The organism is Mobiluncus curtisii ATCC 43063, from assembly GCF_000196535.1.
Lineage (GTDB): Bacteria > Actinomycetota > Actinomycetes > Actinomycetales > Actinomycetaceae > Mobiluncus > Mobiluncus curtisii.
Genome location: NC_014246.1, coordinates 1,664,827 through 1,780,169, shown reverse-complemented (window position 1 = coordinate 1,780,169; position 115,343 = coordinate 1,664,827). Strand labels below are relative to the sequence as shown.

Below are 115,343 nucleotides of genomic sequence, written 5' to 3'. Positions count from 1 at the left end.
CGATTTCAGCCCGGTACCCTCAAAAGTCAGACCAACCCCAGCGGCGTAGCGTGATCCCACCCGATTGGCAAGCCCCGGCCTGGCATTTTGTTCATGAATGACGATGGGAATGCCCAGGCGTTTCGCGGCGAAATACACCGGAGTGGAAACGTAGCCACCAAAGCCCACCACCAGGCGTACCCCCCGTTTTTGGAAAGTATCGCGCAGCAACGCCACCACGCGACGCATCTTGACGGGCAAACGGACCAAATCCGAACTTGGACGACGCGGCATGGGCAAGCGGGGAATGGTCAACAGTTCGTAGCCGGCGGCAGGAACTAACTCACTTTCCAACCCTTCGGAAGTGCCCACGACCAGAGGATCGAAGTCGAATGTAGTGGACTTTAGTGCGGCAATAGTCGCCAGCAAAGGATTCACGTGTCCCGCGGTACCGCCGCCTGCGAAAACAATGACCGGTCTCGAGATGTCACTCACACCCTCAACTTTAGCGTGTTTTATCCAGAAACTTTTTCAGGGCACGGTTTAAGGTGCGGTTGTCGGGAAGTATGCGACCGTTTTTCCCCACTTCACCGATGTCAAGAGAAACGTTCAACGGTGCACCCGTCCGGGCAGCAACACCGCTGCCCCGCGCCGCAGGGGACGCATCCGAGCTTTCAGGGCTGCGTCCGCCCCTGGTTCGGCACGCGCGAAACACATCATCATTCCCATCGCTGCCATGATGGAGAGCAAGGAGGATCCACCTGAAGAAAGCAGCGGTAGGGGCACCCCAATAATCGGGAGCAGACCAATCACGGCACCGATATTGATGATAGTTTGGGAAAAAATCCAGCCTGTCAGACCCGCTACGGTGTAGCACACGAACGGATTGGTTTCGGGAGTCATCATCCGCATCATTGTCAAGCACAGCACCACAAACAAACCCAGAACCAGGAAAGTCCCCAGAATTCCAAATTCCTCACCCAAGATGGCAAAAATATAATCCGTATCCGCTTCCGGCAGGTAGGACCATTTTTCTCGGCTGGCTCCCGGACCGACCCCGGTCAATCCCCCGGTAGCCAAAGACCACAAGCCGTGCTGTCGCTGGTAGCCAATACCGGTGGGGTCAGTGGTGGAGGCATCCATGAATCCAAAGACGCGGCGGCGACGGTTGGCGGAACTCATCACCGCCAGGGTGACCCCAAAAATTCCCAACAGGATGATCCCCGCAAAGTATCGCCAGGGAATCCCTGCCACGAATACCGCCGACAAAATGAGCGCTGCCATCACCATCGCGGTGCCCAAATCTCGCCCAATCATGACCAAGCCCAGCGACCCTACCGCGGGCAGCCCGGCATTGAGCAGCCAGTGTTTCTGATCTCTAGCCTCCCGCAGTTCCGGATCTGCCAAGACCCGCCCCAACGCAACTACCAGAGCCAGCTTCATAAACTCGGAAGGCTGGATGGTAAAGACACCACCGAGGTTAATCCAGTTCGTGTTACCGCCCGCAGAGGCACCGTGCATACCCGGCACGAACACCATAATCTGCAGCGACCATGACGCTCCCAGGAACCACCAGGTCCACTTTTGATAAAAAGCCAACGGAATTCTAGAAGTAATCAGCAAAATCAGCAGTGCCGCGGCATAAATCAGCGAACGTTTCCCAAAGGACAGAAACGGGTTTGCCCCACTTTCCAGGGCGGTGATGGTCGAGGCAGAAAACACCAGTATAAAGCCAATGATGAACAGCAGCAGGGTGGTGACCAAAATCAGGTAATAACTCAGGACCGGCTGGTTCTTCCACCCCCCAATCAAGGTAGGGAGCGCGGGCTTTTCCCGGGATGACGCGGCGGCTCGGGCTGAGACGGAGTTGACGTCAACCAAGACGGGGGCTGACTTTCGCGAGGAAACCTTCGGTAGTTTTGCGTCTCGAGGTGTCTTAGGAGCCTTGTTCCTCCCCGCCATCTTGGTTCTCCCCCAGTCTCCGCGCCACTTGAGCAAATTGGTCGCCACGCTCGTGATAGTTGTTGAACTGATCCCATGAGGCACAAGCCGGAGCCAACAGCACGGTGTCCCCCGAAACGGCTAAAGCTCGCGCCTCGTTGAGTGTTCTCTCCATAAGATTGTCCCCCGGAGCGACCCGTTTCACTGGGATTCCCGCGCCGTTTTCAGCAAATGCACTCTCGAAAGGCTCCGGATCCAGACCAATCAGCACGGCAGCTTTCACCTTCGGAGCCACCGCTTGCACCAGAGAATGAAAATCTTGACCTTTCGCGTCGCCCCCGACTATCCACACGGCACGCTTATCGGCAATATCACGCAGTGACGCGGCTGCCGCGTGTGTATTTGTCGCTTTGGAATCATCAATATAGGTCACGCCCCCGAACGTGCCTACTACAGCACGGCGATGATTTGCCAGCTCAAACTCGCGAATTCCGCGGCGCACCCAAACAGGCTGCAAACCGTAGGAGCGCGCCAGTCCGGCTGCTGCCAGAGTATCTGCCAGCAGGGCTGAGGTCGGCGTTTTTGCTCCGCTCAAGTGTTCCAGGTCCGCAAAAGTTGCCAGTTCCAGCGCCTGGGTTTCGTTATTTTCCCCAAAAGCGCGGTCCACAATGACATCCTCAATCACACCCAAAAAGCCCGGGGTGGGAATACCCGGTGTTAAACCGATGCACTTTTCCACAGGAAAGCCCTGTTCCTGGACGAAACGTTTGCTTAGCACCTTGGTCGGCAGTTCCTCAGTAGCAGGATACAGGGCGGCACGCTGCACCCCGCAATAGACTTTCGATTTGTCCCAAGCATACTCGTCGGCGCTGCCGTGCCAGTCGATATGATCAGGCGCGAAGTTTAGCCACACGGATGCCCAAGGTTTCAAGCTGTAAGTGGAATGTAGCTGTGCCGAGGACAATTCCACCGCTAGTGCATCCACGGCTCCTTCGGCAGCCACTTGGACGATGGGCGTGCCATAGTTACCCACTGCGGTTGCTACGACGCCACCAGTAATGAGCATCTGTGCCAGCATTCCGGTCGTGGTGGTCTTTCCATTCGTGCCGGTAATGCACAACCACTTGCAGTTACGGTTACCGATGGCTTCCTGAATCTGCCACGCCAGTTCGACTTCTGACCACATGGGCGCGCTAGCCTCGGGGAGGCGATAGAGAGGATTATGCGGAGCAATTCCTGGAGAGACTATGAAAAGTTTGTGCCCTTTCGCGGCGGCTGCCTCGCCCTGGAGCTGTTCGCCCGTGGCGGCGCAATAGTCCACCCGGTCACCAAGTTCCTCACGTGCCTGTTGTAAGGCGTCCGGGTTCGCGTCGTAGCAGGTCACATGGGCTCCGAGAGCGGCCAGCACGTCGGCTGCGGCACGCCCGGACTTCCCCAGCCCCAATACGCCAATGGAAGCACCGGAAAATTGTGTATCTTTCACAGTTTCATCACCCAATCGAAATAAAACAGTCCCACTCCAACGGCCGTCATCAACCCAGCAATAATCCAAAAGCGCACGACCACGGTAATTTCTTTCCAACCCAACAATTCAAAGTGATGATGAATCGGAGCCATCTTAAACACGCGCTTGTGAGTGGCTTTAAAGAACCCGACCTGAATAATGTCACTGATGACTTCCATCACGAACAGACCACCGATAATGATTGCCAGGAACTCGGTGTGGGTGAAAATCGAAACTCCCGCCAGAATACCTCCCAGTGCAAGTGAGCCGGTATCGCCCATAAAAATACGCGCCGGTGAGGCATTCCACCACAAAAATCCAATCAGCGCCCCGACCACTGCCGCACAGAAAATCGCAATGTCCAGCGGGTCGCGGATTTCAGCGTAACACGCGGGAGCTTTCGTGCCCTCGATACCGCAGCGCTGCGAGAACTGCCAGAAAGACATCATGGTGTACCCGCCGAAGACGAAAATCGAAGCGCCGGTCGCTAACCCATCCAGACCATCCGTCAGGTTCACCGCGTTAGACCAGGCTGCCACCAGGAAGTTTGCCCAAATCAGGAACAGCACCACGCCCAGCCCAATACCGGCGAAAGCCAAATCCAGGTTCGTGTCCCGGATGATAGAAATTTTCGTGGAAGCGGGGCTCAGCCCACGTGAGTTCTCAAATCCTAGTGCCAGTCCAGAAAATATGGACCCTACCGCCAACTGACCAAGTATCTTCCCAGTCGGGTTTAGCCCTAGAGAACGGTGTTTAGAAATCTTAATCCAATCGTCTAACCAGCCGATGAATCCCAGACCGACCAGCAAGAAGATGAGAACCAGGGACGAAACGGTAGGTCCCTTGCCACTGGTCACGACCTGGTGAACGTGTCCCGCTCCCCACCCGATAATGATGGCAAGGATGATGATGACCCCGCCCATGGTGGGCGTACCGCGTTTCGTATAGTGCGCGGTGGGACCATCCTGGCGAATAAACTGACCGTACTGCCTGTTGACCAGCCATTTCGCATAGAACGGGGTGACCAGCAGGGCAAATAGAAGGGCGATAAAACCGGCAGTCAATACCGCAGTCATCGGACGCGGCCCCTTTCTTCAATTTCTTGCGCCAATTTCCACAAACCCGAACCGTGAGAACCTTTAACCAAAATCAAATCACCGGGACGCACAATCTCTTGCAGCAACCGACCGGCAGCGGTGGCATCCATCACCTGATGACTTTCCCCGTCGCGCTTCAGCGCGGAGTACGCGCTTTCGATGTGCTTCGCCATCGGTCCGACGGTCAGCAGCACCGAAATTCCGAGGTTCGCGGCGTAACGCCCGATTTCTCCATGCAGTTGCGGAGATGTCTCGCCCAGTTCCAGCATGTCCCCCAGCACAATCACCACGCGCCGAGTGGCTCCCGATTTCGCAATCACGTCCAGGGCGGCTCGCACCGAATCTGGGTTCGCGTTATACGCATCGTCAATGAGGTCGACTCCGTCTGCCAAATGCACCAGGTTCATGCGATGTTCGCTGACCGGAGTAGCATTTGAGAGCACAGTTGCAATCTCGGCAGGAGTCATCCCGGCGACATGCGCAATCGCCGCGGCTGCCACCGCATTGGTGACGTGATGCGCACCGAGGAGCTGCAGCTGTACCGGAGCGCTACCCTCCGGGGTGTGCAGCAGGAAACTGCCACGTGCGGCCTCGTCCAGTCGCAAGTCGGTGATGCGCACCGGGGTGTTCTTTTTCGTTGAAAAGTACATGAGACGTCCCGAAGTCCGTCCGCTCATGGCTTCCACCCGCGGGTCGTCCGCATTCAAAATGGCCATCCCTGAAGGCCCCAAGTTTTCCAGGATGGTCGCTTTCTCGGCTGCTAAGGCTTCAACCGATGAATACGACTCCAGGTGTGCCACTCCCACCATCAGGACCAGAGCCACATCCAGTGGCGCAATGTCGGTCAGATAGGCGATGTCACCGGGCTGCGAAGCGCCCATTTCCAAAACCAGGTACTCGGTAGACACGTCCGCTTCCAAGACTGTCAGCGGCAGTCCGACCTCATTATTGAATGATGCCACGGGGGCAACAGTGGCACCTTTGGTGGATAAAAGCTGCTTCGTCAGGTCTTTGGTGGTGGTCTTCCCGGCGGACCCCGTAATGCCAATGACGAGTTTTAGTTTGCCGGTTCCTCCGCGGGCTTGGGCACGCAGTTGTCGCAAGTGCGCCCGAGCCAGCCGCCCCAAGGCATATTGCGGGTCGGAGACCTGCAGCACGGTCAACTGGTCCAACTCTTCGGCGGTCGCCCACCCTTGATTGAGAATCTCGGTGCGGTCGTGGCTGACGATGGCAACCTTTCCCCCACGGCGAGCCACGGAACCCAAGAAGTGATGCCCGTCAGTGTTTTCTCCAGGCAACGCCACAAAGACATCTCCGGTGCTGACCAAACGCGAATCGGTGTGCGCACTGCCTTGAATCCGAGTCGAGTTTTCCCCAGGTTCCAAACCAATCGCCTCACGTAGGGCGTCAAGGGTCATATCTATCAAAGGTGGACTCCTTCAAAAGGCAAACAAATCAGCTTTAATCTTATCCCACGCCATCCCCGGTCAGAAAAGGGGGTCAGTTCCGCTTGGACAGAGCCTCGCGGGCGACCACCCGATCGTCGAGGTCATATTGACCTTCCGGCGTGAACATGATGGACTCGTGTCCCCGCCCCGTAATCACGACCGTATCTTCGGGACGCGCGTCTAAAATGGCTCGCTCTATTGCCACCTCCCGCGGGGCGACCTCCACAAATTTTTCCTCGTAACCCTTCATTCCAGCCATCACGTCTCGGCGAATCCCGCTGGGTTCTTCCTCGTGAATATCCCCGTCGGTAACGTAGGTGAAATCCGCCAGCTCGGCAGCAATCTGACCCAGAATCGGACGTTTCCCCGGATCACGCTGTCCGTCAGCGCCCATCACCAACAGCAACCGACCTTTGGTCGAAATCCGCATGGTGTCTAGCAAAACCTTGGTGGAATCCGGGTTGTGTGCAAAGTCCACAATCACCCGTGGCTCTTCACACAGCAGTTCCATCCGTCCCGGCACGTCCAGTCGGATGGGATTCACGGTAAGGTGGCGCAAAATGTCGCCGTCTAACTGACGCGGGCTGGGAGACAATCCTGTCACCACCATGACGATGGCAAGGGCGGCATTGATTGCGTTAAACGTGCCGGGCATCCGTACCTGCACGGAGGCTTCTTTGCCATCGAAAGCCCGCAGTCGCAGTTCAGTAAAGCCACCGTCCAGTTCGATAATTTTCCCTTGCCAATCAGCCGGTCGACCCGTCAGAGACAGGGTCACGAAATCATGTTGCCCGCTACGTTCCAGCTGCTCTGCCAGGCGCTGACCCCACACGCCGTCAACGATGATGACTTGGCGATCACTGCGCTGCTGGGAGAACAGCGAAGCCTTGGTCTGGAAGTATTGTTCCATCGTGCCGTGGTAATCCAAGTGATCCTGGGACAGGTTCGTAAATCCGACGCAAGCAAAATGCAGCGGATCCACCCGCCCCATCGCCAAAGCGTGCGAAGAGACTTCCACCACCATGTGATGCACATTTTCCTGCACCGTCGTAGCCGCGAAGGCTTGCAGCTGCGGGGCTTGCGGTGTCGTGATGAAAGCGGGAGCGGTTTTCTTTCCCACCGCGGCTTCTACCGTGCCCACCAGCGAGGATAGGTGCCCCACTCGGTGCAGTAGGTGACGCAAAAGGTAGGTGGTGGTGGTTTTTCCGTTTGTACCCGTCACGCCCCACGCGCTCAATTGCTGACAGGGACGGTTGAAGGCAATAGCTGCGGCTTGACCGGCCACGGAAGCCACATCGGGCACGATAATAGCGGGGATGTCCAGGTCCGTGAGGAACGCCATCCCTGCCGGATCACTCAACACTGCCCCGGCTCCACGCGAAGCTGCGTCGGCGGCAAACTTGGCGCCATGCACGTGGAACCCAGGCATCGCCACAAATAGTTCACCGCCGCGCACCGCTCGATTATCAATCACCGCACCGCGCACACGCCCGCCGTCACCGTGAACCGTGCCGCCCACGGCTTGTGCCAAATCCGTAACTTCGACCCAGGGCAAGCGATGCAAATCCGGCGCGTAGGGGTCAAAAGCAACTTCCAGAGTCATATTTCTCTAATCTCCAATCGGATACAGCTGTGGCTTCGTGTCGGTGGGTGGGATTCCCAGTTCTCTAATCGTAGCCCCCGCAATCTCTTTAAAGGCAGGTACCGCCACCACTGCACCATATATTGAGGCAGAAGGGCGGTGTACCACCACGGTGATAACCACGCGGGGATTATCTGCGGGAAACACCCCGGTAAAGGACCCGACGGTCCCGGTTTGCCTGCCATTGGCTTCAATAATCTGGGTGGTACCGGTCTTTCCTGCCACCGGGTAGCCCTCAATTTGGGCATCAGGAGCGCCACCCTTTGCAGAGACAACACCTTCCATCATGGTCAGCAATTCCCGAGACGTATCCTTGGTATAGACCCTGGTCCCCGCATCCACAGATCTCTTTTCCACGCTGCCGTCAGGTTTCTTCCACGATTCGATGAGATGGGGTTGCACTTCCACGCCCCCGTTCGCCACCGTGGCGATACCGTTGGTGACCTGGAGGATGGTTGCGGCTATACCTTGACCAAACATGATGGTGTAACGTTGGCGTCCGTCCCATTTTTCGGGCGCTGCCAGTAGACCTGCACTTTCGCCGGGCAGTTCAACACCGGTGAGCTTGCCAAAACCGAGTTGTTTCAGTTTTTGATACCGATCGGTGTCCGTCACCAGGTCACCAACCTGGACGATTCCCACGTTCGATGATTTCGCAATAATCCCCGCCGCGGTGAGTGCGTAGGTACCGTGCGGAGTCGAGTCCCGGAAACTTTGCCCGTTAGACATGGTGATTGCAGCCGGCACAGTAAATGTACTGGTAGGAGTAACTTTACCGGCATCAATGACCGCCCCCATGGTGTGAACTTTCAAGGTCGACCCCGGCTCATAAACCGTAGAGACGGCTTTGGATCCGCGATTTTTATCACTGGTTTTGGTGGGATCTGAGGGGTTGACAGTATCCGTCTCGCACAGGGCGAGGATTTTTCCAGTACCGACCTCTTGGACTTCTGCCATGACGGATTGCGCCCCGAACTGAGAGCGAGATTTTTCGACTACCTGCTGACAGGTATTCTGCAAATCCAGCAGGATAGTCGTCTTAATGGTTTGCCCGGCAATGGCTTCCTTGCGATAGTTGTCTTGAACCGGGATGGTTTGTCCCTTCCGACCGATTTCCGTGAAGTCTTTGCCATCCACCCCGGCGAGCTTGCTATTTTGGCTCAATTCCAGCCCTGCTAAGCCCACCCCGTCGATATTGGTAAAACCGATGATGTTTCCTGCCACGTTGCCGTTGGGATAAATCCGTTTCGTGATTTCTTCGGGCTCAATGCCTGGGATTCCCAGTTTCGCGACTTTGCGCCAGACTTCGGGGGTCACTTCTTTGGCAATGTACACGAACGTTGAAGGCTTTTTACCGGGTTGCGCGGTCAGTTTTCCGCCCAGCTCGGCGGGTTCAGCTTTCAAAATCGGAGCCAGTTTCTTTGCTGCCGCTGCCGGTCCGTAAGCCGCAACCTCGGGTCGGTCGAATTGGTCATAGATAACCTTCGGGTTACCCTGGGCATCTTTACCCGCGGTCTTCGGCTGAAAATAGGTATTGATTTTAACCTGATTAACCCCGATATTGTAACGTTTCACGGAGGTTGCCATCTGCCTGCCAGACGAGTCCAGAATGTCCCCACGCTGAGCCTTAATGACGTGAATGCGACTGCGCTGATCCTGAGCTGCCGCGGCGAGTTCCGGTCCCTGTACCAACTGCACCACCACCAAACGAACTGCAAAAATGCACAGCACCGCGATGATGGTCCCCACCAACAGGTTTTTTCGGACTCTACTCACCAGACCAGTTTCGCCCCGAGCTGCCCTGTTTTCACGTTCCCACGCCGTGAACGCGAGGGGTTTCGCCAGGCGAGACGCCCTCTGCAACCCCTAGTGCGCAGCTTTCCCGGGAATGATTTCGCCAGTCGACAATGTCACATAGCCCTGTTCCCCGGCGGGAACCAATCCGATTTCGCGGGCTTTTTCTGCCAGATATTGCGGCGATTGGGCTTCACGAGCCTGGGTCACCAAGTCAGCTTGCTGGTCGAGCAACAAGTTCAACTCGTTTTGCATGGCGTACATGTCGTAGGAAGTCATCGCCAACTGAGTATTGATGACGACGGGTACGACCAGAGCAACGACGAGCATCGCTGCCACCGTCAGCCACATCGGCCACGTGATACGACGCTTCTGAAAATTCGGAACCAGTTGCAGCTGCGGTCGGGAGGCACTCCGAGCCGGGAGCGGCGTCCCAGCAACATTGCCGGGTTTGCGCAAAGCCAGGTTGGAAGTGGCTACGTTAGTCACGAGGGTCTCCTTCATCTAGGGGGCGGACGGGGTTTTGAGCACGTAATTTCATCAGGGTGGGAAACCGTTTTTCTGCCGGTTTTGGTTTGGTTCTCACAAGGTTCCCCGCGCGAGTTTCCGGGTGGGGTTCCCGCGTCTTTTCCACGGCGCGCAATCGCAACGAGGCGGCGCGTGGATTCTGAGCGACCTCAGACTCATCAGCTAGACGAGAGCCATGTGTGAGGTCGCGCAGCCAAGGCTGCGCCTGTTCAGGCAGCACGGGTAACCCCTTGGGCGCCGCGGGGTGAATCCCTGCCGCGAAAGCCCTCTTGACCAGGCGGTCCTCCAGGGACTGATAGCTTTCAACCACGATGCGTCCACCGACTCGCACGCTTGCCAGCGCCTTTGTCAGGAAACGTTCCAAATCGCCGAGTTCGTCGTTAACCGCCACCCGCAGGGCTTGGAACGTGCGTTTGGCAGGGTTCCCTCCGGTACGCCGCGCCGGGGCGGGAATCGTGTCGCGGATGATTTGTACCAGTTGTCCGGAAACTTGCAAAGGCTGATTCTGTCGGGCTTTCACGATAGCTTTCGCGAGGGGCCAAGAAAATTTTTCTTCACCGTAGGTGTGCAGCACCGCGGCAATTTCTTCTACCTCTGCCAAGTTCAAGAAATCGGCGGCGGTGAAACCGGAGCTCTGATTCATTCGCATGTCCAGAGGAGCTTCCGGATGCGCATAGGCAAAACCGCGTTCCGCCTCGTCCAGCTGCAGTGACGAAACTCCTAGGTCAGCTAAAATCCCGTCGACTTGGCTCAGACCGTGTTGCGCCAACACGTCGTCCAGTTCCCCGTATGTCGTACCGACGATGCTGAGGCGATTGGCGAAATCACTGAGTCGAGTTGCCGCCAAATCCCGAGCCTGCGGGTCACGGTCGATACCGATGATTCGCAACTGCGGATGGCTCTCCAATAGGTATGCGCTGTGTCCCCCCATACCGAGAGTGGCATCGACCAAGACAGGACCTTGAACATTGTGAAAGTCGGCGGTGGAGGAAAGTGGGGTGACAGCTTCTGAGGTGGGGGTCAAAGCGGGTGCCAGTAAATCAGCGCACACCGCAGCCAGCACCGGCTGGTGGATTTCGGCAACTGATTTCACGTTTCTTCTTTCTCCTCAGGGTATGCCCCCGTGTTTCTAGCGTCTCCCGCGTTAGCCAGGTTTCCCACCGTGTCTGCCTGCGGGGAAGAGCATTCAGAATCGGTAGGACACCAAACCCACGCGGGTTTATGCAGTTATGCGCGAGTTTTCTCACAGCAGCCCCGGAAGGATTTCTTCCGAAACTTCTGAAAAGTCCTCCTCGGCGGCAGCCAAGAATTCGTTCCAGGTCTTGAGGTCCCAAATCTCGACCCGGGAACCCGCTCCGAAAACCGCCAGGTCACGGTCTAATCCGGCGTATTCACGCAGTGCGGGCGGAATGTTAATCCGTCCTTGCTTGTCCGGGATTTGATCGCTCGCCCCAGACAGCAACACGCGGGAAAAGTTACGCGCCTGCTTGTGGGTGAGGGGAGCCTGGCGGAGTTCCGCGTACAGGGCTTGGAACTCGCCAGTCTCAAACGCATAAACGCAGTGGTCTTGACCTTTGGTCAAAACGACTCCGCCTGCGAGTTGCTCCCGAAAGCGGGCAGGCAGTATCAGGCGACCCTTGTCATCGAGCTTTGGCTCGTAGGTCCCTAAGAACACGACCTTCCCTTTCACCCTCAGCGTGACGCTGAATTTTGACCCGATACCTATAAGGTTTTCGTTATACCCCACTTTACTCCACTTTCATCCACGAATATGCAAAAACGCGATAAATTTCGCATTTCTAACAAAAGAATCGTTGAAAATTCAGAGAATTATTGAGTGGAGGAAATATTTGCAATTATCCCCTCAAGGACGGATTAAAAGGGATGTTGAGAAACAAAAAACCGGCTACCGAAACTCGGTAACCGGACAAAACCCTCGAGTCAGCGACTCGACACAAGGCGAGATAACAGACTATTCACCCTGTTGGCGACGCTCCCAGCGTTCATTTTGGCGATCCATAAAGGAACCGCGGGAAGCTGGCGCGCCGGCAGGTTGGCTGCGAGGGGCAGGCTTCGAAGCGGAAGACTTTGACCCGACCCCAAAAATTTTCAAAAACCCCAGGACGATAACCACGAACCCCAGCACTCCCACGAGAGTACCTAAGAAATCCAGACCATTCAGATAGGGCGTGGCAATGAGCCCTCCAATCAGGACCGTCGCCCCAATCAGCACCAAAACGACCCCGAAAGCAACCCGCCGCGGGCGACTCACCGCAGACTCGCCGACCTTCGTGGAAGTCTGACGCATCCTGTCAGCCATTCTGGGATCCTCATTGTGGAGTTGAGCCTCCATCTGCGCCAGGACTTGCTTTTCATAGTCCGACAATGCCATGACCATGCCCTTTCAATGCGCGGTCGAGGAAAACATCCCAAAACCAAAACCAACATGTTACTACAAACCAGTTTACCTGTTTTTATCCTAATCGCGCCACATGACCTGGAAACGAATCGACCGAAACTCGATAAACAGCCCTTTTTACTGGTTTAATTGTGTTATGCAAGCGTTAATTATTGGTCTGTGGTGGGTTGTGGCACTAATCTTAGCGGCAATCCTCATCTATCGAGCACGTCCTCAGAGCAGCGTAGAACGCTACCGTATCCAGGCGTATATCAAAGAAGTCGAGCCCCTCACCGAGGACGATACCATGCGTTCCCTGCCTTACGAGGTCACGGTCCTTTTGCCATTTCAAGACCCCGGTGAAGCTAACTCATATTATTACGTAACTTTAAACCCCGAAGACCTCCATGTCGGTCGAGCTCGGACCTGCGCTCGCTATCACCTTCCGCTGCCCGCATGGGTCTCGGTTGTCGATCCACGCGACATCCGTTTTGAAAACTCTCACTCCTGGAACACGGAAACCATCATCAACGCGGTACTGCTGTTGATTGCACAGTTCATCATGACTGGCATCTGCCTGTTCAACATGGAACTCATCACGAACTCAGACCCCTATTTCGTGCTCCTGTTCCCGCCCACGATACTGTTCTTTGCATTCGTCACTCTCTATGGTCTCCTGCGCTTTGGACAAGCTGTCGCGGTGTGGGTTCGCGTGACGTCCAGCCCCGCCACCGTGCCGGCTTCGATCAGCGGCATTCGACGCCTCAACGGTCGCGCCGGGCGCCCCGGCGGCTTTGAAGTGTCCCTGCTGTGGGCACCGCTAGGAATGCCGGCACAATACGGCAAGGTGCGGATTCCCGGCTTCCAGCGACGCACCAGCCTTTTGCTGCAAAAACTGGTGCGAACCCAGCTAAAGGAAGAAGCGGAAGGAGTGTGGCGGGTCGCCCCGGCAATTCCCCCGGAACGTCCCCAACCCCATACGGCAGTTTCTGAACTGCACACTCCCGACGGACCTACCATGGTGAAAATCACCGCTTTACCGGAAAATGATCCGCGATTTGACCCACGTCCTCCAAAAGCTCGTGCCGCCGCGGAAAAAGCCCGACTAAAGCGAGAGGCGGAACTGTTGGCGCAACGCGAAGCCTTTGAACGCGCCACCGCACGAGCCCGCATTGAGGAAGCTAATCGGGCGGAACTCGGCGACGAAACAAACAGTCTCGATGAAGTCGCCGCCCAGGGACCTCAGGCTTGGTATTACCCGATGAACCCCTCGCGGGTAAACCTGGTGGGAGTGGGCACAGATCCGGGAAATCGCGCAAATCTGATTGGACCCGGCATCGGCTGGCTCGGCATAGCTATATTGACCGGGCTGACTGTAGCATGGCTCGGTTTTATCAATCCCGACATTATGTTCCCGGTCTACAATGCCCCCTCCGGGGATCAGCCACTGGGTGGTTGGACTCGCTAACCATCCGGTATTTCAGGAGACCGGTCTGGGTTAATCCTCCGGGGTATCGCGACGGTGACGCCCCCGACGAGGACGGAGCCGTTCAATGTTGCGTTTCTCATAAGGCGTGTCGCGCAGGGAAGAAATCCCAGAAGCATCGGCGACCGGGAGGGACTCTTCATTAAGGTTTGAGAGTTTCGCCCCGCGATTCAACCGATCGGCGCGTTTCAAAAATTCTTCAAGACGAGCCCCGAGTTCTTCAGCGGTAGGCAGCGGTTCCTCTGGAGTTTCAATAATCGCCATCGGTTCGGCTTCGTCAAAATGCTGTTCTAGAATCTCGACGATGTGTCCAGCTTCCTCGGACTGTTCAACCATCTGGTTGATTTGTCCCAAGGTGAGGGCAGAAGCCGCTTCGATGTCTCCTACGGGCAGTGCCAATCCGGTCTTTGCTGCCACCGCGGACATCAGCGCCGCAGCCGCCGGCGGGTAGTCCCCTTCTGCCAAATAATACGGTACCGCCGCAATGATTCCGACCGCATCCAGACCGGTTTGTCCCAAGGTGAACTCGATGAGTTGGTCCATCCCTGCCGGCAAAATCATCTCACCGACCATTTTGGGTTGCTTGGGCAGGCTCTCGGAACGAGCCCCGTGCAGGTGCACCGGAGTGGGACGAGTATGGGGTACTCCCGCGGGCATTCCCGTCACACCGACGGTCTGACGCACACCTAAACGCCGCACAATCTCCTGGATAGTCTCCAAAAACAGATTCCATTGGGCATCCGGCTCGGGACCGTGGAGCACCAAGAAATTTCGATCATTGTCATCGCTGAGTAAATCGAGACGAATTTCGGGCATTTCCACTTCGGTAAACTTCCAGTCCGAAAAGCTCAACCAGGGACGATGGGAACGAAAATCTACCAATTTATCGGAATTGAAGGTCGCAATAGTCTGATGCGGCAGGGCTTCCACCAGGTGTTCCAACATACCCCGCCCAGAATGTCCGGCATCCATCGCCCCGTTGAGGTGATGCAGCATGACATCGGCATGACCACTGAAGTCCGCGCCGGGCGCTAATAAAGAATCAAATTTGTCTGCGTCCATTTTTCCCTCGAAAAGTTCAACCCCTAAATGTTATCAAGACTTGCCCCCAATTCGCTCCCCGTAAGCCTTTTAGGGCATAATTGAGTACCCTTTTGATGCCTTGAGGAGAGAAAAATTGGCTGACGCAACGGTGCCGTCGTCCCAGCAATCCGAGATTGCCAAGGAACAGACTTTCGTTGACCGCGCCTATAAAACTCTCGATGAAATGCGGGTCTATTACCGCCGGCGACAAGACGAGGTCGCCGCAGAGATGAGTTCTAATCCCTCTGCCAGGGCTGACCGCGATGCTTTAGCAGCCCATTATGGTGATGCCGCTACACGCCTGGAAAGTGTGGAAAATCGCCTGGTCTTTGGAGGTTTAAACCTAAACGACGGGACCAGTTTCCACATTGGTCGGATTGGTTTACGCGACTTTGACCCCACCGACGCTGAGTCCGCTACCCCGGAGCTTTCCCCGACTGAGAACTCTCCCGCGGACCTGGCGCCGACATCACCAGAAAAACTTGCCGATATGCCTGGCGAAGGCATGTCTCGTCAACTGCTGGTGGATTGGCGAGCGAAAGTCGCCCAGCCTTTCTATCAAGCTACGGCAGTAGCCCCGATGGGAGTGTGGAAGCGGCGGCACGTCGCCACCAGTTTGCGTCAAGTGGTGGGCGTGGAGGACGAACTGTTGACTTCCTCCCCTGACACTGATGCTGTGCAAACGGCAACGCTGCAGGGTGAAGGTGCTTTGATGGCAGCGCTCTCACGTGCCCGTAGTGGTCAGATGTCGGACATTGTCTCAACGATCCAAGCGGAACAAGACCGGGTGATTCGTTCTGACCTGAATGCTTTTTTAGTGGTGCAGGGCGGACCGGGAACCGGCAAGACCGCGGTGGCACTGCATCGGGCGGCTTACCTACTCTATGCCCACCGCGATCAGCTGGATTCACAAGGGGTGTTGGTCGTTGGTCCCAATCACACGTTTTTGCGCTACATCGAGCGAGTACTTCCTGCCCTGGGCGAGACCGGAGTGGTTAGCCTGACTATTGGAGAATGTTTCCCCGGTGTACACACCGTGGCAGAGCGTCCGGAGTTGCGCGCTCTGAAAGGCGACACCCGCTGGATTAAAGTCGCCGCCGCGGCCGTGGCAGATTTGAAACGTCCGCCCCGCGAAGATCAAATGCTGCAACTGGATCACGTCCAACTAAATCTGAGCGCCGCTTTGATTCGTGACGCGATGGAAGCCGGATCACACGGTGGCTCCACACACAATCAACACTGGGCGGCGTATGCCAAATTCCTGGTTCGCGAGTTGACCAAGCTCTATGCCGGTCAGACCCCCACCAAAGAAGACATGGAGTGGATGACCGAGGAAATCCGAGCTTCTGCGGAAGTTCGCCGAGCCGTCAACCGCTGCTATCTCCCCGCGTCTGCCCCTGACCTGTTGGCGCGTCTCTATGCTTACCCGGATTATTTGCAGCGTATCGCTTCGGGAATTTTCACCGCGGAGGAAATCGTCGCCTTGCAACGTCCCAAGACCAGTCCCTTTACCGATGCTGATGTGCCCATTTTGGATGAGCTGGCAGAGTTGCTGGGGCCCCTACCCGGAATGACAGATTCGGCGACGCAGCGTCGCAATCGCGAACAGCGCGAAATTGAACGCGCGGCAGAGGCCATCGAGGCAATGGATCTGGGCGGAGGACTCATCAACGCACGGATGTTGGCGCGTTCATCCCGCGGTGAAGTGAGTCTCTCTCCCCTGGCTCAACGCGCCCGCGCGGACCGCTCCTGGGCTTACGGTCACGTGGTTGTGGACGAGGCACAGGAGCTTTCCCCGATGGACTGGCACCTGTTGCTGCGCCGGTGCCCCTCCCGGTCGTTCACCGTGGTTGGTGACGTGAACCAAACGTCGCAGCGCTCATCGACTCCACTGTCTTGGGAAACCCTGCTGGGACCTGCCCGGCGCGCTGCGCCGGTGATGGAGCAGCTCACCATCAACTACCGTACCCCTCGTGCCGTGATGGATTTGGCGCAAAAGGTGCTGGCGGCCACCAAGCACACGGTAGTGCCGTTGCAATCAGCGCGGGACGTAGCGGACTCCCTGGTGTTTACACGTCTCCAGGGTGAGCCACATGCGAATCTGCACGAACCAGTCTCTGGACCGGGGAACCTGGTGCCTACGCTCCGCGAAACCCTTCAGTCGGAAACGGCACGTTTAGAGGCAGAAGTCGGTTCGGATGCCGGTAAGCTGGCGATTATTGTCCCCGCTGCGGCGCATTCGTACCTGGCTGCGACTTTGGGCTTGGAAACCGCGGATGTGGTAGCTGACCAGGTGTGTTGCCTGGATCCGCGAGCGGCAAAAGGTCTGGAGTTTGACACCGTCATCCTGGTGGAACCAGCCGTTATCGCTGACCAGTCCGCCGGAGATTTGTATGTGGCGATGACGCGCTGCACGAAACGGATGCATGTTTTAGCCAGCGTTTTACCCGCCGGAATGGAACTTTGCCCCACCGCGCCGTAAAGCCACCCCTTGAGATGCGCCCTGACGTGGGATTTCAGCACTGCGCTCTTTTGGTCTAAAGTGGTGATATGACGAAGATACTGCTGCTTGAAAACCCCCACGAAGTCGCGAACAAAGTATTTAGCGACGCAAATGTCCAAGTCGACCGGATAGATGGTTCTCTGGATGAAAACGACCTGATTAAGGCTCTCCAGGGCTATCAGATGGTTGGGATTCGCTCCAAGACGAACCTGAGCAAACGAGTTTTTGATGAATGCCCGGACTTGGTCTGCGCTGGGACTTTCACGATTGGTACCAACCAAATCGACTTGAAAGAAGCAGCGAAACACGGGGTGGCAGTGTTCAACGCCCCTTATTCCAACACGCGTTCCGTAGCGGAGCTAGCCATCGCTGAGATTATTGCGCTGGCACGTCAACTGCCAGTACGCAACGCTCACCTGCAAAATGCTGATTGGCAAAAGACCGCCAAGGGCTCTCATGAGGTGCGTGGCAAGACCTTGGGGATTATCGGCTATTCTTCGACCGGTACCCAGCTGTCCATCTTGGCAGAAGCTATGGGGATGAAAGTCCAGTTCTATGACTTGGCAAAGAAGCTGCCCATCGGCAACGCGAAACAGTGCAACTCCCTTGAGGAAGCCCTGCAAGGCGCTGATTTTGTGTCCTTGCATGTGGATGGGCGCGCTTCTAATGAAAATATGTTTACCAAAGTACAGATGAACCAGATGAAGCCGGGGGCGAAGCTGTTGAATCTGTCCCGTGGTTTCGTCGTCAATCTCGATGATTTGGCAGAGGCTCTGGATTCCGGTCAAATTGGGGGCTGCGCCATCGACGTGTTCCCTGATGAACCGCGCAAAAATGGTGAGGAGTTCCACTCCCCGATTATGGGTAAGGAAAACACCATCCTTACTCCGCACATTGGCGGGTCCACCTTGGAAGCTCAAGAGGACATTGGCTGGTTTGTGGCTGGCAAGATTTGCACTTACCTACAGTCCGGTGAAACCGTGATGAGTGTAAACATGCCGAATTTGAGCCTTGAGCCGACGGATAATACCAAGTACCGCATCACTTTGATTCACAAGAACGTCCCTGGCGTAATGGCGAAAATCAACCAGTTGTTCTCTGATGCCGGAGTGAACATCGAAGGTCAGGTCTTGGGCACTAACGGCGAAGTCGGCTACGTCATCGGTGATATTTCCTCCGAAATGCCCAAGGCAGCGCTCGATGAGATTGCCAAGTTTGATTCCACGCTCTCCGTGCGCTGCATTCCGATGGCGCACTTCGTTCGAGACGAAGAGACCGCGATTAACTAACTCCTCTACGGGGCTCAAAAGGTCGGGTCGGAGGCTTGGCATGTCCCGTAGACTGATTAGTGTTTCCGTGCAAATTCCGGGTGAAAGGGATTTGACCGGCGTGTTTGCGTTAGGGTGGAAGTATGACTGAAACAGTGGATTTGTTGGAACTGGCTCCCGCCGCGGGCATTCACCTACCTAGGTACGTGCATACTCCGCCCGAGGATGATTCTGAGCTGACCAAACGGATGCGTCTGCTCTACAATCCGGACGTTCCGGCGCAAATCCCCGTCACTGATCAGTTGATGATTGATGTCTTGCGAACTCAGTCCAATAAATATCCCCGCCGTGTCGCTTTGGATTTTTTCGGCGCCACCACGACTTATCGGGAACTGGGCGAAAATGTGCAGCGCACTTCGGCGCTGCTACTTCAGCACGGGGTCAAGCGCGGGGATCGAGTTTCGGTTGTGGCTCCGAATTGTCCCCAGTTCGTCTATCTGCTCTATTCCTGCCTGCAGCTGGGAGCGGTGTGTGTGTTGCACAACCCGTTGGCTGCCCCCATGGAGTTGAAGTGGCAAATCGAAAATGCCGAATCGAAACTGGTTTTTGTATGGCAAAAGACTGCTTTAAGCGTCGCCGAAATGGTACGTGGCATGGACACCGAAATTATTTCTCTCGATGTCTCTGCCGCCCTGCCGCGCCGGTTGCGTTTTGCCCTGCACCTGCCGATTAAGAAGGCCAAGGAGTTTCATAATCAGCTTTGCGACCCGCAAGCCAAGGATTTACCCGATTACGATACCCTGCTGGAAAAGCAAAAACCGCATAACCGCATCGTGCGAGTCGATCCTGACGTTCCCGCCGTGATGCTGCACACGGGCGGAACCACCGGCAAGCCGAAAGCGGTTATTTTGACCAACCGCAACTTGGTGTCGAACTTATTTGCCAATACAACTTGGGTGACCAAGCTGCGTCCCGGCAAGGAAACCTGGTTCTGTGTTCTGCCGTTTTTCCACGCTTTCGGTCTGACCCTGTCTCTGAACGGTGCGATTGGTTTGGGAGCCACCGCGGTGATTTTCCCGAAATTCAGCACCAGAGCAGCCCTAGCCGCTCAACGCCGACGTCCGGGCACATTCATTGTGGGAGTGCCTCCGATTTTTGACCGGCTCGCGAAAGCAGCCGAGAACAACCCGAAGATTGACCTTTCAACTTTCCGATACGCCATTTCCGGAGCCATGCCACTGACCCAGGAGGTTGCAAAACGCTGGGAAAAAGCTACTTCCGGCTACATCATCGAGGGCTACGGGATGACGGAAACTTCTCCGACGGTATTGGGTTCCCCGATGAGCCCCGAACGCAAGCTCGGTTATATGGGTATCGTGTTTCCTTCCATTCAAGTGCGAGTCGTCGATCCCGACACCCTCGTTGATGTTGAACCTGGCGAAGTCGGGGAACTTATCGTCAAAGGACCGGGGTGCTCTCCCGGTTATTGGCGTGACCAAGTGGAAACCGATTTACTGTTCACCCCGGATCGTTGGTTGCGCACCGGCGACTTGGTTGAAGAACACGAGGGATTCTTACGGATGAGTGACCGTCGCAAAGAGCTCATCATCATTTCTGGTTTCAATGTCTACCCCTCGGTCGTGGAGGCAGCAATTGCTTCAATGCCCCAGGTCGCAGAGGTCGCCGTGGTCGGCATTCCCGATCAAGCTGACGCTGCCCGAGGTGAACAGGTCCATGCGGCAGTGGTGCTCAATCCCGGAGCGACCCTGACTTTAGACAAGATTCGAGATTGGGTTGCCGATTCACTCCCCCGTTACGCAATTCCGCGTTCAGTTTCCTTCCCCGAGCAGTTGGCACATAACCAACTGGGCAAGATTCAGCGTCGCAAAGTGCGTCAGACCGTTATGGAACGCCTCTCTGAAGGCTTCCGCATGTAGGGGTTATATCCGCGGAGGAAAGTGGCGTGACGGCTTCCTGAGGAATCCGGATCAGCTCCCGTCTAGCTGTGCGAATGATTCTTTAACGAAGCAATGGCGTCCTCAAAATCCTCCAGGGAATTGAATTCAGAATAGACCGAGGCGAAACGCAGATAGGCCACTTCATCCAGTTCCTTAAGCGGTTCCAAGATAGCTTTGCCGACTTCTTCGGAATTGATAATGGCCTTTCCGGAGGCGCGCAGGGTTTCCTCCACGCCTTGCGCCATGAGAGCAAGCTGATCCTCGCTAACTGGACGACCTTGGGTAGCTTTAGCTAGACCGGCAATGACTTTACTGCGCCGGAACGGTTCCGTCGCTCCGGAGCGTTTTTTAATCAGCAACATTGTGGTTTCCAAAGTGGTGAAACGCCGACCGCAACTGGGACATTCGCGACGCCGCCGGATGGAGGCACCATCATCGGCAGTACGAGAATCAATCACTCGGGAATCCTCGTGATGACAAAACGGACAGTGCACGTCGCCCTCCTTAACCGCTGCAAGACTATAGGTTTCACCGTAAGTGCAAACCGAAGTTTTCGCAAGCTGGAGAATAGGGCTGGACACATCCATTTCAGTAAACCGGAACCAGCAGCGTTTGCCCGGCGTTCAACACAGAACTCGCATCCAAGGCATTTGCGTCCATCATATCCGCCAAGACCTCGTCAGCGGGGACACCGGTAGCGTTAGCAGCGGCAATGTCCCACATCGTGTCTCCCGGCACCACCGTGTGTAGCGTGAAATCCGTGGGGACGAAATCCGGGCTGAGCCCTAGCCCCAGCACCATCCCCAGGAACACCATCACGAGAGCAGCCAAGATAAACAGTGCCACGCGTAAAGCCGCGGCATCCCACGACAAAACCGACTGTGCAGATGCAACAGAGGACTCCCGCGCTTTTGAAACCAGATGTAAGTAAGCCGGACGAGATTGCCGCCCTCTCGAAGCACGCACCGCCGGATGATTTGGAGCTAGCTCACAAAGCTCAAAATCCGAGAAACTCGGCGCTAAAACCGCTGTCATGGTAGTCCCTCCATTCATTCGAACATTTGTTCGTTCGAACATCTGTACGTATAATATAAACCATCGCCGGCGCGTTGTCGAGTCAAAATCGAACATTTGTGCGACTATTGATTTTGAACGCAAAACCAGCCGGACGATTGCCAGTCTGACATAGACCCCAGAGACGAAAATCTGCGAGTTACGTCAGATGCCTATTGCAGCTATTGCGCGCAAATTATCCAGATAAAAGGAGCAGCAGTGAGCGACCTGACCAAACGACAGCAGGAAGTATTAACCACCTTGTACCGGCTCAGTCAAAAGCTCGCCTATCCCCCTTCGGTGCGAGAACTCGCCGAGGCCATGGGTCTGTCCTCCCCATCCTCCGTCAAGCACCACCTGGATGTGCTGACCCAAAAGGGCTACCTGCGCCGAGCTCCCAACACCCCACGCGCTTTGGAATTTGTGAAACTTCCCGAGGGCTTCGAGGCACCCTCACCAGACCCGGTATCCGGGGCATCCCAATCTGCCACCATTACCACCATTCCGGTGGGTATCGCGGACACTGCCGTGGCAACCCCGGTTCCCCTGGTAGGACAAATTGCAGCAGGTGCCCCCATCACAGCAGAGGAAATGGTTGAAGATACTTTTGCCCTGCCCCGACGCTTCACCGGTTCGGGCGAATTGTTCATGCTCACGGTAAAGGGCGATTCCATGCAAGAGGGCGGAATTTTAGACGGCGATTGGGTCGTGGTACGCCACCAGAACGAAGCTCGCAATGGTGAAATCGTAGCAGCGATGCTTGACGGCGAGGCTACCGTAAAAGAATTTTCCCGCGCCGACGGTCACGTTTGGCTGCTGCCCCACAATGAAAACTATGCGCCCATCCCCGGCGACACAGCCACCATTTTGGGCAAGGTCGTCACCGTAATCCGCTCTCTGTGACGTTTGGGTCGCAGCCCGCTCTAGGGAACTTGCTTTTGTAGTCGTCGCAAAGCGTCCAACACTACCTGAGAGTCTTCCGTAGGCCACAAGGGTGGCAAGGAGGCTCGCAAAAATCCTCCGTACCGCGCAGTCGCCAAGCGTGAATCCAACACCGCGACTACCCCGCGATCCGTGGCTGAACGCAGCAGCCGCCCGGTTCCCTGCGCCAGCAACAGGGCGGCATGTGTCAGGGAGACTTCCATGAAGTCGCTGCCCCCAGCACGTTTAACCGCGTCACAGCGCGCCTCGATTACCGGGTCGCTGGGCACCGGGAAGGGGATGCGGTCAATCAACACTAAACGGCACGTATTGCCGGGTAAATCCACCCCCTGCCACAGGGAGAGAGTGCCCATTAAACAGGCGGAGGCGTCTTCGCGCATATCCTTGACCAGGGCTGCCATAGAATCCTCACCTTGGACCATGATGGGCAAATCGGTACGTTCTCTGAGCACTTCCCCAGCGCGCTCTGCCATCTTGCGTGAGGAAAACAGTCCCAATGCCCCACCCCCCGAGGCTTCCACCAAGTCGACCAGTCGATTCCAGAACACGTCGGGGTGCTCCCCCCGCGTGGGAGCCGGTAAGTCCCGTGCCAGGTACAAAATTCCTTGACGATCGTGACGGAATGGAGAACCGACGTCTAACGTCTCCGGCTTCGGAGTGTCGAGCTGCAAACCCATCTTGTGCATGAGCGGCGCAAAGGTACCCCCTAACTTGAGCGTGGCAGAGGTCGCGATGATGGCGTGTTCATTCCACAATCGATTCGCGAGCTTTCCCGCCACATCCAAGGGAGCGGTGTACAGCCGGGGTTCTTGGTCGCCATCACGTCCCCGAGTCAGCCACAGAATCGTTTCCCCGTTCGCAACAGATTCTGGGGTCATCGTCTCAAGCGTATCTAACAGGCTGGTCAGTGCGGCTTTCGCGACAGCAATCTTGGCTGCATCCGCGCGTTGCCCTCCGGTGGATTCTGTGTCAGCTCCGGCTTTCGCGCTTAATTCTGTCAGGGCAGTTTTCAGGGGTGACAGGGCCAGCATCCGGCATTCCGCTACCGCCGCGGGCATTTCCGTGAAACGGCTATCTTCCAAATTCTGCAGTGCCACGCCTAGCATGATGGCTTGCTGCGCGAGTTCCTCGCTACCGGAAACCCCCAAACTGGCTGCTGCTTTGGCACAGCTGGCCAACATATTGGCACTGAACTCAGTGGATGCCTGGGAACGTACCCTCTCGGATAGCTCATGAGCCTCGTCAATGATGATGGCCTCACACGGGGGTAAGGGATTCTGTTTTCCGGCAGCCTCCAGACCAATCATGGCGTGGTTAGTTACAACAATCTGCGCCTGCGCTGCCTTATCGCGAGCTGAAACTTGAAAGCATTCGGAACGAAACGGGCATTTTTCGCCGACACATTCCAAGCTGGACAGGGAAACCTGCCGCCAGGATCGGGCGGTGATACCGCGCGGAGCTTCATCTCGATCCCCGGTCGTCGTTTCCCGAGCCCACTCGTAGAGTCTTTTCGTTTCAGCAGCAAATCCCTGCATTTGGCGTGTGGTTCTCGCCCCCGGTCCCGCCGTGGTCTCGCCACTTCCGGCAATCCCAGAAAACGGGGAATCTTCCATGGTGGAGAACAAATCGTCCTCGCTCCCTTCATATCCACCGTTCAATTTGTGCAGGCAGACATAGTTTTGCCAGCCTTTGAGGACCTCCACACGCAGGGCAGAACCGGTAACATTTTGCACCGCTTCCACCGCCAGGGGGGCATCTTTAGTAATAATTTGGCTTTGCAGAGCCAAAGTTGCAGTAGAAATCACCACGCGTGCGTCCTCGTGCAGGCAGTACAACAACGCCGGCAGTAAATATCCCAGAGATTTTCCGGTCCCAGTCCCAGCCTGAACTGCTAATTTTCCGCCTGAATGCAGTGTTCGTTCCACCGCAGCTGCCATCGCAGCCTGTCCTGGTCGTTCACTTCCTCCCAATAGAGACACCGCCGCAGTAAGCGCCTTTTGCAGCTCTGAACTGGGAATATAACCAGCAAAAGAATCCCCCGAAGCAGTCGGGTCGACCGCCGTCTCGTCATCTCTCGTTGGCGCCACTGTCGTCTCCCTCGCTGGTACCGCAATCATCTTCCATTGCTTGATTTAACAGTTTTGCCCCCAAAGCCGGAGGCACCCAAGCGTCTATGAAAGTGCCGTCTGCACGGTTCTGACGAGTCAAAAGTTTGCCGTCACGATATATTCGTTCCAGCAGACCCGTGTTTTCCCACTTCACCACCACCCGGACTCGTTGCCCCGGCCACGGTAGACGGTCAGCGATGGATTGCTGCAGAGCTTCGATGCCTTCCCCAGTCCGGGCGGAAACATAGTATGCCTCTGGTAAGGAATGACGCAGCAACGCGAGGGCGGGAGCCGAAGCCTGATCGATTTTGTTTACCACCATCATCACGGGAATCTCCTCGATACCCTCCACAAGTTCCAGAGTGGCATCCACCGCCGCAACCTGCGCCATCGGATCCGGGTTAGAACCATCCACAACATGCAAAATCAAATCAGCCATGGCGGTTTCTTCCAAAGTGGAACGAAACGCCTCAACCAGCTCGGTGGGCAGACGTCTCACGAACCCAACCGTATCCGCCAGGGTATATTCCCGCCCCTCGGGAGTATGCGCCCGACGTACACTGGGATCAAGAGTGGCGAACAGGGCATCATGCACCAGCAGATTAGCCCCTGCCAAACGATTCAGCAACGAGGACTTACCAGCATTGGTGTACCCCACAATCGCGACCGCGGGTATTCCTCCCGCTTTACGACTGGCTCGTTTGGCCTCCCGGGTCGGAGCCAAAGCCTTCAGATTGCGCCGTAGTCTTGCCATCCGGGACCGAATTCGACGCCTGTCGAGCTCAATTTTGGTTTCGCCCGGACCACGAGCGCCGATACCATCTCCCGCGGCAGCGCGTCCCCCGGCTTGCCGGCTCATTGATTCACCCCAACCGCGCAGCCGCGGCAGCAAGTATTCCAGCTGTGCCAGCTCCACCTGGGCTTTACCTTCCCGTGAGGTAGCGTGCTGGGCAAAAATATCCAAAATGAGGGCAGTGCGGTCGATGACCTTAACTTTCACCACGTCCTCCAGGGCGCGACGTTGACTGGGGGCTAACTCATCATCAACGATGACCGTGTCTGCCCCTAGAGTAGCAACCTGAGTTTGCAGCTCGTGGGCTTTTCCCCGTCCCAAGAAAGTTGCCACGTCAGGCTTATCACGCCGCTGCAACAACCCGGCAAGCACGACGGCTCCCGCCGTTTTCGCCAAGGCAGCAAGCTCTTGCAGAGACAGCTCAGCCTCGTCTCGGTCGGCGGCAAAAATCCCCACCACGATGACTTTTTCTAGGCGAACCTCACGGTACTCGACCTCACTAATGTCCTGCAGCTCGGAGCCAATAGATTCTACCCGCCCCAAGGCATAGCGATCAGCCCATCGCTGGGCTTGCTCAGCAGTGTCGAGCTGAGACCATGATGCCATGTCGGACTCGGGCTCCCCTCCCGCCGGCGGCACAGCAGCGGGCAAAAGGAAATCCAAGTTCGGGTAATCCTCCGTGTTTTCCTGCAAGTTATAGTCCTTCCGCCTAGAATTTAGGGTATCTCCTAGCCCATGCAAGTAAAGGTTTGAGCTTTGGTTTTAAAGGATACAACGGACCCCGGAGACGAAAATTTCGATGCTCCGTCGGTTCGGCGTGTCTCCCCATTTGGTCAGTCGCTTCCACGCACGGCTCCCGTCCCCAGCCCCACCGACGATCGCCTCAAGAAGCGCCACAAATCCTTGTTCAATGTGCCTGACTGGCGCCCCGAGGAAGAAATTATCCTCGAAGCTGCTGAGCTCGATTCCACCATTATGGTTCCCGAAAGACTGCGCCGAACTAAGCCGAAGGTCATTGACTCCACCCCCGATAGAACCCCCACGGATTCCGCGCATCCTGCCGAAACAGATTCTTCGACACGCCCTGCTGCAGAAAACTCCGCTACATCACCAGCTGCGGGAACGACCGCAGATCAGACTGTCTATCCCGAACCTGGCACCCCCGCTTCATCTCCCCCAATAAAACACGATAAGCCTGCGGACAAGCCCGGCACCGCTGGTGCGTCCAATCCTTCAAGAGCAGCGCAAAAACCCATTATTGCAGGCACTTCACGTCTAGTTTCGCAACACCCGGAACGCCCTCATGTAGCTTCGGGTCGGTCTGTCGAATCAGCAAACTTACGCTCGCCGGTGGAAATCGCCAATATCGGGGCACAATTGCTGGGAAATTTGCTGGTGTTAATGATTCCCACTCTGTGCGTGCTGTTACTCTCCGGGTGGGGTCCGCAAGAAATCGCGATTATTTTTGAAGATTTTTGGTCCTTTCTCGGTCTGGCAATCCTGGTCACCATAGTTCTAGTCGTTTTGGACGAAGCGGCACAAGTCGTGGCAGCACGTCTGAGTATTCCGCAACTGTTGGAGTGGATGATTGAGTTCGTGCTTTCCGCCTTGGGCGCGGGCGCTTGCCTATTTTTCTTTACGCACAGCATTTTGGGGGCGTTCTTGCTGGGGCTGATTGTTAGTGTACTCACTTCGTTAATTAGCCACGTGGTCGCTAAACTTTTCTGAGACAAGTTAGGAGGTCCCTTGAGTTCGCAGCCTGCCGGCGAGCACTATTTCGCATCCACCCCCCATTCCAAGGGTTCCGTTCGGGAACTAACGGTTTCTCTAGCCGGTCGTGATTTTCGCGTCACGACTGCGCATGGAGTTTTTTCCGGACAAGGTTTGGACAAGGGCACCGCGGTATTGTTGCGCAAGGTTCCCCCTCTGCCTCCCTCACAAGAGCTGGGTGGTTCCGGAGTTTTGGTCGACGTGGGCTGCGGATGGGGACCGTTAGCATTGACTTTAGCCGCCGAGTGTCCCTCCGCTCAGGTTTACGCCGTGGATGTAAACGCCCGCGCCCTGGAACTGACCAGAGCAAATGCGACCGCAAACGGACTGCACAATATCCAAGTGCTGAGTGAAGCTGACGCTTTTGCCGCATTGGGACCAAACTCTGTAGATGTGATTTGGTCGAACCCGCCGGTGCGCGTGGGCAAAATGGCACTACACGCCATGTGGGAGGCTTGGCGAACTCGCCTGAAGCCCGAGGGGGTTGCTTACCTGGTGATGGGACGCAACCTGGGATCCGATCCGTTCCTGGCATATCTCAATGAGCACGGCTGGATCGGGGAAAAAATCGCGTCATCGAAAGGATTCCGGGTACTGCAGCTGCGTCGCAGTGCTTGACATCGCCCCAAAGATTCCTGGAAAATGCGTCCTCCCTGCAGACTTAGGTAATTACATTCCCGCTCCGGTATTCCCGCGAAATGCCCACTTTCCTAGAAAATTATGACTTTACGCGGCGCGAAATTAATCGCGTCCCCGTTTTTACCCCAAAGCAAGAGCGTGCCCCGTAACATTTATGTATGCCGCAGCTGACCGCTCAACGTCCGCGGGTGGTGACACTAGACCGTATCTGCGAAGCTCTAGACGGCGTTTCTCGCAGTTATGTTGTGGACGTTTACGACTCTAGGCGCACAGTGATGATACCTGGCGCGACCGCCACCAGTTATATTGACTTGGTGTCGGGAATTTTGCGCGTGCGCTCGGTTTGGCGAGCCAGAGTTTCTATCCACGAACGTTCCCGGCTGCTGCCTTACATCCTGCACCACAATCGCGAGGCGGTCGGTCCTCGAGTAGTGACTTTTTTGCACGATAATCACTATCACCTCTGCGCTCAAACGAGTGTCCAGGTCGCAGTCGGTATGGGCGACCAGCAGTTAGAAGCCCATCTGCTGCTGGCTTTGATTATGGCTGAACGTTTCTTTTCTGGCGTGGAAGCGGATTTTCCCTGCAACCAGAATGCGGAAAAGGACTTTTCCCATCATCTTCTGCTCCCGAAGCAAAACGTTATTCAGATCGTTCCGGGGTTTTCGGATAATTCTCTCACTGCACCGGTCAGCGTGGACTCGGTAGCTCAGGCAGCAGCCCGCCTTAACCTGCGAGTGTACCGTGACGGCACGGTGCTGCGCCTGCGCGATTCGGATGACTTGATAGTTTTGCGGATATTTGGGGAGGATACCTGGCTGTCCACATCCCTGCTGGTTGAGTTGGGGCAACCGTTTCTTGCCGAAAACTTGTTTACTGCCATCAATGAGTTAAATACCTGTAACGCCTTGGGCGTAACTTCGGTTCTGGGGATGCGAACCCAGCCCTATCTGCGTTTTGATTATTTGGTTTCCGTAGGTGAAGGTTTGAGCGAACGCCAGTTAGACACGGAAATTGTGGCAGGAATGTCAGTGACCCAGAATCTGGCTGCGAACCTGCGCAAAAAAGCCCCGGCTCTGTTCCTCTAAGCCAGTTTGATTCCAGGTCATTTCCACCGTCCGCTTGTCGCGGCGGAACCACTTGATTTGTCGCCGAGACAGCTGCCGAGTCGCTAGCGCAGTGGCAGCGATACCGTCCTCCACCGTCATCTCCCCGCGCAGCACCGCCAGAGCCTGGCTGTACCCGGTGGCCTTTTGCGCGGTGATGCCCCAGGGGTGAACCCGGTCGGCAGCGAGTCGTGCCGTTTCCTCAAGCAGTCCTTGGCTAAACATTTCACGCGAACGCGCGTTGATACGTTCGTCCAGTTCATCAAGTTTTCGCGTCAGGTAAAACACGTGGGTGTCAGGCTGCCAGTATTCCCCGCGCGGCAAAGTCGCGGAAAATGGACGCCCGGTAATTTCCATGACTTCCAAGGCCCTGACCAGGCGACGCGCATTGAGCGGCTCAATGGTTTCGGCTGCTTTCGGGTCCTGGCGCTGCAAGATTCCATGAAGTTGTCTCGCTCCGAGCTGTTCCGCTTGCGCCTCCCATCTAGCGCGAACCGCGGGGTCGGTGGGAGGAAACTCCAGCACATCCAGCAATGCTCGCACGTACAGTCCGCTACCACCCACTACCAGAGGCAAAGCTCCGCGAGATTGAATCTCTGCCACGTCGGCGCGAGCATATTTCTGGTAAGCCGCCACCGATGCTTCCGCATCGGGCCAGAGCACGTCTATCTGATGATGTGGAATTCCCTGACGTTCAGATTCCGGAGTTTTGGCAGTGCCTATGTCCATGCCTCGATACAGCTGAAAAGCATCCGCACTAATAATCTCTGCCCCGCCCGGAAATCTGGCGTTTAACTCCGGGTCATGGGACATTCGCTGCGCGAAATCCAACCCCAGGTTACTTTTTCCCGTAGCAGTCGGACCCACAATCGCCACAATCACGGTTAAGTTCCTATTTTGCCAATCCCGACTTAATACCGGGGATTCCCAAGAGGGTGCCACGAGGTTTTTCGAGATGCGCCACTTCCCACAAATCTCCGGCGTGAGTAGGACGTACGGTGAATTCGCCATCCGGAATGAGGGCGGAATCTGCCACGAGGTGATGCGGCGCGCCGTGGGTCACACGAACCGTCACGAAGTCTCCAGGACGAACTTTGATACCTTGCGGAACTGCAAAGTGAACCAGACGATTGTCCTGGGCGCGTCCGCTCATTCGAGCAGTGGCTTCGTCTTTGCGACCGCCCGCAGTGACCAGGACTTCCACGATCCGACCCTCTTGTTTTTCGTTTTCCTCCAAGGTGATTTTTTCTTGCAGTTCCAAAAGTCGTTGGTAGCGTTGCGCTACAATTTCCGGATCCACCTGGTCGTCTCGGTCGGCAGCAGGGGTGCCGGGTCGGCGTGAATAAATGAATGTAAACGCGGCTTGGAACCGCGCCTCGCTGAGAACGTCAAGCGTGTCTTGGAAATCAACTTCGGTTTCTCCGGGAAAACCGACGATAACATCTGTGGTAATAGCAGCTTCCGGTATCGCTGACCTGACTTCCCGCAGAATCCTTAAAAATCGTTCCGACCGGTAGGAACGCCGCATCTGCCGCAAGATTCGGTCCGAACCAGATTGCAGCGGGAAGTGTAGCGATGGCATTACTGTTGGAGTTTCCGCCATTGCCGCGATAACTTCCTCGGTAAAGGCAGCGGGATGCGGAGAAGTAAACCGGAGACGCTCCAATCCCGGCGTTTTTCCGACTTCTCGCAATAAATCTGCAAATGCGCCGCGCCTTCCGAAGCTCATTCCGTAACTGTTTACGTTTTGTCCCAAAAGGGTAACTTCCAAGGCACCTGCGTCTACTACCGCTTTGACCTCCGCCACGATGTCGGCGGGATTACGATCCCGTTCCCGCCCCCGCAGGGAGGGCACGATGCAAAAAGTACAGGTGTTGTTGCAACCTACCGAGATGGATACCCAAGCCGAAGCCGGAGACTGCCGATGCGCAGGCAGGACGGAGGGGAATACTTTCAGGCTCTCCTCGATTTCCACCGCGGCCTCTTGGTTATGTTCAGCCCGTTTCAGCAGTACCGGAAGGGCATCGATATTATGCGTCCCAAAGACTGCATCCACCCACGGCGCCCGATCAATGATTTTCGAGCCTTCCTGCTGTGCGAAGCATCCGCCCACTGCAATCATCATTCCGGGGCGGTTACGTTTCACATCTGCCAGCTGTCCCAAATGACCATAGAGTTTCGTACCAGCAGCCTCACGTACCGAACAGGTATTTAAAACGACCAAGTCAGCCCCACCGTCTCCGGCATTGGTGGCTCGTGCAGCTTTTTGCGGAACCTCAGCAACCGGCACCCAGCCGGCAGCATCAAGCAGACCTGCCATGCGTTCCGAGTCGTGTTCGTTCATCTGGCAGCCCAGCGTTTTCACCAGGTATGTTCGCGGAGTATCCATCACCGGCTCATTTTATGTCATGCCGCTTGCGCCCGTCACTTTCGCTATCTAACGCAACCTTCGACGTCTGCCACGACCGGCGCCAGGTCTGGAATCCTCAGCCGAGATAAGACACCAGTAACTCCAAGGCTGCCCGTACAAAAGCCACGCGGATTTCGGCACGAGTGCCAGGCTGGTCTATCGCTTGCACTTCCGTCCCCTGTGGCGTGGTCAGACTGACAAACCCTTTCCCCGGTGCCACGCCTTCATCCGGACCAGGACCTGCAACTCCGGTGGTAGACAACGCAAAATCAGAGTGAAACATCTCTCGTACCGCAGTGCTCATCTGCTGTGCAACCTGGGGGTCATACGCGGTGTTAGTTCGCAGCAGCTCAGAGCTCACACTCAGTACCGCGGTTTTCATCTCATTGGTATAGGTCACCACTCCGCCGCGAAATGTTTGGGAAGCTCCGGGAATCCTGACAAAGGCATCTGCCAGCAGACCCCCGGTCAGTGATTCCGCACAAGAAATCGACATCCCTCTCTCAGTGAGTTTCCCCAACGCCTTGGTAGCTAAATCATCAACCGGTACTGCCTCACTCATCGTTTCGTCCCTCCAGGTTCCACCCCTCGTCAACTCAGACCGTCCGCTTTCAAATCGTCCAGCACAGCATTAACTACTGTGGTGGCAAGCGCTGTGGAAAATCCACGTGTCGCCACATAGCGCCACAGCTTAGCTTTCAGCTTCCGGAAATCCTCAAAATTGCTCAAATCTAAGCCCCGCCGCGCTGCCGCAAGTTTGCTCTCTAGCATGGTCCGGGCGTTTTCTGTTTCCCATTCTGGATCCTCAGCGTCCAAAGCCGCTATGCCCGCGGTGATTGATTGCGTATCTAACCCACGCTTTTCCAAATCCGCAACCAACTTCGCTCGTGACATTCCTGGACGCCGGCAACGTTGGCGTAAGAATTCCACGGTGTAGTCGCGGTCATTGAGCCACCCACGGGCAGCGAAAGCTGCCACTACGTCATCAATAGCCGTCTCGCCGAATCCTTTGGCAGCGAGATAGTCGCGCATCTGTGACTCAGTGACTGCCCTGCGATCCAGCAGGGACAAACCAGCTTCCGCGGCGGCATCCGCCGCCGCGTCCACTACCCGTAAACTCATGAGGCTTTTTGAACTTTCTTGGCGGATGCACCTTTATCTGCAGCTTCATCGTCCATCACGACAGCGAGTTTCTGGCTCGCGGCAGACTCCGGTTGCGATTCCGCATTCGGGTCCTCACGCACACCTAAAGCAATGAGAATCTTGTCTTCAATTTCGGCACTAAGCTCGGGGTTATCCACCAAGAACTTTCGCACGTTCTCTTTTCCTTGACCCAACTGCATTTCGCCGTAGGTAAACCAAGAACCCGATTTCGTCACAATGCCTGAGTCCACCCCCAGGTCAATCAGACCACCCTCACGGGAAATGCCCTGACCATACATGATGTCGAATTCCGCTTGGCGGAAAGGCGGCGCCATCTTATTCTTCACGATCTTGGCACGAGTTCGGTTGCCGACGGCGTCCCCATTTTCTTTCAGCGTCTCAATCCGGCGCACGTCGATACGTACCGATGCGTAGAACTTCAACGCTTTCCCGCCGGTCGTGGTTTCGGGAGAGCCAAAGAACACACCAATCTTTTCGCGCAACTGGTTAATAAAAATTGCGGTAGTACCCGTAGCCGACAGCGCTCCGGTAATCTTTCGCAGCGCTTGGCTCATCAAACGAGCCTGCAAGCCCACGTGGGAATCCCCCATATCCCCTTCGATTTCAGCCTTCGGCACCAGAGCCGCGACCGAGTCAATGACGATGATGTCCAGACCACCACTGCGAATCAACATATCCGCAATTTCTAGCGCTTGCTCTCCGGTGTCGGGTTGGCTGACCAGCAGATTGTCAATGTCAACACCGAGCTTTTGCGCATAAACCGGATCCAAAGCATGTTCCGCATCAATGAAAGCTGCGTTTCCGCCCTGCTTCTGAGCATTCGCCACCGCGTGTAAAGCCACAGTGGTCTTACCGGATGATTCTGGACCATAAATCTCAATAATGCGCCCCCGCGGAAGCCCCCCAATACCCAAAGCCACGTCCAGGGCTACTGAGCCCGTAGGAATGACCGAAACATTTGTGTTCACAGCCGAGTCGCCCAGCCGCATCACGGAACCTTTGCCAAACTGCTTATCAATCTGACCTAGCGCAGTTTGCAACGCTTTTGCGCGTTCGTCTTTTGCCATTGCGTATTCCTTTCATCTACGCGGCTCTCCGCCGCCCCAATAGTTCGGGTGTGATTGTTGAGCTCCTCTCCGAAGCTCTCAAGATGAACTTACGCCCCACCCCGGAAGCGAAAAATCGAAAGTTTTTTCACCTGTGGAAAAGTCCCTTTCAACTCATCTGTGGAAAACATTATATCGAACATGCGTTCGAATCATCCGACACGCCGACCGACCGCAAGAATTCCACACTACCCGCCCTTTTGCATCCATCCATTCCCACCCCGCTAAAGCAAGTCGACCTGGTCCCGCCCGAAGCTACTGCAACTTTTGACGATTCTTTTACTAAAGAAACCTGCGCGAGAAGCCACTCGAAACGCGTGATTGCCTAAAATTCTGGTGCATTTTGCCGATGTAGAGACTGTCGCTAGGAAAGTGACCGGAGTCTATTTAGCCACGGAGGGCGAGATGGCCACAATGTTTGCCATGCGTGATTTCGGGATACGGAATCTTTACGTTCCCGGAATGGCTCAGCGTGCCGAAATTCGCTCTTTTGCCCAAAAGAATGGCACACTCACCGATGAGCACAAAAAGGCTCTGGATGCCCTCGATAAGTTTGAAATGGAACAAGCCCGCGCCCGCGCTTTGGCAAAGCAAAAACAAACAAAATCACGAAATTTCGGCGCCTCCGCGGGGACTAGCATCTCGATTGGTTTTGCCGCTGATTCCGCGCAGGCCAAGAGTTTGGCACGCAGCTATGAGGCCGATGCGATGACATATTCAATGCAGGCTCGCGTCGCCGCGGACATGGGCAATGATGCCGCCGCTCGCTGCTTTGAGGCCAAAGCTCGCCAGGCAGTGAGCGACGCTAACAAAATGTATGCCAAGGCCGCTGAGCTGGGTCGACAGGAAGCTGAGAGGCGCAAGGAAAAAATCGAACGCGAAGGCAAAGAGCGAATTGAACGGCGCAAGGCGATGGAAAAAGCCCGCGAAGCTGCTGCCGAAGCGAAACGCAAGCGTCTGGAAATCGCGCAAAAGAAAGTTTCAGAGGGCTGGACACACCTGCGCGAAGCCGAAAAGGCAACTCAAAAACGCAAGAAGGCGGAAGCTGAGATGTGGGCTAAGCGCATCGAAGAAAGCCAGTTCTGGATTCATCAGATGCACCTGGTTCAGATGGGTCAACACCCTGACCAAGCCATCGCTCAGGCTCAGATTCAAGCCTTTCACGATGCAGCTACCTCAGTCGCCGTAGTCGCTCCGGACTTTACTCCCGCAAAAGCTCCTGCGGAGCAAGTAATCGTTTAGGATTCCGCTTCATTTTCCGTCACTGCACAAGGGCGGTGAATGGATCTTTCGGTCCTGGTATTGTTTTGGGGCTCGTCCCGTGATTTCAGGAGGACAACCCCTGTTTTCGCCGTGACCAGGTGGTTTGATTGCGCAGCGTTCCAACAGCCCAGCAAATCAGGAATATCAGGAAAGAAATCGTGGTGATATAGGGCGAAATTGGCAATCCCGGTCCGAGAGAGAGCAGGATTCCTCCCTCCGCGGCAATCAGGGCAAACAGCACTGACCAAGCGTGCTGGCGCAGTGGATTCGCTGAGATGCGCGCAGCCGCTGCCCCCGGCGTAATCAGCAGTGACAAAACCAACAACGCTCCCACCATCTGTACCGCTAGCGCCACGACCAAACCGAGAATAAGCATGAAACACAAATTCATCACGCGAGGGGAAACCCCTTTGGATAAAGCGACTACCGGATCTACCGCTGCATAATACAGGCGGCGCCCAAAACAAGCTATAGTGACCAAAACCAAGATTCCAACAACGGCAAATACCGTCAGCTGGTTTTCATCCACGGACACAATCTGACCCGTCAGGAGCCCAAATTTGTTGGCAGAACGCCCTTTGTAAAGCGCTAGGAACAGCACCCCAATACCCAATCCAAACGGTAGCAGCACTCCGATAAGGGCATTTGTGCCCCAGCGCCGGGTGTAGGTTGCGGACATTAATAGTGCCGCCACGATAGAGCCTGCGATAGCTCCCCCGGTGACACTGGCTCCGAGGAACAGCGCCACGGATGCTCCGGCAAAAGATAGTTCAGACGTTCCATGAACTGCAAAAGCCGCATCTCGCAGCTGCACCAACGGACTGAGAATCCCGGAAACAACAGCCAAAATTGCCGCTGCAACCAGCGATTCCCGAACCAGCGGTACCAGTTGCCAGAAGTCATGAAAATTGATGATTGCATCCATTAGTGACCCGCTTCCTTCGGATTGTGCGGCGACTCGGCTGATTCAAAATGGCTGGCATGATGGTGTCCATGCAGAGCTTCCTCTACAAAGCCGGAATCGGTCCCGTTCTGGGCACCAACCACGAAATAGGTCCCTCCCAAGTTAACGACGCGAACTTCTTCACCGTATAAAGCCGACAAAGTTTCACTGGACATGACTTCTGGCACCGAGCCGACCGCAGCTCGTCCGAGGGCGATATAGACTACTGTATCCAGCAGTTTCTCCACCGGGTTCAGTTCGTGTGTGACCAACAGAATTGCAGTGCCCTGCGATGACAGGTTATCAAAAATCTTCACAATGTCAGCTTGGTGTTTGAGGTCAAGCGACGCCAAGGGTTCATCGACCAGCAGCAAATCGGGACGTTCCACGATGGCGGCTGCGATACGCAAACGCTGCAGCTCACCCCCGGAAAGTCCACTAATCGGTACGTCTGCGTAGCTCTGTGCCCCGACCAGGGCTAAAGCCCGCTCGACTTTATCCCGCGCGCCGGCGGAACTCCAGAATCCCAGTTTGGCTCCGTCAAGCCCTAAGTACACCACGTCCCGTCCGCGAATCTGCACAGATTTCGGGAAACGCCCATGCTGTGGAAGATACGAAATTTTTGCGGTGTCTTGGCGGAAAATAATGCCGTTGGCAGGCTTCACATCACCGAGCACCGACTTTAGCAGAGTCGTTTTGCCAGCCCCATTTTGTCCCAAGATTCCGACTACCTGCCCCGGTTGAACCCTGAGATTCAAACCGGAAAACACCTGCCGTGTCCCGTATCGCAGTGTCACGTCTCGCATTTCTAGGAGCGGTTCTTCCCCCATCTGAACTTTTCCTTCCCCGTCCCCCGGTTTATTTCCTGGCTCCGTCTACCTTAACGTATTTTGTCCGGGCTCCAGGAGCTGCGCTCTGATCTGAAGCCCGGACAGTTTTATACCCTACTCATGTATTACTTTAAAGCATTGTCAATCTGATCTAGGGCTGCACCAATCCAGCTGACATAGTCGCTAGCTCCTGCCAAGGTCTCGGTTAATGTCACCACCGGGATACCCTTCGCTTTCGCAGCGTCCTGCAAGTCCTGAGACACCGGGTCTTCCGTCTGGGAGTTAAGCAGCAGCATATCCACTTTCCCATCCGTAATCAGAGCCTTGGTATCAGCTTGCGTCTTCACGCTGGGACCAGATTCAGTTTCGGATTGTTCCACGTATTCCTCGGGAGTCAAGTCGTGAATGCCGGCATCTTCCAACAGATAGTTCGCCAACGGTTCAGTGGCGAGAGAATGCTTTTCGCCCCGTGCCTTAATCTGTTCCGCCTGCGATTCCAATTCATCCAGCTTGCCTTGGAATGCTTTTGCTGCATCTTGGTAAGCCGCGGCATTATCGCTGTCTGCCTTACTCATCGTGCTAGCCACAGCTTTCGCAACTTCGCTTACCGCGTGCAAGTCATAAAAAACGTGTTCGTTTACCGCGCAATGGTGATGGTGATGGTGATGGTGGTGCCCTTCGTGCTCATGACCTTCTTCATGAGCTTCTTCATGCTCGTGAGCTTCCTCATGCTCATGACCTTCCTCGTGCTCGTGCGCATCTTCATGCTCGTGTCCGGCCTCATGATCATGCCCCTCAGCGTCACCACAATCTATGCCTGCCAATTCCACAGCATTGAGCACAGTTGGTTTTTTGCCTGCTGACTTAGCCAACTGCAGCGCCCAATCGTCATAGCCGCCTCCGTTCACGATTACCACAGAAGCTTGGTTCACAAGTTTCTTGTCCTTGACACTCGCTTCGTAGGAATGCGGATCCAGGTTTGGCTGGTCAATCGACGTAATCACATCGGCTTTATCCCCCACCACAGCTTTAGCCACTGATGCCCACACATCAGTAGACGCGTACACCGTAGGTTTCGCCGCAGCGTCCCCTGCCGCGTCTTTGGTTTGCGTATCGTTTGTGGTCGAACAGGCGGACATACTCACAGCTAATGCAGCGGCGCCGAACAAGGCGCCAACAGTTTGCAACTTCATGTTTTCCTTTCCCTTACGGGTTTAGTTTTATTCTTATTGCGAATCGTTCTCATTATCACTCAACTGGAAAACGCTGTCAAAACGAGACACAATGTTAGGCAAGAAGCGCAAAAATGAGAGGGAAACTATCAATGGGCAACGATAAACCGACACCCCCAAGCCCCGCCCGTCAGCGCAAAACGCGGCAGCTAGAAGCCGTTCTCTCCGCCGTCAGAGGAGTGACCGATTTTCAATCTGCCGCTGATGTCTTTACAAAACTCCAACTCAAAGACAATCCTGTGGGGTTGGCGACCGTTTATCGTAATCTCGCAGCACTGGCTGATGAAGGCATCCTGGACACGGTAAGGTCCACCGACGGCACGACGCTGTACCGAGAATGTGAGAGCTCCGAACACCATCACCACCTGGTGTGCCGCAACTGCGGAAAGACCGAAGAATTCCACTTGAAAGGGTTAGAGAAAACACTCAACGAGATGGGTCAAGAAATGGGCTTTTCCGCATTGAATCACATAGTTGAGCTGACCGGCATCTGCTCGGAATGTGCCGATAAAGAATAATCCGGTTTTATGTATATTGAGTTTATTGCAAGATTTGCCCTTTGAGCAGTCCGATGAGCCTATCTAATACCCGCGGGTCTTGACGCAGACCGTTGTGCTCGTATTCACTGGTGACCCACAGCCGGCAATCCTTCAAGAGCCGGGCAGTCTCGACAGAAAACCGCAACGGCACATAAGCATCTTCGTAATACGCTGCCGCCGCGACTGGCACGTCGGCGCTTGCCAGACGCGTAGCGGAATACAATTGCTCCCATTCTTGATTGGCAATTATCTCAGCAGTTTCACGTAAAGGTCGCAGCTCAGATGACTCCTCAAACAGGTCACGAGGCAGGTGCTCTCCCGCGAAAAATGTCCCATCATCTTTTACTTCTGGTGGCATGGTACGGCTAGCCGCCCAGCGCGTGCTTACTCCGTCCGCATAACAAGACTCATGCAGGATGGCATAAAGCGGATTGCGTCCCCCAAATGGCAGCATCGCCGCTAAATCATGACGAAATGCGGGCGAATACGGATCATTTTCCAGCAGTTCATGCAACTTCATACCTCCGCCTTGCGCGCCCAAGACAATTCCGACGGTACGCCACCAATCCGCGCCGACTTTATCACCGTTTGGTGTAACAACCTCCCCTTCCTGCGCCAGGTCATAAATCTGTCGCACCCGGTCGCGATCCTCAGGAAATCGGCGATAGTAGGTTTCGGATTTGTCCATCATTATCCGCCAAGTTTCCGCGTAAATATCCTCGATGGGGCGACCCACCGCTGTCAGACCACCCGTCAGGATAGCTCCAGACAGACCTTCCGGATGAGAGCTGAGATAACGTACGGAAGTAAATCCCCCAAAGGACTGCCCCAACAGTGTCCAGGGCTCCCCTCCCAGGTAAGCACGCAGGGCTTCGGCATCTCGAACAATCTCATCAGCACGCAAGTGCGTCAGATATTCTGCCTGTGCAGATGGGGTCAGCCCCGCCAGGGGACCAAAATCCAAATCTGCCGAAACCGGGGTAGAGCGCCCCGTACCGCGCTGATCAAGCATGACGACTTGATAGTCCTCGAGAGCGCGCGGCAACCAAGATGGCTGTGGCGAAGGGCACAGTGAAGGTCGGGCTGCCTCGTGTCCGGGACCACCTTGCAGGAACAGCAGGTAAGGGCGCTTTTCCCCCTCCTGACCGGTGACGACTCGCGCAAAGATGTCAATCATCCCTGCAGCGGGGTTGCGGTAATCCAGCGGTACTTGCAAAGTAATTTCACGGAGTTTCAGTCCCGGCAACAATTTCACTTCTTCACTCATGTGTTTCAGCATAATGCCAGCCACCAGACTTAGCCGTAGACTTGGAGGTATGTTTTGCGAATACTTTGAGGCGCGAGTCTGCCGTTCGTGTCCCCTCATAAGAGAGCCTTACGACCTGCAAGTGCGAAACAAGGAACGGTCCATCCGCCGGGTTCTGGCGTCTCTCGACCGCCCCACCTCGCGCCGCACTCCCGCGCATCCCCCCGCAATAAAGTCGCGTTTCGAGTGGCTACCAACCTACCGCAGTCCGGAGACAGGTTTCCGTAATAAAGCAAAAATGGTGGTGTCGGGGTCTAAAAAGTCGATTGTCCTGGGACTGGCTCCCAACGAGAAACATCCCACCGGTATAGATTTGCAGTCTTGTCCACTGTATGCCCCGGCAATTCACGCCGCTTTCACACCCATCAGAGCTTGGCTGCAGCGACTCGGAGCTCGTCCCTACAATATCCCCACTGCGAAGGGCGAGGTGAAATATGTGCTGGTCAGTGCTAATCCTGCGGGCGACTTGATGGTGCGCCTGGTGCTGCGTTCCAAAGCTGCCTTGCATCGAGTTGAACACACTTGGTCCGAACTCCAAGCGGAGCTGCCTAATCTGCGCGTGTTTTCGGTAAACATTCAGCCGGAACATACCACGGTTATTGAAGGTCGTGAGGAAATCATCCTCTCTTCGGAGAGATATATACCCATGCCCGGTATTGGCACGGATTTATGGCTAGCACCAGGAGCGTTCTTTCAAACAAATACCGCAGCTTCTCAAGCCCTGTATGCACAAGCTGCCACTTGGGCGCGGAAACTCCAACCGGAAACCGCTTGGGATTTATATTGCGGAGTGGGTGGTTTTGCCTTTGCCCTGAGTTCCGCCGGGGTCGCGCAAGTGACTGGTGTAGAAGTCGTGGGACCCGCTATTGACGGCGCGAAACATGCCGTTACCGAACTAGCGAGTGCGACGGCAACTGTTCCGGTAGAACCAAGCAATAAAAATGACGGCACTCCCAACACCCCCAGCGCAGCTCCCCGTCCACATTTCATCACTGCCGATGCAACTAAGTGGGCAGTTAACCAAACACTGATGCCACCAGATTTGGTAGTGGTGAACCCGCCGCGGCGAGGTCTGGGACCTGATTTATCGTCCTGGCTGGAACGCTCCGGCATCCCGCACCTCATCTATTCCTCCTGTTTCCCCGGGACGCTGGTGGAGGACCTGCGGCGGATGCGTTCCTACCAAATTAGGGCAGCCAAGCTGGTAGACATGTTCCCACATACTTCACATGTTGAGTGTGTCGTTTTGATGTCAAGGGCTGACTAGATGGGTCGGTCCACGCTACCCCTCCCTGAGGTGCACGAATCCGGTTCAGACAAATTTTGATGTTGAAAAATCAGTTATATGCTAGAATGATTTCTAAAGCGCGAGACTCGCCCACAAAGGAGGCAATAAAATGGCGAATAGCAGGAAGTTCGTAGCAGTGACGAGAGATGTTAGCTTAACTGTGAAGAGAGCTGATTCATTCAATATTAGTTATGTTAACTGCGAAAAAGGCAACTTTAAAATCGAAGAAGATCAAAACGGTATAAGACTTATTCAAACAGAAAAAATATCACCTTTTTACTGGTTACAGTGGCTAACTAAAGGCAGTCCTGAAGTCATCGTTACATTGCCTGAAAGTATTGATATCTGCGAGATTGAAGCTGAATCAAATCAAGCCATAATAACAGATATCAAGACTGACAAGATTTATGCAGAGGTACAAAATGGCAAGGTAGAAGCTAGAAATATTGAGGCTAACGATGTCTTTCTAAAATGCCTTAATGGTTCTGCCGTGGCTAAAAATGTCGAAGTAGCCCACGTATGCACGGTTGAGACAATCAATGGCGCGAGTGTCCTAGAAGGATTAATTGCCAAAGACGCCGGTCTGGAAGTAGCCTGCGAGAATGGCATTACTGAAATTTCTGATAAGAATAAAGCCAATCTTGGTTATAAATCAGACGAATGTGCTCACTATGTCGTACATTGCCTTAATGGAAAAGCTGTTGTGAAGTAATATGCTTAGGGCGTTTTTATATCTAACACCAACACCAGTTACAAAAAACAGACCATTGATAACTACTGCATGTCGGATGCTGAGATGACAAGCTAATCCGCGTTCTATGATGCGTCTAGTTAAAAAATTGCGTCCACAGTGCCCCCGTTACTCAATAGAATGCAGATGTGCTCGAGGTGTTTGCAATATACGTAAGGCGCCTGGCATTGCTTTCACGAAATGCCACACTTAAATAAGTTTTCTCCTAACAGGTAGACATCCAAACCGTCACAAGGCAAAGTCAGTAATTAATGGAAGTACTACGTATGTTGTTTACAGAAGCAGTCGTATTATGTGCGGTATTTTTTATGCTCTGCTTTTTAGGAACCGGAACTGACGCCAAAAACTTAAAGAATTACAGTTCTTATCCTGATGAGGCACAGATTAGAATTCGCGCTATCCCGGAATACCAAAACCAATTCAAGACAAAGGGACAATTCGCAACCTTTATAACGAATTTCCTCCTCTTCCTGACCATATTATTTGTTTTCGGGATATTTATCCGCCAGCGCAGCTTTACACACAATTTTCTCTCAGTGTTATTCCTCGGACAAACCTTGAACGTTTTCGACCTCATTGTCATTGATTTGCTCTGGTGGCGGCACACCCCTCGAATTCGGCTCTCCAAGGTACCACAACCTGATCTCTATCGAAATCCTCGAAAGCACCTCCACGCTTTCATCAAGGCTTTTATCATGTTCCTTACCATAGCCCTGATTGACGGATACCTGCTGACACTGTTTTGACGCCACCTCCTGAACACAAGACCGGTCCGAGGCTTACCACCACGGTTTTCCCGCCCCACGGGACTTGTGCACCGCCCCTCATGTCAGCTTTCGTCGGCAATATCACGGAAACTGTATTCGCGTTCTGACTATCGTTTACATTACCCCACACCTTGCTGTCTCAGGGTTGCACCCACAAAGCTTAAATTCTTTACAAAATTAACCCAAAATTATCCCAATTATTCCTGTTATCTACAGTTTTGCGTTATGTTAAAGGGGTGAATAACCCGGAGCTAACTCCTGCAACGAGAGGACCACGCAGGTGGTCACGTTCTTGGACACCCGGCATCTTTCACGCCAAGACGGAGACAATTGCTCCCCTGGAGTTCCCTGTTACCAAATGGAAATTTGCCCTTCTGCTAACCCAAGTCGGCATTTATGCTTGTTTATTTGCTCCCATTCAGCTTCTCATCGGCATGCAGGCCTCGATGATAACGCGCGATTACAAAGAGATGGTGCTTTCCGTGGTCACCGGTTGCGGCGCATTTATGGCAATGTTCGCGACCCCCATTTTTGGAGCTTTGTCTGACCGGACTTATTCAAAATACGGACGCCGGGCACCTTGGGTCCTAGGCGGAGTATTATTTGGAATTTTCGCGATGATGGGGCTGACTCTGTCTTGGTCTCCTTGGGCTTTGGCAGGATCTTGGGTTTTGGTTCAGGGCGCGTTAAACGCGTCGTTCATCGCAATCAACGCCATTCCGAACGATTCGGTCAGGGTTGAGTACCGTGGCGAAATGGGTGGCTGGTTGGGCGCCGGTCAGAATTTAGGCGCTTTGCTGGGAGTAGGTTTAGCTACCTTATGCACGAGCCTGGTCGATGGCTACCAGGGAATCGTGGTGGCGTACGTCATTCTCGCTTTGTTGCTGACCGTCTGTGTGGCTCCCTACCTGTTGAAATCTAATGACCGTTTCCTCGGCGCCCGTCGAGACCCCATCTCCGTCACACAATTTTTCCGGCGCTTCTGGATTCCTCCGCACAAATACCCGGATTTCATCTGGACTTGGCTGTCTCGTCTCTTTATGTTCACCGCTTTCATGACCATAGCGCTTTACCTGCTGTATTACCTTGAAGATGTGCTGCATTACCCAAATCCAGCCACGGGTGTCCTGATTTTGTCCACGATTTACGCGGTGCTGACCATGATTACGTCTTTCATCATTGGTTTCGTTGCGGACTACTTGATGAAATACCGCCGGCTCATCTTCATTTCTTCGGTCATCATGGGCATTGGTAGCCTGATTCTCGCGTTCTTACAAACTTGGACCTGGACAATTTTCGCTGCGGTGTTTATTGGGATTGGTCACGGTATTTTCATTGCGGTGAGCTTTGCAATTACCACCCGAGTCCTGCCGCCTACCGATGATTCCGGTCGTGACCTTGGTGTCTTTAACATGTCCGCGACCTTCCCACAGGTACTTTCCCCCATCTTCGGAGTGCCGGTGATTGTCCTCATCGCCAGCTATTCTATGGGCTACACGGTTTTGTTTGGCGCTATGACCGTGATGTTCCTCATCGGCGGGCTGATGATATATAAAGTGAAATCTGTAGAGTAATCGCGATTTCGGAGTAACCTCGGGTGGGATGACTGCCAGAATGGAGGGAAATGATGCCGTCACAAGTCATGGTGGACAGTTTTGGGGTCCCGTTACTTCCTCTCGGTGGAGATGACGAAGGTTCAAGCAAGCCCGTTGCGAGAATTCCTCAACTTGGTTTTGGCACCTATAAAATAGCTCCCGAAAATGCTCAAGAAATCGTGGAAAATGCGCTAGAAGTAGGGTACCGACACATTGATACCGCCCAAATGTATGGCAATGAATCGGAAGTTGGCGCTGCGCTTCAGGCATCGGGAATTCCGCGCAGTCAGGTTTTCTTAACCACTAAACTGAACAATCCCAATCACGAGCCGGATATTGCCCGCCGGGCTTTCACGGAGTCATTGCAGCGTTTACAAACTGATTACGTGGATTTGTTCTTGATTCACTGGCCGATGCCCGAGGCTTACGGTGGGGATTATCCCGGTTTGTGGCGAGTGTTGCAGGAGTTCGTGGCAGAGGGTCGAGCTCGTCATGTGGGGGTGTCCAATTTCGAGGTCTCACATTTGCAGCGACTGCTGACCGAGACAGGAATTTTTCCGCAGGTCAACCAGGTCGAAGCGCATCCGTGGTTTGCCAATAACGCAGTGCGCGATTTCACCAAAGCAAATGGAGGAGTTATTGAGGCTTGGTCTCCCCTGGCACGGGGACGATTCTTTGACACGCCAGCATTGCTCGAAACTGCCAAACGCTTGGGACGGACTCCTGCGCAAGTGGTGCTGCGCTGGGCTATAGAACGTGGGGATGTGGTTATCCCGAAGTCGAATCACGCTGAGAGGATGCGAGAGAACTTCGCGGTGTTGGAGTTTGAACTCGATGCGCCCGCGCGAGCAACCCTCGACAGTTTGAATCGAGGCGAGTCGGGTCGCACCGGTTCCCATCCTGACCGCGTGAACGGTGCGAAATAAACGTTTCTATGACCTCTGGATGATATATCACCAGCACGTTGCGGTAATCAGTCCCGCGGCTCCCGATACTTGTGAATCTGACCCTCACCAGTGATACCGTCAATGGCGTAAACCGAGAGCCAACCGTCCTTTTCCACGCCAGATTCGAGGTCAATTACCCCTGGGTTTACAAAGTTTTCCCGGCTTTCGTTGCGGTGCCCGTGCAGTTGAACGATTTCAGGGTCCCCCATTTCGGGGAAATTCTTAAACTCGTAGCGCCGCCGATAGGTGTTGGCTCGGGTTCCGACTCCAAAGATAAAGTAATCATCGGGTAAATCGCAGTAGCCCTGACGGCGAATTTCCCGAATAGTTTCGGGATATACCCCACCGTGGGATACAAAGTATTCACGCGCCCCCTGGCGTTTTTCAAATCCGGATTGCGTTCCCGGCTCATCGGATCTGAGTGGTTTGGCGACTGTCCCTCCCACGCGGAAGTCATAGAACGGCACAGTGGAACGATACCAATCTTCGAGTTGCTGATGTGTCGCGCCAGCTGACAGCAACTGTTTCACAGATTCTTCTGTGGCGCTCTTCGTTCCTCGTCCTTTCAGTGCGTTCAAAAGGGATTTCTCGTGGTTTCCGGTAACCACTACGTTGTCTACAGAGCGCAGGATTTTCCACACTTTTCCGGCATCGGGACCGCGATCAAACAGGTCGCCCACGAAAACCCATTTGGCATCTGGGGCACCAAGTTCTGCCACGGCATGTTCCAAGGCTCCACCACAAGACTGCACATCACCGACTACGCGTACCGGTCGATTGCCCAGGTCTACCTGGCAAGTTTTGAAACAATCCAGCATCTGTGCCGGGGTAATGGTCTGCGGTGGCGGAACGGAATCGAAACGATCCAAGAATGACTCAATATCGGGAATCCGGTCTCCCCCGCGTTTGAGATTACGGGATAACAATTCCTCACGGCTGACTTGAGTAAAGTCCACCGCCAAAACGTCGTAACCGTGCGAATCCGCTAGTGCTTCCCATTGGGAACGTGAGCGCGGGGAAGCATTGACCGCATCAATAATGACCGGAGAGCCTAGGAACATCAAATTATCGGCTTGTTCCTGCACGATGCGACGAGTCAAACGCTGCAAATGCTCGCCGGCGATTAATACCTTTTCTCCATCGAGAGCGGGGACATAACGGGAAAACATGCGACGCACTTCATCAGCATTGACGGAAAATTCATCTAACTTATTTTCCTGCACAAACGTAGTCTTACCGGCTCCCTGCGGACCATACAGTATAAAAAGTTTGCGCATTTCTCTGCCACTTTCGCGTGTTTTCGCCTCTTTCTCTCGGGATTTTAGGAAGATTACCAGAATTACTGTGACCTGGTATCCACCTAGATGAGGCTCCTCTTACTTTTCATTTCTATCAGATTATCAGTGCTTTTTACAAACAATTGACTTCAAGACATTTTGGAATACAACCGAAAATATCCGTGAATCGCTCGCTGTCGGTAGCGCCTGTCCCCGTACCCGTCTCAGTATTATTTCAGTCTTGTTGCCGCGCTACACAAAGTAACCTGAGAGACAAAATGCCACGGGAAAATGCATCGTAAATAAGTCGAAGGGCGATAATCAAGCAGATTACCGCCCTTCGCTATGAAATTTTGCAAACAAATCCCTAAGCGTGCTTGCTTACGTTGATTTCAAATTCCGCATCCGTGCTGGGTTTGATTTCCACGCTACAAGCGAGAGTCTCGCCAGCGATGAGTGCCTCGTGAGTCTTGACCCACGCAACTTTTTCTGCCGGTACTCCCAGTTTCAGGTCAATCCGGTCAGCCACGTCCAGCCCCGCGTTCTTGCGAGCATCCTGCACCGCACGAATCGCGTCGCGCGCATAGCCTTCTGACTCCAGTTCCTCGGTCACTTCCGTATCCAGCACCACGAACGTACCACTGTCCAGAACATCGGCAACGGTACCTGGCTCGGCAGCAACCTTCGTCACTAACCCGAACTGTTCACCAGTGAGATGCACCGGCTGCCCGTCGAGTTCCACCTTGTCAAACGCTACCGTGTCACCGTCCAAGTGCCACTGACCGGACTTTTGCGCCTGGAACAGCGCAGAAGTCAGTTTGCGTACCTCAGGGGCAAAAGCCTTGGGGTTGAGAGTCAGTTCTTGTGTCGACTGCAATCCGGACTCGGCGACGCTGAGTACCTCCACAGACTTCACGTTTACCTCGGAGGCAATGAGAGATGTGTAGTCACGCAGCGTTTCCGGATTTGCGGCGACCACTTGAAGCCGGTTCAGCGGCAAACGTACCCGCAGGTTAGCGCCCTTACGCAGAGCATGAGCAGCGGAAACGACATCACGGACCTCGTTCATGGAGTCTACGAGTGAGGCATCGTGCACAGCGTCATCCCAATTCGGGTAATCGGTCATATGCACCGAGCGCTCTCCGGTCAACCCTCGCCAGATTTCTTCAGCTATCAAAGGTAACAGCGGAGCCATCGCCCGCATCAGAGCTTCTAACACGGTATAGAGCACGTCAAATGCGGCTGGGTCTTCATCCCAAAAACGCTGGCGAGAAATACGAATATACCAGTTATTCAATACTTCGGTGAATTGGCGTACGTGTTCGCAGGCCTCCGGGATGTGGAAATTATCCAACTCCGTGCGCAAATCATGGAATAGCTGCCGGGCAGCGGACAGCAGGTAGCGGTCCATCATCGGCAGCGCGTTCACACGCGCCGCATCGAACACGTCCACGAGCTTTGCCTCGTAGCCAGCGCCCTTCTGACAGGTACCGGCATAGAGAGTAAAGAAGTAATAAGCATTCCACACCGGCAAAATCGTTTGCCGCACCGTGTCACGGATGCCCTTATCGGTCACAATCAGGTTGCCTCCGCTGACCACCGGGGAACTCATCAGGAACCAGCGCATCGCATCGGCACCATACTTGTCAAAGACTTCGTTAACATCCGGGTAATTGCGCAGAGATTTACTCATCTTGCGCCCGTCATCACCCAGGACGATACCGTGGGAGATGCAGTTTAAGAACGCCGGTCGATCAAACAGCGCGGTAGCCAGGACGTGCAAGGTATAGAACCAGCCACGGGTTTGACCGATGTATTCCACAATGAAATCACCGGGGTAATGCGTTTCAAACCAATCCCGATTTTCAAATGGATAGTGAACCTGAGCGTAAGGCATGGAGCCAGATTCAAACCAGCAGTCCAGCACCTCCGGGACGCGGCGCATCATGGATTTTCCGCTGGGATCATCAGGATTAGGACGAGTCAGCTCATCAATGAACGGGCGGTGGAGGTTCTCGATTTTGACTCCAAAATCACGTTCCAGCTCTTCAAAAGAGCCATAAACGTCAATTCGCGGATAGGCAGGATTATCTGATTTCCATACTGGAATCGGGGACCCCCAGAAACGGTTGCGTGAAATTGACCAGTCTCGCGCTCCTGCCAGCCAGTTACCAAAGATACCATTCTTGGTATGTTCCGGTGTCCAAGTGATTTGCTGGTTCAATTCCACCATCCGGTCACGAAACTCCGTAACTCGCACGAACCACGACGATACGGCTTTATAGATTAGTGGTTTGCGGCAGCGCCAGCAGTGCGGATAGGAGTGCTCGTAAGAGGCGGCTTTCACCAGGTAGGGACGCTGCCGCGCGTCACGAGTCGCTACCGGTCCGGTTTGGTCACGTAGATCCGCGATAATGTAGCGGTTTGCCTCAAAAACGTTCTTTCCCGCATAATCTGTGACTTCCGCGGTGAGGACACCATCACCGTCTACCGGCATGACCACCCCGATTTGATTCGAGGCACAAACGTTCATGTCGTCCTCGCCAAAGGCTGGGGCGAGGTGCACCAACCCGGTACCGTCCTCGGTAGACACAAAGTCGGCGCCGATGATGGTCCAGGCATTTGAACCGGGTCCCACGTGTCCCGGCTGGTCTGCCGTGCCATCAGCGATAGCGGCAGCTTTGGCGTCTTCAAAGTAGTCAAAAATGGGATAGTACGCCTTGCCAATCAATTCGGAGCCTTTAAAAGGCGCGGATACCTGCGGGTTTTCCCCAAGTTCCTTTTCGTAGGCTCCCAAGCGAGCCTGGGCGAGGATTACAGTTTGTCCCTGCAGATCCCCTTGAGTCGGCGTGACCCGCACATAGTCGATGTCCTCCCCGACGGCAACCGCCAAGTTACTGGGCAGCGTCCACGGTGTCGTGGTCCAAATCAGCACCATCTCGTCTGTGTCGCGCAGGCGCAGCCCCACTGTAACGGTCTGGTCGGTGCGATTTTGATAGATGTCGTCGTCCATCTTAAGTTCGTGGTTCGACAGGGGCGTACCGTCGTGCCAGCAATAAGGCAGCACTTTAAAGCCTTCATAGATGAGACCCTTGTCGTACAGGGTCTTGAACGCCCAAATGACCGACTCCATAAAGGTGGGGTCGAGGGTCTTGTAGTCGTTTCCAAAGTCGACCCAGCGCGCTTGACGCGTCACGTACTCTTCCCACTCTTTGGTATATTTCAGCACGGAATCGCGACATGCCTGGTTGAAGGCTTCAATGCCCATCCCGCCCGGACCTTCGATTTGTTCCTTGTCCTCGATGCCCAGAATGCGTTCCGCCTCCAGTTCGGCAGGCAGTCCGTGCGTGTCCCATCCGAAGCGACGCTCCACGCGGCGACCCCGCATAGTCTGGTAACGCCCCACGATGTCTTTCACATAGCCGGTCAAGAGGTGTCCGTAGTGTGGCAAGCCATTAGCAAAGGGCGGTCCATCATAAAATACGAACTCGTTACTGCCATCCTGCCCGGCTTCACGGGACTCTACTGAAGCCTGGAACGTATGGTCCTCAGCCCAAAAAGCCAGGGTTTCGGTTTCTTGTATGGGAAAATTCGGGCTGGCGTCTAGGGAAGTATCCCGGTGTTTGGGGTAAAACCCGCGTCTTTTCTCGCTCATCTTCGTCCTTATCGCGAATCGTTCATTCACGAGGACGCCTCCGACACTTTGTCGGTGGACGCGGTACCACCTCGCTTGCGCACGTGGTGCTGTCGTAGTCTGGGCGCCGACCTATCCGGTGCGGTCAAACTATGCAGGCGACCAAGTGAGCCGCTCAAGACAGCTGTGACGGGCCTACCCGTCGGAGTCTAGTGAGTCGCATACTCGGCACGCGACCGTTCTTTCCGAAGCTCCCCGGCGATACCCGGACTCAATGACCCCGGACCGGTTCAACGCGGATTCCACTCTATCCAGTTTTTTCTCTGGACTCAAACAAGGTGACATTTTGTCTGAGTTTCAGAAAGACCAACGGTTAGGACGGATTATCTCCCTGTGGGGTGTAGCTCAAAATGTCTCCCGGCTGGCACTCCAAAACTTGGCAGATTTTATCCAAGGTGGAAAAGCGGATTGCCTTGGCGTGACCATTTTTCAATATCGAAATATTCGCCGCGGTGATGTCTACAGCCTGTGCAAAGTCCTGAACCGACATACCCCGCTGGGCCAGCAACACCGACAGATTTACCGTAATCACTTAGATGACCTCCGCTAATTCTGCGGCATCGTCCAGCGCGGCTTGAAAAATACTCTTAGCCAGGCTGACCAGGGAGAATAGCCCCACTCCCAAAACTATTCCGCCGAGGAATAAAAGTGGCGGCTCCGGTCTGGTTGCCGGTGCAAAAATGCTCATATGCCCACCGGTTAGCGCGACGATACCGGGACCGATAGCAACCATGAGACGCGCTAAATTGATCCATTTCATGGTTTTAGCACTAAAAAAAGCTCCCTTGCTAACTGCCCTTACCAGCATAATCAACGCCACAATCAGTACCTGCACGCAAATGAGCGCCGCAACGGCTGCCAGCGCGTAGGGTACAACTAGGTGTCGAACCTCGGGGAACTCCTCTCCTGTTTCCCATGCCGCATATGCGCAAAACAACTGGAGCAACAACACCCCTGGAAGAGCTGCAATCAAGGCAATTTGTGACAGAATTACGTAAATTTGAGAAAACTTCATATATCGATTATCGATACTTATATATCGTTTGTCAATAGGTATTACTGCACGAACTGGCACGTAGCCACGCCCGGTTGCGCCTCTGGAACAATTCACTCACCGACCAAAGACCCATAAAACCTGTGAAAACGCTACAGTTTAGAGTGAACATCCTGCCAGAAAAACATCTGGGCACTTCAGATTGAAGCCCAACTAGCATCTACCAGGGGGACGTATGAAAGCCGAGGAATTGTGGGATCAGGCTCGTGCAGTGGCTCTGGAGCTGCCCGGTGCTGAGCCGTGGGTGTATTCCCCGCAGTGGGAGGCTGTAAAAGTGTGTGGGAAATGGTTCGCGGTCATGGTGGAGGTCCGCGACACTCCGGTCGTGAACTTGGCCGTGTTGCCTGAGGACGGCCTGGCACTGACCCAACGCTATGCGGAAATCACTCCCGGCTGGCATATGAACAAAGACCGCTGGATCAGCGTGCATCCCGGCGGGGAAGTCGACCTGGACCTGTTGAAAGAACTGGTCGAGGAATCTTACCTTAACGTGGTATCACGGCTGCCGAAACTGGTACGGCAAAAACTAGCGCGCCACTCCAATATCCATCAACCCCGCAGATGACGCAACGCCGATTCCGGATTTGCCAGCAGGTCCTCCGGTTTCCCCTGTTCCACGATGTGCCCTAAATCGAGCACTGCCACCCAATCAGCTTGGGCGATTTGATCCAGGTTGTGCGTAATCTCTAAAACGGTGGGACGCGGCACCATAGCGCGCAGATTATCATTGATGCCCGAAGCTAGAGACGGCGGCAAATGCGCAGTGTGCTCGTCCAAGATAAGGACCTGAGATTGACGCAGCAGGGCACGAGCCAGAGAAAGCCGCTGCCGCTGCCCCCCACTGAGGTCGGTTCCCTGCGAAGCCACTCGATGCTGCAGTCCTCCCGACATCGCTTTCACTTCCTCATCCAACCCTGCCATCGCCAAAGCCCACCAGAGCTGCTGGTCACTGGCTTGCGGACGGGACAAACGCAAGTTTTCGGCAATAGTCATATCGAAAATTGTTGATTCGGCGTTGACTAAAGATACAGCGTCGCGCAGGGACGCCAGTCGATAATCTCGCAAACTGCGCCCGTCTAAGCGGACCGTTCCCGTATCGGGATCATAAAACCGCAACAGCAAGCGAGCCAGGGTCGACTTGCCACTGCCCGTTGCCCCCACCAGGGCGGTCCACGAACTGGGTGCTAGTTTTAGGCTCACCTGTGCAATAGTCCCCGGCGTCGGGTTAGTCTGCGAAATCGTGTGGGTGGATTCAGGATAGCGGAAGCTAACATTGCTAAATTCCACTGCTACAGGGGTGGTTTGCGGCACGTCTTCCGTCCCCTCGCAAAGTTCCAGCCCGGCATGAGTCAGCTGGTAGACGCGCCGTGCTGCGGCGAGGGAGGTATTCAGTTCGGTACCAAAATCCACCACCGCGTTAAACCCATCCCAGCAACGCAAAACGGCAAAAATGATTGCTATCCAGGCTGCCATTCCCAGCGCCTCCGCCTGATAGAGTGGCGCGCCCACCGCCAGCAGAATTAGCACGGCAGCCATTCGCCACGCCGAGAGGAAAGCCCCTCGAAAAGCGGACTTGCTAGCTTCTTGCAGACTAGCTTGGACCAGCGCTTCACCCAACTTGTCACTGCCGGTCAGACGGGCGTTGCACAAGCCGTATCCGACAACTTCCGCCAAGCCTCCCAACGAGTCGGTAACATCGACAGCAACGCGTCCACGAGCAGCAAGTTTTTTGCGTGCTGCCAAATGCCCAGAATATATACCGAGCCAGGGTATCAATAGTCCCACTATGAGAATTCCTGCCACAGTTACACCTATTTGCCAAGGTGCTACCGCAAAAGTCGCCACGATAACAATGCTGGGAATCAGGAAAGCGGTCAGCGCTGGAGCAAACGTGTGCGCAAAGAAAACCTCTATACGATCTATATCTTTCGTGAGACGCGACAAGAGGTCCCCGCTGTGATTATCGGTCACGATAGCGGGAGCTTGGGGGAAAATGGCTCGATACGCCTGAGCCCGCAAGAGTTCCAAGGCTTTAAACGCAACCAGGTGCCCCCAGTATTGTTCCAGATAGCGTGCCAAACCTTTCAAAAGCGCGGTTCCAGTCATTATCGTCACTAACCCACCCACGTTAGCAAAGGAACTGTGGATGCAACCGCAATCCAGATAACTCTTCACCAGGTTAACCAGCAGCACTGCAGGTACGGCAAAGAGCACGATACCCAGAATTTGATCGACTAACCTAGCCATGGCGGACCCCGCGAGGGGACCCAGCACGGAGCGAGTTGAGGACAGTAACCAGCGGATGACTGACCGCACCCCCACCGCAGCTTCTGCGGAACCGCCTGCGGAGGAGGGTGTGCTATCGCTCTGGCATGAGAGAGCAGGTGCCGTGTTTGTTAAGTCAGAAGCGTGTTCCACAGGTTTCACCGAACCACCAGCTCTCCGTGCTCGACCTGCAAAACGCGGTCTGCCAACGCAGTCAGTGCTCCGCGGTGCGACACCATGATAAGCGTATAGTTTCGTCCCAAGGCATTGAGGGCATCCAAAATTTTCCTCTCAGAATTCAAGTCAACTTGAGAAGTCGCTTCATCCAGCAACAAAATTTTTCGACCACTCCCGATGGCTCGCGCCAAGCTGAGACGCTGTTTTTGTCCGCTCGATAGCCCCACTCCGTTCTCACCCAGAGGAGTATCCAGCCCCAGGGGCATCTGTTTAATTTCGTCGTCAAGATGAGCTAACCGCAGAGCATCCCATAACTCGGTATCAGAAGCCTCCGGGGCTGACATCTGGAGGTTTTCCCTCACGGTTCCGGTAAATAGCCAGGTGCTTTGGCTGACCAAAGCCGAGCACTGCGCTAAGTCGGTGTCTGTCCCGGAGATCATCACCCTCCCCTCACTCGGGGTCAAGAACCCTTTCATTACATTCAAGAGGGTGGTTTTTCCCTGTCCGGAATCGCCCACAATCGCCACGCGCTCACCCTGAGACACGCTGAGGTTGACTCCTTGCAAGACTTCGCGGCTCCCGTATCGCACCTTGACATTTTCCAGATAAACCGCGGGAATCTCAGTCTTCTCCGCCACAAGCTCATCATCTGGGATTCCCGCATCGGTGGGACGCGCCGTGCTGACGTTCCCACAGTGAGCAGCCGATTGGTTAGCGTGTGAGTTGAGGAATCCTGAAATGGCGCGACCGGCTGCCCGCCCGCTCATCGCTACATAGAAAAACGCCCCGAAGTGGTCAATCGGTTCCAGCAGCAGCATTGCCAATCCCAGCGCGGTAACGGATTTACCCAGAGACAGCTCCCCCAGGGACACCAAGTACATTGACAAGGCAGCTACAGACGTGATGACAAACAGTGAAAACACCGTATCCAGGACAAAAATAATGACTTGATTGGACCGCAGCAGACCCATAGTCGCACGTCGATTATCTTCGCCCACTGTCTCCAGCTCATCGCCCATGCGACCTGCCGCCCCCAGCAGCTGCAGAGTCGTCAGTCCCTGCAATACTTCCAGGTAGTTTGCCGCTAATGCCGCTCGCGCCCGCGCGGATTTCGCCGAAGAACGCCGAAAGAGCTTTCGAAAAAGCCAGACCGTCCCTACTGCTAACGGCAGGCACAGTGCCAGTGCGAGCGCCAGAAAGGGATGGACCAAAAACCCCATTGCCACCACTATCAACACTGGCGCGCTAAAGGAACCTTGTACCTCAGGCAGGAATCCTTGACGATACCGGGTAAACTTTTCCGCTGACTCGGTTGCCAACGCCACGATTTTCCCGGTGCTGTCCTGGTTCATCCGCGCGGGTCCAGAGCGAAATGCTTCGCGCAACAGAACACGTCGCACGTGATTTTCTTCACGTATTTGAGAGCGGGCCGCGCACCGTGAGAGCGAAAAATTCGCCCCAAAGACCAGGGCAATCCCCGCAATTGCCAGCGCCCACGAAAGGGCTGGTGCAGACGACCACTCGGGGTGGAGGTAATTGTCGAGAATGTCTCCTGCTGCGACGACCACCGTAATCATGCCGAGGGTCATGAGCCAAAACAGTCCCAAGATTCCACGATTAGCGCGGCGTCCATCGGCAGTTTGCAACGCGGCAAACTGGACTTTACCCGGTTTTTTCGGAACTACATGAGGGGCGTTCAATAGCTGGTAACCACTTCGACTCGTTGGAGTTCTTTGACGTCGGTATAACCCGTCGTTGCCATGGTCCGACGCAGGGCACCCATCATATTGAGGGTTCCTTCGGCATTATCAGCAGGACCGAACATAACCTGTTCCAGAGTGCCGACGGTGCCGACTTTGACCCGAGAACCGCGTGGCAATGTGGAGTGATGTGCCTCACTACCCCAATGCCAGCCGTGACCGGGCGCCTCAGAAGCCCTAGCCAGAGCGCTTCCCAGCATTACGGCGTCCGCTCCACAAGCGATGGCTTTTACCACGTCTCCCGCAAAACCAATGCCACCATCGGCGATAACATGCACATATCTGCCACCGGATTCATCCAAGAAATCCCGGCGTGCCGCTGCCACATCCGCTACGGCCGTCGCCATCGGCACATGTATCCCCATGGTACGACGGGTCGTAGACGCGGCTCCTCCCCCAAATCCCACCAGCACCCCGGCAGCTCCGGTGCGCATCAGGTGCAGCGCTCCAGTATAGGTAGCGACGCCTCCCACTATGATTGGAATGTCTACCTGATGCACAAATTGCTTCAGGTTTAGCGGCTCTATCTGGGAGGACACATGATCAGCGGATACGGTAGAACCGCGCACCACAAACAAATCCAATGCTGAATCTGCCACTTGCTCCCATAGTTTTTGGGTGCCTGCCGGACTCATAGCCCCTGCCACAATGACATCAGCAGCTTTGATTTCCTCTAACCTGGCACGCATCAGCTCCGGTTTAACCGGCTCGGTGTAGATTTCCTGCAACTTGGCGGTGGCTTTGGCTCCGACTTCGTCAAGCTCTGCCAGCTCTTCGTACAAGGGTAGGGGGTCATCATATCGAGTCCACAGTCCCTCCAGGTCCAAGACTCCGACTCCGCCCATTTTCCCCAAGGCGATAGCATTTTGAGGGCTCATCACCGAATCCATCGGCGCGCCCATGATCGGAACCTGCATGTAATAAGCGTCAAATTGCCAGGCTAGAGACACGTCACGAGGATCTCTGGTACGGCGCGAGGGCACCACCGCGATTTCATCAAAAGAATAGGCTCGACGCCCCCGCTTGCCACGTCCAATCTGAACTTCTTCATTCATAGATTTAGCCTACCAAAATGCACCCCAGCTGGAGCGGCTGGCAGGTCCGAGAGTCAGGTCCCGGCACCCTATCGCGGTAATCATGCCCGCCCCAACTGGATTAGAGTCCGGTGTTTAAAGTCCTGATACGCATCCTCACCGGCGATAATAGCCTGACGGATGCTATCTACCAAGTGAACGGTGTAATACTCGTTGTGAATGGTCAGCAGGGTAGAAGCCAGCATTTCCTTGGCTTTCAGCAGGTGATGCAGATAGGCGCGCGTGTAGTTTGTGCAGGTGTAGCAGCCACACCCCTCTTGGAGCGGGCTGAAGTCCTCGCGAAAAGCGGCTCGCGCCATATTAGTCCTGCCTGTGGGCAGATACGCTGCTCCGGTACGCGCCACGCGAGACGGAGATACGCAGTCGAAAGTGTCGGCTCCGTTTTCGATGCCGGCAAAGAAATCTTCTGGTTCTGAAATCCCCAACAGGTGGCGCGGACGGTCTTCGGGCAGCTCCTGGCACACCCAGGAACAAATCAAGCCGAGATTTTCCTTTTCCAGGGCACCTCCGATACCAAACCCGTCAAAGTGGCGACCTGAAATTTCCATCTTCCCGAGGTCATGCGCGGCTTTCCGGCGTAAATCCTCCCATTGGGCTCCTTGAATTACTCCGAAAAGCATCTGATAAGGCTTGCCGGCACGTTCTACGGTGAGCCGCTCGTGTTCTGCCAGGCAGCGTTCCGCCCATCGCCGCGTGCGTTCCAGGGAAATCACCTGGTAGTCGTAGGAATGCAACAGGGATGTCAACTCATCGAAAGCGAAAATAATATCGGCACCCAGGTGGTGCTGAATCTGCATAGAGATTTCGGGTGTGAACCGATGTTTGGTTCCATCCAGGTGCGAACGAAAATTCACACCGTCATCATCGACCCGCGCCAGACCGGGATGTGCCTGGCGTTTATCGGGAGGGGTTAGCTCGGCGGATTCTTCCGCCTGCTCCAAAAGTTTGCGTTTGTCCCCGGAGCGCTCATGGTTGCCGTGTTCGCGCGAAGCCGTACGCTCTCGAGATGAGGCGGCGAATTCTTGACTGAGGACCTTCTTGTATCCCGCCCCTAGGCTGAGGACTTGAAATCCCCCCGAATCAGTGAATGTGGGACCATCCCAATGCATAAAAGCTGCCAGACCCCCGGCTTTATCGACCAATTCCGGTCCCGGCTGCAAATACAGATGGTAGGCGTTTGCCAGTACTGCCGACGCACCAAGCTCGCGAATCATCTCTGGAATCAGCGCTTTCACAGTCGCTTTTGTACCAACAGGTACAAAAGCTGGGGTGGGAATATCGCCGTGGGGAGTGTGGATAACCCCGGCTCGCCCCAATTGACCCAGACGAGCCACAACCTCAAAGTTTTCACTCATTCAAACATCACCCCAGGTTAGGAACATTTAGTCGAAACGGTTTCTGTACCGATTGGTCAATTATTTGTCACCAGAGGGCGCTCTACGAGAGTTTCTATATCAATCGGTACATAATTTTTCTCGCCTCGCTTCACCAATCCGATGACCTGAATACTGATTGGCGACATAACAATCTCCAACGCGCACTTGTACACGTAGCCAGTCAATACGTAGTTGAGGAATTCCGGACCTGAAATCAAACCGGCAAAAGCGATGGTGCAAAATGCCACGGTATCTACCAATTCACCGACCAAGGTAGAAGCAATCATACGAACCCAGAGTAAACGCTCCCCCGTGTGACCTTTGATCCGCACCAGGACCAGAGCATTTAGCAACTGCCCCAGTACATACCCCACCAGGGAAGCTGCCACGATACGCGGGACGAACCCAAAAACCTGAGAAAAAGCGGGAGTAATGAAGTCCCCACTGGCGGGCGGTGCTTTAGCGACCAGGAAAAACAGTCCAGAAGCCAAGATAGAAATCCCGAATCCAGTCAGCACCGCTCGACGCGCCCCGCGGAATCCATAGACTTCCGAAAGAATATCTCCCAAGATGTAGGTGAAGGGGAACATGACTGCTCCCCCATCAAAAATCAACCCCAGGGGTCCCCCGATGAGTTTGGTGGCGGAGATATTAGAAATTAGCAGCAGCGCGACAAACAAGGTCATGAAAATATCAAAAAAACGTCCCTTGCCCATAGCCACGAAGTTGACCACTGGGCGCGAGGTCGATGGCACAGAGCTTTCGACCGATTTCACTGTTTTATTCTCCCTTACTATTAATCTGACGTAGCGACCGGCAACGCTAAAACTGTGGCCAGTGCAGTGACACCGGGCGGAAATCCGGCTTCCGCGCCGACATAAACTCATTAAAACTTCGAGCCCATTGACTATGCCCCACCGCCTGGAACTGCATCATCTCCCCCGGACCCATTTCCAGTAACTCCGGAAATCGCTCAGACATGGCACCGAGCAAATCCAGAGTCGCAGAGACATCGGCTTGTGCATTATGGAAGTCCTCACGCAGTGGCAAATCGTAGGCGGTGCAGACGGATGCCAAATTACGTTTCCCCTTGCGATAACGATCCAGAATTCGGTCTAAAACTAGCGGATCAACGATTGGTCCGACTGTTCCTTCCAGGCGCTGTCGCAAAGTTGGCAAATTGTGACGCGCCAACTCCGCCTCCAGAATCGCGAAATCAAAGGTAACGTTGAAACCCACTACGGGCACTCCCCGGCGCATTGTTTCCGCGACGATACCAGCGACTTCCTCGAGACCAACCCGCGGGTCGACCCCGTTAGCTTGCAAGTATTCATCAGTCAGACCGTTAACCCGACCAGCAGCAGGAGGCATCGGAACGCCGGGATTGATAATCCAATAACGCGGCGAATCCGTACCGTTTATCCTGCGTATCAGCGACACCGTGGCGATACGGTCACGCGACGTAAAAACACCCGTCGTCTCCGTGTCAAAGCCCAGGACCTCCTGATTAAGCCAGGGAGTATTCAGCTGGTTCACTTCATCCATAACCAAAGTCTCTCACACACCCTGCAGGCGAAAATCTTTGGTCTCAGTGACGCTGATAGTTCGGGGCTTCCACAGTGACTTCAACATCGTGAGGATGAGATTCCTTTAAGCCTGCCTGAGTGATGCGCACGAAACGCCCCTGGTGACGCAGCTCGTCAATGGTATGCGCCCCGGTATAGAACATAGATTGGTGCAGCCCTCCGACCAGCTGATAAATCACCGAACCGAGAGTGCCTTGATAGGGAACCTGCCCTTCGATGCCTTCGGGAACAATCTTGTCATCGCTGGTCACATCAGCCTGGAAATACCGGTCCTTTGAATAGGACTTGCGTCCCCGCGAGCTCATGGCGCCCAGCGAACCCATCCCGCGATAGTGTTTCCACTGCTTTCCGTTCATAAACACCAGTTCACCTGGGGATTCCTCACAGCCTGCCAACAGGGAACCCAGCATTACCGTATGAGCACCAGCAACTAGGGCTTTAGCAATATCGCCGGAGTACTGCAAACCACCGTCGGCGATAAGCGGTACATCCGCACGGGCACACGCTTCTGCAGCCATCATGATGGCAGTAATCTGAGGCACGCCCACCCCCGCTACCACACGAGTGGTACAGATTGACCCCGGACCAACACCGACCTTCACGCCGTCGACGCCCGCATCAATCAGGGCTTGTGCCCCCTCCCTGGTGGCGACGTTACCGCCCACTACTTGCACCCCGGAGAAACCAGAGTCAGTCTTGATTCGCGAAATCATCTCTAAAGCCAGCTTTGCCCCGCCGTTAGCGGTATCCACGATCAGGGCATCCACGCCTGCCTCCGCCAAGGCTTCAGCACGTTCCCACGCGTCGCCCCAATAGCCGATAGCGGCGCCCACCACCAAACGACCTTGAGAATCCTTAGTCGCATGGGGGAATTGCTCCGTCTTTACGAAGTCTTTGACCGTAATCAGACCGGTCAACTTGCCGTTTTCATCAATCAGAGGCAGTTTCTCAATACGATTTTCTGCCAACAGTTTCATCGCTTCTTCGCGAGAGATGCCGGTGCGTCCGGTAATCAACGGCATCGGGGTCATGCAGTCCCGGACTGTCTTGGTGCCCCACTGGGCAGTAGGCACGAAACGCAAGTCACGATTGGTGATGATACCCAGCAGCTCATAGTCATCAGTCACGACCGGCAAGCCCGACACCCGATATTTAGCGCACAGTTCGTCCAGCTGTTCAATAGTGGCATTAGGTCCGATGGTGACAGGGTCAGTCACCATGCCCGACTCGGAGCGTTTCACTTGACGCACCTGCTGGGCTTGGCTCTCGATAGAGAGATTACGGTGCAAAATCCCGATGCCCCCCTGGCGCGCCATAGCGATTGCCATCCGTGATTCAGTGACGGTGTCCATAGCGGCAGAAATCAGCGGGATATGAAGTTTGATTTCTTTGGAAAAGCGCGTGGAGGTATCCACTTCGGCGGGAATCACATCAGTGACCTCTGGCAACAACAGCACATCATCGTAGGTCAAACCGGTCAAAAACCGCGGTTCGACGCCATTTTCAAGGTCTCGCAAGGGATTCGTGATTTCGCTCATATGCCTTCCTTAAATGCCTGGGAATAATTCTTTCGACGTTGATGCTTATTCTAACGCTCTCGCGCTAGCGGTGCTGACGGGGTGAGAAGCACAGTTTACGTGGACTTGTCGGGAAGTCACAAGCACGGGGTCACAAGTTTGGTTCACTACTACTGAAGGACGGTGCGGTGACCCTAAATCGTCCTGTGGTAGGACGCAGGATTGCCAGCACACCACCTAATCTTGAAGGGTAAGAGAAACCACGCGAGGGAAAGGAAGAAAATGAGTAATGTAACGTATCTCCCCGCTCCGACTATTGAATCTTGGGAATGGCAAGACGAAGCTGCCTGCAAGGATTTGGGGACGGCGGCTTTCTTCCATCCTGACGGTGAACGTGGTGGCACTCGGCGGCGTCGCGCTGCGCAGGCTAAAGCAATTTGCGCGACTTGCCCGGTATTGGAACAGTGCCGCAATTACGCTTTGAACGCACATGAACCTTATGGAATTTGGGGCGGCATGACCGAAGAGGAACGCGCCGCTTATTGGAAGGAACGGGAGGCTAAATCCGCATAGACCTGTAGAACCCGGCGAGGGTGAACCCGCCACTAGAAATTGCATTTGTTTTGGGGGCTGAGCCACTGGCTCAGCCCCCAAAATGTATATATAAACTTAAAACCGAATCGCCTGCCCGCCCCGCCAAAACACTATTTTCGGACGCGCCGGATTGTGGCGAAAAATCCAGTTTACTCGCTAACCCACGTCACCGCGCAGACGCACGGACAGGCAGGTCACGCAACCTTCGAGCTTCTCGTACTCGCCGATGTCTACCGCGACCACTTCGTAACCCATGCTCTCAAAGAGTTCCTTGGACTTGGGAGCGGCGGCGGACATCAGAATCTTGTTATCCTCGAGCAAAACGACGTGCGAACCGGGTTCTTCGGGAACTTCCATGAACTTGTCCCACACGGTCGGGTCGTCCACCAGCGGTTTGTAGCCGACTACAGTGCCGTCGTACAAGGCGGTGACACCGCTCTTGAGGTGGAGCACCTTAGTCATTTCCACGGGGATGACTTCCGCGTTGAATTCCTTCAAGTACTCGGCAAGCTGGCGCACCCCTTCTTCGTTGGTGCGGCCACCGGGCGTTTGTCCGACCCAGACTTTACCGTCAAACTTCAGGATGTCTCCCCCGTCCACGGTGCCGGGTTCCTTAATGTAAACCACGCGGTATCCGGCATCCCGAACCGCTTTTTCGACTCCCGCAACTTCAGCGCGGCGCTCCGGAGCTCCGGAGCGAGTGATGATGGCGAGATCTCCATAGACAAAAACAGGATCCTCAATGAATACCGAATCGGGGCAATCAGGAGCGGGCTCGACCTCGACGGTTTCCCACCCATTATCATTGAGTGCCTTGACGTAGCCTTCCCACTGGCGCAAACCCAGATCATAAGAGACAGCAGATTTTTCAATGTGCGTCACAATCCCATCAGCCATTTTGGGGCTGGGGCGACGAACTAATGCTAATTTCCTAGTCATAGCTTCCAGCGTAGTGGTGGACCGAAAACCCGTCAAGGGATCGGCGTACCTTATGTATTTTGAGCGCGAGGGTGATGTGGTGCCTCATATAGTTTGAGCGCGAAAATAGGTTGTTGGTATGAATGATGGAGTGGTTTCTATGGGTGCGCGTGTTGAGGTCACGAAGCGGTTACGCCAGGCGTATCGCGGGGCTTCTAAAAAGGAAAAGGGCAGGGTGCTGGATAGTTTTTGTGAGTCTACGGGATTGTCCAGAGCTACCGCGAGGAGGTATTTGACCAGTGATGTCACTGGAAATCCTGGCGTGGTCAGGATTGATTACCGTAAGGCCAGGGCGACAAAGTATTCAACGGTAGCGAAGAGGATACTACAACGGGTTTGGGTGCTATCAGGATGCCAATGCGGTAAATATTTGGCAGTATCGATGCGTGTTTAGCTTGATTCCCTTGAAACGCATGAGGAACTGGTGATAGGAAGAGCCGGGTATAGCCAGAAAATACGTGACGAGTTACTGGGAATGTCTGCTTCTACGATAGACCGGTATCTCAAAGAAGCCCGCCAATCTCTAGAGCTGAGGGGTATTTCGAGTACGAAACCAGGAGCATTGTTACGTAACTCGATAAAAATCAGGAAAGCCGGGGACGAGATTGCTGACGAGCCAGGATTTTTCGAGAGGTACACGGTGGCGCATTGCGGGCCGAGTCTCAAGGGAGAGCTCGTCCGTACCCTGACGTTAACCGACGTGAACACGGGCTGGATACATTTAGAAGCCCTGCAGAATAACGCCCGGGTGCATATGCTCAAAGCTCTAGACTCTGCGATAGAAACCATCCCGTACCAGGTCCAGGACCTGGACTGTGATAACGGTAGCGAGTTCATTAACCGGGAAGTCATTAACTGGGCATCTAGCCTGGACGTATTCTTCACACGCTCGCGCCCTTACAAGAAGAACGACCAGGCACATGTGGAATCTAAAAACAACCATGTAGTGCGTAAATACGGCTTCCACTACCGTTATGACACACCCAAAGAATTGAAAGTCCTGCGCAAGCTATGGAAAACAGTGTGCTTACGTATGAACCTGTTCACTCCTACCAGGAAACCCATAGGCTGGAACCAAGACAGTGTAGGCAGACGTAAACGCGTCTACGACACACCAGCCACACCCCTAGACCGTTTACTAGCCTCCGGGATACTCTCAAGGACACAAATCAAAGAACTACAACAGTTACGCGATTCCACGAATCCTGCCGAGCTAACCCGCGATATCCTACGCTACCAAGCCATACTCACCGACCTAGCCAGAACCCCTACCGAGGTACTCACTATCAGCATGGAACAAAACCACGCTAAACATAAAGCCCTACTCACCCAAGGCATCAAAACCCGCAGCGCCTAACCCCCACTTCGCGCTCAAATTGACATGAGGCACCACGGGGATTTGCGTGCTGAGATGACTGGGCTCGCTGAGATATCGGTGGAGCCCTCATATTTTCTATGGTTTCGGGGCCACGGCGCTGGAATGTGCCAGGAGAAGTGAGGTTATAGCTTAACAGAAAAGACCGGACATACGTCCGGCCTTTTCAAAAATGTGTCTCGATTACTCGACCACAGCGAGCAAGTCGCGAGCAGAGAGAATAACGTATTCCTCACCCTGGTACTTGACTTCGGTTCCGCCGTACTTGGCGTAGATAACCTTGTCGCCTTCCTTGACATCCATCGGCACACGCACGCCCTTGTCGTCAACACGACCGGGACCTACCGCCACGACGGTGCCTTCCTGCGGCTTTTCTTTTGCCATATCCGGGATGACCAGACCCGAAGCGGTAACCGTTTCCGCTTCCAGCTGCTTAATAACAACCCGATCTTCCAAAGGTTTAATGCAAACCGACACTGCGATTGCCCTTTCTCTAAGTTTCTGATGATATTTCACCAACCGAGCGCCGTCGCGGGTGGCACCCTGCCAGTCAATTTATATTTTATGACGCATTTAGCACTCTCGCAACCCGAGTGCTAAGTCAGTTTCAAATCACTCGATTTTATTGTCGCCCCGCACGGTTCTCCCCTTTCCCTCCCTGCCCTTTAAGATTGGACTATGGCAGAAAATTCGCTGGCGCCCCTGTTGCACAAAGAAGGATTCCAATTGCTGGAATCCTTGGGAACTCTGGGACCCTACTCCCCGACACTCGCGGACAAATTAAGCGCTGGTCTGCGCAAACGTGGGGTGGCACCAGCGCTGGTGGCAGCCATTTTGACCCAGCTGGAGCTGCGCGAAGCAGCGCGAGCAAAATTCGGGGATTTCGCGCGAGGAATGCTGTTCACGCGAAACGGCCTGGAGCAGGCCACGCGTTTGCCGGTAGCGGCTGTACACGCTGGACGTTTTCGCGACGCCGGATGTCACCAGGTCGCTGATTTGGGCTGCGGGTTAGGTACCGAGTCCCTCGCTTTGGCTGGTTTAGGGATGCTGGTAACGGCTTTTGAACTCGATGAAGCCACCGCAGCAGCGGCTTTGCTGAATCTCCGTGCCTATCCCGAAGCCCGTGTCACACAGGCAGATATTTTAGAACTGGATTGGGACCAGCTGCGTGCCGAGGGCGTTGATGGCGCCTTCGCAGACCCCGCCCGGCGAGACTCCTCTGGCAGGCGACTGCAGCCGGAGTCTTGGAAACCCCCGCTTTCGCGTATTCTCGCTTGGCAGGATGAGATTCCCCATGGAAACCTCGGCGTAAAAATCGCCCCTGGAATCAACTATCAAGTCCTGCCCGCACAGGGCGAAATCCAATGGATTTCTGTGGGGGGCGAGCTTGTGGAGGCGGGAATCTGGTTGGGTGACCTGATCCGTCAGAAGGGTCGGTCCGCCCTGTTGATGGATAATAACGGGAAAATCGTGGTTACGTTGCACGACGAAACCGCCGCCCCGTGCAACACTCCTGCCCGACTGAGTGAGACCATCGCGACAGAAGATGAACTGGGTAAATGGATCTTTGAGCCTGATGACGCAATTATCCGGGCAGGACTGCTAGCTCAGATTGCAGAACAAACATACACAAAGACGGTATCGGAAAAAATTGCCTATTTGACCAAAGATTCTGATCCAAATGGGGCTGACACGAAACTAGGGAGCTGGTTTGAGACACTCGCGGTCCTCCCTCTGGATGAAAAGAAGATTCGCACCGTACTAAAGACGCGACCAATCAGGTCTTTGGAAATTAAAAAACGCGGTGCCAACGTCTCACCCGCCCAACTACGTCGAAAGGTACTCACCAAGACCGTGAAAGACGGAGAGGACCTAACCTTGATAGCGACCCGTTTGGGCAGGCGACACCGCGCAATCTTGTGCCGACGCCGCACCGAGATTTAAACGCGGGGAAAAACCAACTAAACTGAACCCGTGTTAAACGGTGAGAAACTGACTTTAGGACTTGAATCTACCTGCGATGAAACTGGAGCTGCCATCGTCGCGGGGAAAACCCAGCTATTAGCGAACGTGGTCGCTACCTCGATGGATGAATATGCCCGTTACGGGGGAATTATCCCCGAGATTGCTTCACGGGCACACTTGGAATCATTCCTACCTGTGGTCAGTAAAGCCTTGGATGAGGCAGGAGTAAAGCTCGCAGACATTGACCAGATTGGAGTATCCGCTGGTCCAGGGCTGATTGGTTCGTTGGCGGTAGGAATTGCCGGGGCAAAAGCCCTGGCAGTCGCCACCGGAAAGCCACTATACGGAGTCAATCATGTCATTGGTCACCTGGCAGTTGACCAGCTGGTGAACGGTGATTTGGACCTGCCAGCGGTAGGACTGGTGGTCAGCGGCGGGCACACAAACCTGCTGCTCATTACCGATTTCGCAGCTCCAGATGGGATCAGAGAGTTGGGCGGCACTCTCGATGACGCCTCGGGGGAAGCCTTTGACAAGGTTGGACGAGTGCTGGGGCTGCCCTATCCCGGAGGACCACACGTGGATCGGATGTCCCGCGAAGGCAATCTGGGAGCGATTGATTTTCCGCGCGGTCTAGCAGGAGCAAAGTACGCCAAAACACACCCTTATGATTTTTCTTTCTCCGGACTGAAAACCGCCGTGGCTCGCTATGTTAGCCAGCTCGAAGCCACCCCGGAAGTACGCAACCGTCCGGACTTTACCGAGGATTTTGTACCCGCTCGTGAGGGCAAACCATGGCTGCCGGTAGCGGATATTTGCCGTGGATTTTCGGAATCTGTCAATGACTCCCTGGTCAGCAAGACTATGCGAGCGCTAACCGATTTCGAGGCAAAAACCCTGGTGGTGGGCGGCGGATATTCCGCGAATTCCCGACTGCGTGAATGGCTGACAGAGGAATGCACGAGTGCTGGCGTTACCCTGCGGATTCCCCCACTGAAGTTCTGTACCGACAACGGCGCGCAAATCGCTGCCATCACGGCAGAAATTGCCGGGTCTATCGACCCCAGCCGTCCCGACTTTTCGCCAGTTTCCGCCTTGGAATTGACACGCGTAATTGTTTAGCTTCCGATGTTGCTTTAGTGACGAATCAAACCACGCACCCTCAACAAAAAGCTTCTCAGCAGACCCTTGTGAAAGAATCTGCTGAAGCACACCCCGCGTCGGCACAGTCCTCATCTCAACTAGGCGAAAAAGGTATGCTAAGAACCATGACGGAAACAAAGTCAAGCGAAACCGTAAAACTGGTGCTAACCCTCTCTTGCCCAGACCAACCGGGGATTGTCCACGCTGTCTCTGGCATGGTGGTCAGCGCGGGAGGCAATATCATCCAGTCAGCCCAGTTTGCAGATCTCGATAGCGGATTGTTTTTCATGCGGGTTGAGATGGACGTCCCCTGTGCTCACGATATTCGCTCCCGTGTAGAAACCCTAGCTGCCGAGTTTGATATGGCTTGGGAATTGGATGAGATTGGTCGGGCACTGCGCACCGTCATCATGGTTTCCAAAGAGGGGCATTGCCTGTCCGACCTGCTCTATCGCGTGCGGGATCACTCGATTCCGATTGATGTGAAAGCGGTCGTGGGCAACCATCCCGATTTAGCTCCCATCGCGACTTTCTACCAGGTACCGTTTATTTTGGTACCGGTCACGAAAGACAACAAACCCGAAGCGGAACGGCAGCTGCTAGACTTGGTCGCCGCGGAAAAGGTCGAACTGGTGGTGTTGGCGCGTTATATGCAGATTCTTTCCGACAAGCTGTGCCGGGAAATGAGCGGGCGAATCATCAACATTCACCACTCTTTCCTGCCATCGTTCAAGGGCGCAAAGCCGTATGACCAGGCTCATGACCGTGGCGTGAAACTCATTGGAGCCACCGCGCACTACGTCACAGCGGATTTGGATGAGGGTCCCATCATCGAACAGGACGTTTCCCGCGTGGATCACACATTTACCGCTATTGACATGCGTAAACAGGGTCAAGACGTGGAACGCCGCGTGCTAGCGCAGGCCGTAAAATGGCACGCCGAGCATCGCGTGTTGATGAACGGCGACCGCACCGTGATTTTCCGGTAACGACGCCGAATCAGAGTTTGCTATGTCGGACAAGTTGCCCCCGGACAGCCCACACGCCAACCGACACGCCCCGGACGGCACTCCTTCTGATAGCGCGCAACCCGGCAACCCCGAAACCGCACCTTTGGAACAAACTTATCGGCAAGAAACTCGCGACATCCGCCGTATCGCTTTCATTCTGAACCCTGCCTCCGCTAAAGGTCACGCCCGCAAAACTGCTCGGGTCGCCCGAAAAGTGCTGCACAAGCGCGGTCTGGAGATTGTGGATTTTCCCTGCGATACTGCGGCACAAGCCCGGGAATCGGCTCGCCAGGCCGTAGCTGATTCCACGGTGGACGCCATCGTCGTTTCCGGTGGAGACGGGATACTTTCACTGGTGCTCCAAGAACAGGTTGGTTCCGACAAGCCTCTGGGAATTATTCCCGCAGGTTCTGGCAATGATCATGCTCGCCACCTTGGGATTCCGCTGAATCCACGTAAATCCGCGGGCATCATCGCGGATGGTTTCGTCAGCCAAACCGACCTGGGACTAGCGACTTTTACCGATATGCACGGCAAGGTACAGCAGCGTTGGTGGTCCACCATAACTTGTGTCGGATTCGACCAAATGGTGGCAGATAAAACCCAGGAAATGCGCTGGCCACACGGGTCACTGCGCTATATTTTGTCCCTGTTCATAATTCTGACAAAGTTCCATCCCCGACCAGTGCGGCTCAGTCTCGACGGGGTGGTTTGGGGCGAGGAACACCTGACTTTGTGCGCCGTTGCCAACGGAAAGTGCTACGGCGGCGGTGTGGTTGTGGCTCCGCAAGCATCCAGCTATGACGGAGTTTTCTCGATAGCGACGTTGAGCTCAATGCCCCGCCGGAAAGTACTCCGCCCCTTGTTCGCTGCCAAAAGGGGGAGATTCGCTGGTGCTCCCGGGGTAACTTTTCACGAGGCACGCCGAGTCAGTTTAGAGATGGAAGGATTGGCTCCCATTGCCGATGGGGAACGCCTGGGATACGGGACGGTTAACTTGGAATGCGTGCCCAGAGCCGGGTGGTTTATTGTGCCGCATCATAGAGAGAAATAGGTCAAAGCTGCGAACCCGCCGTCTCAATAGTTTGCTCAAATCGACATCGCCCGTCGGGGGATTTGCAAGGACTCGCTCCGCTCGCCTTGCCCCCACCGCTCAGAATCATTTCGTCGGGGGATTTGCAAGGACTCGCTCCGCTCGCCTTGCATACCCCTCCTCGCTCGCGCCCATGAAAGTAAACTTTCATGGGCGCTCGCTCGTCGGGGTGACAGGATTTGAACCTGCGACATCCTGCTCCCAAAGCAGGCGCGCTACCAAGCTGCGCTACACCCCGGAAAAGGTACAGTTTATGGTACAGGAAAGTTCGAGTTGTAGGAAACCCATCCGAACCGGTAAACTCATTTCGTACGCGGGCGTAGCTCAATGGTAGAGCCCCAGCCTTCCAAGCTGATTACGCGGGTTCGATTCCCGTCGCCCGCTCCATTGACTAAAAGCCGGGCTTTAGCCCGGCTTTTAGTCAATCTGTGGGGTCGCGACGGGAATCGAAGGGTTAAAGGACAAATTGTGTGTTTTTATCCGGGGTTTTTCGTTGTGGTAGAGCTTTAAAGTCGGTTTGAAAGTTGGTTTGGCTGAACTTTGGGGTCGGTCAAATTGTGTGTCTGTTTTCTCGTGTTTTGCTTGTGTTGGCGGGGGAAAGTCGGGTTGAAAGTTGGTCGGTTCATGCTGATGGCATGAATATGATGAAATGCCCGGCGTGTAATACTCCTTTGAAACGTAATGGAAAGACTTCTTCTGGTTCTCAACGTTGGCGTTGTAAGGAGTGCGGAAGGTCTAAGGTCGGAAAGATTGATAACTCTGCTAAAGAGCTTAATCGTTTCCTGAGCTGGCTGTTGTCGCGTCAGCGGCAGAAAGACATGCCCGGAGCGGGCCGGACGTTTCGTCGTCATGCAGCTAAGTTCTGGTGTTTATGGCCGTTCTCTCCGATCGTGGACGAGGTTCATGACGTGGTGTTTGTCGACGGGATTTATCTGGGGCGCAAGGCCGTGGTTTTGATTGCCTGTACTCGTCAGCATGTGTTGGGCTGGTATGTGGCTAGGAACGAGAACATTAACGCGTGGAAATCCTTGCTGGATCGGATAGCGCCCCCGCTTCTAGTCGTGAGCGATGGTGGGTCAGGTTTCAAAACCGCTAGAGCAGCTTCTTGGCCGGGCACGCAGGTCCAGCGTTGCACATATCACGCGTTTATGCAGGTACGACGTTACATCACCATGAATCCGAAACTGCCAGCCGGGAAATAACTCGGGAGAATAGCTCGCGACCTGTTACATGTCCATAACGTGGAAGAATCTCTACAATGGCTGGTCGGGTTCAACAACTGGTGCCTGGAATGGGAAGCCTTCCTCGCGGAAGAAACCATAAACGAATACGGCACAAGATGCTTGACCCACGAGAAACTCGTTCGCGCCCGGGACTCGCTAATTAGGCTCATAAAATCCGGTAACCTGTTCACCTATCTCGATCCTGACCTCGCAGACCAGACCCTGACCTGCCTACCAGCAATGAACAACCAGATCGAAGGCGGGATAAACGCTCAACTCCGTGCCATGCTCAAAGACCACCGCGGAATGAGCCTGGCCAGGCGAATCAAAGCGATTTTCTGGTGGTGCTACCAACACATCGAAAACCCCGCGACTCCAGCAGAAATCCTGAAAATAATGCCTACGGATACGCAACTCGAGGAATACTACCTAAACCAGGAAAACCTACACATCACACAAAGAAACCTCCCCGGATGGGGCGAAGTGTCCTGGGTTTTGTTCCTAGGTTTTTTGTGAGGGTTGTTTCATGCCTTGGAAGTATTCGCGGGAGTTTAGGGATCGTGCTGTTGGGTTGGTGTTTGACCGGCTTCGGGATGATCCTGGTTCGAGAGCAGCGATTATTAGTGATACCGGGTTAAAGCTTGGTGTGAGTCGTGAATCATTGCGTCGCTGGGCTGTTCAAGCCGAGATAGACCAGGGAGAAAGACCCGGGGGTTAGTCGGGAGGAGTCTGCCGAGATAAGGCGGTTGCGTAAAGAAAACGCGGAGCTTAAACGTGCTAACGAGATTTTGAAGCTCGCATCGGCTTTTTTCGCCAAAGAACTCGACCACCCCGGGATGAAATGATTGCGTTTATTGACCAGTATCGTGATTGTTTCTCGGTCGAGTGTATTTGCCGGGTTATGAACGAGCACATGGTTGGGGGCTTCCTCACGCCACGTGGTTACCGGGCGGCAAAGACCCGAAAAGTGAGCGCTAGGCAATTGAGAGATGCTGTGCTAGTAGAGGAAATCGTAAAGATTTTCGACCAGAATTACCGTGTTTATGGGATTCGTAAAATCTGGCGTGCTATGCGCCGGGCGGGGTTTGCTATCGGGCGGGAACAGACTGGCAGATTGATGCGCCTGGCCGGGATTTGCGGGGCGCGTAGGGGACGTAGACCAGTTACTACTCGTCCTTCTAAGGTCCCTGATGCACGCCCTAATCTAGTTAATCGCCAGTGTAGAGCAGATAGGCCTAACAGGTTGTGGGTCGCGGATATCACTTATGTCAGAACTGTGTCGGGTTTCGTGTACACAGCTTTTGTTACAGACGTGTATTCACGCAAGATTGTGGGCTGGGCTAGGTCAACTATGCCCCTGAGGCGTTGCCGTTAGAGGCCTTAGAACAGGCGATAGGATGCGCTAAAGACAATCTGGCAGGACTAATCCATCACACTGACCATGGTTCTCAATACGTAAGCATTAAATACAGTCAACGACTAACAGATGCAGGGATTAGATCATCGACCGGAACTATTGGGGATTCTTACGATAACGCGCTAGCCGAGACCGTCAACGGGCTATACAAAACCGAGTTGATTTACTCCCAGACCTGGCGCTCATGCACCGAAGTCGAATGGGCGACCCTGAACTGGGTGTACCGGTGGAATCACCAGCGTCTCCACGAATCGCTAGATTATTCCACCCCCGAGGAAGTGATAACCCAATATAATCAAACCCATGCTAAACAACTAGCACCCGTATAAGAAACGGAACAAAACCTGGGACACTTCACTAAAGTACTAGTAAAGGAGGGAACTGAGTGTCTAAACCTTCACGAATCGTGGGGCTTGATGTAGCGCGCTCACTCGCGATCATCGGAATGATAGTTATCCACATGGCCTCGCTACTTTGGAGTACCAAAGTAATACTCTCTGGCCTACCCGCATCATTATTTGCCATCATCGCCGGCGCGACGATGATGATTATTGGACGAAACTACACCAGCGCCACTTTCTTGCGGCTGATAGCCCGAGGCGCTTTAATCATCCTCATCGGCCTGGCACTACTGCCCGTGGGTGGACAAATCCAAGTGGTTCTCATCGTAATGGGCCTGGTAATGATCCTAGTTTCCTGGATGCCCGCATTGGGAACGTGGTGGAGGCTCGGTCTATTTATTGCCGCCACAATCGCCGCAACAATAGTTTACGCCCCCATCGAACTGCCACAGATTTATCCGCTATTGGCATGGATTGCATACTTCATCGGTGGCATGCTTCTTTTCGATGTGTACCTGCGCGACCGACTACATCGCAACCCCGATGAGAACAGCAACCCTAACACTCGACTGAGCTGGATCGTAACCGCTATCAGCGTTGTCATCGCTGGTATCGGCATCTACTTCCGATTTGACCCAGACATTCCCAGCTGGCTCAGCTTTACCGGTCACACCGGTGTTGCCGGAGAGATTATCCTCTCCGTTGCCGTTGCAGCCGTAGTGATCCACCTATGTGTGCTCATAGGCAATCTCTCTTCAACCTTAGTTTACCCTTTCGCTGCCATGGGAACAATGTCGCTAACCATTTACATTCTGCACATTCTCACCGCTTTCTACTGGCAGCAAAATGTCGCGTTGCATTCCACTTTGTCAGCAATCGGTTTCATCGTATTCTTCCTCGTCGCAGCCAGCCTCTGGAAGAAGTTTGCAGGACAGGGTCCTGCTGAGAAACTCGTTGCCACCACGATCAAGGTCATTGTTCCTTCTAAGAAAGGGAATTAACCGTGAAAAAATCACATTTTTCGTTCGCTGCCATTGTCAGCGCCACCCTGCTAATGACTGCAACTCCGGCTCTCGCACTCGAATATGGAGATCCGGCGCCCGATAATGCGGAAAGCAGTTCCGTTGCCGCGCTCAAAATGGGCAAAATCGGCAGCTTTGGTGACTGCACAGGCACACTCATTGCCGACCAGTGGGTACTCACAGCGCGCCACTGTCTAGAGTCAGTCAACAATGAAGGCACCCAGGCACGCATCGCTGGAAAGGTCTACAACGCTGATTCCTGGGCTCTTTCGCCCACATCTGACGCGGGGTTACTTCACCTGACTGAGAAAGTGACTAACGCAACCCCCGCAAAAATCTCCCACGATATTCCAACCCCAGGGCAGACGGGAACTCTTTACGGTTGGAGTAGCAGCTCGTCAATGGCACGATCTGGACAGCTACCAATGGCCAAAATGGTTGTCAAAGAGCTACTAGGTGGCGCACCTTCCGGTTCTGACACGCCGAGTGCTCCCGAAACTCCTTCCGATTCCAAGACACCTACCGGCGCTGATGCGTCTACAGAGACTGCCCCGCCACAGGCTCCACAGTCAAAACCTGGAATGACAGAAACTGGCCAAACCGAGTCTAATCCTGAGGGGATGTCGGAAGTCCCAGCCGACAACTCCATACAGCCTAGGATCGAAACCTCTATCTTGGATGTGCAGTCAGTTTCTGGAGCTGGCATGCAGGGCGGTGACTCTGGTGGCCCGTTCTTTGTCGACGGAAAGCTTGCGGGACTTGCTACCGCTGGAACTGCCAATGGGGATCCGGACCTTCCCTCCCCTAGTGCTGCAATCACCACAGTTGCAGGCACCGCCGAATGGATCGACAACATTATCTCTGACCGCGACACCCAAAGCGTTCTAACTGCAGAAAACACTCCTGCACCGCCAAAGAACATTCAAAGCAGTGGCGATAATATTTGGGGTTACCTTGCGATCGCACTCGTAGGCCTTGCCGTGGGAGCAATCGGCTCACGTATCCGCAATGCGCGCCAGTAAGGATTCCTACTGGACTGTCTAGCGAATAGCATTTCACCCTTTGAAGCCGTCTCCCAGAAAACTGGGTGGCGGCTTCAAACATTAGCTCTTTTACAGTCATGCGACCCGTATCTGACCCCCTTGCCTACTGAAGTTCACAACCGATCAGCATTGCTGCTGAACCAACAGGAAGATCATAGAAAGCCAGTAACCGAAACCTGGCTCAATCCGTGCTCGGGTCACGAAACAGGGTTAAAGGACAAATTGTTTTTTGTTTGGGTTTTTGGTTGTGTTTTTGCGTTAAAGCCGGGTTTTAAGTTGGTTTGGCTCAACTTTGAGGTCGGTCATTTTGTGTGTTTTTTGGGCGGGTTTTTCGTTGGGGTAGCGGCTTAAAGTCTGGTTTTAAGTTTGGTATTTCATGCTTGAGGGCATGAGTAGACTTAAATGCCCGTTTTGTGGTGGAGCGTTAAAGCGTAATGGTAGGACTAGCTCTGGGCGGCAGCGTTGGCGTTGCGGGGGTTGTGGGAGGTCTGAAACCAGGCGTATTGATAACTCGGCTAATGAGTTGCAGGTTTTCTTGTCGTGGCTGTTTGAAGCGTCCCGGGTTTTGTTCCTAGGTTTTTTGTGAGGGTTGTTTCATGCCTTGGAAGTATTCGCGGGAGTTTAGGGATCGTGCTGTTGGGTTGGTGTTTGACCGGCTTCGGGATGATCCTGGTTCGAGAGCAGCGATTATTAGTGATACCGGGTTAAAGCTTGGTGTGAGTCGTGAATCATTGCGTCGCTGGGCTGTTCAAGCCGAGATAGACCAGGGAGAAAGACCCGGGGGTTAGTCGGGAGGAGTCTGCCGAGATAAGGCGGTTGCGTAAAGAAAACGCGGAGCTTAAACGTGCTAACGAGATTTTGAAGCTCGCATCGGCTTTTTTCGCCAAAGAACTCGACCACCCCGGGATGAAATGATTGCGTTTATTGACCAGTATCGTGATTGTTTCTCGGTCGAGTGTATTTGCCGGGTTATGAACGAGCACATGGTTGGGGGCTTCCTCACGCCACGTGGTTACCGGGCGGCAAAGACCCGAAAAGTGTGTGCTAGGCGATTGAGAGATGCTGTGCTAGTAGAGGAAATCGTAAAGATTTTCGACCAGAATTACCGTGTTTATGGGATTCGTAAAATCTGGCGTGCTATGCGCCGGGCGGGGTTTGCTATCGGGCGGGAACAGACTGGCAGATTGATGCGCCTGGCCGGGATTTGCGGGGGCGCGTAGGGGACGTAGACCAGTTACTACTCGTCCTTCTAAGGTCCCTGATGCACGCCCTAATCTAGTTAATCGCCAGTGTAGAGCAGATAGGCCTAACAGGTTGTGGGTCGCGGATATCACTTATGTCAGAACTGTGTCGGGTTTCGTGTACACAGCTTTTGTTACAGACGTGTATTCACGCAAGATTGTGGGCTGGGCTAGGTCAACTATGCCCCTGAGGCGTTGCCGTTAGAGGCCTTAGAACAGGCGATAGGATGCGCTAAAGACAATCTGGCAGGACTAATCCATCACACTGACCATGGTTCTCAATACGTAAGCATTAAATACAGTCAACGACTAACAGATGCAGGGATTAGATCATCGACCGGAACTATTGGGGATTCTTACGATAACGCGCTAGCCGAGACCGTCAACGGGCTATACAAAACCGAGTTGATTTACTCCCAGACCTGGCGCTCATGCACCGAAGTCGAATGGGCGACCCTGAACTGGGTGTACCGGTGGAATCACCAGCGTCTCCACGAATCGCTAGATTATTCCACCCCCGAGGAAGTGATAACCCAATATAATCAAACCCATGCTAAACAACTAGCACCCGTATAAGAAACGGAACAAAACCTGGGACACTTCACTACCCCCCCCCAGACACACAATTTGTCCTTTAACCCGAGAATGAGCCGTCGCGAAAACGGTGAAGGCGGCATAAAAGCAATGCCCAGTGGGCATTGCGCCGCCGAAACACCAAATAGAAAGCGGCAGCGATGCAGTCGCATGAGACACTGAGTAAAACTGTGCTGATACCAAATTTCTGCACTTAAAACCCCAGGTGAACCAACACTTTCAAATTTAACACGGTTAGGCTAACCTAATTAACGCTTTTTGTTATTCATTGTCTGAGAGGGTTTTAGTAAGAGATATGACTGAAAATATCGAGGAAACAACAGCAACGGTGCACACTTCATCCAGAAAGGGGTTGGCAAACTCCGTACTTGGAACCCGGAACTTGATGACCGTAGCTGCATTAGCAGTGGTTGGGCTAATTATTTTGCTCCCTCTGAACTACATTTCGCCACTGCTCGCCACTTCCCCGCGGGGCGTTTTGATTGGCTGTTCTATCATGGGGTTTTGGGTTATCCCCTATCTGTTGCCTTCGACTATTGTTCGCCGTCCGGGTGCCACCATGCTAGCCTCCCTCATTATCGGCGTAATTTGTATCTTCGTCACGCCTACCGGTCCCATGGCTATAATCGGAAATCTGATAGGGGGTCTGTACATCGAAGTTCCCCTCGCAGTAATGCTTTACCGCCAGTGGAAGACCTGGGCATTCATGATTTCTGCAGGAGTTTTTGGTCTGTTGAATGGACTCCTCTACTTGACCATGCTCAAGGAAGCTATAGGGATACCGTTTGGCACGGCATATGTGGTAACTTCTATCGTTTCAGCCCTGCTGGGCGGGCTGGTAACTGTAGGCATTACTCGCCTGTTGAACAAGGCAGGCGTGGGTGTGGCTAACCGTGCTTAATCAGACATGCAATCAGGTCAAAGAGAGCCTGAAAGTTCGGGGGCTGAGTGTCCACTATTACGGTCAAGAAAAGTGGGTTCTGTCTGATGTTGACCTGAGCTACCTGGAGGGACAAGTTTGCGCTGTCATTGGTCCCTCTGGCTGCGGTAAAACCACTTTAATTAGAACCATCTGCGGATTGATACCGCACTGTTTACCGAGTGAATATTCAGGCTGTGTCGAGTTGTGTGGGACACAAATCGCTGATGCCAGTGTAGAGTTTATCGCCCGGCAGGTTGCCTATGTGGGGCAGAACCCCGATGCTGCCGTAATCACGCGTAGCGTGCATGATGACATCGCGTTTGCACTACAAAATCTCTGTCTGGATCCAGATACGATTGAATCGCGGGTAGTACAGGCTGCTGCGCAGGTCGGCTTGGGCGAAAAGCTACATGATAATCCTTGGACCTTATCCGGTGGACAACGTCAGCGTCTGGCAATAGCTGTGGTGCTGGCAATGCGTCCGAAGTTGCTGGTTCTAGATGAACCCACTTCAACTATTGACAGCCTTGGAAGTAGAGATTTTTATGACCTAATTGAACAGCTGGTTCACCAGGACCTCGGAGTCATCGTGATTGACCATGATTTAGATCCGTTGCTGCCAATCTGTGATTCCGTGCTTGCGTTGAACGAAAAAGGTGAAATCATCGCGGCGGGAACGCCCCGCGAAGTGTTCTTAAACCACACCCAGGAATTAGCGCGTTGCGGAATCTGGTTGCCGCGAGCGATCCGTTCGGGGTGCAAGGAAGCGCTGACTTGCTCCGAAGCCGGCATTGAATTGCCACAGCTAAACGAGTTTTGTGACAGTCAAGTTAAATACTGGATGAGGGACGACTCGGGATGGCACGAGACCGGAGAGTCGGTATCCGCGCGACCGGAGGCACTGCTGAAGCTAAATGACTTTTCGGTACCGCGCCGCTGTCCAAGCATCAGCGCAGAGTTCGCTGCTGGCGATTTCGTCGCAGTAATCGGACAAAACGGTGCCGGAAAATCATCGATGCTCTCCGCCCTTGCCGGTCTGCTGCGTTTCGAGGGCAATGCTTCGGTTACGGGCATCCCCCTAAAAAAGGGCAATCACCAGGTGGGTTATGTGTTTCAGAATCCTGAACACCAGATGGTGGCAGCCACCGTACGCAAAGAACTGAGCGTCGGAAAGGTAACGGATTCCCAAATCAACGACCTTTTGAATCGTTTCCATCTGCAAGCAGTCAGCGAGCAACATCCACTAACGCTTTCTGGTGGTCAGCAACGGCGGCTTTCCGTAGCCACGATGGTGGCGGAGCAACGCAAAGTAATCGTTCTCGATGAGCCGACTTACGGACAAGACTGGGCAAACACTTGCGAGTTGATGGAGTTCATCCAGCAACTGTGCTCTACAGGGCACCTGGTCATTATGGCTACGCATGATTTGGAGCTCGCCAAAAAATACTGCTCACACATAATCGCACTGCCATTTTCCCCACAGGTTACGGCTCCGGCTGCCCTCCCGCAGCACGAAACTCGCGGTCTTTTCGACAGCTTCAATCCCCTGACTTTGTTTATCGCACTTGTGCCGCTCATGGTGATGATATTCGTCCTCAAGAATCCGGTGGTTAATTTTTCGCTGCTCTCCGTGTCCAGCCTGGCGATGCTGCTGGCAGGAGCAAACCGGACACGTGCCCTGGGAAGCATTCTCGGTTCGTGGCTGGTTGCTGCTTTTATGATTTGGATGTTCTCTGACAACGACGTTCTCTCTATGGCGTCAAGGCTAAACGATGTTGGCACGAGCTATGCCGCCGGTAGCGGAATTGGAGCCCTGATAGCTTTAGTTCTGCTTTCGGGCATCTATAGCGACCCGACAAAGATGCTGGTGAGCTTAAACCAGACTTTTAAAGTGCCCTACCGAATCACTTCCGCCGGTATCGCGGCGGTGAGTTTTATTACCCGCTTCCAGAACGACTTCAAAGTACTGCGAACCGCAAAAGCCCTGCGTGGAGTCGGGCAGCGCTACGGGATTTTTGCGCCGGTAGCGCGTTGGGCAGGCTCACTGGTTCCGTTGGCGATTCTCGCCGTTCAACACGGTGAGAGAGTCGCGTTGTCGATGGATTCTCGTGGCTTCGGCGCTTTTCCTAAACGCACCGAGTTAATTTCCGCCCCTTGGCGAGTACGCGACTGGGCGCTGGTGGTCACAATCTGGATCGTAACCACCATATTGTGTCTATTTTTCTGAAAGGCTCTACATGAAAAAGATGTCTGTTGCAGACTTAATTAAACCCGCAAGAACGTCGATGATTGTCTCCGGTCTGCTCACCGCATGCGGGGCAATACTAGGCATAATGCCCTACATCTCGCTGCACCAAATGGCTCTAATCTGGTTACACGGTGTTACTCGAGACGGTCTGACCGGAAACATCTGGTTCTGGGCTGCAAGTGCCTTCCTCTCACTTTTTATCGGACAGTCTCTCTATGTAGCAGGTCTGGGCGTTACGCACCTCTCCGAAGCAAAACTTCGCCACAAGATGCGTCAACAAGTTGTAGACGCATTAGCCAATTTGCCCCTGGGTCAGGTAAACGCCTACTCGCGCGGGCAAATCAGAAAGATGGTTTGTGACGATACTGCGGCCGTGCACACCATGGTGGCGCACCTACCTGGGGATGCCACGAATGCAGTGGTATCTCTGGTCGCGGGGTTCGGCTACCTGCTGTGGGTGGATTGGCGAGTGTGCCTGGTTCTGTTTGGTATCTGGATTGCCGTAATTTTGCTAATTTACGTACTTAATATGCGCGGGTACGGAGACTTAACCGCGCATTTTGGAAAGGCGCAAACCGGTCTGGCTAATGCCACCGTGGAAATGCTGGAAGGCATCAAAGAGATTAAAAACTTTCAAGCCGTAGACGCCACAAAAACTAAGTTCAATGAGGCCAGAGAAAAATTTTCCAGCATCTCGTACAGCTGGGTTTCACAATCAGGTAAAGCCGTTTCTAGTATCGGTGCGCTGCTTCGTCCCGCAGTGATTTTTGTGACTGTGGCACTGTTGACAGTTATTTTCGTCAAGAACGGTTGGATGCAGATTGCCGATACTCTGCCATTCTTTTTGATTGCACCGGGTGTTCCCGATGGCTTAGCCACGCTAATCAGTCTGTTACAGCATCTCTACGAAGCGAGACTCGCCGCGCAGAGTACTGTCAAATTACTTTCTCTGGAACCGATGAAATTCGGTAGCCAAACTGCTGGCGATGCCTCTGACGTGGGCAGAGTGGAGATGCGCGACGTCACTTTCTCGTATGAACCAGACACGCCAGCTGTTAAAAAGGTTTCCTTTACCGCCCAGCCGGGCACGGTTACCGCCCTGGTAGGTCCCTCAGGTGGCGGCAAGTCAACGTTGGCAAAACTGATTGCCCGGTTCTATGAAGCGGACAGCGGGACAGTTTTGGTCAATGGGGTTGACGTGCGCGATGCCAGTAATACTTTGTTGCTCGGTTCCGTGGCAATAATGCTGCAAGAGGTGGCGCTCGCTCATGACAGCGTATTTAATAACATTGCGCTAGCCAAACCTGACGCCAGTCTCTCGGAAGTAGAAGCAGCCGCGAAAGCCGCCTGCATTCACGAGCGCATCATGCAGCTACCAAATGGCTATGACACGATTTTGGGTGACGAGGGCGGGTTCCTCTCCGGTGGTGAAAAACAGCGTGTGGCTCTGGCTCGGGCATATCTGCAGGATGCTTCGATTCTGATTCTTGACGAAGCGACAGCCCAAGCTGATCCCCGCTCCGAGCAGCAAATACATGAAGCTCTCGCGAAGTTAACCACGGGTAAAACGGTAATTGTTATTGCGCATCGTCTGGCGACAATCCGCAATGTGGATCAAATCTTGGTAATCGAAGACGGTCAGATTGTTGAGCGTGGTTGCCACGACGAATTAATGGAAAAAGACGGGCGATATGCCACGATGTGGCGGACTCAGATGGTGAGGTAGGTCAGGATATGTGGAAATCAATGACTAAAATCGCTGACGGTGCACAGCTTCGCACCATAATTTCGTGGTTCGTAGCCTCAGCAGTGCTGCAGGGGTTGACGCTTTCGGTCACAATCTGGTTCATGCAGAGTTTCTATTCCGGTTCAGACCAGACTGTGTTTTGGCTAATTGTGCTGACAGTTCTGGGTCTGGCAACGTTTATCGTCGACGCGGTTGCCATGTTTTCATCGTATCGAGTTAGTGTCTTTGTGGTTTGCGACACAATGATTTCTCGTATCGCTGAGCACGTACTGGGACTTCCGCTCGGTTGGTTCAACGCAAAACGAGAGGCGGCAGTCGCCAATGCGACTTCCCGAGAGGTGAACACGCTGTCACACTTTGCCTCAATCGTAATTCCAACGCTTTGTAACTCATTCATCGTGCCGTTGGTGATGATTATTGCCACCGCATTCATTTCTTGGTCTCTGGCATTAATCATGACCGCGGTAATCATCCCGCTCTATCTCATCTGGCGAGGTATGCAAGCTGCTCTCACCAGGGCAAATGAGATAGAAGATCGATCTGCGCAGCAAGCCGCTGGTCGACTGATTGAATTTGCCCGGCTCCAGACCGTCCTACGAGCGACGGGCAGGTCCAGTTCTTGGAATCCGGTTACTATCGCACTGAAGGCCGATTCAAAAGCAACTCTCGACGGACTGAGAATCAAAAGTCGACCGGGGCAAGCTTTTACCTTTGTGGTGCACACCGCTTTTGCTGCCATAGTGTGCGTGGGAGTGTGCCTGGTGAACCAAACCTCCCTTACCCCCATCACGTTTTTAGCGATTATGGCGATTACCGCCCGGATGCTATACCCCTTGACGAAAGCTGCTTTGATTGCTTCCGAGCTGAATAACGTAAAGGTAGCCCTCGACTCCGTAACCGAGATTATAGATGCCAGACCGCTTCCCGAGCCGAGCACAACTCAACAGAAGCTGCCTCAGGGCGAAGACATAGAGTTCGCGGGAGTTTCTTTCCGCTACGTGGATAATTGCCCGGTCTTGAATGACATCAGCCTGGTGGCGGAACAGGGACAGATTACGGCTCTGGTGGGTCCCTCGGGTGCGGGTAAATCAACCATTTTGCGTCTGGTGGGCAGGTTCTGGGATGCCAATTCCGGTTCCGTGAAAATCGGTGGCGCAGATGTACGGGATATTCCCACCAAAGACCTCATGGAAATGATTTCGTTCGTGTTCCAGGATGTCTATCTGTTCGATATGACTATTGCGGAAAACCTCAGGATAGCTAAACCCGATGCGAGTGACGCCGAACTTGAATCGGCTGCCAAACGTGCGCAACTGGACAAAGTAATCGAAGCTCTGCCCCATGGTTGGCAGACAAATGTCGGACCAGCTGGTCAAAGCCTTTCCGGTGGGGAGCGCCAGCGGGTGGCGATTGCTCGCGCTTTCTTAAAAGACGCCCCGATTTTGTTGCTAGACGAAATCACTTCCGCATTGGATAGCGAGAATGAATCAGCCATCACGAAAGTAATTAGTGACCTGGCTGTGGGGCGAACTGTAATTGTTGTCGCGCATCGACTTTCGACCATTCGCGATGCTGATAAGGTCGTATTTTTGCAGCCTGACGATTCTTCAGGGGCACAGGTCATACAAGCTGGTTCGGTAGACGAGCTAACGGCTGAGGAAGGTCCGTTCCGTGATTTCCTCGCAGCTTCTAACGCCGTTTCAAGCTGGCAAATTAGTTCCCACCAACAACAGTAATGACAATATCCGGTAAGTCACCATGACTTCTGGCTGATTGTTTCAGGGATTACATTTCCGGGCAGCGACGGCATATTCCGTGTATTCTTTATTGGTATGCGCGCTCAATCACTTTGGGCGCAGAAAGTCATGCCGGAGGCAAAGGGGATTCCGCTGACAGAAATCTCTAAAAACTAGGTGCGGAGTAGTAACCATGGCAAAGATGAATTCAACGGGAATGCCGGTACTGTGTTTAGGTGAAGCACTAATTGACGTCATTGAACGTGCCGGCGAGGTTGAAGAAAAAGTGGGCGGTAGCCCCTTGAATGTGGCGTGCGGTTTGGCCAGTCTGGGACACCCCACCGCACTCGCGTCTTGGTGGGGTGATGATTCCCGGGGCAACCGCCTTGAAGCTCACTTGCTCTCTGCCGGGGTAGAGATTATCGCGGGCAGCGACCATGCTGAAAAAACCCCGATTGCTAACGCCCATATTGACTCCGCCGGTCGGGCGACCTACGACTTCGAGCTGGATTGGCAAGTGCCACCGCTGCCGGACGCAACTCAGATTAGCCATCTGCATACCGGCAGTTTCGCCGCAACGCTCGCGCCCGGCGCTGGTGCAGTGGTGGCAGCAGTAAAGTCGATGGCGATTCGGGGAACCGTCAGCTACGACCCAAATGTGCGTCCTTCGCTGATGGGTACACCAGAGGAAGTCCGACCTCAGATTGAAGAAATCATCAGTCTCGCTGATGTGGTGAAAGCCAGTGATGAGGATATTGCCTGGCTCTACGGCGAGGGTGTGCCCCTCGAGTCGGTGCTGCACAAATGGAAAAGTATGGGACCTGGGCTGGTCATTGCCACTCGCGGACCGTGGGGTTCCTATGCGCTGTGCGCGAACGACCGGGACATGCTGGTAGTAGATTCGCTCAATATAGAGGTCGCGGACACTGTGGGCGCCGGAGATTCTTTTATGGCGGGGCTGATTTCTGGTTTGCTCGACGCGGGGTTGCTTGGCTCAGGAGCAGCTAAAGCCCGGCTACGGCAAGCGCGTCTGGGTGACGTGCAACCAGCTTTACACCGAGCCACTATCACTTCGGGACTCACGGTCAGCAAAGTCGGAGCCTACTCCCCTACTCGCTCCGAGGTTGCCGAAGTCCTCACTGCCGACCCCACGCTTTAAATCGTCGCCGTCTCCGGGCACAGTGGCAGGTTTAGCGTGTAGCGTGTGGCAGAACCCATGAAATTAGTCGAGTTGCGCTGCTGCTTCCAGCATCCGCTCTACCGGCGGACGGTATTTGCCGTTCGCGTCACGAGTCTCGGCGCTGTCTCGCAAATAAGCATCCAGGAATTCCCGCAGCGCGCTGCCCACGCCCAGACCGGAAAGCTCACCGGTTTGAGGGTCAATAGCGACGTGTGCCCGACCGGCAAAACTCACTAGCCACATGTCCTCGCCCACCGGTACATTCGGGCTGAGTCGGGGCATCTCGAAAGGAAAGTCCAGATATTTGGCACCCAATCGTTGATAAAACGCCCACCGCCGACGCGGATCGCCATGCTGTTCAGAAGCTACGTGCAGATGAGGATTTTCCACTTCCCCCAAAATCAAGAGTGGGTTGTGGCACGATTCCCACTGCGAGATAGCCCGGTGAAACAGCTCAGAGCCGACGCCATGTCCGCGGGTCAGGGGACTCACTGCCAGCCAACTGAGCATGGTAATTTCCGGGGTGGCAAACCAACCGATTGCCGCCCCTAATGGTCGTGAACCGTCCCATGCTGAGCACACCTGGAGTCCGCTGCCCGCTAGCTCTGTAATCAAATCATCAGGGTTTCCCAGTTCTTCGGGTCCAAAAGAGACTTCCAGCAGGTCACGAACCAAAATTTCGGCTTGACCGGGTTTTAAATCATTTTGATACTCAATGTGCACACTTACACCCTAGCCCAAGACCAGATTGAAGCCTATTCCCTCAAAGCGTGATCCGACCTTATGCCCCAGCCAGTAACTCGGCTGTGGATGCACCTAACGGGCTTTCCCGCGCAGCATTGCGCCAGGGGGAATAATCTGCGCGCAGGGTAAAGAAAACTCGCGTGCCGGGTGATTAATTTCATTCACCATTTCCCCCGTTTCGTCACGTATCCCCGCATAAGGTATCTGGAACGGAATTGGCTCAGTTCCTGGCATCAGGAACTCTACTTGCTGTCCTGGCACCATCTTATTGCGAGAAAGCACCGTCAAGCACTGCGTGTCGGTGTCATAATCTACCGCAGTGCCCAACCACAGCCAATCACTAATATACCCGCCTCGGGTAATGCTTTCGCCGACTGTTTTTTCGGGGTAAAAGAAACCGGTACTGTACTCTCGGTGGGTTACTTTGTACGGTTCTTGCAAGACCCATTCAGGCAAGGCAAAAGTATCGTCACGTGCCAGGTCGGTCGCGTTTTCCTTTCCGTTCAGATACGTAGTGACCGCGGTTTTATAGGCATTAGTGAGAGCCGCGACGTAATACTCACCCTTGGCACGGCCTTCTATTTTCAAGCTGGTGACCCCAGCGGCAATAACCTCATCCAGGTGTGCCAGCATGTTCAGATCCTGAGAATTGAACAGGTAGGTGCCATTATCCGTCACCTCGACGGGAAAAAACTCACCGGGGCGTTTTTCCTCGACCACATGATATTTCCATCGACAGCTTTGGGCGCAGTCTCCATGATTGGCATCCCGTCCCGTGGTGTATTTTGAAATCAAACAGCGCCCGGAAAAAGCCATACACATGGAACCGTGTACGAATGCCTCAATCTCTAAGTCACCGGGAATTTTCGCACGCATTTCTCGAATCTCCGGCAAACTCATCTCCCGAGCTAAAACGACACGTTTTGCGCCCAGCTCATGCAAAGCGGCTGCTGCCTGATAGTTCATCACCCCGGCTTGAGTGGAAATATGCAGCTCAGTATGCGGTGCAATCTGTCGAGCTGCCATCAAAACACCAATATCCGTAACAATGAGCGCATCCACTCCGATTTCCGCCAGTGCCCCCAAGTAAGCGTTCATTCCCGCAACTTCTGCGTTGCCAGGAATGATATTCACGGTGGCATAGACCCGGACATCGTGAGCGTGGGCATAGCGAATACCCTGTTCAATATCCTCTAACGTGAAGTTTTTCGACGCTGCGCGCATCCCGAATTCTGCCCCGCCGCAGTACACCGCATCCGCGCCGTAATCCACCGCGGTCTTTAACACCCGCAAGTTTCCTGCTGGCGCTAACACTTCGGGACTGCGTCTCCGGGTAATCTTTGGTAGTTTCACATTCACGAAGCGAGCCTTACTCTGAGAGATACTCCACTGAAATGTTCGCCCGATTTAACCGGCTACGCATAATCTCAATAGCTTCTGGGTTTTCATCTATTAATACGAAACGGCGCTCAAGAGTGCCCGCGACTGCCCCGGTCGTGCCGGAACCTGCAAAAAAATCTAATACCCAGTCCCCCGGACGGCTCGAAGCCTGGACGATGCGCCGCAAAATACCCTCGGGTTTTTGGGTGGCATATCCGGTCTTTTCCTTTCCGGTAGGGGAAACTATAGTGTGCCACCACACGTCAGTCGGAAGTTTGCCCCGTGCCGCCTTTTCCGGAGTGACCAAGCCAGGAGCCATATAAGGTTCACGATCCACTGAATCGGAATCAAAATAATACTGTTTTTGGTCTTTAACATATACCAGGATATTGTCATGTTTGGCGGGCCATTTTCGCTTGGAACGCCCTCCGTAGTCATACGCCCAAATAATCTCATTCAGGAAACAATCCCGCCCAAACAGCGCATCCAACAACACTTTTGCATAGTGAACCTCACGATAGTCCAAATGCAGGTATAATGTCCCGGTGGGAGCCAGTAAACGCCAGGCCTGCTCTAAGCGAGGCTCTAGAAAACCCCAATAATCAGAAAAACTATCATTATAGGCGGTAACTTTCCCGCGCACAGTCTCATAAGTTTGCCCCTGAAACCCCACCCGTGAACCAACAACCGGGACATCGGAACGCACGGTTTTCAGGGACTGACGCGACTGCACCTTTCCCGTATTGAACGGTGGATCTATATAAATGAGTTGAAAAGACTCGTCTGGTAGCTGCTCCAGTACGGGCAGGTTATCCCCCGCTACCACCAGATTTGATCCGGTGAAATTCCAAGAGCTGATAGACATCTGTTGAGTTGCCACGCCGGTTAGTTCTTTCCCGGATGGACGCCCAAAGCGCTCAGCAGCTCGGCAGGGGTCGAGACGACTTGGACCGCCCCGCGTTCTTCGCCTGGTTGAGTCGTATCGCCCCAGGTAGTCAGAATTGCCGAAATGCCATTAATCTGAGCACCCTCGATGTCATAGAACCGATCCCCAACCATCACAACACGCCGCTTGTCCTGTGGTTCCTCCACGCCAAACTGTTGCAAAGCCCAGGCAATTACCGCAGGTTTGTCCACCCGCGACGTGCCCGGGATCACCCCCGAAACGACCTCAAAGAAATCTGCTATGCCCAAGTGCTGGAGGATCTGCAAAGACATCTCTTGAGACTTGGTGGTAGCCAAGCCCAGGCGGTATCCCCGAGCGCGCAGCTTTTCCAGCATTTCCCGGATACCGGGATAAAGCGGCACATCAATAGCATTGGGCCAATACATTTCACGATACCGCGCGACCATGAAAGCCACTCGTTGCTCGTCAGCATCCGGTTCCATATCCCGCATCGAATCAGCGAGAGGCGGACCCACATATTTCTTGTAAGCGTCGGGCGAAAGCATCCGACCGTGCAGCTCCAAATCCAAAGCTGCAAAATACTCGGTAATTCGAGACACGGAATCTGTCAGGGTGCCGTCCATATCCAACAAAACGATTTCGACTCTACTCAAGTCCACCACGGTGCTGCCTCCATCTCCGAGCCTTACCCGGAAACCTGCCCGAAATAACTTTTGAGATGCTTAAACACGTAACGCCCAGCACCGGGGCCGGGCGTCGCGAATATCGACCTTGTTAGTCTTCGACGGTCAAACGGCCAGTCTGGTAAGCCTTCACCAGGCGACGCGGAATCGCGACTTCCTGACCCTGAACCTTAACGTTATCAAGCTGCGTCAACTTAGCCGTCCAAGCAGAACGACGTGCACGAGTGTTGGCGCGGGACATTTTGCGCTTGGGTACTGCCATTGCCCTGCGCTCCTTTCAGTTGGTGATTGTTCACAAGACATACAATGTTAGCAACAATTTTATATTTTTATCAAACTGAACCACCGTGAGGTAAAAGGATGAGGCATCGTTACGTGACCATCGCCGAGGACGCACCGGGATATTTCGAGCTGGAAATTAAACGGTCGCGTTTCCTGGGAGTGGCACGAGGTATCGTGGATGAACCCACCGCCCGTCAGGTAATCGAAACCGAACGGAAACAGTATCCCGATGCGCGCCATCACTGTTCAGCTTTTACTTATTTGCCTGCAGGATGGGAACACGGTGTGCAAGCGGTCCAGCATTCCAATGACGACGGGGAGCCCAGTGGAACCGCCGGGCGTCCCATGCTCGATGTGTTACTGGGCAGCGAAATGCAAAACGTTTGCGTGATAGTGACACGATATTTTGGCGGGATAAAGCTGGGAACTGGCGGCTTAGTGCGAGCCTACAGTGAGGCAGCGCAGGGCGCTATTGCGGCTGCGGGAAGGCTTGAGGTCAAATCCGCACCTGTGGTGTCCTTTGACGTCGCCGCTAACCGCGCGGCTGCCCTGGAATCTTGGCTACACTCGCGAAACTGCAAACCCCTGAGTGTAACCTGGTCAAACCGGGTCACGTTTGAACTGGCGGTGGAAGGCTGCACCCAGGACGAACTTGCCGCGTCTCTCGCCGCCCAGCTCGGCGCGCCGGTAACTTTTGGCGAGGCGGGAATAAAAGTAGTGCGCTCACGGTTGTAATAGACTGCACTGTCAGGAAAACGAACGGAAATACCGAAAAAGAGATTTAAGGGATTAAAAATGAGCTATGCGAACGACGTCACGGCAACTATCGGACACACTCCTCTGGTGAAGATTAATCGGATACTACCCGCGGGAACCGGCGCAAAGGTGCTGGCAAAAATGGAGTTCACGAACCCTGGTGGTTCGGTAAAAGACCGACCTGGCTTGGCGATTATTCGCGCTGCCGAAGCCTCGGGTGCGCTCCAGCCCGGTGGCACTATTGTGGAGGCTACCAGCGGTAACACCGGGGTTGCCCTGTGCATGGTGGGGGCTGCGCTGGGGTATCGGGTGGTCATCTCGATGCCATCCTCCATGAGCGTGGAGCGTCGACAGCTGATGAAGGCTTATGGGGCAGAGTTGCTGCTGACCGACCCCGCAGGGGGGATGGCAGCCGCAGTTAAAGCTGCCGAGGACTACTTAGCGAACCACCCCGAAGCTGTATTCGCTGGGCAGTTCGATAATCCTGCCAATCCTGAGATTCACTACCGCACCACCGGTCCCGAAATTTGGGAACAGACTGAGGGACACGTTGACGCGTTTGTGGCTGGAGTGGGATCCGGCGGCACGGTTTCCGGGGTTGGAAAGTTCCTCAAGGAACAGAACCCAGAAGTGTGGGTCGTGGCAGTAGAACCGGCAGAATCGGCTCTGCTGTCCACCGGTCAGGCAGGTGCCCATAAGATTCAGGGGATTGGCGCCAACTTTGTGCCCGATAACTACGACCGTGCAACCGTTGACGAAGTCATAACGGTGACCTCTAACGATGCCATCGAGACGGCGCGGAAAGCCGCCACGCAAGAAGGTCTTTTGGTTGGGATATCCTCCGGGGCGAACCTAGCGGCAGCCGCTGCCCTCGCCGCACGACCTGAATTTGCCGGCAAGACCGTGGTGACTTTGCTTCCCGACACCGGCGAACGCTACCTGTCCACGGTACTGTTCGCGCACTTGGGCGACTGAGGAACCGCGACAACCAGGCTGATTGAACCCACCGCCCTGGTGCAGTTTCGGCGAATGAACGGGGATGACCCGACCCGCCCGGGCTGGCTCGGACCGGCTCGGGCGGACTCAAGCAGAGCACTTTAACTTGCCGGACAAGCCGCCCGAAACGAGCCTCGGGAACGATAGCCTAGAATAGTTAGCGTCCGGTCGTTCAACCAACCAGAGGAAGTACCCGTCCTGATGACTTTCGTGAGACACACCACCCCGCCACGGCATCTGCCCGCCAATAAACTCGGCGTGCGGGACTTGCTGTTGGAGGACTTGGACACAGCTTTGAAACGTGACCCCGCCGCACGCGGACGCTTAGAAGTCGCGCTCACTTATCCGGGAGTTCACGCTCTGTGGGCACACCGGCTGTCCAATCGGTTTTGGGTCAATGGTTTTAAAATGATTGCGCGTCTGATTCAGGAATTCGCCCGCCTCATCACGGGAGTAGACATCCACCCGGCCGCGACCATCGGACGCCGACTCTTTATCGACCACGCAACCGGGGTGGTCATCGGAGAAACCGCGGTTGTTGGCGAGGACTGCCTAATTTTTCACGGGGTGACCCTGGGCGGGCAGTCCATGAACCGGGGCAAACGCCACCCGACCTTGGGTAATGAGGTCATGGTGGGTGCCGGAGCAAAAGTCCTGGGCGCCATCAACATCGGAGACGGCGCCAAAATCGGCGCCAACGCCGTAGTCGTCAAGGACGTTCCTGCCGGGCGTATCGCCCTGGGAGTGCCGGCGAAGCTGCGCAATCCCAAGAAACCGGTCAGTCCCGATATGAACATCGATCCCTCGCTGTTCATCTAGGCGCTGCGTGTTTACTCGAGTTTGGGAGCCGGCAAACCGATATAAATCGTCTCGAGGTATTCCGCAATCCCCTCGGTGGAGCCTTCGCGCCCCAGCCCGGACTGTTTGACCCCGCCGAAAGGTGCTCCGGCGTTGGAAATCGTGGCGGAGTTGAATCCAATCATCCCGATTTCGATGCGCTGCGCCAGGCGCAAAATGCGCTCCCACGAGGAAGTATGTACGTATCCGCCCAAGCCCATCCGGTCGGCGTTGACCAGGCGCACCAGTTCCTCTTCCGAGCGGAAAGGCACCACGGGTGCGACCGGCCCAAAGATTTCCTCGGTGACGATTTCACTGTCGGGGCTGACGTTCGTGAGGACCGTGGGCGGGTAATAGAATCCCCCGGGGTCAACAGTTTGGGGGTCCAAGTTGCCGGTTCCCCCGACTTTTTCCGCCCCTTGGGCGAGGGCCTTGTCAACCATGGTGCGAACTTTTTCAAGTTGGCTGCGGTTGATGAGCGGACCGACATCCACCCCCTCGCTCATCCCGTCGCCAACCTTTTGCGCCCGCATCGCGGCGGCGAACTTCGTGACGAACTCGTCATAAACTCCCTCTTGAATAAAGAAATGATCCGCCGCGTTGCAGGCCTCACCCATGTTGCGCATCTTGGTGATGAGGGCGGCGTCCACCGCACGGTCCACATCCGCGTCATCAAAGACGACAAACGGCGCATTGCCCCCGAGCTCCATAGAGGTGCGCAATACACTGTCCGCGGCGGTCTTGAGCAAATCCTTACCAACTTCAGTCGAACCGGTGAACGAAAGTTTCCGCACCCGTGAGTCATGCAGCCAAGTGTCGCTGACTTCCCCGGAATGAAGGGTGGGAACCACGGAAAGCACCCCGGCAGGCAGGCCCGCTTCTTCCAAAATTCGCGCCAGGAACAGTGCTGTCAGCGGGGTGTCTCGCGCCGGTTTCAACACGCAGACGCACCCGGCTGCTACAGCAGGACCAATCTTGCGAGTTCCCATCGCGAGCGGGAAATTCCACGGAGTGATAAACACGCAGGGCCCCACCGGGCGTTTGATGACCATGGCTTGCAGGCTGCCTTCCGGTAAGCGGTAGTAATCCCCCCGAACCCGGCAGGCTTCTTCGGAAAACCAACGGAAAAACTCCGCTCCGTAGGTGACTTCCCCGTCGGCTTGTGCCAGAGGTTTACCCATCTCCAGGGTAATCGTTACCGCCAGGGCGTAGCGATATTTGCCGTCCATTAGCTCAAAGGCTCGCCGGAGGATTTCGCCGCGTTCACGAGGCGGGGTTGCCTCCCATTCTTGCTGAATTGCACAGGCTTTGTCTAAGGCGGCTTGGGCGTCCGCGGCGTTGCCGCTGGCAACCTGCGCCAGGGCGGCGCCAGTTGCAGGGTTCAAGACCTCGAAGCGCTCGTCTGCCGCGCCGGGTTCCCAGTTACCACCGATAAAGAGGTCTTTGGGCAGCCATTCCAGAAGTTTTTTCGGGTCGATGACACCGTCAGTTTCAAAAGGTAAAACGTCGTTGCTCATACTTTTACCTTACCGCTCGTTGACGCTATTGTGCCGCGGTTAGGAATCGGGAAAACCGGGGTTCAATCTGGGACAACACGAACGACCGATTTCAGACCCGGTTTCCCAGATTCGGGGTTCGGTGGGAATTCATTACCGCAGGTTGAGGGCTTTCGAGAATGGTTCGCGCTTAAATTTCGCGTTGAAAACGGTCGTTCGTGCAAGACCCACCCGCTGCGCTTGGATTAATCGTCACTGCGGCCTATCAATCGCCCCGCCGAAGCGGCGGTCGCGGTGCTGGTAGGCCAATAAATCCCGCCACAGAGCCGCCCGCCCGTACTCGGGCCACGGTTCGGGGGCGAAAACAAGTTCCGCGTAAGCCGCCTGCCACGGCAAAAAGTTAGAGGTGCGCTGCTCCCCGGAAGTGCGAATGAGCAGGTCAACATCCGGTACATCCGGCAGATACAGTTCCCGAGCGAAAGTAGCCTCGGTGATACGCTCGGGATTTAGTGTTCCCGCTGCGACTCGCTGGGCAAGTTTCCGAGCCGCGTCAGCGAGTTCCGCACGCCCCCCGTAATTGAGACACATAATCAGCTGAGTGCCGGTGTTTCCCCTGGTCAAGGTCTCTGCCCTCCGCAGTTCGGTGAGGACCGATTTCCACAAGCGGCCTTCCCGCCCACTCCACCGCACGCGAACTCCCCAAGCATTCAGTTCATCGCGTCGATCCCGCAGCACCCGGCGTGAATATCCCATCAGGAACTTCACCTCTGCCGGACTGCGTTTCCAGTTTTCAGTAGAAAACGCGTACACACTTAAGAATTTCACCCCCGCCTCGACAGCTCCCGCAATGGTGTCCATCAGGGCGTATTCCCCTGCCTCGTGACCGGCAGTGCGGTTCAAGCCCTGTGCGTTCGCCCAGCGCCCATTCCCATCCATGATGATTGCCACGTGTGAGACAGCCCCGCGTGACAATCCAGACGGCAACTCAGGATTCTCCCGCGGCGGAGTGATGCTACGTACCCAGGATTTTTCCACGTCGTAGCCCTAAGCAAGTTCCAGTAGGGACATGGATTTCAGACGACGCTCCACGTGCCATTGCACGAAGGTCGAAACTAAAGCATGGGCCTCGGCACGTGCCTTCCATCCGCTTTCTTGGGCAATTTGCCAATCTCCGGTAGCCAACGCTGCCAACAAGCGCATCGTCTCAGAATCAACCGGGCGCGCCCCGGTTAGCTTGCAGTTTACGCACATCGCTCCGCCGCCACTGGGATTAAAGTACTCGTGCGGTCCCCTGGCTCCGCAGGATGCGCAATCCCAGCAGCTTGCCGCCCAGCCCGCCAATGACATGAGACGTAACAGGTAAGAATCCAGAATCAAAGACGGCTCATGACGCCCCGTCGCGAGAGCATGCAAGGCCCCATTAGTTAGGTGGTAGTACCTCTCGTTAGTCCAAGAGTCTTCGGTGAGACGTTCCAGGGTTTCCACCATCAGGTTGGCAGCGGTGTAGCGAGCGTAATCGTTAGCGAGACTGCGACCGTAGGGTGCCAGGATTTCTACTTGTTCGATATGGTGCAGGTTGGACTTGCCCCAGCGAATCTGAATGTCGACCGTCCCAAAAGGTTCCAGTCGCGCGCCCAGGCGCGAAGTGGTCTTACGTACTCCCCGCCCCACGCAGCGCAAAAGCCCGTGTTTCTCAGTCAGCAGGGTCACGATGCGATCAGCTTCTCCCAAGTCCTGGGTACGCAAGACAACTGCCGCATCTCGAAACGTTCTCATCAAGAATCATTATGCCACGTCTGGCTTTAGAGATTAGCTAAAATTCGTGGAAATAGGGCATTACGCGGCGACAAGGAACAAAGCTAACAGCACCGTAACCGCCACCGTGCCAGTCGAAACTGAGACCTGTTCCGGGCATGTCGCAGCAGTCAGGGCGATGCTTAAAACAAAGCCTTACTCGTATTTGAACTGTTCCAGCTGAGACTTCAGACCTTCCCCTGCCTGTTTCATACGTAGGCTAGTGTTCGCCAATTCTTGGATTGGCTGTTGGGCATTAGCAGCTGACTCTGCATATTCATTAATCTTTGCCGCAATATCAGACGATCCAGTAGCGGCCTCAGAAATAGACCTTGACATGTCATTGGTGACCGTAGTTTGTTCTTCTACTGCTGCCGCAATAGTAGTTTGATAATCATTGATCTCATTTACAATCTCGCTAATACGGCGAATCGCTTCAACTGCCGATTCAGTGTCAGCCTGAATCTTTTGAATCTTATGGGTGATTTCCTCGGCGTCTTTGGCAGTTTCGGAAGCTAAATCCTTAACTTCTCCTGCCACGACGGCAAATCCTTTTCCGGAATCTCCCGCTCTCGCAGCTTCGATGGTTGCGTTCAAAGCCAGCAAATTCGTTTGTCCGGCTATCTCGGTAATCGTGCGCACCACGTCGTCAATCTCTCGAGAAGACACACTGAGTTCTTCCACGGTCTTTCTGGTGCTATCAGCAATCTTGGTCGCCTCTTGAGCTACCTTTGCAGCTTCAATCGCGTTAGAGCTAATCTCGCGAATAGCGCTGCCCATTTCTTCAGCTCCTGCCGCAACCGTCTGCACGTTAAACGAAACCTGCTCGGCTGCGCCTCCCACGGCGTGCGCCTGCAAGTTCTTTTCCCCCACTACCTGGGCTGCTTTAGAGGTGAGACTCTCCACGTAAGATGCCTGTTGTGCAACGGTAACGGCAGTCTGATGCGCTTTACCAAATATTTCACGCAAACGTATCTGTGAAGCATTGAGCGAATTCACCATGTCAGAAATTTCGTCATCAGTGTGGCTCACGGCTGTTACCGTCAAGTCTCGCTTTGCCATTGCCTGAAGAGCATGTTGCATAGAATCTGTCGAAGCGCTCATCCGTTTGCGCAGCCTCGCCGTCAATATCACCACCAGGACGGCAATAATGACTACCATGACCAGCTGCGACAGAACTGTCAGCCAAGTGGTAGAGACTGCAGTCTCTTGAGCGTCAGCGCGCTCCTTGTGCAACAGGTCTCCTAGAGTAGAGATTTCTCTTTCACTAGAATCTAGGTTCTCCAATAATGCTGCTTTTAATCCGGATACATCTCGATCTTTATCAGCTTGCAACTGATTAACAATGTCTTTACCTATTTTGATGTTTTCAGATTGCAGCGCGCCGACCTTGTCAATTTGCGCATCAATCTGGCTACTTTGAGACAGTTTCTTAAACTCATCCAAGTATTCAGTAACCTTTTGAGCTGCAGTTTCACTATTTGCCTGAGACTCTTGGGGTGACCGTCCAGCTTCCAAATCATTTGCCGCTGCGAGCTGATATTTCGTCACTTGTTTAACTTCCGCGTGCATCACATTCAAATTGACGCTGACACTGGACAGCTCCATTGAGGTGTTGACTTTCCCATCATAGAGGACGGAGATTGCAGCGGACATGAGCAGGATTACCAGCATTGCCACGATACCTCGCAGCGCCACAGTCAGGAATTCCTTCCTGAATGAGCTGCGCCGATTCTGGCGATCAGTCGGGGAATTATTGACTTGCGGAGATGCGGAGACAACGGCGTCTAGCGGTACTTTAGTGTTCACGGTTTCTTGGCTTTCCATAGGTTGTCACATTCCCTCTAGTAAACGAAATTACTCATCTCCGCGTCCAGAGAAGCGGTTTCTACGGACACAGATTTAGCTCGTTTCACTGAATCTTCCAAATCATTTGTAGAATCCCTGGTTGCGGATGCGATGTCTTGGATATTGGAAGCTATCTCGGTGGAACCATTTGAGGCTTCCGTAATCGATTTAGACATTTCGTTTGCCGTGGCAGTTTGTTCTTCCACCGCTGCTGCGATAGTCGTCTGGAAGTCATTGAGTTGAGAGATAATATCGCTAATCTCCGTAATGGCTTTGATGGCTCTGTCCGTGTCTTGCTGAATCTTTTCAATCCTCGTGGCAACTTCCGCGGTTGCTCTGGAAGTTTCAGCAGCCAAGTCTTTGACTTCGCTGGCGACCACGGCAAATCCTTTCCCCGCTTCTCCGGCACGGGACGCCTCAATCGTCGCGTTCAAAGCCAACAGATTGGTCTGTTCGGCTACTGCGGTAATAGTTTCAATAACTTCACCAATCTCTTTCGAGGACGACCCGAGCTGTACCATCGTTTCGTTGGTCGATTGAGCGACTTCAGTAGCTTCTGTCGCCACCTTCGATGCCTCAGCTGCGTTAGTGGAAATTTCTCTAATGGAACTGCTCATTTCCTCTGCGGCGGCCGCCACTGAAGAGATAGAAGCCGAGACTTGTTCAGCCGCGGCTGCCACTGAAATCACCGTTTCGGAAGCCTTCCGAGCTTCGCCAATAATCGCCGCTCCATCAGCGCTCATCTGCGCTGTAGTGGTGTTAACATCCCGAGTCGTGTTCACCACATCCGCGGTTACCTTACGCAGCTGCCCCACCGCAACTGTGAATTGTTGAGTTAAATATCCCACTTCATCATTGCTGAAACGTTGCGGCTTTGCGGTTAAATCTTCACGTGCTAAAGCGTCAAGAGCCGCTACGTTTTGGGCTGCCGAACGACTCACTGCCTTTGACAAGAACAATCCGAGCAAAATCATGACGATGAAACCCAAAGCGCTAACCACAATCGTGAAAGTACTGCTGAGAGTAGAGCTTAAGGTGATGGCTCGTTTATCAGACTGTTTATCTGTCGCAACTTGAGAAACCAACTGGTCCATAGCGGCATTCATGGATTCAGACGTGGCTGAAAGCTCTGCAGCGTGGTCGCGCATCGCGTCGGCTACTCCCCCAGGTAATTGAGGAGCCTCCTGTTGCATGGCAGCAACTAAATCATTGTGATTATCAGCCAGATTCTTAATCTCTTGATATAAGTGAAGCATTGCCCCACTCAGTTTCTCAGTCTTGACCTCTGAAACGCCTTTCGCGAATTGGTCATTAGCCTGGAGGTAGGTGTCAACTGTCTGTCCCAACTCGCCCGTTGACTCGTGGGTAAGGCGCGCTTCTAGAATCTCCAAGGTATTCCACTGATTAAGCAACGATGCCAGCGATTCATTTGCGTTTGCGCGCTCAATTGATTCGTTCATGGTTCGGTTACCCACAAACATTCCCGCCCAAGTGGCGCCTAGTGCAAGCACTGCCACCACCGCTAACAGGACGTTTACTAGAGTCAACTTCGCACGTAGATTTACTGTCTTTTCCGTATTCTGCGACTTCATCATCTTCCTGAGGGAACAACTGTCAACTAACCACACTATGGTATCTGTTTAACCAGGCTAATGGCGTACATTGAAATTTTTTTCCCGCAAAAAGCCTCCAGCGCTGATTTCCGGTTTTCCCGCGAACTGACCCAAAGCAACAATGTTCATCGTTGCAAGAGCATCAGACCTCAGACGAAACAGATAAAGCCGGCAACAGGTTATTCCCCGCCACTGCACGAAATATGGAGTAGCTCAGTTAGTCTGCGGTATCAGCATCGCTAGTCACCCTGCAGAGTTAGTTAAACCAGTAACGAAAACCTCACCACGGTCGCCTTCTGACCCGTCATCTCGATACGTTGCACTTTCAAGAACACGTAACCGAACCGTCCTCTTGGGATTGGCGCTGCGCCCGATTAATCGCCGAGATTACAGCCTTATAGGCAGCGCGGATGGTCGAGGAATCAATGCCGACCCCCCACAGCACCTCGCCGTCTACCACGGCCTCGACGTAAGCCGCAGCGGTCGCATCCCGGCCGGCGCTCAAAGCGTGCTCCACATAATCCAAAATTCGCACTTCCATGCCCATCTGTTCGAACGCATGGACGAAAGCGTCAATAGGACCATTACCAAAAGACTCCAACTGCAGCTTCACACCACGGTCGTTGAGGGAAATCGAGACTTCCGTGTCCCCGTCCGAAGGCGCCGGAACGGAAGAAACATGTGCCCCGTCAAGCAAGAAACGCCCCCAGTGACGCGAGTCAATCCCCGCTTCTGACGCCGGCAAGTATTCATCGGCAAAAATTTGCCACAGGGCGTTCGCCCCCAATTCCCCACCGAAGCGGTCGGTAGTGCGCTGTACAATCTTTGAAAACTCGATTTGCAGGCGTCGTGGCAGGTCGAGGTGATGATTTTCTTTCATCAGGTAGGCGATACCGCCCTTGCCGGATTGCGAGTTTACGCGCACAATAGCTTCGTAGTTGCGCCCCACATCGTGAGGGTCAATAGGCAGGTAAGGCAGTTCCCAGATAACTTGCTTTTCGTCTCCGCCCGCGTCCCGGACTTTCTGTTCGCGCGCAGTGAAGCCTTTCTTAATCGCGTCTTGATGGGAGCCGGAGAAGGACGTGTAGACCAATTCCCCCACGTAGGGCAGCCGCGGCGGGGTGGTCATGCGTGTGCAGCTCTCGACGATAGCGCGAACTTCATCAAGATTGGACAGATCCAGTTGCGGGTCGATGCCCTGGCTAAATAGGTTCATCGCCAGAGTGACCAGGTCAACGTTGCCAGTTCGTTCACCTTGACCTAACAGGCATCCTTCAATCCGGTCTGCCCCCGCCATCTGCGCCAGTTCAGCGGTCGCGATACCGGTGCCACGGTCGTTGTGGTTGTGGGCAGAAACGCAGACATGTTCCCGGTGCGAAATGTGGCGGCAGAAGTACTCAACTTGATCGGCGTAAACGTTGGGGGTGCAGCGTTCCACAGTGGTAGGCAAGTTGAGGATGATTTCCCGCTCGCTGTCGGGCTGCCAAACTTCCATGACAGCTTCGCAAACCTCCAGGGCAAAATCGATTTCCGTGTCTACGAAAATCTCCGGGGAATACTCGTATCCAAAAATCGTGTCCTCCCCCAGGATTTTTTCAGCTCCGGCGATGACCTCACGAGTACCGGACACTGCCATCGCGATGGTTTGCGCTTTATCGTTGTGAAACACAACTTGGCGAAAGACCGGGGCGGTCGCATTGTAGAGATGTACGGTCGCGCGATGGTAGCCCTTAATGGCTTGCAGGGTGCGTTCCAGCAGCTCCGGGCGGGATTGCGAGAGGACTGAACAGGTCACGTCCTCGGGAATGGCGTCATCCTCGACCAAGGAACGTACAAAGTCAAAGTCGGTTTGGGATGCGGCCGGGAAACCAATTTCGATTTCTTTGAAGCCCAGACGCACCAGGAGGTCAAACATTTCGCGTTTACGCGCGGGATCCATCGGCTCGATGAGGGCTTGGTTGCCGTCTCGTAGGTCGGTGGATAACCAGCGTGGGGCTTTGGTGATTCGGTTGTTGGGCCAAGTCCGTTCCGGAAGTGAGATGGGGTTGGTGTCCAGGAACGGGCGATATTTGCCGTGAGGCATTCCGGAGGTTTGCTGACGATTGGTAAATCCAGAGGTACGCATGATGAAAATCCTTTGCTGTTGTTGCTGTTATCTGAGTTGCCAGGCGAGCAGAAAACTCCGCGCAGGGGGCCTGGCCGATTCAGAGCCCTACGCGGTTAGGCAACAGCAGCATGGTTTGCGACACAGTCTCATCGTACCACTGGTTTCAGTTTACGAAATTGCTGTCTCAATATGAGAAATTAGCGCAGTTCACGCAGGAAGTTGTGATCGAGGTACCAGCGCAGGGGCTTATCCAAAACCACTATTGCCCCGCCCCCCGGATTGCTGGCAGTTTTCGCGGTAAGCCCCTCTAAAACTGCCAGGGGCAGAGGTGCCATAACTTCAAAAACCCGGTAGGGCTTCTCGTTCTTTAAGCTAATTCCCCGCTGCGCCAAGGGGGTGCCCAGTGCAAACAAGAACTGGGCTTTGTCATCGTCAAAGCAATCCAAGAGATCACCGGGACGCAGTTCATTCGAGCCAGGTTTCCCCCCGCGGGAAATCGTGCGGGCATCAATTCCGATGGCGGTGCGGTGACCACGCTCGGCGGCGTTGACCGGCAATTCACCAGTTTCTGGTTTTTCCCGCACCAATCGAGCGACCAGGGATACTGCCGATTCCAAGTCAGGCAGCACTTCGTAGGCGGCGAACTCGGCACCGCGCTGCGAACCGACCACGTATCCTTCTTCGCCCCAAGGAGCGACTACCCACGGCTCTTCTGGCGCCAGCGGTAATTGGGGGTCACGAGGATCAAACCCGCGCACGACTTCGTTCTCAGTCAGTCCGCGTTGCGCACACAGTTCGTCAAAATATGACTTGTAACGAGATACCTCGCCGTTCTCAGATTCAGCGTTTCCCGGCGGTTGAGGCACATCCCACGTGACCTCGGGACGCCCGGAATGCTTGCCGGCACGTTTTTCTGCCCGCTCGGTCCACGCCAGACTCGCCAACTGGGCAATTTCCTCGTTCGCATCTTTACGCAGTTCAGCAATGACTTTCAACGGTGTCAGTTCATTAGCGACCGCCGCCTTTTGCACCCGACTATCGCCGTCCTTGGCGAGTTTAGCGAGCACATAAGCGGGAGTGCGTTCCTGCATCGCGACCAGGTAACGAGCCCGCCACGGGGCAAATAGTGCAATCGTTTCAAACACGGTGTCGGGCAAATTCTGTGATTGCGCCACATACTCAGCCAAATCCGGGCGGGTGCGAATGATCTCCTCCCAGATGAAAGTCGGCGCCACGTCCGTCATTGCCCGCATGAAGTCCTCTTCATCATCCGAAGTACACAGGCGAGCGAACTCCTGGACCGAACCAATCACGTCGATGCCCTCCTTTGGCAACAAGAGAAGATATACATCTAAAGTTTAAGCCATAGGAGGGCACCAGCGTGAGCTTTCATCTCAGTATTGAGTTGTGTCGCGGATCGAGAGGACCATTCAGCCGCATTTATTCATATTTGAATTTGCCCAGTTCATCGCGTAAAGCCTCCGCTTTGGACTGCAAATCCGAAGCGGTCGTCGCTAGAGCATTCAACGGTTCTATCGCTTGGCTGGCGGCGCCGGCAAACTGACCTATATTCGTTGCAATCGTGGAAGAACCGGAGGCTGCCTCCGTCACGGAACGCGCCATCTCATTGGTGGTGGCAGTCTGTTCCTCGACCGCAGCGGCAATGGTGGTTTGGAAGTCGTTAATTTGAGAAATAATCTCGGAGATGCGTCGGATGGCCCTCACGGCGGAATCCGTGTCCTCTTGAATCTTGGCAATCCGTCCCGTGACGTTGTCCGTGGCTTTAGCCGTTTCCGCAGCCAAATCCTTGACCTCGCCAGCGACTACCGCAAAGCCCTTGCCCGCTTCTCCAGCGCGCGCTGCCTCAATGGTGGCGTTGAGTGCCAGCAGGTTAGTTTGCTCCGCAATAGCGGTGATGGTGTGGATGACGTCATCAATTTCCTTCGACGATCTGCCCAGTTTTTCAACAGTCTGGGTGGTCGCCTCAGCGGCGGCGGTAGCCTCCTGGGCGACTCGCGCTGCCTCGTTGGCATTAGACGAAATCTCCCGGATAGCCGAGCCCATCTCTTCTGCGCCCGCGGCAACGGTCTGGACATTAAAGGAAACCTGTTCCGCTGCTCCCGCAACCGCATTGGCTTGTGACGCCGAATCGGCTGCTGCTTTGGCAGTCTTGGAAGTCAGGTCCACCACTGTTTCCGACTCGGAACGAACCGTCTCGGAAGTACGCGCCGCTGCGCCAAATGCCTCTTGCAAGGTGGTGTTGGAAAGGTTCACTGCCCGTGACATGTCTGCCAGCTCATCATTGGAATTAATGACTGCGCGACGCGTCAGGTCGCCTTGGGACAAGCCTTTCACCACGGTTTCCACAGATTCTACGGAATTCGTGATGGAATGGCGCACCCTACCCATGAATATTGCTGCCGTGCCTGCCAAGAAAGCCAAAAATACTATCTGGAAAATCGACGCTTGGATGCGCTGTTCATGCATCTCTTTTTGAGACTGGTTCACTTCTTGGGTGAGCAGTGATGTCAATTTATCCTGCTGGGCAACCATATCGTTGACAGTTTGGGGAATGACCGTGTTCAGGATTTCGGAATTCTGTCCCTGATTGGATTGCAGTTCGGAAGTGGATTGGGCAATGACCTCGCGCAGGTTATCAGCAGATTTCATAATCTCCTGCGTCGCCTCTCGAACCTGATCGGAGTGCGTGGTGTCAATAATGTTTTGGAGGTTCTTTTCCAACACATCTTGGGCTGCTTCCAGCTTCTTAGCCTGTTCCTCATCCGGGTGGCCTTCCAAGATGGAACGGGCGTACGCGTACTGATGTTGACCAATCTCGAGAGTCTCGGCTTCCATCAAAGATAATGTTTCCGCATTAGCAGATGCGTTCAAATACCCTGTGGTGCTGTGGTTAGTCTGAACTACCGTAAAGAGGGCGGCAATCCCGATGATGAGCACTCCCACAAATCCTGGCAACGCTCCTCTAAACAGTCGCATCATCAGGGTGGTGCGCTTGTATACCTTTTCTGGTTTCGTCGTGGTATTCGATTGAGTCTTCATTTCCTGCTCCCCTAGCTGTGTGACCGGATTAGTCTGAGTCATACTTCTCACTGTCCTTCCCGGTAGGTAAATTCGCTAAGTTGCTGGTTCAAATCTTGTGTCTGGTCCACCACGCCTTCTGCCCTGCTGATGGAATCGCGGAGGTTATCGGCACTGGTGTTGGTAGTTTGGGCTATCTCGTTAATATTTGCTGCAATCTCAGTAGAACCGGAAGACGCTTCCGAAATAGACTTGGTCATTTCATTAGTGGTAGCAGTTTGCTCTTCCACTGCTGCCGCGATAGTCGCCTGGAAGTCGTTGATTTGAGCGATGACGTCACTAATCTGGCTGATAGCTTCCACCGCCTGACTGGTGTCGACTTGAATCTGTTCAATTCGCGCGGCCACGTCAGCGGTAGCTGTGGTAGTTTCTGCCGCCAAGTCCTTCACTTCGCTAGCCACGACCGCGAATCCGCGACCGGCATCTCCGGCACGAGCGGCTTCAATAGTAGCGTTGAGCGCCAGCAGGTTGGTCTGTTCCGCCACCGCTGTAATCGTTTCGATAACCTCACCGATTTCTTGGCTAGATTCGCCCAGCTTAGTTACGGTTTCGTTTGTCTGAGACGCTACTTCGGTGGCTTCTTGTGCAACCCGGGCTGCCTCATTGGCGTTTGACGAAATCTCGCGAATCGAAGCTCCCATTTCTTCCGCAGCTGCCGCTACCGTGGCAATACTGGTAGAAACTTGCTCGGCGGCAGCCGCGACGGAGGTAATCACATTACTGGCTTGTTCAATAGTGCCGATGAGGTCATGACCGTCACCCACCATCTTTTGGGTAGTGGTGTGTACTTCTTCAGCTGTTGTCACAGTCTTACCGAAAATGTTACGCAACTTTTCGGCTGCAATCTCGAGCTTGTCCGCCAGACGCCCAATTTCATCATTTGTATATTTAACCGGGTGAATAACCAAGTCTTTGCGGGACAGTTGATTCAAAGCTGCGGAGCTTTCTTGAGCAGATTTCACAAAACCACGCGACATCTTTAGGTTCATCAGCAGCATAACGAACAAAATCACCACGCCGGCAACGATAATCGCTGCCACCATCAGAGGCTGAACAATTTTTATTTTGTCACTGATGGCTTGGTTTTGAACGCCAAGATCCGCGCTCAACGTTCCGATGTTATCGCTAATCGATGTCGAAACATTATGAATATTTTCCGCATTAGCGCCCACGGCACCGCGCAGGCTATCCAGAGAAGTCGCGGACCCGCTGACCTGTGTCAACATGGAATTCAGCGATGCCGCATCTGATTTTATGTTATCGAAAGTGGCTTGATTCTGAGCTTTAAGCTGGTCCGTGGGGAAACTCTCCACATGCTGATTGAAAGCATCCAAGTCCTGGAGATACTTTTCAAAAGTCTGCAACGCGTTCGGATCGTTGCGCAGAGCGGTATAGGTCCCTTGCGACCAGAGGAATTCTGCGGAGTGCCATTCCTCTGCTAACTTGGTGATTTCCTGTGCCGTCTGCGAGTTAGAGGCTTTTTGGGAAACGTCTGCATTCGCAATACCGAACCCAATCCATTCCACTATCAACAGCAAAACTGCTGCTACAGCGGCAAACGTATTTACAAGAACCATCTTTTTCCCGAGAGAGATTTTTTTGCCGCCAGTCTTCAGGCTCTCGCCGACCTGTACGGTAGCACCAGTCTGTGCTGGTGCCGCCTTTTTCTTCGACATCTAAGAACGCCGCCTTCCATAAACGTATCCGTATCCGATAAACCGAATCATCCTACATAGAGCATAATCGCTGTTCATCGCTAACATTTTAGGCTTTTTCCCATTTTTTGTGTGCCATTGCAACGAATTTACCCAAAATAGGTTTCCCCAACCGGAAAACCCGGTCGGGGAAACTTGTGAAATATTGGGCAAAAAACCTCTCGAACTACACCTTCGGGCGCACCCCGAGATGCATCAAGCCCCAGGTCAGAGACTCGACGAGGGCTTCCCAGGACGCTTCAATCACGTCCTCCCCCACCCCAACAGTGGTCCATTGGATGTCTCCGTTCGTGGTGGTAATCAGCACCCGCACGGTCGCGTCCGTTCCGGAAGTCGTGTCTAAAATCCGCACTTTGTAATCTACGAGTTCAAAATTCGTGATGTCCGGGTAGGTTTGGGACAATGCCTGACGCAGCGCGTGATCCAGCGCGTTGACCGGACCGTTGCCTTCCCCGGTGACAATTTTGCGACCGTCACGAGTCCGCAGCTTGACGGTGGCTTCGGCTTCTGCTTCCCCGTTTTCGCTGAGAGACGCTCGACCAGCCTGGACCAAAGTTCGCCACGTCTCGACCTCGAAATAGGTCGGTAAGTCCCCGCCTTGTGCCCGCACCAGTAGCTCAAAGGAGGCGTCAGCCGCGTCGAAGACGTAACCGTGAGACTCCTTTTCCTTCACTGCTTCGACAACGCGACCGGTCAAGTAGGGTGTCCCGGACAGGTCAATGCCCAACTCTTTGGCTTTCAGCTGCACTGATGCCCGTCCTGCCATCTCAGAAACCAACATCCGCATATCGTTGCCCACCGTCGCGGGATCAATGTGTTGATACAAGTCTGGATTCACGCGGATAGCCGAAGCGTGCAGACCTGCCTTGTGCGCAAACGAAGAATCCCCCACGTAAGGCAGACGCTTAGACGGCTGCAGATTCGTGATTTCTGCAACGCGATGCGAAGTGCGTGTCAGCTCCGCGAGACCTTTTTCGTTCAGCAGGGCGGGGCGACCCAGTTTGATTTCAATGTTGCCGGCAAGGGTGAGGATGTCAGCGTTACCGGTGCGTTCCCCGTAGCCGTTCACACAGCCCTGGACCTGCGCCGCCCCGGCTTCAATGGCAGCCATAGCGTTAGCCACGGCACACCCCGTGTCATTGTGGGTATGAATCCCGATTTTTACCTGAGTCAAGCCGTTTTTATCCAGGTAGTCGCGGGCTTCCATGACTTTCGCGCCGATGCTAGAGGGCAGATTGCCACCGTTGGTGTCGCACAGCACGACCGTTTCCGCACCCGCTTCACCGGCGGCTTTCAGCACTTTCAGCCCGTATTCGGCATCGTGGGTCAAGCCGTCGAAGTAATGTTCGGCATCCAGGAACACACGCCGACCTTCCTTAACCAGGAATTGCACCGTATCGCGCACCATCGCTAAGTTCTCTTGACCGGTAGTTTTTAGGGCATCCGTAACATGACGCAAATCGGATTTTGCCACCAGGGTAATCACCGGTGCCCCGGACTCTAGCAGTGCTAGGACCTGGGGGTCCTCACTGGCTTTAGTTCCCACCTTGCGGGTGGCGCCGAAAGCTGCCAGAGTCGCGTGGCGCAGCTGCAGTTTCGACAACGCCAGCGCGAAAAACTCGGTGTCTTTCGGAATCGCGCCGGGCCATCCGCCCTCAATAAAGCTAACTCCTAAATCATCGAGGGCTTGGGCAATATTGAGCTTGTCCGCTACAGACAGCGAAATGCCCTCCATCTGGGCACCGTCACGCAAAGTTGTATCGTATATCTCTATCGGCTGAGTCGTCGTTTTCATGCACCCATGTTACAAAAGTCCCCCGCAAGAAATTAATTGAGCTCCATTTCCACTGCATTAATTTCATTGATTTAAATTACGTGTCCCTGAGAGAGTACTATTGCTACTACCATGCCGAAACCAATAGGTAATGAATCACGCTATAACCCAGGCATCGATGGCTTGAGAACTCTCGCTGTCCTCGGCGTAATTTGCTATCACCTCGGCTTCAAATGGATGCCCGGAGGCTTGGCTGGTGTAGGCGTATTCTTTACCATCTCGGGTTACCTCATCACCGGTAACCTCATGCGTTCTTGGTATCACCACGGCAACCTGGGGCTAAAAACCTTTTGGCTGCGCCGCCTGCGCCGCTTAATGCCCGCAGTCATCCTCACAGTGCTGGTCATCTGGGCACTCACGCCGTTTTTTAAAGCTGAAAACTGGTCCGACTATCGTCTCGGCGGGCTTACCACCATTTTCTACGTCAATAACTGGGCCACCATTTTCTGGGGCGATTCTTATTTTGACCAGTTCGCCCAGAGCCCCTTTGAGCATATGTGGTCGCTGTCGGTCGAGGAACAGTTCTATCTGTTCTGGCCGCTGGTGCTGCTCTTGTTCTTGGTCATCAGCCGCGGTCGCCGTATCCCCCTCCTGGTCCTGACCTCAATACTCACTGTCGGTTCCTTCGCGTGGCTGGCCTACGGATACTCTCTCGGCATGGATGCCACCCGCCTTTATGAAGGTACCGATACTCGCGCGGGCGGTCTGCTGGTGGGGGCTATCCTCGCCATTGCGATGATTCAGCCCACTGATCCCAGCGCGACACGCCCCCTCATCGGCAGGGTCATCTCTCGAAGGGATAACTACCCGGCGGAAGCTTTGGGATGGCTCGGTCTGGGCGCGGTGCTGGTCATTTATTTCTTTATTCCAGATTCTTCACCAGCCTTGTTCAACGGCTTACTGGTGGTTCTCTCGCTGGCTACCGCGGCATTGCTCTTTGCTGTCTCGAACCGCTACACGCAGATATATCAGCTCTTTGCGCTCCGCCCCCTCGCCTGGATTGGGGAGAGGTCTTACGCCATGTATCTGTGGCACATGCCACTTATTGCTTTCCTTTACACGCCTCTGCAGGTGATACCGGTCTTTGCCCGAGCCTTGATTATCATCGGAGCTACCATTGGTCTGGCTGCATTGTCTTGGACCCTGGTCGAGGATCCCATTCGTCGCAACGGCTTCTTTGTCCCTCTGTGGCGGTGGCTGGCTCGCAGAGGCTCCCTACCCCACGCTCTGTGGTCTTTCCCTCTCGCTTTCCTCCTCATCTTTGCCCTGGTCGGCGTGCCAACCAATGCAGCTACGAGCTATCACAATCAGCTCGAGGCAAAACAGGCAGCCCTGGCAAAGGCTCAAGCGGAACGGGAACGTAAAGCGGCTCAGGCACGCGCCCTCGCGGCGACTCACACCCGATGCCACCAAATCATCCACGTGGGAGATTCCACCTCCCTGGCAATGTTCACCGATGCCGGAGTGCTCAATCCGGCTGACAATGCTGAGAAGACCTACGCGGACACCGGCGCCACGAAAGTTACCAACTCTAGCTTCGGGGCGCGCGCCACCAATCAGGGGTTTAAGGATTTTCCGTCCGGTAACGACTCTATCCGCGAAATCCTCGCTGGCGGGATTGATAAAGATTCATGCTTTGTGATTGCTCTGGGAACGAACGATGCCGCGAATATGAACGTCTATGGCGGCACCGACTACGACACTCATATTCGCACCACCATGGACATCATCGGACCGAACTACCCGGTGCTCTGGATTACGACTGTAGTAAACCCGAACGGATCGCCCCGATGGTACACCAAGGATGTTATGGACGCTTGGAATGCAGAGCTTTACCACCAGCAGCAACGCTACCCCAATATGTGGGTCTATCCGTGGGATCGGGATGTCCGCCCCGAGTGGTTCCTCACCGGTGATGGGGTACACTACAACACCATTGGAAACTCCGAACGTTCCCGGCGCTTTGCGCAAGCTGTGGTCAACGCCTGGCCGCTGACTTTGGAAGGGGACAAAGCGCCGCTGCTACCGAAGAAACGGCTCGCCCCGAAACAGCGTGTCGTGACGGGAATACCTCCCCAATAGGCTGAGCTGAGTCTCACCACCAGCGGGTTTTTCCTGGCGCTTAGCCCCAACCTCCGAATTATTTTTAAGGTGTCGGTGGGGAGATGATTCCGGATCAGAGAATCGGGTTTCCGGTTGCAGATAATCTCAGTGTCATGAAAAATAAATATGTGAAAGAAAATGAACGTATGTGGGCGATGTTCGCTCATCTCTCGGTAGTTATCGCTATGGCGGTTTCAGCAGGCTGGCTGTCCTTCCTCGGACCGCTCATCGTCTGGTTGGTGAAAAAGGACAGTTCCCCAGCCGTGCGCGTTGCCGCTGCTGGAGCGTTTAATTTTAACGTCACCATGTGGCTGGCCAGCATCGCCGGGTGGATTGCTTTCTTTACCATCGTATTAATTCCGCTCTCTCTGATTCTGTGGCTGGCGGTGTTTGTGCTGACCTTGTGGCACAGCATCCGTGGCGCTATAGCCGCCTCTAACCAGCAGGTCTACCTCTACCCCTGGCAGCTGCCCATTCTTAATTGATTGCTAACTTTGTGGTTTCCAGATAGACGTCGTTCTATCTGGAAACACCTCGTTGCCATAAGCTCAGACACGAAAACATTAGTTGTAGCCTAGGGGCTAGCATTTTTCAATGGTCATGGTTAGAGGATACGAGATGTGAGCTAAGTGCAGGGCTTGGAAAATAATCCGCGTTAGCCTGCCGATTACTATGGGATTCCAAACGTCCACTTTGACCTGTCGTGAATCAGATTGTCTCGAATTCGGGCTGGTCTGACGTGGTGTGCTCGACGCCGCCTGATTGTATGAGGCGGTTTCGGAACCATAAAATATGTGCTTTTCCTGATGTTGGACAAGTTCGGAAAATATATCCCAAAATGGTATAATATTTTGGTCGGCATATTCGATGGTTACCGTCGCTTGTTGCGGCTTGCGGAAGTTCTCTGCAATGATTTCGAGATACGATTCTCCCCTGACATCTGGAAAAATCACCCGCGGAATAACCTCACCGACGAACCGCTGCAGCCGGGACATTGCTGAACTCGTCTCAACGGATGGCTGCCCATAGGACACGATTTGCTTGCCGAGGGAAAACTCAAACGAACCAACCCTTATGAATACTCCATCGACGGTGGCAGGCTTCACCAGCCGCACACAATGCGACATCGCCGCGAACAGCAGCGCGAACGGAGGCTTTTGCGATTCTGGGAAAGATACATAAACCCATGAAAGCAAGTCAGGAATGTCTCGTGGCCAAGACTCCTCCGGATAGTAGTACCAAGCGGCACACCGGTTCTCCTCGAAGTCCAAGCATTCTTCACTCCAGCCAGTAAATAGCTCGACAAATTCCTGTCTCTCGGAATCGGACAGGATATTCCCCTGGCTGGCGCCAGAATGCGAAATAAATGCGACCTCTAAGGTACTGTCCATATCAACCTTTTAGGCTACGACACCCGGTAACACCAGCCGTGGGAGTCCTCGCGGCGTCCCCACTGAATGTCGGTGATGACATCGTGCAGGTGCTTGGTCATCGGACCGGTAGGAACCTCCAACTCAAAGTCTTTCCCACCGAGTTTGCCAATAGGGGTCACGACCGCGGCCGTCCCGCAAGCCAGGAACTCGGCGACCTTACCGGCGCGAATATCATCCAACAGCTGGTGCAGGGCGATACGTTCCTCACTGACAGTAATGCCCTCGTCAGCCAGAACCTGAATAATCGCACCGCGGGTGCCGCCCTCCAAAATACACCCGTTGAGCTGCGGAGTCGCCACCTTGCCGTCACGGTACACCACAAAGACGTTCATGCCCCCCAGCTCGTCGATATAGGTGTTCGTTTCTCCGTCCAGGAAACACACCTGCGCGTAGCCCTTTTCTGCGGCAATCTCTTGAGGTTGCAGAGATGCCGCATAGTTACCGGAAGTCTTAGCTTCACCGGTACCGCCCGGTCCGGCACGATGGTAATCTTCCGATACATAAATTGACACCGGTGAAAAACCATTTTTAAAGTAAGAGCCCGAAGGCGAACCGATATTGAGATAAGTCACCTCATGCGCCGGATGTACCCCCAGGAAAGATTCCGAGGCGTACATAAAGGGACGCAGGTACAGGGTGGCGCCGTCTTTGACGGGAACCCAGCGGGCGTCGGCGCGCACCAAATCCACACAAGACCCCACGAAGTCCTCAACCGGGATTTCCGGCAGCGCCATGCGGCGTGCGGATTGATTGAACCGGTTTGCGTTGAAAGCGGGACGGAACAGCCAAATCGTGCCATCAGCGCGGCGGTACGCCTTTAATCCCTCAAAAACCTCCTGACCGTAATGCAACACTGAGGTTCCCGGATACACGGGCAGTGGTCCATAAGGACGCAAGTCTTTTTCTTGCCAGCCGCCGTCCTTGGTCCACCGCGCGTGCGCCATATAATCACTAAAGGATTGACCGAAAGCAAGTTTTTCCATTACCTCTTGGTAGGTGGATTCAGTGGCCTTGTGGTCGTGTGGCTGGGCAGGGAAACGTCCCGCTAGTTCGTCAGCGTCAGGCAACGGTTTTTTTGCAAGTTCTTCGAGGTTACTCATGTCGTTCTTCTTTCTTTAGGTTATTGACAGGCAAAAGTCGGTTAGGGGACGTAATGTCCAGGATTTTCAGCGTTTACGGGGATTGGCAGTCACCAGACCTATAGATAGGCAGCTATGGCGTCGCCAATTTCGCTGGTAGTACGCGCTAGCGGAGTTCCTGCCGCAGAGGCTTCGGCGCGGTGAGCCATGTCCGCGTCAATAGCGCGTTGGATATGCGCTGCCAACTGGGGATAGTCCAGATGGTTCAGCATCAATACCAGGCTCGCAATAGTGGCAGTCGGGTCGGCTTTGCCTTGACCCGCGATGTCTGGGGCGGAACCGTGGACGGGTTCAAACATGGACGGGAAGTTTTTTTCCGGGTTGATGTTTCCCGATGCCGCCAAGCCAATACCGCCGGTGATTGCTCCCGCTTCGTCGGTCAAGATGTCACCGAACAGGTTGTCGGTCACAATCACGTCAAACCGGGATGGGTTCGTAACCAGGAAAATCGTGGCAGCATCGACGTGCAAATAATCGACTTTGACTTCTGGAAATTCCTCCCCGACTTCCTCCACGCAACGGCGCCACAGGTGTCCGGCGTTAACCAGCACATTGTGCTTGTGGACGTAAGTCAGATGTTGGCGCCGGGACTGGGCTTGGGCAAAAGCGTAGCGCACGACACGTTCCACGCCGTGACGAGTGTTCACGGACACTTCGGTAGCAATCTCTTGTGGCGTGCCCTGACGCAACACCCCACCGTTGCCGCAGTACAGGCCTTCCGTGCCTTCGCGCACCACCACAAAATCAATGTTGCCTGGATTCGACAACGGAGTCGGCACCCCCGGATAGTATTTGGAAGGGCGCAAATTCACATAGTGGTCAAAGTCGAAACGCAGCTTCAACAGCAGCCCGCGCTCTAACACCCCAGACTGTACGGAGGGATCACCGACTGCACCCAGCAAAATTGCGTCGTGACCGCGCAAGGATTGTTCCGTGGCTTCATCCAAAACCACCCCATCGCGATGGTACCGTGCTGCCCCTAAATCGTAGAGGGTAGTTTTCAAGTCAACGCCTGCCCCGTCCAGGACCTTTTTGAGAACCTTCACGGCCTCGGGAACGACCTCGTGACCGATGCCATCCCCCGGAATCAGAGCCAAATCAATACTCGTCATGATGTCATGCCAACTTTCTTTTTACTTCTAACTTTGTCAGTTTTTCCGGTCAGATTCGCAGTTTTTCGGGCAGCTTCGTGGTTTTTGACCGGAACTGGCTCAGCTTCGTCGGGATGAACCCCGCTCAGTTGAGCCGCCACTATAGCCACCATGATGAGGCTGCCACCCACCAGGAGCCGCCAGGTCAAGGCTTCGCCGCTAAACACCACCGAAAAGAGAGTGGCAAAAAGCGGTTCACACGCCATAATCAAAGCTGCCTCGGTAGAGGACATCCGCGCTTGTGCCCACGTTTGGACGAACAGAGTGCCCAGGGCACAAACCAGAGCCATATAAACCAAGTCAGCCCAGACGATAGCGTTGGGTGGCAAGGTAAGTTCCCCATCCGATAGCGCCGGAACCGCGTTCACCACCGCGGGTCCTACCATCTGCATCGCCGCCAGTGCTCCTGCGGAGCGTCCCGGCGAAATCACACCGAGGGAGGCCACGTGAGCCGCAAAGAACACTGCTCCCAACAGGGTTATAAGCTCCCCCAAGCCAAAAGACCATCCCCGCAAGGAAAGCGCCGCCAAGCCGAGCGTGGCCAGCAACATCCAGAGCCAGGTAATCGGTTTGAAGTGTTCCCGGAACAGAATCATTGCCACAAAAGGTACCAGGACCACAGACATGGCAGTGATGAACCCTGAAGTCGCGGCGGTAGTCATGTTTAGTCCCCACGTTTGTGACAGTTGCCCCAAACCGTGAAGAACCCCTGCCCCAAAGCCCAGCGCCAGAGTCTTCCAACCTGCCGTACGCAGTTCTCGAAACCACAACAGACACGCCACTACAGACGCAAGCGCAAAGCGCACAGTCAGGAAGTCGGCTGCCGGAACCTCAGTCAACACATGATCCTTTACCATGAAAAAAGTTGACCCCCACGCAGCGCAAGCTAAAGCCAACGCAAAAATGGGGATTAACTTTTTCATCACGAGGTCCTTATCTGTGCTGGGCGATTAGCGGGCGGCGTGACCCTCCACATAATCGGTGTCTTTATTGGTATTCCAGGTAAACATCTGACGCAGTTGAGCACCAACTTTTTCAATCTGGTGACCTTCACCAGCGGCGCGCAGACGCTTAAAATCAGGAGCTCCGGCAGCTTGATCATCCATGAACCGCTTGGCGAAGCTGCCGTTTTGAATGTCTGCCAAGACGTCCTTCATGTGGGATTTAACATCGGGAGTAATGACGCGCGGACCGGAGACGTAATCGCCATACTCAGCCGTATCAGAGATAGACCAGCGCATCTTGGACAGACCGCCTTCGTTGATGAGGTCCACAATCAACTTCATCTCATGGCATACCTCGAAATAGGCGATTTCAGGCTGGTAACCGGCCTCAACCAGAGTTTCAAAACCGTACTGGATGAGCTGGGAAATTCCGCCGCACAACACGTTTTGTTCGCCGAACAGGTCAGTTTCGGTTTCTTCGGTAAAGGTCGTCTTGATGACACCCGCACGGGTCCCTCCGATGCCTTTCGCGTAGGACTTCGTCAGCTCCCAAGCGTGACCGGAGGCGTCACGCTCCACGGCGATAACGTCGGGGACGCCCTGACCGGCAACGAAAGTACGGCGCACCACGTGACCCGGACCCTTGGGAGCCACCATGCATACGTCGTGACCGGGACCGGGCTGGATGTATCCGAAACGGATGTTGAACCCGTGAGCAAAGAACAGGGCAGCGTTCGGCTTCAAGTTCGGCTCAATTTCAGCTCGGTAGACAGCGCTTTGCACCTGATCCGGCAGCAAAATCATGACCACATCGGCGTCTTTCACCGCCTCTGCCACGGGCTTTACCGACAAGCCCTGTTCCTCAGCTTTCGCCCAGGACGAGGAACCTTCACGCAAGCCCACGACCACATCGACCCCGGAGTCACGCAGGTTCAGCGCGTGGGCATGCCCCTGCGAGCCGTAACCAATTACGGCTACTTTTTGAGACTGGATGAGCGACAGGTCAGCGTCGTCTTCGTAATAAATTTCTGCCATGATTATTCTCCTTAATAATTGTAGAGGTGTTTCATTGAAAAAGATATAGGGCTCAATCTGTGCAAATAATAAGCAAAATCCTGTTAATCTGCACCTAAATTTGATCGGTGATAGATTTCGAGCCGCGCCCTATCGCGACATTGCCCGATTGGACGATTTCCCGAACTCCGTAAGGCTCCAATTCACGCAGCAGCGCCGCATGTTTCGCTGGGGAGCCAATAGATTCGATGACCAAGGTGCTTCGCGCCACGTCCACGACATGTGCCCGGAACAGTTCTACAATCTGGAGCACCGCGGTTCGATTCGTATCGTCAGCTGATACTTTAATCAGCACCAGTTCCCGCTCGACTGCCCGTTCGGGATCCAACTCCACGATTTTCAGCACGTTGACCAGCTTGTTCAGCTGTTTGGTGACCTGTTCCAGGGACACTTCGGACACATCAATCACGATGGTGATGCGCGAAATCTCCGGTTTCTCAGTTTCCCCCACCGCGAGGGATTGAATATTAAAGGCACGGCGGGCAAACAGTGCCGCCACGCGTGCCAAAACACCAGGCTTGTTTTCGACAAGCACCGACAGGGTATGCGTCATGTTCATGTTTAGTCCTCCCAGGTCACAGTCTTGTCAGGGGCATAAATGACTTTATCGTTGGTCTGCCCGGCGGGAACCATCGGGAATACCATAGCGTCGGGGCTGACCAGCACCTCAACCACGACCGGACGGTCGTTAATCTGGTGAGCCGTTTCCAGAGCTTTTCGCAAATCCTTCGGATCGGTTACTCGGATTCCCTCGGCTCCGTAGGCCTTCGCCAACAGCATGAAGTCGGGGATTCCCACCCGGTCAGCCTCGGCGAAGTTCCGGACCCCATCATGCAGATCAGTCTGAGAATAGCGCTGGTTATAGAACAAGGTCTGCCATTGACGCACCATCCCCAGCGAGGAGTTATTAATCAGCATCACCTTTATCGGGATATTCAACTGTGTGCAGGTAGCCAGTTCCTGATTCGTCATCTGGAACGAGCCGTCCCCGTCGATGAGCCAGACTTCCCGATCCGGATTAGCGACTTTCGCGCCCATCGCGGCAGGAACCCCAAATCCCATCGTCCCCAGACCGCAGGACGAAATGTAGGTGCGCGGGTAACGGTAGGTCATGAACTGGGACGCCCACATCTGATGCTGTCCAACGCCGGTGACCACGATTGCGTCCTCGTCACTGACTTCGTCAAGCACCTTAATCGCCTTTTGGGGACTGACCAGTCCGTCCAAGGTATCGTCAAAGTAGACGGGATACTTGTCTTTGAGTTTAGTCAAGGACTTCATCCACGGAGTCAGGTCCGGTCTGCCGTACTGTTTGTAGGCTTGGGGCAAGGCTCGCAGCAGGGCTGCCATGACGTCTTTGAGGTTTCCCACGATGGGAACATCAGCGTGACGAATCTTTGAGATTTCCGCCGCATCAATATCAACGTGAATGACTTTGGCGTGCGGCGCAAAGCATTTCACATCCCCGGTAACTCGGTCATCAAACCGGGTACCCAGCGCAATCAACAGGTCAGCCTGTTGCATAGAGAGCACCGCGGACACGTGTCCGTGCATC

96 protein-coding genes, 2 tRNA genes and 4 pseudogenes (2 of these 102 only partly in view) are annotated in these 115,343 nt (G+C 54.4%); 41 read left to right on the top strand and 61 right to left on the bottom strand.

Going from position 1 to position 115,343, the window contains the following annotated elements; genetic code table 11:
- From HMPREF0573_RS07730 to HMPREF0573_RS07680, 11 genes are all read right to left on the bottom strand, one after another.
- On the bottom strand, window positions 1-474 hold the start of the coding sequence (locus HMPREF0573_RS07730; RefSeq protein WP_013189486.1) for a UDP-N-acetylglucosamine--N-acetylmuramyl-(pentapeptide) pyrophosphoryl-undecaprenol N-acetylglucosamine transferase. The gene continues 699 nt to the left of window position 1, outside the view; the window shows 474 of its 1,173 coding nt (coding positions 1-474); it begins with the start codon at window positions 472-474; its stop codon lies beyond the left edge, outside the window.
- Between the two features lie 114 nt (window positions 475-588).
- Window positions 589-1,941, bottom strand: coding sequence for an FtsW/RodA/SpoVE family cell cycle protein (locus HMPREF0573_RS07725; RefSeq protein WP_013189485.1), 1,353 nt, complete (start codon window positions 1,939-1,941; stop codon window positions 589-591).
- On the bottom strand, window positions 1,916-3,403 hold the full coding sequence (gene murD, locus HMPREF0573_RS07720; protein WP_013189484.1) for a UDP-N-acetylmuramoyl-L-alanine--D-glutamate ligase: 1,488 nt from the start codon (window positions 3,401-3,403) through the stop codon (window positions 1,916-1,918). Before murD ends, HMPREF0573_RS07725 begins: the two co-directional genes overlap by 26 nt.
- Entirely contained in the window at window positions 3,400-4,500 is a 1,101-nt protein-coding gene (gene mraY / locus HMPREF0573_RS07715; RefSeq protein WP_013189483.1) for a phospho-N-acetylmuramoyl-pentapeptide-transferase, read from the bottom strand. Before mraY ends, murD begins: the two co-directional genes overlap by 4 nt.
- Window positions 4,497-5,948 (bottom strand): UDP-N-acetylmuramoyl-tripeptide--D-alanyl-D-alanine ligase, encoded by a 1,452-nt coding sequence (locus HMPREF0573_RS07710; RefSeq protein ID WP_041798040.1) that lies wholly within the window; start codon window positions 5,946-5,948, stop codon window positions 4,497-4,499. The genes mraY and HMPREF0573_RS07710 overlap by 4 nt, the downstream gene beginning before the upstream one ends.
- 73 nt (window positions 5,949-6,021) lie before the next feature.
- Window positions 6,022-7,572, bottom strand: coding sequence for a Mur ligase family protein (locus HMPREF0573_RS07705; RefSeq protein ID WP_004010738.1), 1,551 nt, complete (start codon window positions 7,570-7,572; stop codon window positions 6,022-6,024).
- 6 nt (window positions 7,573-7,578) lie between these two features.
- A complete protein-coding gene (locus HMPREF0573_RS07700; RefSeq protein WP_013189481.1) occupies window positions 7,579-9,474 on the bottom strand; it encodes a peptidoglycan D,D-transpeptidase FtsI family protein in 1,896 nt (631 codons plus the stop codon).
- 3 nt (window positions 9,475-9,477) lie between these two features.
- Window positions 9,478-9,894, bottom strand: a complete 417-nt coding sequence (ftsL, locus tag HMPREF0573_RS07695; protein ID WP_236585871.1) for a cell division protein FtsL — start codon at window positions 9,892-9,894, stop codon at window positions 9,478-9,480.
- Window positions 9,887-11,026 (bottom strand): 16S rRNA (cytosine(1402)-N(4))-methyltransferase RsmH, encoded by a 1,140-nt coding sequence (gene rsmH, locus HMPREF0573_RS07690; protein WP_004006924.1) that lies wholly within the window; start codon window positions 11,024-11,026, stop codon window positions 9,887-9,889. Before rsmH ends, ftsL begins: the two co-directional genes overlap by 8 nt.
- Window positions 11,027-11,176: 150 nt before the next feature.
- Window positions 11,177-11,608 (bottom strand): division/cell wall cluster transcriptional repressor MraZ, encoded by a 432-nt coding sequence (gene mraZ / locus HMPREF0573_RS07685; protein ID WP_036324503.1) that lies wholly within the window; start codon window positions 11,606-11,608, stop codon window positions 11,177-11,179.
- 297 nt (window positions 11,609-11,905) lie between these two features.
- Window positions 11,906-12,325: a DUF3040 domain-containing protein gene (locus HMPREF0573_RS07680; protein ID WP_236589617.1), complete on the bottom strand. Its 420-nt coding sequence runs from the start codon at window positions 12,323-12,325 to the stop codon at window positions 11,906-11,908.
- Between the two features lie 163 nt (window positions 12,326-12,488).
- Between HMPREF0573_RS07680 and HMPREF0573_RS07675 the strand changes: the two genes are divergently transcribed.
- Window positions 12,489-13,799 (top strand): hypothetical protein, encoded by a 1,311-nt coding sequence (locus HMPREF0573_RS07675; protein WP_013189479.1) that lies wholly within the window; start codon window positions 12,489-12,491, stop codon window positions 13,797-13,799.
- Between the two features lie 30 nt (window positions 13,800-13,829).
- On the opposite strand, the gene HMPREF0573_RS07670 is transcribed toward HMPREF0573_RS07675, so the two are convergent.
- The gene (locus HMPREF0573_RS07670; RefSeq protein ID WP_013189478.1) at window positions 13,830-14,879 is read right to left on the bottom strand and encodes a PAC2 family protein; all 1,050 of its coding nucleotides are present in this window, start codon (window positions 14,877-14,879) and stop codon (window positions 13,830-13,832) included.
- A gap of 100 nt (window positions 14,880-14,979) precedes the next feature.
- Here HMPREF0573_RS07670 and HMPREF0573_RS07665 point away from each other — a divergent pair, with 100 nt between their 5' ends.
- From HMPREF0573_RS07665 to HMPREF0573_RS07655, 3 genes are all read left to right on the top strand, one after another.
- Window positions 14,980-17,382, top strand: coding sequence for a HelD family protein (locus tag HMPREF0573_RS07665; RefSeq protein WP_013189477.1), 2,403 nt, complete (start codon window positions 14,980-14,982; stop codon window positions 17,380-17,382).
- Between the two features lie 68 nt (window positions 17,383-17,450).
- Window positions 17,451-18,692 carry a phosphoglycerate dehydrogenase gene (serA, locus tag HMPREF0573_RS07660; RefSeq protein WP_004006930.1) on the top strand — a complete coding sequence of 414 codons (1,242 nt, stop codon included), beginning with the start codon at window positions 17,451-17,453 and terminating at the stop codon, window positions 18,690-18,692.
- A gap of 122 nt (window positions 18,693-18,814) precedes the next feature.
- Window positions 18,815-20,608: an AMP-binding protein gene (locus HMPREF0573_RS07655; protein ID WP_013189476.1), complete on the top strand. Its 1,794-nt coding sequence runs from the start codon at window positions 18,815-18,817 to the stop codon at window positions 20,606-20,608.
- A 62-nt stretch (window positions 20,609-20,670) separates the two neighbouring features.
- Here HMPREF0573_RS07655 and nrdR read toward each other — a convergent pair whose 3' ends face one another.
- Entirely contained in the window at window positions 20,671-21,087 is a 417-nt protein-coding gene (gene nrdR, locus HMPREF0573_RS07650; protein ID WP_004006932.1) for a transcriptional regulator NrdR, read from the bottom strand.
- Between the two features lie 130 nt (window positions 21,088-21,217).
- Window positions 21,218-21,682: a LysM peptidoglycan-binding domain-containing protein gene (locus tag HMPREF0573_RS09975; RefSeq protein ID WP_244855343.1), complete on the bottom strand. Its 465-nt coding sequence runs from the start codon at window positions 21,680-21,682 to the stop codon at window positions 21,218-21,220.
- Between the two features lie 219 nt (window positions 21,683-21,901).
- On the opposite strand from HMPREF0573_RS09975, the gene lexA reads away from it, so the two are divergent.
- Entirely contained in the window at window positions 21,902-22,585 is a 684-nt protein-coding gene (lexA, locus tag HMPREF0573_RS07640; RefSeq protein WP_004006934.1) for a transcriptional repressor LexA, read from the top strand.
- A 20-nt stretch (window positions 22,586-22,605) separates the two neighbouring features.
- On the opposite strand, the gene HMPREF0573_RS07635 is transcribed toward lexA, so the two are convergent.
- Both HMPREF0573_RS07635 and hflX read right to left on the bottom strand, forming a co-directional pair.
- The gene (locus HMPREF0573_RS07635) at window positions 22,606-24,741 is read right to left on the bottom strand and encodes an ATP-dependent DNA helicase (protein WP_013189473.1); all 2,136 of its coding nucleotides are present in this window, start codon (window positions 24,739-24,741) and stop codon (window positions 22,606-22,608) included.
- Entirely contained in the window at window positions 24,692-26,266 is a 1,575-nt protein-coding gene (gene hflX, locus HMPREF0573_RS07630) for a GTPase HflX (RefSeq protein WP_013189472.1), read from the bottom strand. The genes HMPREF0573_RS07635 and hflX overlap by 50 nt, the downstream gene beginning before the upstream one ends.
- Window positions 26,267-26,281: 15 nt before the next feature.
- On the opposite strand from hflX, the gene HMPREF0573_RS07625 reads away from it, so the two are divergent.
- The 3 genes from HMPREF0573_RS07625 (at window position 26,282) to HMPREF0573_RS07615 (ending at window position 29,022) form a co-directional block, all read left to right on the top strand.
- Entirely contained in the window at window positions 26,282-27,253 is a 972-nt protein-coding gene (locus HMPREF0573_RS07625) for a hypothetical protein (protein ID WP_013189471.1), read from the top strand.
- An 18-nt stretch (window positions 27,254-27,271) separates the two neighbouring features.
- Window positions 27,272-27,913 carry a class I SAM-dependent methyltransferase gene (locus HMPREF0573_RS07620; RefSeq protein ID WP_041798038.1) on the top strand — a complete coding sequence of 214 codons (642 nt, stop codon included), beginning with the start codon at window positions 27,272-27,274 and terminating at the stop codon, window positions 27,911-27,913.
- Between the two features lie 179 nt (window positions 27,914-28,092).
- Window positions 28,093-29,022 (top strand): hypothetical protein, encoded by a 930-nt coding sequence (locus HMPREF0573_RS07615; RefSeq protein ID WP_236589622.1) that lies wholly within the window; start codon window positions 28,093-28,095, stop codon window positions 29,020-29,022.
- On the opposite strand, the gene miaA is transcribed toward HMPREF0573_RS07615, so the two are convergent.
- The 5 genes from miaA to recA all read right to left on the bottom strand — a co-directional run bounded on the left by miaA (window position 28,963) and on the right by recA (window position 33,681).
- A complete protein-coding gene (miaA, locus tag HMPREF0573_RS07610) occupies window positions 28,963-29,922 on the bottom strand; it encodes a tRNA (adenosine(37)-N6)-dimethylallyltransferase MiaA (RefSeq protein ID WP_013189468.1) in 960 nt (319 codons plus the stop codon). The two genes, HMPREF0573_RS07615 and miaA, sit on opposite strands and share 60 nt — an antisense overlap.
- A gap of 10 nt (window positions 29,923-29,932) precedes the next feature.
- On the bottom strand, window positions 29,933-31,429 hold the full coding sequence (gene miaB, locus HMPREF0573_RS07605; RefSeq protein WP_013189467.1) for a tRNA (N6-isopentenyl adenosine(37)-C2)-methylthiotransferase MiaB: 1,497 nt from the start codon (window positions 31,427-31,429) through the stop codon (window positions 29,933-29,935).
- Window positions 31,430-31,526: 97 nt separating this feature from the next.
- Entirely contained in the window at window positions 31,527-32,012 is a 486-nt protein-coding gene (locus tag HMPREF0573_RS07600; RefSeq protein ID WP_004010757.1) for a CinA family protein, read from the bottom strand.
- 29 nt (window positions 32,013-32,041) lie between these two features.
- Window positions 32,042-32,572 (bottom strand): regulatory protein RecX, encoded by a 531-nt coding sequence (locus tag HMPREF0573_RS07595; protein WP_013189466.1) that lies wholly within the window; start codon window positions 32,570-32,572, stop codon window positions 32,042-32,044.
- Window positions 32,569-33,681, bottom strand: coding sequence for a recombinase RecA (recA, locus tag HMPREF0573_RS07590; RefSeq protein ID WP_004006944.1), 1,113 nt, complete (start codon window positions 33,679-33,681; stop codon window positions 32,569-32,571). The genes HMPREF0573_RS07595 and recA overlap by 4 nt, the downstream gene beginning before the upstream one ends.
- A 50-nt stretch (window positions 33,682-33,731) precedes the next feature.
- Here recA and HMPREF0573_RS07585 point away from each other — a divergent pair, with 50 nt between their 5' ends.
- Both HMPREF0573_RS07585 and HMPREF0573_RS07580 read left to right on the top strand, forming a co-directional pair.
- Complete coding sequence (locus HMPREF0573_RS07585) at window positions 33,732-34,049, top strand: hypothetical protein (RefSeq protein WP_236589624.1); 318 nt, start codon at window positions 33,732-33,734, stop codon at window positions 34,047-34,049.
- On the top strand, window positions 34,042-34,962 hold the full coding sequence (locus HMPREF0573_RS07580; protein WP_004006946.1) for a hypothetical protein: 921 nt from the start codon (window positions 34,042-34,044) through the stop codon (window positions 34,960-34,962). Before HMPREF0573_RS07585 ends, HMPREF0573_RS07580 begins: the two co-directional genes overlap by 8 nt.
- Before the next feature lie 85 nt (window positions 34,963-35,047).
- Here the strand turns inward: HMPREF0573_RS07580 and HMPREF0573_RS07575 are convergent, their stop codons facing one another.
- The 3 genes from HMPREF0573_RS07575 to HMPREF0573_RS07565 form a co-directional block, all read right to left on the bottom strand.
- Complete coding sequence (locus HMPREF0573_RS07575; RefSeq protein ID WP_004006947.1) at window positions 35,048-35,908, bottom strand: metal ABC transporter permease; 861 nt, start codon at window positions 35,906-35,908, stop codon at window positions 35,048-35,050.
- Window positions 35,908-36,756, bottom strand: a complete 849-nt coding sequence (locus HMPREF0573_RS07570) for a metal ABC transporter ATP-binding protein (protein ID WP_004006948.1) — start codon at window positions 36,754-36,756, stop codon at window positions 35,908-35,910. The genes HMPREF0573_RS07575 and HMPREF0573_RS07570 overlap by 1 nt, the downstream gene beginning before the upstream one ends.
- Before the next feature lie 125 nt (window positions 36,757-36,881).
- On the bottom strand, window positions 36,882-37,949 hold the full coding sequence (locus HMPREF0573_RS07565; protein WP_013189465.1) for a metal ABC transporter solute-binding protein, Zn/Mn family: 1,068 nt from the start codon (window positions 37,947-37,949) through the stop codon (window positions 36,882-36,884).
- 113 nt (window positions 37,950-38,062) lie between these two features.
- On the opposite strand from HMPREF0573_RS07565, the gene HMPREF0573_RS07560 reads away from it, so the two are divergent.
- Window positions 38,063-38,506, top strand: coding sequence for a Fur family transcriptional regulator (locus HMPREF0573_RS07560; RefSeq protein WP_231294148.1), 444 nt, complete (start codon window positions 38,063-38,065; stop codon window positions 38,504-38,506).
- 22 nt (window positions 38,507-38,528) lie between these two features.
- Here HMPREF0573_RS07560 and HMPREF0573_RS07555 read toward each other — a convergent pair whose 3' ends face one another.
- Window positions 38,529-39,806 (bottom strand): alpha/beta fold hydrolase, encoded by a 1,278-nt coding sequence (locus HMPREF0573_RS07555; RefSeq protein ID WP_013189464.1) that lies wholly within the window; start codon window positions 39,804-39,806, stop codon window positions 38,529-38,531.
- Between the two features lie 37 nt (window positions 39,807-39,843).
- Between HMPREF0573_RS07555 and rlmC the strand changes: the two genes are divergently transcribed.
- The 5 genes from rlmC (at window position 39,844) to HMPREF0573_RS07530 (ending at window position 45,160) form a co-directional block, all read left to right on the top strand.
- Window positions 39,844-41,100, top strand: coding sequence for a 23S rRNA (uracil(747)-C(5))-methyltransferase RlmC (rlmC, locus tag HMPREF0573_RS07550; RefSeq protein WP_236589627.1), 1,257 nt, complete (start codon window positions 39,844-39,846; stop codon window positions 41,098-41,100).
- Window positions 41,101-41,230: 130 nt separating this feature from the next.
- Window positions 41,231-41,833, top strand: coding sequence for a DUF4097 family beta strand repeat-containing protein (locus HMPREF0573_RS07545; protein WP_013189462.1), 603 nt, complete (start codon window positions 41,231-41,233; stop codon window positions 41,831-41,833).
- 290 nt (window positions 41,834-42,123) lie between these two features.
- Window positions 42,124-42,618 carry a hypothetical protein gene (locus tag HMPREF0573_RS07540; protein ID WP_013189461.1) on the top strand — a complete coding sequence of 165 codons (495 nt, stop codon included), beginning with the start codon at window positions 42,124-42,126 and terminating at the stop codon, window positions 42,616-42,618.
- Between the two features lie 467 nt (window positions 42,619-43,085).
- A complete protein-coding gene (locus tag HMPREF0573_RS07535) occupies window positions 43,086-44,213 on the top strand; it encodes an MFS transporter (protein WP_236589630.1) in 1,128 nt (375 codons plus the stop codon).
- Window positions 44,214-44,263: 50 nt separating this feature from the next.
- Complete coding sequence (locus tag HMPREF0573_RS07530; protein WP_013189459.1) at window positions 44,264-45,160, top strand: aldo/keto reductase; 897 nt, start codon at window positions 44,264-44,266, stop codon at window positions 45,158-45,160.
- 47 nt (window positions 45,161-45,207) lie between these two features.
- Here the strand turns inward: HMPREF0573_RS07530 and HMPREF0573_RS07525 are convergent, their stop codons facing one another.
- From HMPREF0573_RS07525 to HMPREF0573_RS07510, 4 genes are all read right to left on the bottom strand, one after another.
- On the bottom strand, window positions 45,208-46,458 hold the full coding sequence (locus tag HMPREF0573_RS07525; protein ID WP_013189458.1) for an AAA family ATPase: 1,251 nt from the start codon (window positions 46,456-46,458) through the stop codon (window positions 45,208-45,210).
- 367 nt (window positions 46,459-46,825) lie between these two features.
- On the bottom strand, window positions 46,826-50,113 hold the full coding sequence (gene ileS, locus HMPREF0573_RS07520) for an isoleucine--tRNA ligase (protein ID WP_013189457.1): 3,288 nt from the start codon (window positions 50,111-50,113) through the stop codon (window positions 46,826-46,828).
- A gap of 352 nt (window positions 50,114-50,465) precedes the next feature.
- Window positions 50,466-50,684 carry a helix-turn-helix domain-containing protein gene (locus HMPREF0573_RS07515; protein WP_004006959.1) on the bottom strand — a complete coding sequence of 73 codons (219 nt, stop codon included), beginning with the start codon at window positions 50,682-50,684 and terminating at the stop codon, window positions 50,466-50,468.
- Window positions 50,685-51,167, bottom strand: a complete 483-nt coding sequence (locus HMPREF0573_RS07510) for a DUF2975 domain-containing protein (RefSeq protein WP_004006960.1) — start codon at window positions 51,165-51,167, stop codon at window positions 50,685-50,687. It abuts the gene before it with no gap.
- A gap of 214 nt (window positions 51,168-51,381) precedes the next feature.
- Between HMPREF0573_RS07510 and HMPREF0573_RS07505 the strand changes: the two genes are divergently transcribed.
- Window positions 51,382-51,771, top strand: coding sequence for an MmcQ/YjbR family DNA-binding protein (locus HMPREF0573_RS07505; protein WP_013189456.1), 390 nt, complete (start codon window positions 51,382-51,384; stop codon window positions 51,769-51,771).
- Here HMPREF0573_RS07505 and HMPREF0573_RS07500 read toward each other — a convergent pair.
- The 7 genes from HMPREF0573_RS07500 to guaB form a co-directional block, all read right to left on the bottom strand.
- Window positions 51,756-53,633, bottom strand: a complete 1,878-nt coding sequence (locus HMPREF0573_RS07500; RefSeq protein ID WP_041798035.1) for an ABC transporter ATP-binding protein — start codon at window positions 53,631-53,633, stop codon at window positions 51,756-51,758. The genes HMPREF0573_RS07505 and HMPREF0573_RS07500 overlap by 16 nt on opposite strands.
- Entirely contained in the window at window positions 53,630-55,348 is a 1,719-nt protein-coding gene (locus tag HMPREF0573_RS07495; protein WP_013189454.1) for an ABC transporter ATP-binding protein/permease, read from the bottom strand. The genes HMPREF0573_RS07500 and HMPREF0573_RS07495 overlap by 4 nt, the downstream gene beginning before the upstream one ends.
- Window positions 55,345-56,463 carry a GuaB3 family IMP dehydrogenase-related protein gene (locus HMPREF0573_RS07490; protein WP_013189453.1) on the bottom strand — a complete coding sequence of 373 codons (1,119 nt, stop codon included), beginning with the start codon at window positions 56,461-56,463 and terminating at the stop codon, window positions 55,345-55,347. The genes HMPREF0573_RS07495 and HMPREF0573_RS07490 overlap by 4 nt, the downstream gene beginning before the upstream one ends.
- An 80-nt stretch (window positions 56,464-56,543) precedes the next feature.
- Window positions 56,544-57,857, bottom strand: coding sequence for a tRNA guanosine(34) transglycosylase Tgt (gene tgt, locus HMPREF0573_RS07485; protein WP_013189452.1), 1,314 nt, complete (start codon window positions 57,855-57,857; stop codon window positions 56,544-56,546).
- Window positions 57,858-57,913: 56 nt separating this feature from the next.
- Window positions 57,914-58,654: a queuosine precursor transporter gene (locus HMPREF0573_RS07480; RefSeq protein ID WP_041798033.1), complete on the bottom strand. Its 741-nt coding sequence runs from the start codon at window positions 58,652-58,654 to the stop codon at window positions 57,914-57,916.
- A 46-nt stretch (window positions 58,655-58,700) separates the two neighbouring features.
- The gene (locus tag HMPREF0573_RS07475; protein WP_013189450.1) at window positions 58,701-59,423 is read right to left on the bottom strand and encodes an exonuclease domain-containing protein; all 723 of its coding nucleotides are present in this window, start codon (window positions 59,421-59,423) and stop codon (window positions 58,701-58,703) included.
- Between the two features lie 43 nt (window positions 59,424-59,466).
- Window positions 59,467-61,002: an IMP dehydrogenase gene (guaB, locus tag HMPREF0573_RS07470; protein WP_004010782.1), complete on the bottom strand. Its 1,536-nt coding sequence runs from the start codon at window positions 61,000-61,002 to the stop codon at window positions 59,467-59,469.
- A 261-nt stretch (window positions 61,003-61,263) separates the two neighbouring features.
- Between guaB and HMPREF0573_RS07465 the strand changes: the two genes are divergently transcribed.
- On the top strand, window positions 61,264-61,554 hold the full coding sequence (locus tag HMPREF0573_RS07465) for a WhiB family transcriptional regulator (RefSeq protein ID WP_004006969.1): 291 nt from the start codon (window positions 61,264-61,266) through the stop codon (window positions 61,552-61,554).
- Between the two features lie 177 nt (window positions 61,555-61,731).
- On the opposite strand, the gene ddaH is transcribed toward HMPREF0573_RS07465, so the two are convergent.
- On the bottom strand, window positions 61,732-62,514 hold the full coding sequence (gene ddaH, locus HMPREF0573_RS07460; protein ID WP_036324229.1) for a dimethylargininase: 783 nt from the start codon (window positions 62,512-62,514) through the stop codon (window positions 61,732-61,734).
- Window positions 62,515-62,632: 118 nt separating this feature from the next.
- Between ddaH and HMPREF0573_RS09840 the strand changes: the two genes are divergently transcribed.
- Window positions 62,633-62,947: a hypothetical protein gene (locus tag HMPREF0573_RS09840; RefSeq protein ID WP_004006971.1), complete on the top strand. Its 315-nt coding sequence runs from the start codon at window positions 62,633-62,635 to the stop codon at window positions 62,945-62,947.
- 81 nt (window positions 62,948-63,028) lie between these two features.
- Entirely contained in the window at window positions 63,029-63,910 is an 882-nt protein-coding gene (locus HMPREF0573_RS07455) for an integrase catalytic domain-containing protein (protein WP_201627969.1), read from the top strand.
- 201 nt (window positions 63,911-64,111) lie between these two features.
- On the opposite strand, the gene groES is transcribed toward HMPREF0573_RS07455, so the two are convergent.
- A complete protein-coding gene (groES, locus tag HMPREF0573_RS07450) occupies window positions 64,112-64,405 on the bottom strand; it encodes a co-chaperone GroES (protein WP_036324231.1) in 294 nt (97 codons plus the stop codon).
- A gap of 201 nt (window positions 64,406-64,606) precedes the next feature.
- On the opposite strand from groES, the gene HMPREF0573_RS07445 reads away from it, so the two are divergent.
- The 4 genes from HMPREF0573_RS07445 to HMPREF0573_RS07430 all read left to right on the top strand — a co-directional run bounded on the left by HMPREF0573_RS07445 (window position 64,607) and on the right by HMPREF0573_RS07430 (window position 69,100).
- Window positions 64,607-65,872, top strand: coding sequence for a THUMP-like domain-containing protein (locus tag HMPREF0573_RS07445; RefSeq protein WP_013189447.1), 1,266 nt, complete (start codon window positions 64,607-64,609; stop codon window positions 65,870-65,872).
- A gap of 30 nt (window positions 65,873-65,902) precedes the next feature.
- Window positions 65,903-67,015: a tRNA (adenosine(37)-N6)-threonylcarbamoyltransferase complex transferase subunit TsaD gene (gene tsaD / locus HMPREF0573_RS07440; RefSeq protein WP_004010787.1), complete on the top strand. Its 1,113-nt coding sequence runs from the start codon at window positions 65,903-65,905 to the stop codon at window positions 67,013-67,015.
- A gap of 146 nt (window positions 67,016-67,161) precedes the next feature.
- Window positions 67,162-68,025: a formyltetrahydrofolate deformylase gene (gene purU, locus HMPREF0573_RS07435; RefSeq protein WP_004006976.1), complete on the top strand. Its 864-nt coding sequence runs from the start codon at window positions 67,162-67,164 to the stop codon at window positions 68,023-68,025.
- Between the two features lie 22 nt (window positions 68,026-68,047).
- The gene (locus HMPREF0573_RS07430) at window positions 68,048-69,100 is read left to right on the top strand and encodes a diacylglycerol/lipid kinase family protein (protein ID WP_013189445.1); all 1,053 of its coding nucleotides are present in this window, start codon (window positions 68,048-68,050) and stop codon (window positions 69,098-69,100) included.
- A gap of 203 nt (window positions 69,101-69,303) precedes the next feature.
- On the opposite strand, the gene HMPREF0573_RS07425 is transcribed toward HMPREF0573_RS07430, so the two are convergent.
- Window positions 69,304-69,377: transfer RNA gene (locus tag HMPREF0573_RS07425), tRNA-Pro, on the bottom strand.
- Window positions 69,378-69,452: 75 nt separating this feature from the next.
- Here HMPREF0573_RS07425 and HMPREF0573_RS07420 point away from each other — a divergent pair.
- The 12 genes and pseudogenes from HMPREF0573_RS07420 to HMPREF0573_RS07360 all read left to right on the top strand — a co-directional run bounded on the left by HMPREF0573_RS07420 (window position 69,453) and on the right by HMPREF0573_RS07360 (window position 83,832).
- A tRNA-Gly gene (locus HMPREF0573_RS07420) sits at window positions 69,453-69,526 on the top strand.
- 248 nt (window positions 69,527-69,774) lie between these two features.
- Window positions 69,775-70,878: pseudogene (locus tag HMPREF0573_RS10125) on the top strand (IS1249 family transposase).
- Window positions 70,879-70,888: 10 nt separating this feature from the next.
- Window positions 70,889-72,108: pseudogene (locus HMPREF0573_RS09630) on the top strand (IS3 family transposase).
- A gap of 56 nt (window positions 72,109-72,164) precedes the next feature.
- On the top strand, window positions 72,165-73,121 hold the full coding sequence (locus HMPREF0573_RS07405; protein WP_041798031.1) for a DUF418 domain-containing protein: 957 nt from the start codon (window positions 72,165-72,167) through the stop codon (window positions 73,119-73,121).
- 2 nt (window positions 73,122-73,123) lie between these two features.
- Window positions 73,124-74,164 carry a trypsin-like serine protease gene (locus tag HMPREF0573_RS07400; RefSeq protein WP_041798030.1) on the top strand — a complete coding sequence of 347 codons (1,041 nt, stop codon included), beginning with the start codon at window positions 73,124-73,126 and terminating at the stop codon, window positions 74,162-74,164.
- Between the two features lie 409 nt (window positions 74,165-74,573).
- A pseudogene (locus HMPREF0573_RS10120) lies at window positions 74,574-74,735 on the top strand (transposase-like zinc-binding domain-containing protein); the annotation flags it as partial.
- 46 nt (window positions 74,736-74,781) lie between these two features.
- A pseudogene (locus HMPREF0573_RS09625) lies at window positions 74,782-76,002 on the top strand (IS3 family transposase).
- Between the two features lie 313 nt (window positions 76,003-76,315).
- Window positions 76,316-76,921, top strand: a complete 606-nt coding sequence (locus tag HMPREF0573_RS07380) for an ECF transporter S component (RefSeq protein WP_013189435.1) — start codon at window positions 76,316-76,318, stop codon at window positions 76,919-76,921.
- Window positions 76,914-79,169, top strand: coding sequence for an ATP-binding cassette domain-containing protein (locus HMPREF0573_RS07375; protein ID WP_013189434.1), 2,256 nt, complete (start codon window positions 76,914-76,916; stop codon window positions 79,167-79,169). Before HMPREF0573_RS07380 ends, HMPREF0573_RS07375 begins: the two co-directional genes overlap by 8 nt.
- Window positions 79,170-79,179: 10 nt before the next feature.
- Window positions 79,180-80,916, top strand: a complete 1,737-nt coding sequence (locus HMPREF0573_RS07370) for an ABC transporter ATP-binding protein (protein ID WP_013189433.1) — start codon at window positions 79,180-79,182, stop codon at window positions 80,914-80,916.
- Window positions 80,892-82,673, top strand: a complete 1,782-nt coding sequence (locus HMPREF0573_RS07365) for an ABC transporter ATP-binding protein (protein WP_013189432.1) — start codon at window positions 80,892-80,894, stop codon at window positions 82,671-82,673. The genes HMPREF0573_RS07370 and HMPREF0573_RS07365 overlap by 25 nt, the downstream gene beginning before the upstream one ends.
- Window positions 82,674-82,866: 193 nt before the next feature.
- Window positions 82,867-83,832, top strand: a complete 966-nt coding sequence (locus HMPREF0573_RS07360) for a carbohydrate kinase family protein (protein WP_013189431.1) — start codon at window positions 82,867-82,869, stop codon at window positions 83,830-83,832.
- 63 nt (window positions 83,833-83,895) lie between these two features.
- On the opposite strand, the gene HMPREF0573_RS07355 is transcribed toward HMPREF0573_RS07360, so the two are convergent.
- The 5 genes from HMPREF0573_RS07355 to rpmF all read right to left on the bottom strand — a co-directional run bounded on the left by HMPREF0573_RS07355 (window position 83,896) and on the right by rpmF (window position 87,829).
- Window positions 83,896-84,576 (bottom strand): GNAT family N-acetyltransferase, encoded by a 681-nt coding sequence (locus tag HMPREF0573_RS07355; RefSeq protein ID WP_013189430.1) that lies wholly within the window; start codon window positions 84,574-84,576, stop codon window positions 83,896-83,898.
- 93 nt (window positions 84,577-84,669) lie between these two features.
- Entirely contained in the window at window positions 84,670-85,956 is a 1,287-nt protein-coding gene (locus HMPREF0573_RS07350; RefSeq protein ID WP_041798028.1) for a peptidase U32 family protein, read from the bottom strand.
- A 10-nt stretch (window positions 85,957-85,966) separates the two neighbouring features.
- Entirely contained in the window at window positions 85,967-86,842 is an 876-nt protein-coding gene (locus tag HMPREF0573_RS07345) for a DNA-methyltransferase (protein WP_013189428.1), read from the bottom strand.
- A 20-nt stretch (window positions 86,843-86,862) separates the two neighbouring features.
- Window positions 86,863-87,546, bottom strand: a complete 684-nt coding sequence (locus HMPREF0573_RS07340; protein WP_013189427.1) for an HAD hydrolase-like protein — start codon at window positions 87,544-87,546, stop codon at window positions 86,863-86,865.
- Window positions 87,547-87,658: 112 nt separating this feature from the next.
- Window positions 87,659-87,829, bottom strand: coding sequence for a 50S ribosomal protein L32 (gene rpmF, locus HMPREF0573_RS07335; protein ID WP_004006992.1), 171 nt, complete (start codon window positions 87,827-87,829; stop codon window positions 87,659-87,661).
- Window positions 87,830-87,927: 98 nt separating this feature from the next.
- Between rpmF and HMPREF0573_RS07330 the strand changes: the two genes are divergently transcribed.
- From HMPREF0573_RS07330 to cysE, 3 genes are all read left to right on the top strand, one after another.
- The gene (locus HMPREF0573_RS07330) at window positions 87,928-88,584 is read left to right on the top strand and encodes an IMPACT family protein (protein ID WP_013189426.1); all 657 of its coding nucleotides are present in this window, start codon (window positions 87,928-87,930) and stop codon (window positions 88,582-88,584) included.
- Between the two features lie 60 nt (window positions 88,585-88,644).
- Complete coding sequence (cysK, locus tag HMPREF0573_RS07325) at window positions 88,645-89,580, top strand: cysteine synthase A (protein ID WP_013189425.1); 936 nt, start codon at window positions 88,645-88,647, stop codon at window positions 89,578-89,580.
- Window positions 89,581-89,802: 222 nt separating this feature from the next.
- Window positions 89,803-90,420, top strand: coding sequence for a serine O-acetyltransferase (cysE, locus tag HMPREF0573_RS07320; RefSeq protein WP_004010854.1), 618 nt, complete (start codon window positions 89,803-89,805; stop codon window positions 90,418-90,420).
- 11 nt (window positions 90,421-90,431) lie between these two features.
- Here the strand turns inward: cysE and HMPREF0573_RS07315 are convergent, their stop codons facing one another.
- From HMPREF0573_RS07315 to cimA, 10 genes are all read right to left on the bottom strand, one after another.
- Window positions 90,432-91,955, bottom strand: a complete 1,524-nt coding sequence (locus HMPREF0573_RS07315; protein WP_013189424.1) for an NAD-dependent succinate-semialdehyde dehydrogenase — start codon at window positions 91,953-91,955, stop codon at window positions 90,432-90,434.
- A gap of 231 nt (window positions 91,956-92,186) precedes the next feature.
- Entirely contained in the window at window positions 92,187-92,969 is a 783-nt protein-coding gene (gene uppS, locus HMPREF0573_RS07310) for a polyprenyl diphosphate synthase (protein WP_041798027.1), read from the bottom strand.
- Between the two features lie 9 nt (window positions 92,970-92,978).
- Window positions 92,979-93,710 (bottom strand): DNA repair protein RecO, encoded by a 732-nt coding sequence (recO, locus tag HMPREF0573_RS07305; protein WP_013189422.1) that lies wholly within the window; start codon window positions 93,708-93,710, stop codon window positions 92,979-92,981.
- A gap of 174 nt (window positions 93,711-93,884) precedes the next feature.
- On the bottom strand, window positions 93,885-95,555 hold the full coding sequence (locus HMPREF0573_RS07300) for a methyl-accepting chemotaxis protein (protein WP_013189421.1): 1,671 nt from the start codon (window positions 95,553-95,555) through the stop codon (window positions 93,885-93,887).
- A 17-nt stretch (window positions 95,556-95,572) separates the two neighbouring features.
- Window positions 95,573-97,171: a methyl-accepting chemotaxis protein gene (locus tag HMPREF0573_RS07295; protein WP_013189420.1), complete on the bottom strand. Its 1,599-nt coding sequence runs from the start codon at window positions 97,169-97,171 to the stop codon at window positions 95,573-95,575.
- Between the two features lie 343 nt (window positions 97,172-97,514).
- The gene (gene leuA / locus HMPREF0573_RS07290; RefSeq protein ID WP_041798026.1) at window positions 97,515-99,314 is read right to left on the bottom strand and encodes a 2-isopropylmalate synthase; all 1,800 of its coding nucleotides are present in this window, start codon (window positions 99,312-99,314) and stop codon (window positions 97,515-97,517) included.
- 179 nt (window positions 99,315-99,493) lie between these two features.
- Entirely contained in the window at window positions 99,494-100,633 is a 1,140-nt protein-coding gene (locus HMPREF0573_RS07285) for a TNT domain-containing protein (RefSeq protein WP_004010860.1), read from the bottom strand.
- 103 nt (window positions 100,634-100,736) lie between these two features.
- Window positions 100,737-102,398, bottom strand: a complete 1,662-nt coding sequence (locus HMPREF0573_RS07280; protein WP_013189418.1) for a methyl-accepting chemotaxis protein — start codon at window positions 102,396-102,398, stop codon at window positions 100,737-100,739.
- Window positions 102,399-102,403: 5 nt separating this feature from the next.
- Window positions 102,404-104,071: a methyl-accepting chemotaxis protein gene (locus HMPREF0573_RS07275; protein ID WP_013189417.1), complete on the bottom strand. Its 1,668-nt coding sequence runs from the start codon at window positions 104,069-104,071 to the stop codon at window positions 102,404-102,406.
- A 205-nt stretch (window positions 104,072-104,276) separates the two neighbouring features.
- Entirely contained in the window at window positions 104,277-105,905 is a 1,629-nt protein-coding gene (cimA, locus tag HMPREF0573_RS07270) for a citramalate synthase (protein ID WP_004007005.1), read from the bottom strand.
- Window positions 105,906-106,016: 111 nt separating this feature from the next.
- Here cimA and HMPREF0573_RS07265 point away from each other — a divergent pair, with 111 nt between their 5' ends.
- Together HMPREF0573_RS07265 and HMPREF0573_RS07260 are read left to right on the top strand one after the other, a co-directional pair.
- Complete coding sequence (locus HMPREF0573_RS07265; RefSeq protein ID WP_013189416.1) at window positions 106,017-108,026, top strand: acyltransferase family protein; 2,010 nt, start codon at window positions 106,017-106,019, stop codon at window positions 108,024-108,026.
- Between the two features lie 149 nt (window positions 108,027-108,175).
- Window positions 108,176-108,532, top strand: a complete 357-nt coding sequence (locus HMPREF0573_RS07260; protein ID WP_244855340.1) for a DUF4870 domain-containing protein — start codon at window positions 108,176-108,178, stop codon at window positions 108,530-108,532.
- A 96-nt stretch (window positions 108,533-108,628) separates the two neighbouring features.
- Here the strand turns inward: HMPREF0573_RS07260 and HMPREF0573_RS07255 are convergent, their stop codons facing one another.
- The 7 genes from HMPREF0573_RS07255 to HMPREF0573_RS07225 form a co-directional block, all read right to left on the bottom strand.
- Window positions 108,629-109,438 carry a hypothetical protein gene (locus HMPREF0573_RS07255; RefSeq protein WP_013189415.1) on the bottom strand — a complete coding sequence of 270 codons (810 nt, stop codon included), beginning with the start codon at window positions 109,436-109,438 and terminating at the stop codon, window positions 108,629-108,631.
- Between the two features lie 14 nt (window positions 109,439-109,452).
- On the bottom strand, window positions 109,453-110,580 hold the full coding sequence (locus HMPREF0573_RS07250) for a branched-chain amino acid aminotransferase (protein ID WP_013189414.1): 1,128 nt from the start codon (window positions 110,578-110,580) through the stop codon (window positions 109,453-109,455).
- Window positions 110,581-110,678: 98 nt separating this feature from the next.
- On the bottom strand, window positions 110,679-111,731 hold the full coding sequence (locus HMPREF0573_RS07245) for a 3-isopropylmalate dehydrogenase (RefSeq protein WP_013189413.1): 1,053 nt from the start codon (window positions 111,729-111,731) through the stop codon (window positions 110,679-110,681).
- The gene (locus HMPREF0573_RS07240) at window positions 111,728-112,693 is read right to left on the bottom strand and encodes a DMT family transporter (protein ID WP_004007011.1); all 966 of its coding nucleotides are present in this window, start codon (window positions 112,691-112,693) and stop codon (window positions 111,728-111,730) included. Before HMPREF0573_RS07240 ends, HMPREF0573_RS07245 begins: the two co-directional genes overlap by 4 nt.
- Before the next feature lie 27 nt (window positions 112,694-112,720).
- A complete protein-coding gene (gene ilvC, locus HMPREF0573_RS07235; protein ID WP_004007012.1) occupies window positions 112,721-113,749 on the bottom strand; it encodes a ketol-acid reductoisomerase in 1,029 nt (342 codons plus the stop codon).
- A gap of 94 nt (window positions 113,750-113,843) precedes the next feature.
- A complete protein-coding gene (ilvN, locus tag HMPREF0573_RS07230) occupies window positions 113,844-114,347 on the bottom strand; it encodes an acetolactate synthase small subunit (RefSeq protein WP_004007013.1) in 504 nt (167 codons plus the stop codon).
- Window positions 114,348-114,349: 2 nt separating this feature from the next.
- On the bottom strand, window positions 114,350-115,343 hold the 3' portion of the coding sequence (locus tag HMPREF0573_RS07225) for an acetolactate synthase large subunit (protein ID WP_013189412.1). It continues 848 nt past the right edge of the window; 994 of the gene's 1,842 nt are visible here — the last part of the coding sequence; its start codon lies beyond the right edge, outside the window — the gene reads right to left on this strand; its stop codon occupies window positions 114,350-114,352.

Coding starts and splice junctions, on each gene's coding strand:
- HMPREF0573_RS07725 (WP_013189485.1), bottom strand. CDS start 1,941: ATGGCGGGGAGGAACAAGGCTCCTAAGACACCTCGAGACGCAAAACTA.
- mraY (WP_013189483.1), bottom strand. CDS start 4,500: ATGACTGCGGTATTGACTGCCGGTTTTATCGCCCTTCTATTTGCCCTG.
- HMPREF0573_RS07705 (WP_004010738.1), bottom strand. CDS start 7,572: ATGACTCTGGAAGTTGCTTTTGACCCCTACGCGCCGGATTTGCATCGC.
- HMPREF0573_RS07680 (WP_236589617.1), bottom strand. CDS start 12,325: ATGGCATTGTCGGACTATGAAAAGCAAGTCCTGGCGCAGATGGAGGCT.
- HMPREF0573_RS07675 (WP_013189479.1), top strand. CDS start 12,489: ATGCAAGCGTTAATTATTGGTCTGTGGTGGGTTGTGGCACTAATCTTA.
- HMPREF0573_RS07670 (WP_013189478.1), bottom strand. CDS start 14,879: ATGGACGCAGACAAATTTGATTCTTTATTAGCGCCCGGCGCGGACTTC.
- serA (WP_004006930.1), top strand. CDS start 17,451: ATGACGAAGATACTGCTGCTTGAAAACCCCCACGAAGTCGCGAACAAA.
- HMPREF0573_RS07655 (WP_013189476.1), top strand. CDS start 18,815: ATGACTGAAACAGTGGATTTGTTGGAACTGGCTCCCGCCGCGGGCATT.
- HMPREF0573_RS09975 (WP_244855343.1), bottom strand. CDS start 21,682: ATGAATGGAGGGACTACCATGACAGCGGTTTTAGCGCCGAGTTTCTCG.
- HMPREF0573_RS07635 (WP_013189473.1), bottom strand. CDS start 24,741: ATGATTGCGGTACCAGCGAGGGAGACGACAGTGGCGCCAACGAGAGAT.
- HMPREF0573_RS07615 (WP_236589622.1), top strand. CDS start 28,093: ATGCCGCAGCTGACCGCTCAACGTCCGCGGGTGGTGACACTAGACCGT.
- miaB (WP_013189467.1), bottom strand. CDS start 31,429: ATGGATACTCCGCGAACATACCTGGTGAAAACGCTGGGCTGCCAGATG.
- HMPREF0573_RS07600 (WP_004010757.1), bottom strand. CDS start 32,012: ATGAGTGAGGCAGTACCGGTTGATGATTTAGCTACCAAGGCGTTGGGG.
- HMPREF0573_RS07595 (WP_013189466.1), bottom strand. CDS start 32,572: ATGAGTTTACGGGTAGTGGACGCGGCGGCGGATGCCGCCGCGGAAGCT.
- recA (WP_004006944.1), bottom strand. CDS start 33,681: ATGGCAAAAGACGAACGCGCAAAAGCGTTGCAAACTGCGCTAGGTCAG.
- HMPREF0573_RS07575 (WP_004006947.1), bottom strand. CDS start 35,908: ATGGATGCAATCATCAATTTTCATGACTTCTGGCAACTGGTACCGCTG.
- HMPREF0573_RS07570 (WP_004006948.1), bottom strand. CDS start 36,756: ATGGGGGAAGAACCGCTCCTAGAAATGCGAGACGTGACACTGCGATAC.
- HMPREF0573_RS07565 (WP_013189465.1), bottom strand. CDS start 37,949: ATGAAGTTGCAAACTGTTGGCGCCTTGTTCGGCGCCGCTGCATTAGCT.
- HMPREF0573_RS07560 (WP_231294148.1), top strand. CDS start 38,063: ATGAGAGGGAAACTATCAATGGGCAACGATAAACCGACACCCCCAAGC.
- HMPREF0573_RS07555 (WP_013189464.1), bottom strand. CDS start 39,806: ATGCTGAAACACATGAGTGAAGAAGTGAAATTGTTGCCGGGACTGAAA.
- rlmC (WP_236589627.1), top strand. CDS start 39,844: ATGTTTTGCGAATACTTTGAGGCGCGAGTCTGCCGTTCGTGTCCCCTC.
- HMPREF0573_RS07545 (WP_013189462.1), top strand. CDS start 41,231: ATGGCGAATAGCAGGAAGTTCGTAGCAGTGACGAGAGATGTTAGCTTA.
- HMPREF0573_RS07540 (WP_013189461.1), top strand. CDS start 42,124: ATGGAAGTACTACGTATGTTGTTTACAGAAGCAGTCGTATTATGTGCG.
- HMPREF0573_RS07535 (WP_236589630.1), top strand. CDS start 43,086: ATGATAACGCGCGATTACAAAGAGATGGTGCTTTCCGTGGTCACCGGT.
- HMPREF0573_RS07530 (WP_013189459.1), top strand. CDS start 44,264: ATGATGCCGTCACAAGTCATGGTGGACAGTTTTGGGGTCCCGTTACTT.
- HMPREF0573_RS07525 (WP_013189458.1), bottom strand. CDS start 46,458: ATGCGCAAACTTTTTATACTGTATGGTCCGCAGGGAGCCGGTAAGACT.
- ileS (WP_013189457.1), bottom strand. CDS start 50,113: ATGAGCGAGAAAAGACGCGGGTTTTACCCCAAACACCGGGATACTTCC.
- HMPREF0573_RS07510 (WP_004006960.1), bottom strand. CDS start 51,167: ATGAAGTTTTCTCAAATTTACGTAATTCTGTCACAAATTGCCTTGATT.
- HMPREF0573_RS07505 (WP_013189456.1), top strand. CDS start 51,382: ATGAAAGCCGAGGAATTGTGGGATCAGGCTCGTGCAGTGGCTCTGGAG.
- HMPREF0573_RS07490 (WP_013189453.1), bottom strand. CDS start 56,463: ATGAATGAAGAAGTTCAGATTGGACGTGGCAAGCGGGGGCGTCGAGCC.
- tgt (WP_013189452.1), bottom strand. CDS start 57,857: ATGAGTGAAAACTTTGAGGTTGTGGCTCGTCTGGGTCAATTGGGGCGA.
- HMPREF0573_RS07475 (WP_013189450.1), bottom strand. CDS start 59,423: ATGGATGAAGTGAACCAGCTGAATACTCCCTGGCTTAATCAGGAGGTC.
- guaB (WP_004010782.1), bottom strand. CDS start 61,002: ATGAGCGAAATCACGAATCCCTTGCGAGACCTTGAAAATGGCGTCGAA.
- HMPREF0573_RS07465 (WP_004006969.1), top strand. CDS start 61,264: ATGAGTAATGTAACGTATCTCCCCGCTCCGACTATTGAATCTTGGGAA.
- ddaH (WP_036324229.1), bottom strand. CDS start 62,514: ATGACTAGGAAATTAGCATTAGTTCGTCGCCCCAGCCCCAAAATGGCT.
- HMPREF0573_RS09840 (WP_004006971.1), top strand. CDS start 62,633: ATGAATGATGGAGTGGTTTCTATGGGTGCGCGTGTTGAGGTCACGAAG.
- HMPREF0573_RS07455 (WP_201627969.1), top strand. CDS start 63,029: ATGTCTGCTTCTACGATAGACCGGTATCTCAAAGAAGCCCGCCAATCT.
- HMPREF0573_RS07445 (WP_013189447.1), top strand. CDS start 64,607: ATGGCAGAAAATTCGCTGGCGCCCCTGTTGCACAAAGAAGGATTCCAA.
- purU (WP_004006976.1), top strand. CDS start 67,162: ATGACGGAAACAAAGTCAAGCGAAACCGTAAAACTGGTGCTAACCCTC.
- HMPREF0573_RS07430 (WP_013189445.1), top strand. CDS start 68,048: ATGTCGGACAAGTTGCCCCCGGACAGCCCACACGCCAACCGACACGCC.
- HMPREF0573_RS07380 (WP_013189435.1), top strand. CDS start 76,316: ATGACTGAAAATATCGAGGAAACAACAGCAACGGTGCACACTTCATCC.
- HMPREF0573_RS07370 (WP_013189433.1), top strand. CDS start 79,180: ATGAAAAAGATGTCTGTTGCAGACTTAATTAAACCCGCAAGAACGTCG.
- HMPREF0573_RS07360 (WP_013189431.1), top strand. CDS start 82,867: ATGGCAAAGATGAATTCAACGGGAATGCCGGTACTGTGTTTAGGTGAA.
- HMPREF0573_RS07345 (WP_013189428.1), bottom strand. CDS start 86,842: ATGTCTATCAGCTCTTGGAATTTCACCGGATCAAATCTGGTGGTAGCG.
- rpmF (WP_004006992.1), bottom strand. CDS start 87,829: ATGGCAGTACCCAAGCGCAAAATGTCCCGCGCCAACACTCGTGCACGT.
- HMPREF0573_RS07330 (WP_013189426.1), top strand. CDS start 87,928: ATGAGGCATCGTTACGTGACCATCGCCGAGGACGCACCGGGATATTTC.
- cysK (WP_013189425.1), top strand. CDS start 88,645: ATGAGCTATGCGAACGACGTCACGGCAACTATCGGACACACTCCTCTG.
- cysE (WP_004010854.1), top strand. CDS start 89,803: ATGACTTTCGTGAGACACACCACCCCGCCACGGCATCTGCCCGCCAAT.
- HMPREF0573_RS07315 (WP_013189424.1), bottom strand. CDS start 91,955: ATGAGCAACGACGTTTTACCTTTTGAAACTGACGGTGTCATCGACCCG.
- recO (WP_013189422.1), bottom strand. CDS start 93,710: ATGAGAACGTTTCGAGATGCGGCAGTTGTCTTGCGTACCCAGGACTTG.
- HMPREF0573_RS07300 (WP_013189421.1), bottom strand. CDS start 95,555: ATGGAAAGCCAAGAAACCGTGAACACTAAAGTACCGCTAGACGCCGTT.
- HMPREF0573_RS07295 (WP_013189420.1), bottom strand. CDS start 97,171: ATGATGAAGTCGCAGAATACGGAAAAGACAGTAAATCTACGTGCGAAG.
- leuA (WP_041798026.1), bottom strand. CDS start 99,314: ATGCGTACCTCTGGATTTACCAATCGTCAGCAAACCTCCGGAATGCCT.
- HMPREF0573_RS07280 (WP_013189418.1), bottom strand. CDS start 102,398: ATGACTCAGACTAATCCGGTCACACAGCTAGGGGAGCAGGAAATGAAG.
- HMPREF0573_RS07275 (WP_013189417.1), bottom strand. CDS start 104,071: ATGTCGAAGAAAAAGGCGGCACCAGCACAGACTGGTGCTACCGTACAG.
- cimA (WP_004007005.1), bottom strand. CDS start 105,905: ATGAAAACGACGACTCAGCCGATAGAGATATACGATACAACTTTGCGT.
- HMPREF0573_RS07265 (WP_013189416.1), top strand. CDS start 106,017: ATGCCGAAACCAATAGGTAATGAATCACGCTATAACCCAGGCATCGAT.
- HMPREF0573_RS07255 (WP_013189415.1), bottom strand. CDS start 109,438: ATGGACAGTACCTTAGAGGTCGCATTTATTTCGCATTCTGGCGCCAGC.
- HMPREF0573_RS07250 (WP_013189414.1), bottom strand. CDS start 110,580: ATGAGTAACCTCGAAGAACTTGCAAAAAAACCGTTGCCTGACGCTGAC.
- HMPREF0573_RS07245 (WP_013189413.1), bottom strand. CDS start 111,731: ATGACGAGTATTGATTTGGCTCTGATTCCGGGGGATGGCATCGGTCAC.
- HMPREF0573_RS07240 (WP_004007011.1), bottom strand. CDS start 112,693: ATGAAAAAGTTAATCCCCATTTTTGCGTTGGCTTTAGCTTGCGCTGCG.
- ilvC (WP_004007012.1), bottom strand. CDS start 113,749: ATGGCAGAAATTTATTACGAAGACGACGCTGACCTGTCGCTCATCCAG.
- ilvN (WP_004007013.1), bottom strand. CDS start 114,347: ATGAACATGACGCATACCCTGTCGGTGCTTGTCGAAAACAAGCCTGGT.